The organism is Modestobacter sp. VKM Ac-2982, from assembly GCF_026967935.1.
In the GTDB taxonomy this organism is placed as follows: Bacteria; Actinomycetota; Actinomycetes; order Mycobacteriales; family Geodermatophilaceae; genus Modestobacter.
On record NZ_JAPVBL010000002.1, the window covers coordinates 684,892 to 800,234 of the forward strand.

The window sequence follows — 115,343 nt, forward strand, 5'->3', positions numbered from 1 at the left end:
CTGGTTGCGCACGTCGCGCACGCCGGCCGCCAGCAGCGCCCGGGTGGCCTCGGCGACCAGCGGGGTCACCGACTGGGCGGCGTTGACGTGGGTGTGCACCGCCAGCGAGACGCCCCGTTCCCGGGCGGTGGCGGCCAGCCGGCCCATCCCGTCGACGACCTCGGGCTGCAGCCAGTGCTGGGGGAGGCCCATCAGCGCCTTGGACGCGAGCCGGACGTCCCGGATCGAGTCGATCTCCAGCAGCCCCTCGACGAAGGCGGCGAGGTTCTTGAAGGGCAGGTTGGCGACGTCCCCGCCGGAGACGACGACGTCCCGCACCCCGGGGGTGCGCCGCAGGTAGGCCAGCATCTCGCCCTGCCGGTCGACCGGCTTGAGGTCGAAGCGCAGCTTGTCCACCGCCGGGGTGGAGTTGCCGACCAGGTCCATCCGGGTGCAGTGCCCGCAGTACTGCGGGCAGGTGGACAGCAGCTCGGCCAGCACCTTGGTGGGGTAGCGGTGGGTGAGGCCCTCGACCGCCCACATCTCGTGCTCGTGGAGGGAGTCCCGGGCTGCGTGCGGGTGGCTGGCCTCGTCGCCGGGCAGCCGGTCGGAGGCGACCGGGAGCATGTAGCGACGCACCGGGTCGGCCAGCATGGCGGCAGCGTCGGGGACGCCGCCGGGCACCATCGTGTTGAGCATCTGCGGCGGCAGCAGCAGCGACATCGTGGCCCGGCCGGCCTGGTCGGCCTCGACGTCGGCGTAGAACGACTCGTCCAGCAGGTCGCCGTAGACCCCGCGCAGCTGGCGGAGGTTCTTCACGCAGTGCGCGCGCTGCCACTGGGCGCTCCGCCAGTCCTCCTCGGTGACCCCGGCGAAGCCGGGCAGGCGCCGCCAGTCGGGCTCGACGAGCTCGCGGGCGGTGTACTCGTAGGGCTGCTCCAGCACCGGAACTCCTGTCCGCGCGGTGTCTCCAACTCCGACACCGCGACCCTACGGGAAGAAGTTCGGCATCTGGAAGGAATGGCGATAGCTTCTCCGGTGTCGCGCCGGGGACGACGAAAGGACGACGGTGGTGATGGACGTGCTGCACCGCAGCCTCGGCGTGCACCGGGTGCTCGAACCGGCCGGCGTGCTGCCCCAGGCCGCCCTCCGGCTGGACGCGGACCCACGGATCGGCCCGGACGAGGTGCGCATCGCCGTCCACCGGCTCAACCTCGACGCCGCCTCCTACCGGCAGCTGGCCGAGGAGCACGGCGGGGACGGCGACCGGGTGCGCGCCGCGGTGCTCGGGATCGTCGAGCGCCGGGGCAAGATGCACAACCCGGTCACCGGCTCGGGCGGGATGCTCATCGGCGTCGTCGACGAGGTGGGCGACGACTCCCCGCTCGGCCTGGAACCCGGCCAGCGGGTCGCCACCCTGGTCTCCCTCACGCTCACCCCGCTGCGGATCACCGACGGGCTGGCGCGGTGGGACGGCCGCAGCGAGCAGGTGCCGGCCGCCGGGACGGCGGTGTTGTTCTCCCGCTCGATCGCCGCCGTTCTGCCCGACGACCTGCCGCAGGAGGTGGCGCTGGCGGTGCTGGACGTCTGTGGCGCCCCGGCGGCCACCGAGCGGGTCGTGCACCGGTCGGGCCACCGGCCCTCGGTCGCCGTCCTGGGTGCGGCCGGCAAGTCCGGCTGCCTGAGCCTGGCCGCCGCCCGCGACGCCCGCGCAGGCCGGCTGGTCGGCGTGGTGCGGGACGAGCGGGAGGCCGCCGCGCTGCGGGCGGCCCGGCTGGCCGACGAGGTGGTGGTGGCCGACGCCACCGACCCGCTCGCCGTCGCGGCCGCGGTCGGGGCGCCGGTCGACGTCACCGTCGTCTGCGTCGACACCCCCGGCGCCGAGCACGGGGCGGTCCTCGCGACGGCCGACGGCGGCACCGTGGTCTTCTTCTCCATGGCCACGTCCTTCTCGGCGGCGGCCCTGGGAGCTGAGGGGATGGCGGCGGACGTGACGATGCTCGTGGGCAACGGCTACACGCCGGGGCACGCGGCCCTGGCGATGGACCTCTACCGGCACTCGCCGGGGGTGCGGTCCCTGATCGAGCCGCGGGTCCGCGCCTCATGAGCGAGCTGCTCATCCGGGACGTGACGGTCGGGGACCGGCCCGGCCGGGCGGTGCACGTCGTCGCCGGGCGGATCGCCTGGCTGGGCGCAGCGGCCGACGCACCCCGGGCCGGCCGGGTGCTGGACGGCGGGGGAGCGCTGCTGACCCCCGCGTTCGTCGACGCCCACGTGCACGCCACCGCCACCGGCCTGGCGCTCACCGGCCTGGACCTGCACGGCGCCGACAGCCTGCGCTCCGCCTTGACCGGCGTCACCGCCCAGACCACCGCCGCGCCCACCGGCACGGTGCTCGGAACGGGCTGGGACGAGACCGGCTGGCCCGAGGGCCGCGGGCTCACCCGGCACGACCTGGACGCAGTGGTGGGGGAGCGGCCGGCCTACCTGGCCCGGGTCGACGTGCACTCGGCCACCGTCTCCACCGCGCTGCTGGACCGGGTGCCTGGGATCACCGCCCTGCCCGGGTACAGCCCCGACGGCCGGCTCCGGCTCGACGCCCACCACGCCGCCCGGCAGGCCGCCTACGGTTCGGTGCCGCCCGATCAGCGGCGCAGCGCGCAGCGGGCCACGTTGGACGCCGCGGCCGCGCTGGGGATCGGCAGCGTGCACGAGATGGCCGGTCCGGAGGTGTCCAGCGCCGAGGACCTCGCCGGGCTGCTCGCGCTGGCCGCCGAGGCGCCCGGGCCGCGGGTGGTCGGGTACTGGGGCGAGCTCTCCGAGCGCGGCGGGCTGGACGTCGTCCGGGAGCTCCGGCTGGCCGGCGCCGGTGGTGACCTGTTCTGCGACGGTGCGTTCGGCTCGCACACCGCGGCGCTGAGCAGCCCCTACGCCGACCGGCCGGAGACCACCGGTGCGCTGCGCTTCGAGACCGCGGCCCTCGTCGAGCACGTCCGCGCCTGCACCGTCGCCGGGCTGCAGGCCGGGTTCCACTGCATCGGGGACGCCGCCGTCGACCAGGTGCTGGCCGCGGTCGGGGCGGTCGTCGCAGAGCTGGGCCGGGACGCCGTCCGGGCCTGCCGGCACCGGCTGGAGCACGTGGAGATGGTCGGCGACGAGGCGATCGCCCTGCTGCGCCAGTGGGGGATGGTCGCCAGCGTCCAGCCCGCCTTCGACGCCGCCTGGGGCGGGCCGGCCGGCATGTACGCCGAGCGGCTGGGCGTCGAGCGGGCAGCCGGCTGCAACCCGCTCGCCGACCTCGTCGACGCCGACGTGACCGTCGCCATCGGCAGCGATGCCCCGGTCACCCCACTGGACCCGTGGGGCGGCGTGCACGCCGCGATCGACCACACCACCCCCGGCTCCGGCCTGCGCCCCTTCGACGCCTTCGACGCCGCGACCCACGGCGGCTGGGTGGCAGCCCGCGCCGAGCACCCGGAGGGCCCGCTGGCCGTGGGCGCGCCGGCGGACCTCGCGCTCTGGGCGACCGAGCTGACGCTCTCCGCCGCCCTGGCCGGCCGCGCCCGCCCCACCTGCCGCCAGCTCATCGTCGCGGGACGACCGTGCTGACCAGCACCCGCCGGGCGAGATCGCGGAGCCGTCTCGCCGGCTGCGGCGGAAGACGACCGGCACCGGCGCCGGCACGGGACGAAGGAGCTCGGTGATGAGCAGGCTGCAGCTGGACCAGGCGCTGGTGGCGCGGGCGCGGGAGCTCGCCGCCCGGGCGGCGGCGCCGGTGGTCGACCTGGCCGCCACGCACACCACGATCTCGGTGGAGCGGGCCCAGCTGCGGCTGGCCGGGCTGACCGGCACCGACCCGGTCCTCGGCGACGGTGAGGTGCCCTGGGTCAACCGGGTGGTGGACGCCGTCCGTGACCAGGTCGGCCTGCAGCACGGGGTGGCGCTGCCGGTCTGGCACGCGCTGAGCTCCGGCGGCACGCTGGCCGACCTCGCCGAGCAGGTCGGCGCCGGCACCGCCCGGTTCACCGTGCCCGAGGGGGCCGCCGCCGACCAGGCCCGGGAGGCCGCCCGCACCGCCGTCGGTGCCGGGATCGCCCGGATCGACGCGAACCGGGCCCGCCGGGACGAGCTGGTCGCCACGCACGGCGACCCGCCCCGCCGTCCGTGGATCTACCTGATCGTGGCCACGGGCGACATCCACGAGGACATCCCGCAGGCCCAGGCCGCCGCCCGCGCCGGCGCCGACGTCATCGCCGTCATCCGCTCCACCGGGCAGTCGCTGCTGGACTACGTGCCCGAGGGCGCCACCCGCACCGGGTACGCCGGCACGTACGCCACCCAGGAGAACTTCCGGCTGATGCGGGCCGCCCTGGACGACGTCAGCGCCGAACTCGGGCGCTACGTCCGGCTGACCAACTACGCCTCCGGGCTGTGCATGCCGGAGATCGCCGTCCTGGCCGGGCTGGAGCGGCTGGACATGATGCTCAACGACGCGATGTACGGGATCCTCTTCCGCGACATCAACCCGATCCGGACCTTCGTCGACCAGCGGTTCAGCCGGATGGTGCACGCCCGCGCCGGGATCATCATCAACACCGGCGAGGACAACTACCTCACCACCGCCGACGCCGTCGACGAGGCGCACACCGTCACCGTCAGCCAGCTGCTCAACGAGCGGCTGGCGCACGAGGCCGGGCTCGCGGACTGGCAGCTGGGCCTGGGGCACGCCTTCGAGATCGACCCGGGCGTCCCCGAGTCCTTCCGGCTGGAGCTGGCGCACGCACTGCTGGCCCGCGGGCTCTTCCCGGACGCGCCGCTGAAGTGGATGCCGCCGACCAAGCACATGACCGGCGACGTGTTCCGCGGCTACCTGCTCGACGGCTTCTTCAACCTGGCCGGGGCGCTCACCGGCCAGGGGATCCTGCTGGTCGGGATGATGACCGAGGCGGTGGTCACCCCGTGGCTCTCCGACCGGGACCTGGCGCTGCGCAACGTCCGCTACGTGCTCGAGGCCGCCGGGAACCTCCACGAGGACTTCGCGCCCCAGCCCGGTGGGTTCATCGATCGCCGGGCGCACACCGTGCTGACCGAGGCCGTCGACCTGCTGGAGCGGATCGCCGACCACCCCCAGGGCCTGATCCAGGCGGTCGCCGACGGCACCTTCGGCATCACCAAGCGGGCCCCGGACGGCGGCAAGGGCCTGGACGGCGTCGTCCGCAAGGCCGCCGACCACTTCGACCCGGCCACCGAACTGCTGGAGCGCATCCATGCCTGAGACCCGCCAGAATGGCCATCTTGGTGGAACCGGGGCCGGGAGCGTGGTGCGGCCGTACGGGGACACCACCGGTGACGGGATGGTGCAGACGTCGTTCACGTTGCCCGTCCCGCCCGGGCCGAGGGCCGAGGGCGCCGCGCTGCAGCTGGCCCAGAAGATGGGCATCGAGCCGGCGATGGTGGTGCACAGCGCCGGTATCGGAGAGGGGTTCACCTTCTTCGTCGTCTACGGCAGCGTGCGGCACCTGGTGGACCTGGACGCCGTGCAGGTCGAGGAGCGGGCCTATCCGCTGCTGTCGCCCGGTGAGGTCAACGCCGCGGTGAAGACCCGGCTCCGGCGCAGCCTCGTCGTCCTGGGGGCCTGCATCGGCACCGATGCGCACACCGTGGGCATCGACGCGATCCTCAACCTCAAGGGCTTCGCGGGGGAGAAGGGCCTGGAGTACTACCGGGAGCTGCAGGTGGCCAACCTCGGCGCCCAGGTCAGCGTGCCGGAGCTGGTGCACGCCGCCCGCGCGCGCAAGGCCGACGCCGTCCTGGTCTCCCAGGTGGTGACCCAGAAGGACGCCCACCTGCGCAACACCCGCGAGCTGGCCGCCGCGTTCCGCGAGGCGATGGGGGAGTCCCGGCCGCTGCTGGTGGTCGGCGGCCCCCGCTTCGACCCGGCGATGGCCGCCGACCTCGGGGTGGACAAGGTCTTCGGCCGGGGGACGACGCCCGGCGAGGTCGCCAGCTACCTGGTGCACGCACTCGTCCCCGCGGAGGAGCCCGCATGACCGACCCGCGCCCGACCGACCCGCGCCTGGGGCTGGTCGTCACCCACCGCCGCTACGTGCCGTACGCCCACGCCCACTACGGCGGCGCGCTCGTCGACGGGGCGTACACGCTGGGCCTGTTCGGCGACGTCGCGACGGAGGTGGCGATCCGCAGCGACGGCGACGAGGGGCTGCTCGCCGGGTACTCGGAGGTCTCCTTCCTCGCCCCGGTGCAGGCCGGCGACGTGCTGGAGGCCTCCTGCGAGGTGGTCCGGGTGGGCCGCCGCAGCCGGGAGCTGCGCTGCTGGGCCGACGTCGTGGCCCGCGCCGACCCCTCCCGCGGTGCGTCGGCCGCCCAGCTGCTCGACCCGCCGCTGCGGGTGGTCGAGGCGGTGGCGACGCTCGTCGTCCCCACCCCCGACTCCCCGGGCTGACGCCGGCGGGTGTCCGTCCCGTCATCGCCACGCCACCGGGTGTTCCGCTCCGGTGACGCTCCGAACCACCGGTCCCAAAGGGTTCCCCGGCGTCCGATCGGTGCCTAGGGTCGGGGTCGCCCCATCCCGGGAGACCGGGGTGTGCTTCCCCCTCGGCACAGTCGCGCGCTCGTCCCTCGGTGACGCAGTCCGGTGACGCACCTCGCGTCGCTGCCTGCGCACACCGCCAGGCCGAGGGGGGACCGCGGACCCGAGGGTGCACGTCCCACTCCCGACGTCCGCTCCGGCGGGGCCCCGCGTCACCAGACAACGGAACGGCGACCGCAGCCAGCGGCCGCTGTCCCGGCCCGAAGGCGCGGGGTGCCCCGGTGCGGACGCCGGTCAGGTGCAGCTGCGGCGGTCGCCCAGCCGGGAGTGGGATGCTGGGAGCTGGTCACGGCATCAGCGCCACGACCGGGTCCGGGCGGTACGCCGGGCCCTGGGTGTCCCGGGCAGCGACCCGGGCCAGCGCGGAGGGCGGCGGTGCCGGCAGTGGTGGCGACCGGCACGGTGGAGTCAGCCACCCCGAGCACCCCGGCGGAGCCCCCGGCCCCGCGCCGCCGCTGGCCCTGGCGCACCGTCCTGGCGGCCGCAGGGGGCCTGGCGCTGTACCTGGCCTTCCCCGGGCACGACCTGTCCGTGCTCGCCGTGCTGGGCCCCGCGGCCCTCGCGCTCGCCGTCCGCGGCGAGCGGGTCCGCGGCGGGGTGTGGCTGGGGTTGGTGCTGGGCCTGGTCTTCCTGCTGCCCCTGCTGTCCTGGACCGGGATCTACGTCGGCTCCTTTCCGTGGCTGGTGCTGGCCGTGGTCGAGGCGCTGTACTTCGCGGTCCTCGGGGGTGCTCTGGCCGTCACCTCGCGGCTGCCCGGCTGGCCGCTGTGGTCCGCCGCGCTCTGGGTGGGCGCCGAGGCGCTGCGCGGACGCTGGCCGCTGGGCGGGTTCCCGTGGGGCCGGCTGGGGTTCAGCCAGGCCGACGGGCCGTTCACGTCGCTGGCCGCCTACGGCGGCGTTCCCCTGGTGAGCTTCGCCGTCGCGCTGACCGGCACGCTGCTGGCCGCCGGCGTCGTCGGCCTGCACCGGGCTCGGCGCAAGCGGGGCGGACGGCGAGCGGCCGCCCTCACTCTCGTGGGTGCGCTCGCCGTCCCCCTGGTGGGCCTGCTGGCGGAGCTGCCGCTGGCCGGGTCGTCGCTGACCGAGGGCGGCCCCACCCGCACGGTGGCGGTCATCCAGGGCAACGTGCCCCGGGCCGGGTTGGACTTCAACGCCCAGCGGCGGGCCGTGCTGGACAACCACGCCGAGCAGACCCGCGAGCTGGCCGCGGCCGTCGCGCGAGGTGACGCCGCGCAGCCGGACCTGGTCATCTGGCCGGAGAACAGCTCCGACATCGACCCCTACATCAACGCCGACGCCGCCCGGGTGATCACCCGCGCGGCGGTCGCGATCGACGCGCCGATCCTGGTCGGCGCCGTGGTGCAGGCCCCGGGCGACTTCGTCGCGAACACCGCCATCGTCTGGGACCCGGTGACCGGCCCCGGCGACACCTACGTCAAACGGCACCCCGTGCCGCTGGCGGAGTACGTGCCGGCCCGGCCCTTCTTCCGCTTCTTCAGCCCGCTGGTCGACCGGGTGACCGACTTCGTGCACGGCACCGAGGTCGGCGTCCTGGACGTCGGCGGGGCCCGCGTCGGTGACGTCATCTGCTTCGAGGTGGCCTACGACGGACTGGTCGCCGACGTCGTCGACGCCGGCGCCGGGATGATCGTGGTGCAGACCAACAACGCGACGTTCGGGTACACCGACGAGAGCGCGCAGCAGCTGGCGATGAGCCGGCTGCGGGCCGTCGAGTACGGCCGCACCGTGGTGGTCGCGGCGACCAGCGGGATCAGCGCCGTCGTCGCCCCGGACGGCTCGCTGGTGCAGCGCTCCGAGCTGTTCACCGCCGACACCTTCGTCGAGGAGATCGCCCAGCGGGACTCCTCGACCGTCGCCGAGCGGCTGGGCGCGGCCCCGGAGTGGGTGCTGACGGCGCTGGGCGTGGGCGCCGTCCTGGCCGCGGCGTCCCCGGCACTGGCCCGGCGACGGGCGGTCGGCCGGTGACCGGCCCGGAGGTCCCCGGGCCGGTCCTGGTGGTCATCCCGACGTACGAGGAGGTCGGGAACCTGGCGGCGGTGCTGGACCGGCTGCACGCGGCGGTGCCGACGGCGCACGCCCTGGTCGTCGACGACGCCTCACCCGACGGCACCGGCGAGCTCGCCGATGCCCGGGCAGTGGCCGACGAGCGCGTGCACGTGCTGCACCGCGCCGCCAAGGCGGGGTTGGGGCCGGCCTACGTCGCCGGCTTCCGGTGGGCCGCGCAGCACGGCTACGGCGTGGTGGTCGAGATGGACGCCGACGGCTCGCACCCGCCCGAACGGCTCCCGGCGCTGCTGGCCGCCCTCGCCGACGCCGACCTGGTGCTGGGGTCCCGGTACGTGCCCGGGGGAGAGGTGCTCGACTGGCCGCCGCACCGGCTGGCGCTGTCGCGGCTGGGCAACCTCTACACCCGCTGGGCGCTGCGGCTGCCGCTGGCCGATGCCACGGGCGGGTTCCGGGCGGCGCGGATGGAACTCGTCACCCGGCTGCCCTTCGACTCGGTCGCCAGCCAGGGCTACTGCTTCCAGGTCGACTGGGCCTGGCGGGCGGTCCGATCCGGCGCCCAGGTGGTCGAGGTGCCGATCGCCTTCAGCGAACGCACGGCCGGGCGGAGCAAGATGAGCGGTTCGATCGTTGGAGAAGCACTGGTACGGGTGAGCTGGTGGGGCATCCTGGACCGGCTGGCCGATCGGCTGCCGGGCCGGGTGACCCGTCCCGTGCCAGGACGAGCCCGGGACGGGCGGCGGCCCAGGGTCCTCCGGTAGGGAGGACCCACCGCCCCGCGGGCGGAAGGAGAACGCATGGCCACCAGCCACACCGCCCCACGACGCACGTCGAAGCTGCGGATGGCGATCGGGCTGGGAGCGCTGGCCGAGGTCGTCGTCTACGTCCTGGTCGCCTCCTGGATCGGCCTGGGCTGGACGATCCTCGCCACCCTGGCCACCAGCGCCCTGGGCTGGGCGCTGCTGGCCCGGCAGGGCACCAAGGCCCTCGGGGAGCTCCGGATGCGCGCCGAGGAGCATCGGGCCCCGGGCCGCGCCCTGGGCGATGCCGGCCTGGTCGCGCTGGGTGGGCTGCTGATGGTGCTGCCCGGCTTCCTGGGCGACCTGCTCGGGTTGCTCTGCCTGCTGCCGGTCACCCGCGCGCTGCCCCGCGCCCTGATCACCCGCGGGCTGCTCCGGCGGCTGCCGGACCGGCTGCGCGGGCCGGTGTACGTGCGCTCGACCCGCACCGAGCCGGTCACCGGCGCCGACCAGCCGTTCCGGGCCGGGCCGGCCACCCGCGGAGAGCACCCGGTGATCGAGGGTGAGGTCGCCGCGGAGCGCACGGACCCCTGACCAGCTGGCCCGGGTCGCGCCCAGGACACGGAACGGCCCCGGTGGGGAGTCCCACCGAGGCCGTTCCGTGTCCAGGTCAGCTGAGGCGTCTCAGCTGGAGGAGCTCAGGACGCGCGAGTGCGGCGACCGCGGAGCACCTCGAGGCGCTCGGCGAGGACCTCTTCGAGGTCGTCGACCGAGCGACGCTCCAGCAGCATGTCCCAGTGCGTGCGCGGGGGCTTGACCTTCTTGGGGGCCGGCTCCGCGCCCCCGACCAGCTTGGCGGCCGAACCGTCGTACTTGCACTCCCAGGTGTCGGGGAGCTCGGCGTCATCGGCGAAGGGCACCGTGACGAGGTGCCCCTGGGCACACCGGTACTCGGCGTACTGCCGCTCGATGGGCGCGGTGTTGCGCTCGGTCTCATAGCTCACGCTGCCCAGTCGGCTTCCGCGTAGCGAACGCTCGCCCATGGCACACCGTCCTCTCGTGCTGATGTCGGTCAGATCTGGACTGCCCGGGCAGCCGCATGCTCACGCATCCGGTGCGGGGTGTCTCAGACGTCAACGACAGATGAAGGAAATGGATTCCACGTCGTCAGCAACACATCATCGCACGGGGTGATGTATCAGCGCTCAACCACCCTGACGGGTGAGCCCGGCGGCCCGTTCAGCGCAGGGCCAGCTGCCCCGGCCCGGTCGGCGTCGGCCCCAGCTGACCGCGGGAGAAGTGCCGCCGGCAGAGCACCTGGTACCGGACGGTGGCCTCCCCGGCAGCGGGCGCGGCCGCCGGCTGCAACGCCGGCGCGGTGTCGGCGACGACCACGGTGGCCCCCTCGCGCACCACGGCATCGCCGACGACCCGGGCGTTGAGCAGACCGGGCAGGCCGCACCAGCAGAGCACCTCGACCTGCACCCGCTGCACGTCGTCGGCCAGCTCGAACAGCCGCTGGGTGCCGGGGAACAGCCGGGTGCGGAAGTCGGTGGTCAGCCCGAACGCGTAGACGTCGACGTGCGACTCGTCGACCAGCTCGGCCAGCTGCTCGGCCTGCTCGCCGGTGAGGAACTGCGCCTCGTCGACGATCAGGTAGTCGACCCGGTGCCCGGCGGCCCAGCGGTCGCGGACCAGCAGCCGGACGTCGGTGTCGGCGTCCAGCTCGATCGCCGCCCGCTGCAGCCCGACGCGGGAGCTGATCTGCGGGGTGCCGGACCGGTCGTCCTGGGTCAGCAGCAACCCGTGGCGGCCCTGCCGGCTCTGGTTGTGGTCGACCTGGAGGGCGAGGGTGGACTTCCCGCAGTCCATCGGACCGTGGAAGAAGACCAGGTGGGCCGGGGCCGGGTGCCGGCGGCGGTCACCGGCGGCCGGGACGACGCCCAACGAGGCGTCGAGGGCGGCGAGCTGGCCGGCAGGGGGAGTGGGGGTCACAGACGCTCCGGGGGTGTGTTGCCGGCTTCCACGATCGCGCGGCGCATGTCCAGCCGCGCCAGCAGCCAGCCGCCGGCGACGAAGAAGAAGACGAGGCTGAAGATCGCGTACCGGTAGGACTCGGTGAGCTGGTAGGTCAGGGCGAACAGGAACGGGCCGAGCCAGCTGGTCCCACGATCGCTGATCTCGTAGAAGCCGAAGTACTCGGCCTCCTTGCCCGGCGGGATCAGCTGGCTGAACAGCGAGCGCGAGAGCGCCTGGGTGCCCCCGAGCACGAAGCCGATGCAGACGGCCAGCAGGTAGAACTGGACGGCGGCGCCCGACTGCACGAAGTAGGCAGCCACCAGGACGCCCACCCACAGCACCAGGCTGCCCAGCACCGTCCGCTTGGCCCCGATCGCCATGGCGATCCTGCCCATCGCGATCGCACCGAAGAAGGCGACCACCTGCACCAGCAGGATGGCCGAGATCAACGTCGACTGGTCCAGGTCGAGCTCCTCGGCGCCGTACTGCGCCGACACCCCGATGATCGTCTGCACGCCGTCGTTGAACAGCAGGTAGGCGCCGAGGAACCACAGGGTCAGCCGGTACCGCCGCAGGTCGCGCAGCGTCGCGGCGAGCTGACGGAAACCGCCGGCGAGCGCCCCCTGCCGGGGCCCGACCACCACGGCGGACTCCCGCGGCTGCCGGTTGCGCAGCAGCGACACGCTGACCAGGGTGAACCCGGCCCACCAGAGGCCGGCCGAGGCCAGGCAGATCCGCACCGCCTCGCCCTCGGTCAGACCCAGCGACTCGTACTGGGAGAACAGCGCCAGGTTGCCGGCCAGCAGCAGCGCCCCGCCCAGGTAGCCGCAGGCCCAGCCGCGGCTGGACACGGCGTCCCGCTCGTCCGGGCCGGCCAGGTCGGGCAGCCAGGAGTAGTAGACGACGGTCGCCGCACCGAAGGAGAGGTTCGCCGCGATGAACAGCACCGCGCCCAGGAGGTAGCGCTCGCCGGCGACGAAGAACAGCGACATGGTGCACAGCGAGCCGACGGCGGCGAAGGTGGCCAGCAGCTGCCGCTTGGCGCCGCTGCGGTCGGCGATGGCCCCGGTGATCGGCAGCACCAGCACCTGGAGCACGACCGACAGCGACAGCACGTACCCGAACCAGCTGCCGGTCGGGACGCTGATGCCCAGCGGGTGGATCCGGCCGTCGGCGTCGGCGGCCGCCTCGGCGATCGAGGTCAGGTACGGGGCGAGGAAGACGGTCGTCACAGAGGTGTTGAAGACCGACATCGCCCAGTCGTAGGAGTACCAACCGGCGCGCTCCCGGCGCAGCGCCCGGTCGGGCGGCGGCGGTGCGGGGTCGACCTGCGGGGCGGCGCTCACCGGCGCAGGGTGCCAGTCTCCGGGGCGGCGGTCCAGCACCGGCCCGGCTGCCCGGCCGCGCCGTTCACCGTCGGCCCGGGTGGAGCCGCGGGGCGAGCGTGCTCACGCGCCCGTCCACTGCCCCCGGGACACCAGCAGGTCGCGGAGCATCGACGGACGGTCGGTCATCACGCCGTCGACGCCCAGGTCGAGCATCTCGGCGGCCTCGGCCTCGTTGTCGACGGTCCAGACGTGCACCTGCAGGCTGCGGGCGTGGGCGGCGGCGATGAACCGCTCGTCCACCAACGGACGGCCCCCCAGGGCCAGCGGCACCTGCGCGCAGCCGGCCTGGATCCGCACCAGCCCCGCAGCGCGCGGCGAGTAGGAGGAGCGCCGGAGCGCGGCGACGCCCTTGGGCCCCAGGGAGGTGCAGACATCGGGGCCGAAGAGGCGCCGCGCCGCGGCGATCCGGGCGTCGGAGAACGAGCCGAGGCAGATCCGGTCCTCGACGTTCAGCCGACGGATGGAACGCACCAGGGGCGCCAGCACGCCGGCGGCCTTGATGTCGAGGTTGAACCGGACGTCGGGCCAGGCGCCCAGCAGGTCCTCCAGCCGCATGATCGGTTCGCGGCCGCCGATCAGCGCCGTGCGGACGTCCCGCCAGTGCATGGTGTCGACCCGCCCGGTCCGGTCGGTGACCCGGTCCAGCGTCGGGTCGTGGAAGACCACCAGCTCGCCGTCATAGGTGACCCGGACGTCGGTTTCGATGTACCGGTAGCCCAGCGCCACGCACGCCTCAAAGGCCGGCTGGGTGTTCTCCAGGTGCTCGATCGCCCCACCCCGGTGGGCCATCGCCACCGGGGTCGGCCCATCGAGGAAGGCGTAACGCGAGCCCGGCACGCCCCCACGCTAGTGCGGTGCACCACGGCCCGTCCGAGGAGGTCCTGGTCACGGGGCAGTTGCTCTCGCGCACCGGCTCGGGCGTGTCCGCGGCGGGCGGCCGGACCGGGCGTCTACCGTCCGTGCCGTGGCGGTAGAGCAGGGCGTCGAGGCCCCTCCGGTCCCTCGGTCACGGCGGGCCGAGGGTGAGGAGCGACGTTGCGGTTGGTGCCGCAACGTCCTGCCGGCGCAGGAGTCGGTGGGCCGACCTCGGCTCTACTGCGGCCAGGCCTGCCGCCAGCGGGCGTACGAGCAACGGTCGGCGACGGCCAAGGCGGGTCTGTCCGCGGACGTCGTCCTGGTGACCCGGGCAGAGCTCGACGGCCTGCAGGACCGGCTGTACCAGCTGCGCTGCGCCATCGAGGACGTCCAGACGCTGCTGACCGAGAAGCCCACCAAGGCCGAGCTCGAGCGATCCCTGGCCGACCTGGTCCGGTCGACCGGTCGGCTCGACCGGCTCTGGCTGAGCGGCAAGGCCGCCGGCTGAGCCACCGGTCGGCCGACACCACGTGCTGGCCGCGGATGCGTCACTGTGACGCATCTCACCCTGGGCCGGTGGACCACAGGGGAGCGGCTCGGGATAGCCGGCCCTCGTCCCGGCCGGTGATCACCTCGAACCACTCCGGCGAACGCCCGTCGCCCACAAAGGTGCTCACACCCCGACCTGGCGCCGGCCGCACGCGACACGGGCTTGCGCACGGGTGACCGCGGCCGCCCGAACCCCGCACAGAGGCGTCATTTCGTCATCGTGACGTTTTCGGGACGGTGCAGGGAGACCGGGGGGAGTCGGGCAGGGTGATCGATCGAGGGCTGCGGAGGAGTGACCTGCGATGAGCAGCGGCCGTCGGTCATCGATCGGCCACCGCGGCGGGCCAGCAAGATCGTCCGTCGATGGTCAGGTCGAGATGAACGACGCCGGTCGCCATGATCATCGCCGGGTCACGTCGCCGCGGTGCGCTGGGCGCGCGCCGGACGGAACGGCTCGTCGAACGCGCCGTGGAACGACTCGCAGTCACAGCCGACTCGGCGGGCGCACCGACGTGCCACGACCTGGGATGCGACGGCCGACGCACACGTCGTCGAGCGGCGGTCCATCGATGGCCAAAAGCGGCTCCGACCAGCTCCATCCGTTGCGCCGATAATCGACATTATGTCAAGTAGTGGAGATCTGACCCGCTCCTGTTCGACTCACGACGCCACCCGGGCACCGGCCGTCCGGGTTCACTGCACCGCGTCTCGCCCGAGGAAGGTCACCAGCCGCTCGACCGGCGAGGCGTCCGCCCCGGGATCGACCCGGGCGGCGAACGACGCCCGCGGGACGCGTCGTCGAGCAGCTCGCTCGCCAGGGTCAGCACGTCCTCGGCCAGGTCCGGCGGCAGCTGGCACGCCCGGCCTCGTGCTGCGGCGACGTCCCAGCCGTGGACGGTGAACTCGATGGCGGCCGCCTGCGCCGCAGGGGCCGCCCCGTCCGCCTGGAGGTCGTGACTCCCCCGCCGGCCGGCCGCCTGCAACTGCTCGAGCAGGTCCTGGACCCGCTCGCAGGTCCGGGCGACCGGTTCGCCGACGGGCGACCCCGGTGGCCCGGGGAGGTTCAGCTGAGCGGTGGCGAGCAGGCCGGTGAGGGCGTCGACGACGTCTGCCAGGTGCGTCACCACGGACGCCACGTCCCAGTCGGTGCAGGGAGTCGGCCGGTCGAGGTCGCCGACGACGAGGCCGCCGAGCTCGTCCAGGGCGTACCGCCCGGCTCGGCCGGCCAGGGCGACGGCAGCTGCGAGCCCGTCCTCACCGGAGTCGGTCACGTCGGCGACTCAGACGTCGGCGTGGGCGCGGCCGCCACGCACGGGCGCCATGCCCCAGGGCTCGGCCGGCAGCACCTGGCCGGTCTCCAGGAGCGACTTGAGGTTGGCCAGCACGGCCGGCCAGCCGTGCGAGACGCCGTCGTGGCTGGCCTGGTCGGCCAGGCGCTCATGCGTGACGGTGAGCCGCACGATGTCCTCGTGCGGTTCGACCAGGAACGTCACGACCGACGGCTCCCCCGCCGGCTCGGCATCCGGATCGGCCGTCGGCTCCTGGAACGTGATCACCAGACGGGTCGGCGGAGACGACTCCAGCACTCGCCCGGCGACGTCCACCTGCCCCGAACCGTCGGTGCGCCGGTGCTCCCAGGTCGACCCGGTCTGCCAGTCGGAGACGTTGGCGTGCCCCCAGTAGCGAGCCGTCAGATCGGCGTCGGTGAGCGCGTGCCACACCTGATCGGCGCTCGCGCGGATGTAGGTGACGTACACGTAGTCGGGGACGCGTGCGGTGCTCGTGGCCATGGCCTGCTCCTCTGCCTGCTGCGTGATCGCGCTGATGGCGGAAAGCCGGGGCCGGTCGAAGGCCGAGATCCAGCGCTCCTGGATCTGGTGGATCGGCACCGGGTTGAGGTGGTGCAGCCGTTCTCGTCCCCGCCGGACGACGGTGACGAGATTGGCGCGGCGCAGGACGTCGAGGTGCTGGGTCGCCGACTGCCGGGCCATCTCCAGGTGTGCACAGAGCTCACCGAGGGTCTGCCCGTCCCGCTCCCGCAGCTGGTCGAGCAGCAGCCGCCGGGTCGGGTCGGCGAGCGCCTTGAAGACCGGGTCCATCCCGCTCGCCTCGGCGTCCACGAGCAGAATCATGCAGGCGTTTGCCTGCATGTGTCAACGGGTCAGCCGGGGCAGCTCATCCGCGGAAGGACACGTCCGTGGTCTCCACGACGCCGGCGGTGCGACCCGGCGCGGCCTGGAACTGCCAGTAGAGGTTCGTGTGCGCGATGACCTGCTCGACCGGTGGCGCACCCCAGGCTGTCTTGTCGCCGGCGGTGTGCGCATCGCCGACGAGCGTGACGTCGTAGCCGCGGGTGAAGGCCCCGTGGATGGTCGACCGGATGCACGCATCGGACTCCGCCCCGGCCACGACCAGCCGGCCCACGGCGAGGTCGGCCAGCACGTCCGAGAGGTCGGTGCCCTCGAAGGAGTCGCCGTAGGACTTGTGCACGAGCGGCTCTGACTGCTGGCGGACGAGTTCGGGGACGTACTGCCAGGCGTCACTCCCCTGCACCAACTCCTCGTCGGAGTGCTGCACCCAGACGACCGGGACGCCCGCACCGCGGGCCCTCTCGACCAAGGCGCTGATGTTGCCGACCACCTCGTCGCGTCCGGGCGCCTCGCCCACCACGCCCTGCTGGACGTCGATGACGACGAGGGCGGTGTTCGGTCGGTCAGGGAGCGTGCTCATGGCGGTCTCCTGCGGTCAGCGGCCGGTGCGACAGCGAGGACGGTAGGCCGGACCCCCGACAAGATGACCCGTGCCGATCGCGTGCGGCCAGGCGTTCAGCGCTTCGCTGCCTTCGCGGCGGTCCGCTCGGCGTTGTGCTCCAGGACGGCGTCCATCCAGAACTGCAGGTCGCCGTCGTCCGTGAGCGCCTCGTCGTCGACGGCGATCCAGCCCTCGCCCATGGACCGGCCCGTGCCCATCTCGGCACGGCGGGTCCCGGCCACCGCGAGGTACTCGGCATCCCGACTGCGCGCCACCCGTACCAGCAGCGCTCCCCCACCGGCCGAGACGCAGGCGATCATCTCGTCGTCGACCATGAACGCGAGGCCACCGAACATCCTCACCTCCCGAACGGTCCTCTCCCCCGGGACAGCCCTGCGGACACGGTCGGCGAGTTCGGCGTCGTAGGCCACGGACCGTCGCCTTCCTGACGAGCTGAGCGGCGTGGAGCCGCCGGTCGTTCCTAGCACCGTCCACGGCCATCCGGCCCCCCTCCCCCGTTGCTTGCGCTGTTGTTCCGTTCTTCCTTTTCTCGATGTGAGCCGAGTGTTGGGGATAACGGATGATCATCACCCAGTCGTGGGGTTTGCCAGGCGGAGCAGGACGGTAGGGCCTGCTGGGCGCCTTCGTGCCATGACGCGGCCCAGCCCCGGCCGACCCACTCGAGAGGAACCGCCCGTGCCCAGCAGGATCGAAGACTACGGACTGATCGGGGACCTGCAGACCGCTGCGCTGGTCGGCAAGGACGGCTCGATCGACTGGCTGTGCCTGCCGTCCTTCGACTCCGCTGCCTGCTTCGCCGCCCTGCTCGGCGACGAGCGCAACGGTCGGTGGCGGCTCGCCCCGGCCGACGGGAGCAGCTGCACCAGCCGGCGCTACCGGGGTGACTCACTGGTGCTGGAGACCGAGTGGAAGACCCCGACCGGCACCGTCCGGGTCATCGACTTCATGCCACCACGAGGTGAGAGCCCGGACGTCGTCCGGATCGTCGAAGGCGTGTCCGGGCGGGTGCCGATGCGGCTGGACCTGGTGCTCCGGTTCGACTACGGCCACCTGGTGCCCTGGGTGCGCTCGGTGGACGGCGACCTGGTCGCCGTCGCCGGCCCCGACGCGGTCTCGCTGGCCACGCCGGTGCAGCTGCACGGGGAGGACCACACCACCTCCGCCGAGTTCGAGGTGGCCGCCGGCGAGCGCATCCCGTTCGTGCTCACCCACCACGCCTCGCACCTCCCCCGGCCCGACCCGGTGGAGGCCGAGGAGGCGCTGGTCAGCACGGAGGCGTTCTGGGCCGAGTGGATCGGCCACTGCACCTACGACGGCGAGTGGGGTCCGGCGGTCCGCCGTTCGCTGATCACCCTCAAGGCGCTCACCTACCGGCCCACCGGCGGGATCGTCGCCGCGGCGACCACCTCCCTGCCCGAGGAGCTCGGCGGCAGCCGGAACTGGGACTACCGGTACTGCTGGCTGCGCGACGCGGCGTTCACCCTGCAGGCCCTGCTGGGCACGGGCTACCTGGAGGAGGCCCGCGCCTGGCGGGAGTGGCTGCTGCGCGCCGTCGCCGGTGACCCCGCCGACCTGCGGATCATGTACGCGCTGGACGGGTCCCGGCGGATCCCGGAGTACGAGCTGCCGTGGCTGCCCGGGTACGAGGGCTCGGCCCCGGTGCGGGTGGGCAACGCCGCCGCCGGGCAGTTCCAGCTCGACGTCTGGGGTGAGCTGCTCGACGGCCTGCACCTGGCCCGCGAGTCCGGCCTCTCCCCCACCGCGGACGCCTGGGCCGTGCAGAAGGAGCTGCTGGCCTACCTGGAGGAGATCTGGGAGACCCCGGACAGCAGCCTCTGGGAGGTCCGCGGCAAGCCCCGGCACTTCGTGCACTCCAAGGTGCTGGCCTGGGCCGGGGTCAACGGCGCGATCGAGGCGGTGGAGCGGCACGGGTTGGACGGACCGGTCGAGCGCTGGCGGGAGCTGCGCCAGCGGATCCACGACGACGTGTGCGCCCGCGGCTACGACCCCGAGCGCCGCACCTTCACCCAGTTCTACGGCTCGGAGGGGCTGGACGCCGCGCTCCTGCTCATCCCCCAGGTCGGCTTCCTGCCCTGGGACGACGAGCGGGTCGTGGGCACCGTGGAGGCCGTGCAGCGCGAGCTCACCTCCGACGGCTTCCTGCTCCGCTACCACACCTCCGCCGACGGCCGGGTCGACGGCCTGCCGGGCGACGAGGCCCCGTTCCTGCTGTGCAGCTTCTGGCTCGCCGACGCCCTCAACGGCATCGGCCGCACCGCCGAGGCCCGCGAGCTCTTCGAGCGGCTCCTCGGCCTGGGCAACGACCTCGGGCTGATGAGCGAGGAGTACGACCCGCGCACCGGCCGGCACCTGGGCAACACCCCGCAGGCGTTCAGCCACGTCGGGCTGGTCAACACCGCCCGGCACCTCAGCGGGGCGCTGCGGGTCCCCGGCGAGCACGCCTGAGCCGGTCGGCGGCGGGAGTCCCCCCGCCGCCGACCGTCGGGTCAGGCGATCTCGGACCGCTGGATGCGCACCCAGCCGAGCAGCATCGGCAACGCCACCCACAGCCCCACCGAGGTGCCGAACTGCAGCCACCCCTGCGCGTCCACCCCGTCCTCGAACAGCGGCATCGAAGTGGTCGACAGGTCCAGCCAGTCGCGCACCCAGTCCAGCGCCGAGATCAGGCTGACGAGGATGGTGAACACCGTCGGCAGCACGAAGTACAGGACGATCGCCAGGGGTGAGCTGAGCAGCAGCATGCCGAACGCGACACCGGCCAGCACGCTCACCACCTGGACGACGAGCACCTGACCCACCAGCGCGGCGGTGATGTCCCAGTCCCGCTCCGCGTCGGAGAAGACCGGGGTCAGCACCGTCGCGAGCACGGAGGCCAGGGCCGCGACGGCCACGCCGAGCACGGCCAGCACGGTGGCTGCGAGCACCTTGGCGACGAGCACCCGGGACCGGCGGGGCACCAGGGTGAACGTCGTCATCGCGGTGCGCTGGGACCACTCGCTGGTCACCAACAAGATGCCCAGGACCGGCAGCAGGATGCTGATCGGCAGCTGGGTGATCCCGAAGTGATCGGTGAACCGCTTGGGCGCGTCCTCGACGAACAGGGAGATCGCCACGACGGCGAGCACGGCCAGGCCGATCACGATCAGCAGCCAGCGTCCGGCGCGGGTGTCGTAGGACTTGCGCAACTCCACCCGCACCAGCCGGAGCAGGGACGGCGCGGTCGGGGCGGTGCCGGTGGGGGCCCGGCCGGCGTCCAGGGTCGCGGTGCTCATGCCTGCACCTCCTGGACCTGGTGGGAAGAGCCGGTGAGGGAGCGGAAGAGATCCTCCAGTCCCGCTCCCCCGGCGGCCCGCAGCTCGGTGAGGACGACGCCGGCCGCCGCCACGGCCTGCCCGACGGCGAGGGCGTCGGCGTCGGCCACCAGCGCGTCGTCCGGACCGGACGAGACGCTGATGCCCGCCGCGTCCAGCGCCTTGGCCAGCAGCGCCCGGTCCGGTCCGCGCACCAGCGTGCCGCCGGTGCCGGCGAGCAGCTCGGACTTGCTGCCCTGTGCCGCGATCCGGCCACCGGCGATGACCACCAACTGGTCGGCGACCGCCTCGACCTCGTGCAGCAGGTGCGAGGAGAGCAGCACCGTGCCGCCGCGGTCGGCGAAGCCGCGCAGCAGGCCACGCATCCAGAAGATGCCCTCGGGGTCCAGCCCGTTGGCCGGTTCGTCGAGCACCAGCACCTGCGGGTCGCCGAGCAGCGCCGTCGCCAGGCCGAGCCGCTGGCGCATCCCCAGGGAGTAGTTGCCCAGCCGCTTGCCCGCCGGCCGACCGGCGAGGCCGACCAGGCCGAGCACCTCGTCGACCCGCTGGTGTCCCACCCCGAGCACCATCGCGGCGAGGGTGAGGGTCTCCCGGCCGGTCCGACCCGCGTGCTGGGCGCCTGCGTCGAGCAGCACCCCGACCTGGCGGCCGGCGTTGGGCAGCTCGCGGTAGTGCTTGCCGTCGAAGGTCGCGGTGCCGCTGGTCGGGCTGGCCAGCCCGACCAGCGCACGCATCGTGGTGGACTTGCCGGCACCGTTGGGGCCGAGGAAGCCGGTGACCGTGCCCGGCTGGCAGGCGAAGGAGACGTCGGAGACGGCGACCTGTGCGCCGTACCTCTTCGTCAGATGCTCGATCGTGATCATGACCCCAGCCTGCCCGGGCCACCCGGCCGCGCACATCGGCCGGAAGTAGGTGATCACCTCCGCGGTCCGACCGACGGCGACGGCGAGGTAGACCTTGGTCGGTTCCAGCGGCAGTCTCCCGTCCGTAACCTCCGGTGGGTGACAGTGTCCTTCCGCCCGGGGGCGGCCGCGGACGACGGCGTCGAGCACCCCTCGCTGGTGCCGGCCCAACTGTTGGCCGACCTGGGTGCCGCACCCGAGCGGGGCCCGGACACCTCCACGAGCACCGGCCGGCGGCGCCGGGTCCGCCGCTCGGTCCGTGACTGGGTCGTCGACGTCACGGCCTTCGTCGCCTCGGTGCTGCTCGGGCTGGTGCTCGTGGGCGTCGCGCTCAGCCAGCCCGTCCCGCCGCCGGACGGCCTGCTGATCGCCGACGTGGTGCTGGGCTCGGTGGGCTGCGCCGCCCTGTGGCTGCGGCGCCGCTGGCCGGTCGGCGTCGCGGTCGGCCTTTCCCTGCTCGCGTCCTTCTCCGACATGGTCGCGATCGCCTGCCTGTTCAGCCTCTTCGCCGTGGCCGTACACCGCCGGTGGCCGACTGTCACCGCGGTCACCGCGGTCAGCCTCGCCTCCTTCGCCGTGTACATCGTCGTCCGACCCGACCCGGAGCTGCCGGCCTGGGTGTTCGCCGTGCTGGGTGTCGTGTGCACCGCCGCCGCCGTCGCCTGGGGCATGTTCGTCCGCGCACGTCGCCAGCTGGTGCTCTCGCTCCGCGAGCGTGCGGTGCGCGCCGAGAGCGAGCAGCAATTGCGGGTCGAGCAGGCCCGGCACACGGAGCGCACCCGGATCGCCCGCGAGATGCACGACGTGCTGGCGCACCGGCTGTCGCTGCTGAGCATGCACGCCGGCGCACTGGAGTTCCGCCCGGACGCCCCGGCGGCCGAGGTCGCGCAGGCCGCGGGGATCGTCCGGTCGAGCGCCCGGCAGGCACTGGAGGACCTGCGGGAGGTGATCGGGGTGCTGCGCCACGGTGGGGACGGCGGCGGTGACCCGGGCACCCGCCCGCAGCCCACGCTCGCGGACGTCCCGGCGCTGGTCGAGGAGAGCCGGAGAGCCGGCGTCCGGGTGCGGGTGCGCTATCGGGTGCCCGAGCTCGCCACCGTTCCCAGCGGCGCCGGCCGCAGCGCCTACCGCGTGCTGCAGGAGGGGCTGACCAACGTGCGCAAGCACGCGCCCGGCACGGTCGCCAGCGTCCTGGTCGAGGGCGGTCCGGGCGCCGGGCTGGTGGTGGAGCTGCGCAATCCCACACCGGCCGGCGGCGAGATCGTGCCCGCGCTGCCCGGTGGCGGCACCGGCCTGGTCGGCCTGCTGGAGCGGGTCAGCCTGAGCGGCGGCCACCTGGAGCACGGCTGGACCCCCGACGGGGAGTTCCGGCTGCGCGCCGAGCTGCCCTGGCCGGGGTCCGCGTGAGGGAGCCGGTCCGGGTGCTCGTGGTGGACGACGACCCGCTGGTGCGCGCGGCCCTGGCGATGGTGCTCGGCGGGGTCGTGGACCTGGAGCTCGTCGGCGAGGCCACCGACGGCGACGAGGTGCCGGCGGCCGTCGCGGCCAGCGCCCCCGACGTCGTCCTGATGGACATCCGGATGCCGCGCACCGACGGGCTGACCGCCACCGAGCTGCTGCAGGCGCGGCCGGACGCCCCCGAGGTCATCGTGCTGACCACCTTCGACACCGACGATCAGGTGCTCCGGGCACTCCGGGCCGGCGCCAGCGGCTTCCTGCTCAAGGACACCCCGCCGGCTGCGATCCTGGAGGCCGTGCGCCGGGTCGCCGCCGGGGAGCCGATGCTCTCCCCCACCGTGACCCGCCAGCTCATCGCGCACGTCTCGGCGGACCGGCCGGCCGGACCGGGCGAGGATCGGCAGACCCGTGCCCGGGCTCGGCTCGACCTGCTCAGCGACCGGGAGCGGGAGGTGGCGCTCGCCGTCGGGCGAGGGTTGTCGAACGCCCAGATCGGCGCCGAGCTGTACCTCAGCGTGGCCACCGTCAAAGCGCACGTCTCCCGGCTGCTGGACAAGCTCGAGCTGGCCAACCGGGTGCAGATCGCCCTGCTCACCCACGACGCCGACCTGGTGTGACGCCCGTCAGCGGTCGCGCCAGTTCGGCCCCGTCCGGAGGCTCGCCCCGAGCTTGCGAGGGGTGAGGGGGACGGGGTCCTTCCGGAGCCACCACCCCAACCGCCGGGTCATCCAGGGCAGCAGCAGGTAGGTCATCACCGGGGTGAGGGTCAGCGTCATCACCGCCACCCGGAGGACGACGTGGGCCTCGGTCAGCAGCGCGCCCAGGGTGACCGTGGCCAGCAGGTTGAGCGGGAAGAAGACCAGCCAGATGGTGACCGCCTGCTTCCACCGCGGAGGTGCGGTGGACGCGGGCAGCTCCGTCGCGGCGTCCAGCGGTGCGTCGAACCAGCCCTCGATGCCGGTGCGCCGCTCGGTGCGGGTCACCTCGGCCAGCCCCTGGGCCGACCCGAGCCACCAGCGTCGCTCCGGACTGGCCTCCCAGGCCGTCATCGTCGCCGGTGAGTCGAAGCGGCACAGCATGTGCCACTCGTGGGCGTCGTGGCGGGGGCGGACCCAGCCACCGCCGAGGAACCCGGGGAAGGCCTCGGCCATCGTCAGTCCCGCCCGGATCCAGGCGGTCATCTCCACCGCGTGGGCCGGGTCGGCCCGCCGGGTGAAGGAGACGGTCACCGGCAGCTGCGGGGTCTCCGCGAGCGCCGGCACCGGGACAGTGCTCTCCATGGCCCCAGCATCCCTGGCGCGGATGTCGCGGGGATGTCGGGTCTGTCACCGGCGTCCAGCGGCGTGGCGCTGACCTCGTGCACAGGTCCACTGGCGACGATGCCTGGGTGGACGTCGTCAGCTCGCTCTGGGAACAGGTCTCCGCGACCTCTCCCCCGCTGCCGCTCTGGCTGCTCGTCCTGACCGCGGCGCTCGCCGCTGCCCTGGTCCTCTCCCCCACCCTGTGGCAGCGGGCCCGGCACTCGGTGACGATCGCGCACGAGGGGGCGCACGGCCTGGCCGCCCTGGTCACCGGCCGGCGGCTGGCCGGCATCCGCCTGCACTCCGACACCTCCGGCGTCACGGTGTCGGCCGGCCGGCCCAGCGGCCCCGGCATGGTGCTGACCGCGGCCGCGGGCTACACCGGCCCGGCCCTGTTCGGGCTGGGCGCGGCGGCGCTGCTGGCCGCCGGGTTCGCGATCGGCCTGCTGTGGGCCCTGCTCCTGTTGCTGGCCCTGCTGCTGGTGCAGATCCGCAACTGGTACGGCCTCTGGTCGGTGCTCGTCACCGGCACCCTGGTCTTCGCCGCCACCTGGTGGCTGCCCGCGGCGGGCCAGTCGGCGTTCGCGGCCGGCGTCACCTGGTTCCTGCTGCTGGCGGCGCCGAAGACCGTCCTGGAGCTCCAGGCCAAGCGCCGCTCGGGCACGGCCCGGGACTCCGACGCCGACCAACTGGCCCGGCTCACCGGGCTGCCGGGGATCGTGTGGGTCGCCGCCTTCCTGCTCGTCGACGGTGGCGCCCTGCTGCTCGGCGGCTGGTGGCTCCTCCGCGACACCGCCCTCCTCTGACCCCGTGACCACCAGAATGGCCATTCTGGTGGGCACGGGGTCAGTCGCCCCGGCCCCTCGCAGGGGCCCGGGCTGAGCTGACGAGGTCCGGGGGGGCGAGGGGGTCCTTCTTCAGTCGCTGGTGGGGCGGTTGCGGCGGCGGGGGGCGGCGTGCGGCGGCTGGCGCACCGGCTCCACCTCGGGGGCAGGCGGGATCTCCCACTCCACCGTCTCGCCGGTGACCACGATCGGCTTCCCGTGGTGCGCGATCTCCAATGACCCCTCGCCGTAGACCAGCCGGTAGCTGGCCTTCTCCTGGGTCACCGTGACCGACAGGCACTTCCCCTGGAACACCACCCGGAAGCGCAGCCGGCGGATCCGGCCGGGCAGCCGCGGGGCGAAGGTCAGCCGGCCACCGTGGTCGCGCATCCCGCCGAAGCCGGCGACCGCGACCGTCCAGCCGCCGGCCAGCGAGGCGATGTGGAGCCCGTGCCCGCTGTTGCCGTGCAGGTTCTGCAGGTCGGTCAGCGCGGCTTCGGCCCAGTAGTCGTGCGCGAGGTCCAGGTGCCCGGTCTCGGCGGCCATCACCGCCTGCACCGACGCCGAGAGAGAGGAGTCACGCACCGTCCGGGCCTCGTAGTAGGCGAAGTCGGCGATCTTCTCCTCGAGGGTGAAGGCGTCCCCCCGCAGGTGCAGGGCCATCACCAGGTCGGCCTGCTTGATGACCTGCTTGCGGTAGATGTCGAAGTAGGGGAAGTGCAGCAACAGCGGGTACTGGTCGGGCCGGGTGCCCTCGAAGTCCCACTCCTCGTGGTGGGTGAACCCCTCCGACTGCTCGTGCACCCCGAGGTCGGCGTTGAACGGCACCCGCATGGCGTCCGCGGCGCGGGACCACAGCTCGAGCTCGTCCTCGCCCACCTGCAGCCGCGCGGCGGTGTCGGGCTGGCGGCGGGCGGCCTCGACCGCCTCGCGCAGGTTCCGCTGCGCCATCAGGTTCGTGTAGACGTTGTTGTCCACGACGGCGGTGTACTCGTCGGGCCCCGTGACGCCGTCGATCCGGAAGCCCTGGCCGTCGTCGAAGTGGCCGAGCGAGGCCCAGAGCCGGGCCGTCTCGACGAGCAGCTCGGTGCCGTGGTCGCGGTCGAAGTCGTCGTCCAGGGTGGCGGCGGTGTAGCGGGCGACGGCGTCGGCGATGTCGGCGTTGATGTGGAAGGCCGCCGTCCCGGCCGGCCAGTAGCCCGACGTCTCCTCCCCGCGGATGGTCCGCCACGGGAACGCCGCACCGGCGTGACCCAGCACCCGGGCCCGCTCGCGGGCCAGGTCCAGCGTCGAGTGCCGCCACATCAGCGCGTCGCGCACGGCTGCGGGAGCGGTGTAGGTGAGCACCGGCAGCACGTAGGTCTCGGTGTCCCAGAACGTGTGGCCGTCGTACCCGTCACCGGTCAGGCCCTTGGCCGGGATCGGCTGCCGCTCGGCGCGCAGGCCGGCCTGCAGGACGTGGAACATGCCGACCCGCACCGCCTGCTGCAGCTCGTCGTCGCCCTCGACCTCGACGTCGGCCTCGTCCCAGTGCCGGTCCAGCAGCTCGCGCTGCTCCCGGACCAGCCGGTTCCAGCCGGCGAGCTTCGCGGTGGCCAGCGCCCCCTCCACCTGGTCCCGGACGGCGGCCGACGAGCGGCGGCTGGACCAGCCGTAGGCCAGGTACTTCACCAACCGCAGCTTGGAGCCGGCCGGCAGCCGGGCGGCCAGCGTGTAGCGGGCCAGGTCCGGGGAGACCTCCAGGTCCTCGGTGGCCGAGTCCGGGATGTCGACCTCGTGGTCCATCCCGGCGGCCATCCGCAGCCGGCTGCCGGGGGTCTGGTGCACCAGGACGGCGTGCCGGCCGCGGCCCACGTGCAGCTCCGACTGCAGCGGCCGGGTCATCGCCGAGGCCGCGCGCGGGTCGTCGGACTGGGTCGTGATCACGAACTCGTTGGCCAGCAGGTCCGACTGCAGCGCGATGTAGAGGTCGCCCTGGTCGTCGGTGCACTCCACGGTGTACTCGATCGCGGCGATCGAGCGCCGGGTCAGCGAGACCAGCCGGGTGCTGGTGACCCGGACCTGACGGCCGCTGGGCCCCCGCCACTCGGTCGCGCGGCGGAGCACGCCGTTGCGCAGGTCCAGGGTGCGGCGGTGGTCGATGACGTCGCCGTACTGCAGGTCCAGCGGGGTGTCGCCGACCAGCAGCCGGATCAGCTTGCCGTCGGTCACGTTGACCACGGTCTGGCCCTGCTCCGGGAAGCCGTACCCGGCCTCCGCGTAGGGCATCGGCCGCTCCTCGAAGAAGCCGTTCAGGTAGGTGCCGGGGACGACGACCGGCTCCCCCTCGTCGAGCGTGCCGCGCATCCCGATGTGCCCGTTGGCCAGGGCGAACACCGACTCGTTGACCGCCAGGGAGGCCAGGTCGACGCCGACCTCGGTCAGCGACCAGGGCTCGACCAGGAAGTGCGCGCGCCCCTGGGTCACGGGGCCTCCTCCAGCAGCTGGTCCAGGTCGGTGACGACGACGTCCGCGCCGCGCTCGCGCAGCCCGTCGGCCTGGCCCACCCGGTCGACCCCCACGACGTAGCCGAAGTCACCGGCCCGTCCGGCGGCGACCCCGGACAGCGCGTCCTCGAACACGGCGGCCTGGCCCGGCTCGACGCCGAGGGCCCGCGCACCGGCCAGGAAGGTGTCCGGGGCCGGCTTGCCGCGCAGCCCCTGGGCGGCCGCGACCACCCCGTCGATCCGGGCGTCGATCAGGTCGGCGAACCCGGCGACGGCGACCACGTGCTCCCCGTTCGCCGACGCCGTGACGACGGCGGTGGCCAGGCCGGCGTCCCGCGCCGCCCGCAGGTACCGCATCGAGCCCTCGTAGACCTGCACGCCGTGCTCGTCCAGCTCGGCCATGATGAGCTCGTTCTTCCGGGTCGCGACGCCGGCGACGGTGACCACGTCGGCGAGGTCGTCGTCGCTGCCCTCGTCCAGGGTGATCCCCCGGCTGGCCAGGAAGTCCCGGACGCCGTCCTTGCGCGGCTTGCCGTCGACGAACTCGTTGTAGTCGGCGAGGCTGAACTCCGCCGCCCCGGGGTCCCGGTTCCGCAGGAACTCGTCGAAGGTGCGTTTCCAGGCAGCCTGGTGCACCTTGGCCGTCTGCGTCAGGACCCCGTCGAGGTCGAACAGGCAGGCCCGGATGTCTTCGGGGAGTCCCAGCACGCCCGACACGCTACGGCGAGACGACCGCCGGGACCTCTCGGGACCCCCTCCCCTCGCTGATCCGCACCCGCAGGGTGCGGTCGGTGGCCACGCGGGCGGTCGGTCGAGCGGGCGGTGTTGGGGATAACGGTCAACTGACTGGGAACGACCACGCGACCAGGCGCCCGTGCGCGCGGCTGCCTAGGGTCGGCGGCGGGCACGCCGCCCCGGCGCCACCGCCGAGGCCCCACCACCCGAGGAGGACCCGCATGGCCGCTCGACCCACCGCGCCCGACCCCTACGACTCCCTGCCCCCCGTCCCCGCGTTCCAGGTGACCAGCACCGACCTCACCGACGGCGAGCCGATGCCCCAGCCGCAGGTGAGCGGCAAGATGGGCCTCCCGGGGGGCGAGGACCGCTCACCGCAGCTCAGCTGGTCCGGGTTCCCGGACGGGACCCGCGGCTTCGCGGTCACCGTCTACGACCCCGACGCCCCGACGGCCAGCGGCTTCTGGCACTGGGCGGTCACCGGCCTGCCGGCCTCGGTGACCGAGCTGCCCACCGGCGCCGCCGACGGCGGGCTGCCCACCGGCGCGGTGCAGCTGCGCAACGACGCGGGGTTCGCCGGCTACGTGGGTGCGGCACCGCCGGCCGGGCACGGCCCGCACCGCTACTTCGTCGTGGTCCACGCACTCGACACCGACGACCTCGGCGTGCCGGCCGAGGCGACCCCGGCCTACCTCGGCTTCAACCTGTTCAGCCACACCCTCGCCCGGGCCACGCTGGTCGCGACGTACGAGGTGCAGTGACCTGTCGTCCGGCGGAGGCGGCGGGTCCCCGCCCGCCTCGGCCGGACGGCCGCGCGGTGTCTCAGCCGGAGGGCCGTCCGGTCCGTCAGCCGGGAGGGCGCTCGGCGACGCAGCTGGTGGCCACCCGGGCGAAGCCGGCGCGTTCGTAGACCCGGGCGACGTCGTCGTCGCCGGCGGAGAGGAACACCAGGTCGGCGGTCTGCCGGGCGTGCTCGACCAGGGCCGAGGTGAGCCCGGCTCCCAGGCCGCGCCCGCGGAACCGGGGCAGGGTGGCAACGCCCACGACCTCGCTGACCTCGATGCCGTCGACCTGCAGCGGCTGGTGCGACCCGATCGCGACCGGCTCGCCGTCGTCGACGGCCACCATCATCACCGTCGAGCCCGAGGCCACCCGGTCGCGCAGCACCTCGGTCGGCGGCACCTCGGCGGGACCGGGGTCGTCCTGGGCCACCTCCGGGCCGCTGTGCGACCCCTGGTCGGCGGGTGCCGGACCGGGCGAGGCGAACGCGAGAGCGGCCAGCCGCTGGTACAGGCCCAGCCGGGGGTCATCGGCGCCCACCAGGTACAACCGCACCTCGCTGGGGAGCAGGACCGCGACCGGGTCGTCGGCGACCAGCAGCGGCAGCTCGTCGACCACCAGCCCGGCCGTCCGCGCAACGGTGGCCAGGCCGTGGCAGCGGTCCTCCAGCCACTCCAGCGCCGCCGGCAGCCCGGCCTGCTCCTGCAGCGCGATCGCGGCCCGGACGTCGTCCAGCGCGATGTCCCCCTCGAACCCCGGCCGCGGCCGGGCCGGGTAGGGCCACTCCACCCGGCCGATGGGCACCTGCAGCGCACCGATGGAGTGCACCCGGGCATCGGCCAGCGGGGCAAGGGCGAAGTAGCGCTCGATCCGGTCGAGCAGCCCGGGCGACGACACCCCCGGACCCTAACGGCCGACGGGGGTCAGGCGCTCCGGCAGCCGCCCGGTACCCACCCGGCCGGGGGGCGCGCGGCGGGCAGACGGCACCATGGGCGCCGTGACGGCCGGTCAGCGAGCGCAGGTCTCGCCCTTCACCGCGTTCGACCGCCAGTCCTGGCGGGCGTTGGCCGCGGGCGGTGAACTGCCGCTGGACGACGCCGACGTCCGGCAGCTGGCCACCCTGGGCGACCGGATCGACCTGGACGAGGTGTCCACCGTCTACCTGCCGCTGGCCCGGCTGCTGCACCTGCACGTCACCGCCAGCCGGCGGCTGTGGGCCGCCCAGACCCAGTTCCTCGGCGCCCGCACGGAGAAGGTGCCCTTCGTCATCGCCGTGGCCGGCAGCGTCGCCGTCGGCAAGAGCACCACCGCCCGGCTGCTGCAGGCGCTCCTGGCCGCCGCCCCCGACACCCCGCGGGTCGATCTGGTCACCACCGACGGCTTCCTGCTGCCCAACGCGGTCCTGGAGTCCCGGGGCCTGCTGGGCCGCAAGGGCTTCCCGGAGAGCTACGACCGGCGGGCACTGCTGCGTTTCCTGGCCGACGTCAAGTCCGGCAAGCCGGCGGTCAGCGCCCCGCTGTACTCCCACCAGTCCTACGACGTGCTGCCCGACGAGCGCCAGGTCGTCGACTCCCCCGACGTGCTGGTGCTGGAGGGGCTCAACGTGCTGCAGGCCGGCGCCCGGAACGACGGCCGGGTACCCGAGGTCTTTCTCTCGGACTTCTTCGACTTCTCCGTCTACGTCGACGCCACCGAGCACGACATCTCCCAGTGGTACGTGGAGCGCTTCCTCGCCCTGCGCCGCACGGCGTTCCAGGACACCGGCGCCTACTTCCACCGCTTCGCCGACCTCACCGACGAGCAGGCCACGTCGACGGCCCGCGGGATCTGGGAAGCGGTCAACGAGCCCAACCTGCGGCTCAACATCGCCCCCACCCGGTCCCGCGCGCGCCTGGTGCTGCAGAAGGCCGCCGACCACTCGGTCCGCCGGGTGCTGCTGCGCAAGCTCTGACCCACCGCGCGCTGGCAGAAGGTGGCCACCGCGGACGACCGCGTGCTGGCGGTGCCGGTCAGCCGCCGTTCCGAGCGGGGGTCGACGCTGCAGTGCGCGGCGTGATCCTGTTCGACGGCGACGGCGGGCTGCGCCCCGACGGGCCGGTCGTGCTGCCCCGGCGCCGGGGCGGTCGTCGACACCGCGGTCACGCGGGCCGGGCGGTTCCCTCAGCCGAGGCCGGCTGCGTCGGCGGCCTGGGTCAGCAGGGTGGCGAACGCCGCCTGGTCCAGCGCGGCGTCGTCGGTGCCGGTCTGGGACAGCATCACCGCCCGCGGGCCGTCGGTGACGACCCCGACCAGCATCGAGACGGTGCCGGCCGGGTGGGTCATCGTGACCGCCAGCCCAGCGGCGGAGTCCCCGCGGTCCGGCACGTCCAGCGCCGACACCCCGAAGCCGACCTCCATGCCCCAGGGCGCGTCGACGGTGGCGTCGGCGCACGCCTCGACGAGCTGGTCGACCGGCAGCTCCAGCCCTTCGACGGCCGGTCCCTCGGAGACCACCTGGAAGATGCGGACCTGATCAGAGGCGGCCACCTGGGCCGCGACCGCCGGCATCTCCTCGTCCTCGAGCGTCGGCAGGGCGGCCAGCGCGTCCGCGCAGGCGGCCGGCTCGACCGACGGCTCCGCGACCGTGCCGTCCTCACCGGTGCCGTCGTCCTCGGTCGCGTCCTCGTCGGTGCCGTCCGCGTCGGTCCACCAGTGGTGACCACCCCACCCGCGGTGGTCACCCCACCCGCGGTGCCCCGCCCAGCCGTGGGGGTCACCCCACGACTCGCCCCCCGCCCACCATCCCGACCAGGGGCCGACCCACTCCGCCGGGAGCTGGTGGACCGTGGCGTCGGGGCCGAACGCGGACTCCGGCAGCAGCGCACCGGCCAGGTCCTCCGCCGCGGCCTCCTCGGCCGCCGGGTCGGCGCTGCCCGTGGCCGCCGCCTCGCTCACCGCGGTCGGACCGGTGGCGTCGAACTGGCTCGCGCAGGAGCTCAGCACGGCCGTCCCGACGATCACTACCACACCGACCGACGAGCGACGCACCAGGGTCCCCATGCATGGGGATGGTCCACCTTCCGGACCGCGCCGTCGACCCCTTCCCGGCGTGTCAGGACCGGGCTCCCACCACGTCCTTCGTCGTCCCCAGGTCGTCGGGGGCCCCTTCGGCGCGACCGGGCTCGGTCGCGACCGGCGCGCGCGGCACGGCCGGCTCCTCGAACGCCTCCGGCGACGGGCAGGAGCAGACCAGGTTCCGGTCGCCGTAGGCACCGTCGATGCGCCGCACCGGCGCCAGGTAGCCACGCCCGACCAGTCCCGGCACGGGGTACACGGCCACCTCGCGGGAGTAGGGGCGGTCCCACTCCCCCGCCAGCATCTTCAGCGTGTGCGGCGCGTTGCGCAGCGGGTTGTCCGTCCGGTCGTACTCGCCGGTGGCGACCTTCTCGATCTCCCCGCGGATGTGCACCATCGCCTCGACGAACCGGTCCAGTTCGGCCTTGTCCTCGCTCTCGGTCGGCTCGACCATCAGCGTGCCGGCCACCGGGAAGCTCATAGTCGGGGCGTGGAAGCCCAGGTCGATCAGCCGCTTGGCGATGTCGTCGTTGGTCACGCCGGTGGCCTTGGTGAGCGGCCGGATGTCCAGGATGCACTCGTGCGCCACGAGGCCGGTGGCGCCGGTGTAGAGCACCGGGTAGTGCGGCCGCAGCCGCTCGGCGACGTAGTTGGCCGCCAGGATCGCCTGCTCGGTGGCCTGGAGCAGCCCGTCGGGCCCCATCAGCCGCAGGTAGGCCCAGGAGATCGGCAGGATGCCCGCCGAACCCCACGGCGCACCGGACACCGGCGCGCCGGTGCCGCCGGTCTCCACCAGGGGGTGGCCGGGCAGGAAGGGCACCAGGTGCTCCCGGACACCGATCGGGCCCACTCCCGGCCCGCCGCCGCCGTGCGGGATGCAGAAGGTCTTGTGCAGGTTGAGGTGGCTGACGTCGGAACCGAAGCGGCCCGGCTTCGCCAGCCCGACCAGGGCGTTGAGGTTCGCGCCGTCGACGTAGACCTGGCCGCCGGCGTCGTGCACCGCCGCGCAGATCTCCTGCACCTCCACCTCGAACACCCCGTGGGTCGAGGGGTAGGTGATCATGATCGCGGCGAGCCGGTCGGCATGGGCGTCGACCTTGCCGCGCAGGTCCGCGAGGTCGACGTTGCCGGCCTCGTCGCAGGCCACCACGACCACCCGCATGCCGGCCATCACCGCGCTGGCGGCGTTGGTGCCGTGCGCCGAGGACGGGATGAGGCAGACGTCGCGCTGCACGTCGTCCCGGCTGTGGTGGTAGGCGCGGATCGCCATCAGGCCGGCGAACTCGCCCTGCGACCCGGCGTTGGGCTGCACGCTCACCGCCGCGTACCCGGTGATCTCGGCCAGCCCGTCGCACAGCTCACCGATCAGCCGGGCGTACCCGCGGGCCTGCTCGGCCGGGGCGAAGGGGTGCAGGCCGGCGAACTCCGGCCAGGTGACCGCGGCCATCTCGGTGGCGGCGTTGAGCTTCATCGTGCACGAGCCCAGCGGGATCATCGTGCGGTCCAGCGCCAGGTCCTTGTCCGACAGCCGGCGCAGGTAGCGCAGCATCGCCGTCTCCGAGCGGTGCTCGGAGAAGACCGGGTGGGTGAGGAACGGGGTGCGCCGGTGCAGCGCGGCCGGGAACGCGGCCGGGCCGGCGTCGTCCAGGGCGGCGTCGTCGGTGCCGACGCCGAACGCCTCGGCGACCAGCCGGAGGACGGCGGGCGTCGTCGTCTCGTCGCAGGCGACCGCCACGGTGTCGGCGTCGACCAGGCGCAGGTTCACCCGGCGCGCGGCTGCGGCGGCCACCACGTCGGCGGCCCGGCCGGGAACGGCGACGGTCACGGTGTCGAAGAAGTGCTCGTGCACGACGGTGAGCCCACCGGCGCGCAGCCAGCCGGCCAGCAGCTGGGCGCTGCGGTGCACCCGGGCGGCGATCGCGGTGAGCCCCTCGGGCCCGTGGTACACGGCGTAGGCGCCGGCCATGACCGCGAGCAGCACCTGCGCGGTGCAGATGTTGCTGGTCGCCTTCTCCCGACGGATGTGCTGTTCCCGGGTCTGCAGCGCCAGCCGGTAGGCCACGTCGCCGTCGGCGTCGACCGAGACCCCCACGAGCCGGCCCGGGAGCTGGCGGGCCAGGCCCTCGCGCACCGCGAGGTAGCCGGCGTGCGGGCCGCCGTAGCCCATCGGGACGCCGAAGCGCTGGGTGGTCCCGCAGGCGACGTCGGCGCCCCACTCCCCCGGCGCCTCCAGCAGGGTGAGGGCGAGCAGGTCGGCGGCGACCACGACGGCGGACCCGGCCTCGTGCGCGGCCGCGGCCAGCGCCCGGTGGTCCCGCACGGCACCGCTGGCGCCCGGGTGGGCCAGCAGCACGCCGAAGGCGCCCGCCTCGGGGAGGTCGGTGGGCCAGCCGGCGGAGAGGTCGGCGACGTGCAGGCCGATGCCCAGCGGCTCGGCGCGGGTACGGAGCACGGCGAGGGTCTGCGGCAGGGTGTCGGCGTCGACGACGAAGACCGCATCGGTCTTCGCCCGCCCGGCCCGGCGGACCAGCGTCATCGCCTCCGCCGCGGCGGTCGCCTCGTCCAGCATCGACGCGCCGGCGACCGGCAGCCCGGTGAGGTCGGCGACCATCGTCTGGAAGTTGATCAGCGCCTCGAGCCGGCCCTGGCTGATCTCCGGCTGGTAGGGCGTGTAGGCGGTGTACCAGGCCGGGTTCTCCAGGATGTTCCGCTGGATCACCGCCGGGGTGATCGTGTCGCTGTAACCCAGCCCGATCATCGAGGTGAACACCTCGTTGGCCGAGGCCCGCTCACGCAGCTGCGCCAGCACGGTCGCCTCGTCGGCTGCCGGCGGGAGGTCCAGCGGGGTGCGGTCGCGCACCCCCTCGGGCACGCAGGCGTCGGCCAGCGAGGCCAGCGAGGAGTGCCCGACGACCTCGAGCATCGCCGCGGTGTCCGCGGGGCGGGGGCCGATGTGCCGGGCCGCGAACGACCCGTTCGTCGACAGCGCGGAGAGCGCGGGGAGCGACCCGGTCAGGGGTGCGGGATCAGAACCAGGAGTCCGGTCGGCCACTGCTGGGACGGTACCAGCGTGTCGTCACCGTCCCGGTCCTCCAGGCGACCCAGGAGCCGGGGGTGTCCTAGGCCGAGGCGGCGCGGCGACGGCGGCGGGCGGACAGCTCGTCGTCGGCGGCGGAACCGCTGCCGTCCAGCCGCTCGGCCGGCAGCTCCGCCAGCTCACCGGAGAGCTCGCGGAGGGCGCCGGAGACCGCGATCCCGAAGACGCCCTGCCCACCGGCGAGCAGGTCGACGACCTCCTCGGCCGAGGTGCACTCGTACACGGTGGCGCCGTCGGAGAGCAGCGTGATGTTCGCGAGGTCCTTGACCCCGCGGGTGCGCAGGTGGTCGACGGCCTTGCGGATGTTCTGCAGCGAGACCCCGGTGTCCAGCAGCCGCTTCACGACCTTGAGCACCAGGATGTCGCGGAAGGAGTAGAGCCGCTGCGTGCCCGACCCGGTGGCGGTCCGCACCGACGGCGCGACCAGCCCGGTGCGGGCCCAGTAGTCCAGCTGCCGGTAGGTGATGCCGGCCGCGGCGCACGCCGTGGGGCCGCGGTAGCCGACGACGTCGGTGTCGACCTCGTCGTAGGACGGAACACCCACCGCCGCGTCGCTGAACAGTTGACCCTGTGAACCGTTGTCCTGGTCGCTCACGGGCACTCCTCGCTGGCACTGGTCTGCCGCGGTCGCGGCGCTGCTGGGTTCGTGCCGTCGCTCGCGGGCCCGCTCACTCCAGCGCCTCCTCGACTCCGGCACCCAGCACCTGGGCCGTTCCCGCGCTGTCGCCGGGAGCGGTCACGGGCGCGACTCAGGGACTTCCACGCACGTGATTCGCTGAAGGTAGGCCGGGGCCGCGACAGGGTCAACCGAGGGACGCGGCGTGTCGCTGCGCTCACCCGTGCGGGTGGGCCCGGTACCACGCAGAGCCGGTGGCTCAGCTGCCGCTGGAGCCGGAACCGGCGCCGAAGTCCTCGGGGCTGATGTTGTCCAGGAACTCGCGGAACTTCTCCACCTCGTCCTCCTGCTCGTCGGGGATCTCGATCCCGACCTCGTCGAGCAGGGCCTCGGCGCCGTAGATGGGGGCGCCGGTGCGGACGGCGAGGGCGACGGCGTCGGACGGCCGGGCGCTCACCGTGCGCTCGTCGCCGAACTGCAGCTCGGCGAGGTAGATGCCGTCGCGCATCTCGGTGATGTGCACCGCCTCGAGGGTGGCGCCCAGGGCCGTGACCACCTCACGCAGCAGGTCGTGGGTCATCGGCCGGGCCGGCCGGACGCCCTGCTGCTCGAAGGCGATCGCCGCGGCCTCGGTCGCGCCGATCCAGATCGGCAGGTACCGCTCCCCCTGGGTCTCCTTGAGCAGCAGGATGGGCTGGTTGCCGGGCAGCTCCACCCGGACGCCGACGACTCTGAGCTCCTGCACGTCTGGCTCCCCTCCGCTGAGTTCCCCGTGGCCGCCCCACTGGTCTGCCGACCGCCCACCGCGAGGCGGCCGACCGGTGTGCCGGGGCGCCCGCACCCCCGCAACGGTACGCCAGCGATCAGCCGCCGAGGACGTCGCGCAGCCGCGTCTCCAACAGCCCACCGTGCAGCTGTGCGGAGAGCTCGGCCAGCTCCTGGAGCTGCTCACCGGCCCGGGTGCGCGCCTCCTCGGAGCGGGCCAGTAGGACTGGGGCCACCAGCTGCTCCAGCAGGGCGGCCTCCCGCTCCACCGCCGTCCGGTACACCCGCAGGTGGCGCGGTTCGATGCCGTGCCGGGCCAGCCCCGCCACGGCCCGGCCCACGGGCAGGTCGGTGACCCGGTGCCGGCCCTGGGAGTCGGCGTTGAGCAGCCCGAACTGCACGCAGTCGGCCAGCTGGGCCGCCGACAGGCCGGCGGCCTCGGCGAACTCGCCGGCCGGCAGGGGCGCGCTGGGGACCGGCCCGCCGGCCACCCCGCCGGCGGGGTGGCCGCCAGGGGGCCGCTCGCGACGATCGAGGGCGTCCAGGTGTTCCTTGATGACCCGCAACGGCAGGTACTGGTCCCGCTGGGCGGCCAGCACGTACCGCAGCCGGTCGACGTCGGCCACGGAGAACTTCCGGTAGCCCGACGGCGTCCGCTGCGGGTGGACCAGCTCCTCGGACTCGAGGTAACGGATCTTGCTGATCGTCACGTCCGGGAAGTCGCCGCGCAGGGCGGACAGCACCTCACCGATGGTGAACCGGGGCGTGGTCTCAGCGGTGTCCCGGTCAGCGCTGGGGCTGGGCTGGGGCACCGCCGTCATGACCGGCGTCCGCTCTCGGCCCGCTCCTCGGTGCCCGACGCGGCGTTCATGCGCCGGCCGGCTCGCCCGTCCGCGGCCCGGTCAGGTAGACCAGGCGGAACTTGCCGATCTGGACCTCGTCGCCACCGGCGAGCGAGGCCACGTCGACCGGCTCGCGGTTGACGTAGGTGCCGTTCAGGCTGCCCACGTCGTGCACGGTGAACCCGCCGCCCTCGCGGTGGAACTCCACGTGCCGGCGGCTGACCGTCACGTCGTCGAGGAAGATGTCGCTGTCGGGGTGCCGACCGGCGGTGGTGACCTCCTGGTCGAGCAGGAAGCGGCTGCCCGCGTTGGGGCCCCGCTTCACGACCAGCAGGGCGGACCCGGCCGGCAGCGACTCGACGGCACCGGCGTGCGCGTCCGCGGTCGACTCGGCGACCTCGGCCTGCTCGCCGGAGTCCTCGCCGCCGACCTTGGGGATGATGCTGGTCGACTCGCCGACCCGCTCGGGGCTCAGCGCGGCCCCGCACTGCGCGCAGAAGCGGCTGCCCTCTGGGTTCTGGTGGCCACATCGAGTGCAGAGCACGTCGGTCTCCTCCGGTGCAGGCGGCACCGCCGCGGGCCTGGTGGTACGGGCCGCGGTCGGCCGGCGGACGACGGACCGGTCGGCCCGTCGTAGGTCGGCCGCCGCAGGATCACGGTCGGGCCGGGGGTCATGGAACCAGCGGCCGACCCGAGGGTCAACCGCACGTACAGGGTGAGGGTCGGACGCCGTCGTGGAGCTCACGGCCCGACCGTCGCAGTGATGATAGTGATCGTCGACCACCCCGGCGGGACGGTGGGGGGCCTGCTCCGCGACTCAGGACGTCTGGACGATCGCCTCGTAGGCCGCGGCGTCCAGCAGTGCCGCGGTGGGGTCGCCGTCCTGCCCGGTCACCTGGACCTCGACCAGCCAGCCGGCGCCGTAGGGGTCGCTGTTGACCGTCTCCGGCGCGTCGGCCAGGGCCTCGTTCACGGCCGAGACGACACCGGCCACCGGCGAGTAGACGTCGGAGACGGACTTGGTCGACTCGACCTCACCGATCGCGTTGCCGGGGGCCACCTGCGCACCGACCTCGGGCAGCTGGACGAACACGATGTCGCCCAGGGCGTCCTGGGCGTGGTCGGTGATCCCGACGCGGACCACCGCGGCGGCACCCTCGGTGCCCTGGACCAGCGCCCACTCGTGCTGGGCGGTGTAGCGGCGGTCATCGGGCGTGGCCATGCGGCATCTCCAGGGATCGGGGTCGGTTCGGTGGCTGCAGTGGTGGCCGTGGCCTCGGTGCAGGGGCCCGGGCCGAGCGCCAGCGAGGTCTGGGGGCACCGAGGTCCTTCCTCAGTCCCCGTCGTCCGGCTCAGCGTATTGAGGCGTGTCCAGTGGCCGCAACGCGTCCACGACGACGTCCTGCGAGGGCGCGATCACCACCTCGCCCCGGCGCTGGTTGACGGTCGCGGAGACCCCGCCGGGGATGTTCAGGGCGGTGGCCATGTCCTGGGGCGAGCCGATCACCCGGATGACGTAGGGGGCCTCCACGGGCTCCCCGTCGATCTCCAGGGCGCCCGGCTCGCCGGTGATGGCGCTGCTCACGCCGATCCGGACGTCGTCGATCTGCATCGTCTCCGCTCCCGCCCCGCGCAGCTCCTGGACGGCGTTCAGCACGACGCCGGCGGTGACCCGGTCGGCGGGGTCGCGGATGACCACCTCGAGCCCGGGACCGCGGGCGGCGACGGTGCCGTTGAGGACGCCCAGCGCCTCGGCCCGCTGCTCGGCCTCCGCGAGGGCAGCGGCCGCGGCGCTGTCGGAGCTGCCCAGTTGGGACAGCGCCGCCCGCTGGTCGCTGATCTCCTGGCGGAGCCGGTCCTCCCGGGCGGAGAGGTCGTCGAGGATGCGCACGAGGTCCTCTTCGCGCAGGCCGGCCAGCTGGGCGTCGGTGTCGGTGCTGCGCACCTGCACCGCGAAGGCGAAGCCCAGCAGCAGGGTGAGCACGCCGATGAGGAGCGCCGCCACCGGATCGCGCCGCCGTCGTCCGCCGGCCGGCGTCGCCCCGCCGCCGTCCCCGGCGGACGGCGGGTCGGCCGCCTCTGGCTCCCTCACGCCGTCCGCACCGGCGGGGTCGGCCTGGGGGCCCGGGGTCTGGGGGCCCGGGGTCTGGGGGTCCGGGGTCTGGTGGTCCGGGGTCTGGTGGTCCGGGGTCTGGTGGTCCGGGGTCTGGTGGTCCGGGGTCTGGTGGTCCGGGGTCTGGGTGTCCGGGGTGTCCCCCTCCGGCGGCTCGGGGTCGGACCGACGACCCACGGTCGGGTCCTCGGTCATGCGCGGAACAGGTGCCGGCGGATCGCCGCGGCGTTGCCGAAGATGCGGATGCCGAGCACCACCACCACGGCGGTCGACAGCTGCGCGCCGACCCCGAGCTGGTCACCGAGGAAGACGATCAGCGCGGCGACGACGACGTTGGAGACGAAGGAGACCACGAAGACCTTGGCGTCGAAGATCCGGTCGAAGCGTGCCCGCACCCCGCCGAACACCGCGTCCAGCGCTGCGACCACCGCGATCGGCAGGTAGGGCTGCAGCCAGAGCGGGACGTTGGGGTCCAGCAGCAGCCCCAGCACCACGCCGACCGCCAGTCCGATGATCGGGATCACGCGTCAGCCTCCATCGGTGGGTGGTTCGGGGGTGGCGGGTGGCAGCGCCTCACCCTGCTCGTCGGTGGCGGCCAGCGGATCGGCGAACAGCAGCTCCGCGTTGCTGCCGGCCGGCAGCTCGAGCTCATCGGCCCGGGCGAAGTCGAAGACCACGCCGAAGTCCTTCGTCAGCTCGGCCAGGTCGTTGGCCTCCGGGGTGCTCAGGAAGGCCCGGGCCAGGTCGTCGGGGTCGCCGACGGCGGAGATCTCGTAGGGGTTCATCACCGGGCGGAAGTCGACCAGGATCGCGTCACCGGCCTGGCGGATGGCGGTGGTCGGGCCCACCCGCTGGCCGTTGATGCTGACCGCCTCGGCGCCGGAGGCCCACAGCGCGTTGACGGCCAGCTGCAGGTCGCCGTCCTGCACCCGTCCGGCCAGCGCGATCTGGTCGGACCCACCGACCGGGTCGCTGTCGGCGGCCGGCGGGGCGTTGCCGAGCGTCACGCGCAGCCCCGGCCCGGTCACCGCGACCGCTGCCGCGCCGTGCTGGGCCTGCGCGAGCTGGTTCAGCGCGCGCTGCCCGACCACGCTGGTGTCCAGCGCCTGCTGCCGGGTCTGCGCCACCTCCGCGGTCAGCGCCTCCAGCTGGGCGGCCAGCTCGTCGCCGACCGCCGACTCCTGGACGATGTCCTCGCGCAGCGCCTCCCGGGCCGCCTCGCGCCCCTGCGCTCCGGCCGCCGCCTCCTGGTAGGTCACCGCGGCCAGCAGCCCGCCCAGCAGCAGCGCGGCGGCGACGAGCAGCTGTCCCCGGTTCCGCTGCAGCCAGGTCGGCCGGGCGGCCGGACCGGTGCCCGCGGTCGCGGCCTGCTCCTCGGCGGCCCGGGCAGCCCTCGCCGCAGCCACCTGGGCGTAGGCCGGGTCCAGGGTGTCGGCCAGCACCTGGTCCAGCAGGGAGGCACCCAGCGATCGTGGCCGGCCGGGTGCGGGCGCGCTCACGCCTCCACTCCGGCCCGGTGGCTCCCGGACAGCAGCTGGACGGCCTGGACCACGTAGAGGACCCCCGCGAGCAGGTAGAGCGCCGCACCCCAGACGGTGAGCGCGTAGGCGACCGGCTGGACCACCGCGGCCGCCGGCCCCGCGCCGTCGGCCAGCAGCAGGAGGGGGAAGGCGTAGAGCAACAGGAAGGTGGCCGCCTTGCCCAGGTAGTGGACCTGCAGCGGTGGCCAGCCCGCGCGCCGGAGCACCAGCAGGGTCCCGGCCAGCACCACCTCGCGCAGCAGCAGGACGACCACCACCCACAGCGGCACGACGTCGCGGATGACGAAGGCGATCAGCGTCGCGACGATGTAGAGCCGGTCGGCGGCCGGGTCGAGCAGCGCGCCGAGCCGGCTGGACTGCCCCAGCGCCCGGGCCAGCTTGCCGTCGAGCCAGTCGGTGGCGCCGGAGACGGCGAGCACCACGATCGCCCAGCCGTCGGCGTGCGGGCCCAGCAGCAGCCACAGGAACAGCGGCACGCCCAGCAGCCGGACGACGGAGAGCAGGTTGGGCAGCGTGAACACGCGGTCGCCGAGCTCGTCCCGGTTCGGCAGCGCACGGCGACGCCTCGCCGGACCGTCGGCCGGACCGTCGGCCGGGACGCCGGCCGACCGGTCGTCCGCCGTCGTCATCGCAGCTCCACCTCGCCGTCCACCGGGGGTCAGGCTAGTGCCCGACGTCCATGGTGCCCCGGGCGACCGGCCGGTCGCCCGGCCCGTGGCGACGGGGGCCGCCGAAGACCTTGACGACGGGGGTCCCGGTGCCGTCAGGTTCTCCGATGACCACCGGACCCCTCGCCGGGCTGCGCGTCGTGGAGCTCACCGGTCTGGGCCCGGCGCCGTTCGCGGCGATGCTGCTGGCCGACCTGGGCGCCGACGTGCTGCGGGTCGACCGCCCCGGAGCCCGGCCCCCCACGCCGGCCGCCGAGCACGACCTGCTGGCCCGGGGCCGGCGGTCGGTGGCCGTCGACCTCAAGGACCCGGACGGCGCGGAGCTGGTCCGGCGCCTCGCCGAGCGCGCCGACGTGCTGCTGGAGGGCTTCCGGCCCGGGGTCACCGAGCGGCTGGGCCTCGGGCCGCAGGAGTGCCTCGCCCGCAACCCCCGCCTGGTCTACGGCCGGATGACCGGGTGGGGCCAGGACGGCCCGCTGGCGGCGACGGCCGGGCACGACCTCGGCTACATCGCGGTCACCGGCGTCCTGCACGCCATCGGCCGGGCGGGCGGGCCGCCGCAGGTCCCGCTGAACCTGGTCGGCGACTTCGGCGGCGGCGCGATGTACCTGGTGGTCGGGGTGCTCGCCGCGCTGCTGGAGGCCCGCGCGAGCGGCCGGGGCCAGGTCGTGGACGCCGCGATCGTCGACGGCACCGCGCACCTGGCGACGATGGTCCTCGGCATGCTGGCCGGCGGGGTCTGGCGGGACACCCGGGGGGTGAACCTGCTGGACTCCGGCGTCCCCTGGTACGACGTCCACGAGACCGCCGACGGCCGACACCTGGCCGTCGCGGCGCTGGAGCCGCAGTTCTACGCCGAGCTGGTCGACCGGCTCGGCCTGGCCGATCGCGCGCCCGACCGGGCCGACGCGGACCCCGAGGTGCTGCGTGGCCTGCTCGCCGACGCGATCCGCCGGCGCACCCGGGACGAGTGGGTCGAGGTGTTCGCCGGCAGCGACGCCTGCGTGGCCCCGGTGCTGTCCTTCGCCGAGGCCCGCGACCACCCACAGCTGGCGGCGCGGCAGACCTACGTCGAGCGGGACGGCGTCGTCCAGCCGGCGCCCGCGCCGCGGTTCTCCCGGACGCCGGCCACCCTCGACCGGCCGCCGTCCCGCGCCGGAGAGCACACCCGCGCGGCGCTGTCGGACTGGGGCATCGCCGACGTCGACGCGCTGCTGACCGCCGGCACGGTCGTCCAGGCCCCGACTCGCCACAGCTGACGGTCGACCGGGAGGAGAACACTCCCGGAACACCTCTCGTCGTTGTGCAGCGGGTCACACATGGCCTAGCGTTCCCCTCTTACCGGACATGTCGTTCGCTTATCGAGCAGAACGAGGGAGCTCATGGTCACGACGCCCTGCACCTCCGCGGCCGCCCGGGCGGCCTCCGCAGCCGGCTGGCCCGACGCGGCGAGCGACCCGGCCGACCGGGCCCGTCCCGTCCCGCTGGACGCGGAGACGGCCCTCGGCTCCTTCGAGGCGGCGGTGTCCTCCGCGTGCGCACCGGTCCGGGTGCGGCCGGTCGAGGGCGTCGCGTTCCGCGGTCGGCTGCGCAGCGCCACCGCCGACGGGCTGCTGGTCACCGCACTGCGGACCAGCCCCAACTCGGTGTCCCGCACCGGGCGCCTGCTCAGCTCCACCGACCCGGAGTTCGTGAAGCTGATCTGGCAGCGCCAGGGCGTCAGCCGGCTCAGCCAGGACGGCCGCCGGGGCGAGGTGCGCCCCAACGACCTGGTGGTCTACGAGACGACCCGGGCCTACCAGCTGGACAGCGCGGGCCCGGACTGGGCGGCGGTCGTCGTCGCCGTGCCGCGGGACCGGCTCCAGCCGCACCTGCGGCCGTTCAGCGAGCGCACCGCGGTGCCGGTGCCCGCGACGGGCGGCCCGGCCCGGGCACTGGCGTTGATGCTGGCGGAGCTGGCCAGGTGCGAGGACGCCGGGATGGGCGACTCCCCCGCTGCCTGCCACCTGGGCGATGCCCTGGTGTCGATGATGCTCGCCGTCTACGCCGGCCTCCCCGCGCTGCCCGGCGGCAGCGGACCGACCCTCGCCGACCGGGTGCGCTCCTACGCGCAGGCGCACCTCGGCGACCCCGACCTCGGCGTCGAGTCGATCGCGGTGGCGCTGGGCGTCTCGGTGCGCCAGGTGCACAAGATGTGCGCCCAGGAGGGGTTCACCGCCGCGGCCTGGATCCGGCGCCGTCGGCTGGAGCGGATCCGCCGCGACCTGCTGGACCCCACGCTCGCCGGCCGCAGCACGGCGTCGATCGCCGCCCGCTGGGGGATCCTCGACGTCACCCATCTCGCCCGGCAGTTCCGCGCGGCCTTCGGCGAGTCCCCCGCCGAGCTCCGCCGTCGGCAGACGACCGCGGCCTGACCCGCCGTGGTCCCCCGGCGCCGTGCACGAAATGGCGGCCGGGCGTGCGCGGGATGGTCGACCCCGGCCGGCGCGGTGTCGTGGACTGGCCGGTGTCGGCACGGCCGGTCGCCGGTCGGCCGGTCCATGCCCGCTCGGCAGGCCGTCCACCCCGTGGCCCCGGGCGTCGCACGTCCCCAGCCGCCCACGCCCGCCCGGAGGCCCGATGTCCCCCACCCCGCTCCCCGCTGACCTCCTCGTCACCGGAGGCCGCATCTGGACGTCGGACCCGGCGCGCCCATGGGCCGAGGCGCTGGCGGTCCGCGACGGGGTGCTGCTGGCGGTCGGCACGGTCGAGGAGGTCGCGCCGCACCGCGGGCCGGACACCGAGGTGCACGACCTGGCCGGGTCGCTGGTGCTGCCGGGGCTGGTCGACGGGCACGTGCACCTGAACCTCGCCGGCGCCCAGGCGGCCTTCGAGCTGCCGCTGCTGCCGAGCGACTCGCTGGCCGAGGTGCTGGCGAAGGTGCGCGCCTGGGCCGACCGGCTGGAGCCGGACGCCTGGGTCGTCGGCGGGATCCTCGGCAGCACGCTGGTCGGGCAGCTGGCCGAGGAGCGTCACCGGCTCACCCTCGACGAGGCCAGCGGCGGGCGGCCGGTGCTGCTGCGCGACGACACGATGCACAACCGCTGGGTCAGCTCCCGGGCGCTCGAGCTGATGGGCGTGGGCCCGGACACCCCGGACGTCGAGGGCGGCCGCTACGTCCGGGACGACGCCGGCCGGCTCACCGGCGTGCTGCACGAGCTGGCCTCGGCGCGGGCGGAGTCGGCCTTCGCCGCCTCGGTCGCCGACCCGCAGGCCCGCATCCGGGAGGCGGTCGCCACCGCGGTCCGGGTGCTGAACTCCTACGGCATCACCGCCGTGCAGGAGGCCGCGACCATGGGCGCGCCCCTGGCTGCGCTCCGCGAGCTCGAGGCGGAGGGCGGGCTGACGCTGCGCGTGGTCGCCTCCCTCCCGGTGCGGCCCTTCCTCGAGGACGGCCCGGTGGGCGGGGAGCTGATCGCCGAGGCGCGGGCGCAGCGCAGCGACCTGATCCGGCCGGACTTCGTGAAGATCGTGCTGGACGGGGTCCCGATGACCCGGACGACGGCGCTGCTGGAGCCCTACCTGTGCCGGCACGGCGAGCCGGCCACGACCGGCGACCTCTACTACGACCTGCCGGACCTGGTCGCCGAGGTCGAGCGGTGCCACGACCTCGGCCTGGGCGCGAAGTTCCACGCGACCGGGGACGCCTCCGTGCGGCTCGTGTTGGACGCCGTGGAGCAGGTGCGCTCCCGCCGCGGGCCCGGGCCGCGGTTTCAGATCGCGCACGCCGAGTACGTGCACCCCGACGACCTGCGCCGCTTCGCCGCGCTCGACGTGGTCGCCGACGCGTCTCCCTACATCTGGTTCCCCGGGGTGATCCAGGACAGCATCGCCGCTCACGTGCCCGAGGAGGTCGTCGCCGCCTCCTGGCCGTTCCGTGACTTCGTCGACTCGGGCGCGCTGGTCGCCGCCGGGTCGGACTGGCCGTGCGCCGCGCCCACGCCGGACCCGTGGACCGGGCTGGAGGCGATGGTCACCCGGCGCAACCCCGACCCCGCGGTGCCCGGTGCGCTCAACCCCGGGCAGGCGCTGACCGTGCAGGAGGCGGTCACCGCCTTCACCACGCACCCGGCCGAGGCGATGGGCCTCGGTGAGGTGACCGGGCGGCTCACCCCGGGCCGGTCGGCGGACTTCATCGTCCTGGACCGCGACGTCTTCACCGTGGACCCGGCGCAGGTGCACGCCACCCAGGTGCTGCGCACCTGGTTCGCCGGCCGGCTGGTGCACACCGCCGACGCCCCGGCCGCGCAGGCATGACCCGCGCGACGGGCCCGGGCGCGCCGCCGGCCCGCACCCCGTGACGTCCGGCCCGGTCACGCTGGTGACCGGCGGCGGCGCCGGCATCGGCGCGGCGACCGCCCGAACGCTGGCGCGCGCCGGGTCCCGCGTCGCCGTCTGCGGTCGCCGGCCCGAGCCGCTGCAGCGGACGGCGCAGGAGACCGGTGGGCTCGCCGTGACCGGTGACGTCGCCGACCCGGCCGACGCCGCCCGGGTCGTCGAACGCACCGTCGAGCACTTCGGCCGGCTCGACGGCCTGGTGCTCAACGCCGGGGTGATGCACCCCGGGGCGCTGCTGGACGTCTCCCCCGAGGCGTTCGAGGCGACGCTGCGGGTCAACGTCGGCGGTCTCTTCCACGTGCTCCGGGCGGCGCTGCCGCACCTGCTGGCGGCCCGGGGGGCGGTGGTCACCGTCGCCTCGGTGGCCGGCCTGCGGGCCAGCGCCGAGATGTCGGTCTACGCCGCCTCGAAGGCGGCCGCCACCGCGCTCACCCAGTCCCTGGCCGTCGACTACGGACCCCAGGGGCTGCGGGCGAACGTCGTCTGCCCCGGCTGGACGGCGACCGAGATGGCGGACGCGGAGATGGCCGAGTTCGGCGGTCCCCGCGGCCTCGACGGCGACGCCGCCTACGGGCTGGTGACCTCGCTGGTCCCCGCCCGCCGGCCGGCCGGCGCCGAAGAGGTCGCCGCGTGCATCGCCTGGCTGCTGTCGGACCAGGCGCGCTACGTCAACGCGGCGGTCGTCCCGGTCGACGGCGGGCAGGTGGCCGTGGACGTGGGCACGGTGCCCTTCGACCCGCGGGTGTCCGTCGACCGGTCCTGACCCGGCCTCGCCGCGCGACACCGGCCGGTGACCCGGCCGAGGGCACCCGCCCCCGGCCGGGTCGCCGGCCTCAGCCGGCCTCAGCCGGCGGTGGCCGGCTCGTCGGGCCGGTGGGCCTCCCGGGCCTGCATCCTCCCGCGGACGACGTGGGTGCCGGCGGCGATGGCGATCGCCGCGACCAACGCGAGGCCGCTGGCGACGTTCTGCCAGAAGGTGGTGACGCCCAGCAGCGTGAGGCCGTTGCGCAGCAGCCCCATGAACAGCACCCCGACCAGGACGTCGACCATGCTGCCCTCACCGCCGGTGAGCGCGATGCCGCCGAGCAGCACGGCGGTGATCACCGACAGCTCGAAGCCGGCGCCGAGCTGCCCGGCCGGGGCGCTGTTGAGCCGGGCGACGGTGATCGCGCCGGCCAGCCCGGCGGCGGCCCCGCTGGTGACGAACAGCAGGAACGGGATGCGCCGCACGTCGACCCCGGACAGGTAGGCGGCCTCCCGGTTCACCCCGATCGCGTAGACGTGCCGCCCGGCGGGCGTGCGGGTCAGGAACACCCCGGCGGCCAGCAGCACGGCCACGGCCAGCAGCGCCGGCAGCGGGATCCCGGCGATGTTGCCGATGCCCAGGAAGCCGAAGGCCTCCCCGAAGTTGCTCAGCGGCAACGGGCTGACCAGCTGGGCGACGCCGCGGACGGCGGTGAGCATGCCCAAGGTCACGATGAAGGAGGAGAGCCCGAACACCGTGGCCAGCACGGCGTTGACCACCCCGACCGCGGCACCGGCCAGCAGCGCACACCCGACGGCGACCAGCGGGGACCCGCCGGACTGCACCACCTTGCCGGCCACCACGCCGCCCAGGGCGAGGGTCGACCCGACCGACAGGTCGATGTAGCCGGCGATCACCAGCATCGCGACCGGGGCGGCGACGATCGCGATGACCGCCGCGTCCAGGAAGACCCCGCGCAGGTTGCCCCAGCCCAGCTGTGACCCGGTGGCCAGCTGCACGCCGGCCACCATCACCACCAGCAGCACGAGCAGCGGGTTCTTCACCAGCCAGCCCGCGGCGGCGGCGACCGGGGAGGGTGCGGCGGCGCGCCCGGTGGACGGGGTGCGACGGTCGGCACCGTCGACGGTGGGAGGTGAGGCGGTCGTCATCAGGAGGGCTCCAGCTCGGTGTGGATGAGGTCGAGCAGCTGCTCTTCGCCGGTGTGGCGCATGTCGAGGTCGTCGACGACCCGGCCCTGGCGCATCACCAGGCACCGCTGGGCCAGCGCGACCACCTCGTCGGGGTCGTTGCTGGCGAACAGCACCGCCAGGCCACGCTCGGCGGCCACCTGCCGCAGCACCTCGTAGATCTCGGCCCGGGCGCCGACGTCGACGCCCTGGGTCGGGTCGTCCAGCAGGAGCACCCGGGTACCGGCCCGGTCGTTGACCCAGCGGGCGATGAGCACCTTCTGCTGGTTGCCGCCGGACAGCCGGGACACCGGCACCTCGGGGTCGGCCGGGCGCAGCCCGAAGGCGGCCGCGGTGCTCCGGAAGACCTCCTGCTCCGCGCGGGGGCGGCGCCACCCCGCGCGCGCGGTGAGCGACATGACCCGCAGCACGGTGTTCTCCCCGGAGGACAGGGAGCCGAAGAGCCCCTGCCGGAGCCGGTCACCGGGGACGAGCGCCAGCCCGGCGCGGAGCGCGTCGTCGGGACGGCGGACCCGCACCGTGCGCCCGTCCACGGCGACCGTGCCGGAGGTGACCGGCCGGCGACCGAAGAGGGTCTCCAGCAGCCGCGACCGGCCGGACCCGACCAGCCCGTAGAGGCCGACGATCTCCCCGGGGCGGACCACCAGGGAGACGTCGTGCAGGCCCGGTGCCTGCAGGTGGTCGACGGTCAGCGCCGGGGGCGTGTCCGGGTCCACCGGCCGCGGCGCCACGGCCGCCCCGTGCGCGCGGCCGCTCACCGCGGTCACCAGGTCGGTCTTGCTGACCCCGGCCATCGGCTGGGACCACACGACCCGCCCGTCCCGCATGACCGTGGTGCGGTCGGCGAGCTCGACGACCTCGTTGAGCAGGTGGGTCACGTACAGGACGGCGATCCCCTCGGCCTTGAGCAGCCGCACCAGGTCGGCCAGCCGGCGTGACTCCACCGGGGACAGCGCGGCGCTCGGCTCGTCCAGGACGAGCAGCCGTGCCTCCCGGCTCAGCGCCTTCGCGATCTCGACCAGCTGCCGCTGGCCGATGGTCAGCTGCCGGACCGGGGTGTCCGGGGAGACGTCCAGGCCCACCCGCTCGAGCAGGCGCACCGCACGTGCCCGCTGGTCGGCGCGGCGCAGGAAGACCCCCGCCGTCGTCGTCTCCTGGCCGAGGAAGAGGTTCTCGGTGACGTCGAGCCGGTCGATGAGGCTCAGGTGCTGGTAGATCACCGCGATCCCCGCGGCGATGGAGGACCGGGGGTCCAGTGCGTCGTGCGTCGTCCCGCCGATCGTGATCGAGCCGGCGCTGGGTGCGGTGCCACCGCCGAGGCACTTGATCACGGTGGACTTGCCGGCGCCGTTGTGGCCGAGCAGGGCGTGCACCTCACCGGCGGCGATGTCCAGGTCGACGTGGTCGAGGGCCAGGGTCGGGCCGTACCTCTTGGTGAGGCCACGGATGGAGACGGTCATGCGGGGTCCTGTCATCCGGGGTGCAGGGGCGCCGTCGCGCAGCGGGCAGTGGCCGGGAGCGGCGGGCAGGGGGCCGACCGCCGCTCCCGGCGGCTCAGCCGCCGAAGGCGGTGATGTACTCCTGCAGGTCGGGGCTGTCCGGGGTGACCAGGTACACCGGGACGTCGGTCTCCGGCTCCTCACCGCGGCCCAGGGCCAGCGGGATGTCGATCGTCGCCTTCACGATGTCCTCGGACTTGACGGTGACGACGCCGCGCACGAAGTTCCCCTTCTGCATCTCCTGGAAGAGCGAGAGGTTGCCGTCCAGGCCCCCGACGTAGGTCTCCGGGTCGTCCGCGGCCCGGCCGGAGGACAGCAGGGCCTGGTAGGCGCCCTGGGCGGCGTCACCGACGGCGGCCAGCACCATGTCCACGTCGGGGTTCGAGGCCAGCACCGAGTTGGTGACCGTGAGCGCCTCCTGCGGGGTGACCGCCTGCTGCTGGGCGACGATCTCGGCGTCCGGCGCGGCGGCGCGCAGCCCCTCGAGGATCCCGTTGGTCCGCTCCTGCCCGATCTGGGTCAGCTGGTCCTCCAGCACCAGCACCGTGGGGGCCTCACCGAGGTTCTCCTGCGCCCACTGACCGGCGTCCTCACCGAGCATCCGCCCGGACTCGGTGAAGCTGAACTGCAGCGTGCTGCTCTGGTTCTCCAGGTCGCCGCCGTAGGTGACCCAGTACTTGCCGGCGTCCATGTACTGCTGCGCGATGGAGTCGACGCTGGCCGGGTCCATCGGGAAGGACACCACCGCGTCGACGTCGCTGTTGAGGTAGGTGGTCAGGTTCGACACCTGCGTCGACAGGTCGCTGTTGTCGTTGGTGAACTCGACGGTCACGCCCTGTTCCGCGGCGTAGTCCTGCATCTGCTGGCTCAGCACCGCGTAGATCGGCAGGGACGTGAAGGGGAAGTCGAAGAGGATCGTGTCGACCTCGGTGTCGCCACCGTCGGGAGCGGCCGCGGCGCTGCCGCTCTCGGTCGTCGTGCTGCAGCCGGTGAGGGCCAGGGTCACCGCGAGCGGGGCGACGACGACGGCGGTGGCTCGATGACGGCGTGCGGACATGGGGGCCTCGTTCTCTCCAGCGCGGGACGGGGGCAGGCCCCGGTCTCGACGGGCGAGCCGGGTCCGGTAGACCCTCGGGCCGGGCGGCACCGGTCGAGGACCATCGCGCGCACCCGATCTCGCCCTTTCACGCACCGTGGCCGCTCCGCCCGGCGGCGCGCACGCCACGGCCGGCCGCCCGGGGACCGGTCCCCGAGCGTGCTGTTCCCGCACGTCCGCCTCAGCTCAGGGACGCGCCGACCGTCCCCGGCTGCTCAGTGGGCCGTGGTCGCCTGCCGGCGCACCCGCCGGTCGAAGCGGTCGCGCCGGGCGCCCAGCGGCCGGCCGAAGAACCTGCCCAGCACGACGCCGGCGGCGAGCGCCAGCCCGATCGCCGCGGCCCCGACGAGTCCGTTCACCCCACGGCCGACGTCTCCCTCGACGACGACCGCGAAGAGCCCCCGGTAGATGGTCAGCCCGGGCAGCAGCGGGACGATGCTGCAGATCGCGAGCAGCAGGGGCGGGATCCGGAGCCGATCGGTCAGCGACTCCCCGCAGAACCCGGCGACCACGGCCGCCGCCGCACTCGCCACCGCGGGACCGGCTCCGAACGCGGCGGTCGCCGACGCCGTCGTCCAGGCCAGCGCGCCGGCCGCCGTGGCGACCCCGATGGCCGCCGGGCGGGCGTGCGAGGCCAGTGCCCAGGCCCCGGCCATCCCGGCGGCCGCGGCCAGCGTCACGGCGAACGGGACGCCGGACGTGCCCGGGTCGAGCACGGCCAGCGGGACCTGCGCCCGCTGCGCCAGGTCCAGGACCGCGGCGATGCCGACGACGATCCCGGTCGTCAGCGTCAGCACCTCGAAGCCCCGTGCCGCGGCGGTGACCGGGAAGCCGCTGATCGCGTCCTCGGCGGCGCCCACGAAGGAGAGGCCCGCCAGGAGCACCACGATCCCGGCGGCGACGACCAGCGAGGTGCGGACCTCGACCTCCCAGACGACGAGCAGGACGGCCGACGCCGTGGCCACCGCCGCACCGGCCACCTGCTGGAAGAACATCGGGAGCCCGCGCCGGTCGAGTGCGCGGATGGTCTGCTCGATCGCAGCCGTGGTCACCGCTGCGACCAGGGCCACCAGCCAGCCACCCCCGAGCAGGAAGGCGACGCAGCCCGCCACCCCCGACCAGCCGAGGGCGTGGATCGACCGGCGGTAGGGGTGCGGTGCGGCCAGGACCTGGTCCAGCTGGCGGTGCGCGTCCTCCAGCGCCAGGCCCTCGGCCTTGATCGCCGCCGCCAGGTCGGTGATCCCCTGCAGCCGGGTGTAGTCCAGCCCCCGGGGTCGGACGATGCGCATCAGCATCAGCGGCGGGACGTCGTCCGGGTCCCAGCTGATGGTCAGCGAGGTGAAGGTGATGTCGACCTGGCAGTCGGTCAACCCGTAGGCCGCCGCCACCCGGAGCACCGTGGCGGTCACGTCGGCCGCCGAGGCCCCGACCGCCATCATCGACTCCCCGATGCGGAGGGCCAGACCCAGCGCCGAGCGGGCGGTGCCCGCGTCGACCGGGCTGGGCCGGGCACGCAGCGCGAAGGGCGCCGTCGGCGGCCCGGATCCCGAGATCGCCTTCCGCGCGCGGTCCGGCAGGCGGGTCAGGTGCCGCTGGCGGCCGGGGCTCGTGGAGGGCACTCCACCAGGCTACGGATCACCGACGGCACGCACCGCTGACAGCGAAGGGCCGGCTCGTGGCCTTCCCCACAGCGACCGGAGACCATCGGCGACGGCCTCGTCCGGACCGACTCGCCACCGGGCACCACTTCCGACCCCCGGTCGGCGCGCCGTCGGCGGCGCGCCGAGAGGGTGAGACGCGTCACGAGGACAGTCCGGTCTCTTTTCCATAACGTGCCCGTCGCGCCGACTCAGTGGGCGTGACGCCGGCCCGCCCAACCCTGCCTGCCGACCGTCATCCGCAACTCGTCAAGGCAGGGGTGGGGGAACCACCGCACACGACGCGCCGACGACCAGTCGGCTCGTCTCGGGGTGAAGCCGGCATCGCCGGCCGGGCACCGATCGCCCGAACCCGACAGCTAACCCCTCAGGCGGTGATCGGAGATCACCATGCCCAAGCACTCTGCACCTCGTCTCGTCCGTCCCCTCGTCGTGGCCGGCGTCTCCGCCGTCACGCTCGGGCTGCTGGCCTTCCCGGCACAGGCCCACACCACCACCGCGCCACCCGCAGCAGCCGCTGCACCCGCCGCCGTCCCGGCAGACCAGGAGACCGTCGAGCGGCGCGCCGCGATCGCCGCGCTCCTGGAGGCCAACGGCGGGTCCTGGCGGGCGCTCTACGAGCGCAACCGCGACCTCCACGGCGGGCGTGACGACTCCCGCTCCGAAGGGCAGCTGCGGTTCGCCCTCGGCCTGGAGGACGGCGCACCGGCACCCGAGGCGGCTGTGACACCCGCCCTCGAAGCCGCCCCGGCCCCGGCTCCCGAGGTGGCCCCGGCCCCGGCTCCCGCCCCGGCCCCGGCTCCCGCCCCGGCAGTGGCTCCGGCCCCGGCACCCGCGCCGGCAGTGGCTCCCGCCCCGGCCCCGGCTCCCGAGGCGGCTCCGGCCCCCGCTCCGGCACCGGCCCCCGCTCCGGCGGTGGTCCCGGTCCCGGCGGTGGCGGTGGCCGCTGCCTCCCCGTCCACGGTCGCCCAGATCAGCAACAGCGCCGGTCCCGTGCAGCCGCGTGCGCAGGCCGCCGCGGACGCCGTCGTGACCGACGTGCCGGGCGCCGCGGGCATCACCATCGGTGGGACGCGGGCCAGCGCCGCCGACCCCAACGGCCACCCCTCCGGGCTCGCCCTGGACTACATGGTGATGTCCGACGCCGCTCTCGGGGACGCGATCGTCGCCTACCACATCGCCCAATGGGACCAGCTCGGCGTGGACTACATCATCTGGCAGCAGCGGATCCTCACCTCGCCGAACGGCTCCTGGAAGCCCATGGAGGACCGCGGCAGCGTGACGGCGAACCACTTCGACCACCCGCACGTGAACTACCAGGCAGGCTGACCCGCCCGGGTCCCGCCACCAGGGTCCAGACCGTGCCCTCCTGCCCGCGCTGCGGGCAGGAGGGCACGTCCGCTCTCCCCACCGGCACGACCCCTCGGCCACGCCCGAGGCCCGCCGACCACCTCCGAGCCCGGGCGTGGGAGGGTCGGGTGGAACCAGCTGTTGTGGGGTGGCGTGCCCAGCCGCGGGCACCGTCGAGATCGACCGCCTGCGACCCGTGAGCCGATCGAGGGTCCCCGACCCGTGGCCCGGGAGGCGCAGCGCAGTCAGCACTCGGCGTCGGCCGGGTGGCGCTCGCCGGTGGGCCCGATGCGCTCGTCGCCGCACCGGTGCCCCGACGACGACGAGGGATCCATGTCCACGATCGACTTCTCACCACGCAGGCCCGGGCGTCGCCGCCTGCGTCGGACCGCCGCGCCCACCGACCGCCCGGCGATGCGCGGGTCGAGCCGGCGACCGCGCCGCCAGCGCAGGGCCCGGGCCCTGGCCCAGGCCTGGCTGGGACGCCTCGTGGAGCGGCGGATCCGGCGGAAGGGCATCGACCTCACCGAGCTGACCTTCTTCCCGGAGGTCGCCCGGCTGCCCCTGCTGCGGAACGGCGTGGACCCCGTGCCGGAACTCGCGGAGCAGCGCGCCCGGTGTCCGGTGGCGCGGTTGGACCTGCCGATGGGGTTGGCCGTGCACCTCGTGACCGGCTACGAGCAGGCTCGCGCCGTCCTGACCGACCGCGACTCCTACAGCAACGACATCCGGCACCTGTTCCGTGACGCCGGACCGGGGTCGACAGCCGACGTCGGCGGCCTCGGCTTCACCGACCCGCCGGTGCACACCCGGCTGCGCAAGCTGGTCGCGCCGGAGTTCACCCGGCGCCGGCTGGACCGGCTGGAGCCCACGGTCCAGGCGATCGTCGACCGCCGGCTGGACGAGCTCGCGGCCGCGGGATCGCCGGCGGACCTGGCCGAGTACGTCTCCTGGCGGGTCCCCATGGACGTGATCTGCGGGCTGCTGGGCCTGGACGACGCCGACCACGAGGCCTTCGTCCGACTGGGCACCCAGCGGTTCGACGCCACCGGCGGCGCCGCGGCGGCGCTCGGCGCGGTGTCCGAGCAGAAGCGGATCCTCCTCGACGTGGTGGCCCGGCAGCGGCTGGCACCCGGGGACGGCCTGATCGGGCGGATCCTCCGGGCCGAGGGCGACGGGATCTCCGACGACGACCTCGCGGGCCTGGTCGACGGCATCGTCACCGGCGGGTACGAGACGACCGCCAGCTCCATCTCCCTGGGCACCATGGTGCTGCTGCGGGACCCCGCGCACGCCGCCCTCGTCCGGGACGGTTCGCCGGCCGACGTCGACGGCCTGGTGGAGGAGCTGCTGCGCCACCTGTCGGTGGTCCAGGTGGCCTTCCCGCGGTTCGCCAAGCAGGACCTGGAACTGTCCGGCTGCCCGGTCCGGCAGGGCGACCTCGTCGCCGTCTCCCTCAGTGGGGCCGACCGCGACCCGGACTGGGCGGGCCCGGAGCCCGACCGGTTCCGGCCGGGGCGGTCGACCGACGGAGGGCACCTGGCGTTCGGCCACGGGATGCACCGCTGCGTCGGTGCCGAGCTCGCCCGCATGGAGCTCCGGATCGTGCTCCCCGCGCTGTTCCGCCGGTTCCCCGACCTGGCCGTCGCCGTCCCGGAGGAGCAGCTCCCCTGGCGCGAGCTGTCCTTCGTGTACGGCGTCGAGCAGCTGCCGGTCACCTTCTGACCGCCCCGGACGGGGCGCTGGGGAGTCTGCGCCGTGTCCGCGTCGGAGCCGGTCGACCGGGGTAGCAAGGCCCCGTGTTCGATCCGGCGGACCCGGTGTTCCGGCTCTCCCCCTACGGCTACCGGTGGCTGCGCGGCCGGGTGGCCGGCAGCGAGGTGGCGCTGTGACCGCCCCCGTTCCGGTGAGCCGGGACCGGCCGCCCCGGAGACGGCGCCGTGGTGGCGCACCGCCGTCGTCTACCAGCTCTGCCCGCGGTCCTTCGCCGACGCCTCCGGGGACGGCATCGGGGACCTGGAGGGGATCCGGGCGCACCTGGACCACCTCAGCTGGCTCGGCGTCGACGCGCTGTGGCTGTCACCGATCCACCCCTCCCCCATGGCCGACGCCGGCTACGACGTCAGCGACCACCGCGACGTCGACCCGGTGTTCGGCGACCTGGAGGCCTTCGACCGGCTGCTCGCCGAGGTCCGCGCCCGGGGGAAGCGGCTGATGCTGGACTGGGTGCCGAACCACACCAGCGACCAGCACCCGTGGTTCCTGGACTGCCGCAGCTCCCGGGACTCCCCCCGCCGGAGCTGGTACCTGTGGCACGCCGGACGCGCCGCCGAACAACTGGCTTGCCCAGTTCACCGGCGGCCCGGCCTGGACCTGGGACGAGCACACCGGCCAGTGGTACCTGCACCTGTTCCTGCCCGAGCAACCGGACCTCGACTGGAGCGAGCCGGCGGTCCGGGAGGCGATGCACGAGGTGCTGCGCTTCTGGCTGCGCCGCGGGGTCGACGGTTTCCGCGCCGACGTCGTCCACCTCATCGGCAAGGACCCCGCCCTGCCCGACCACCCGCCGGAGCTGGTCGGGACGAACATCGTGCACGACCACGACCTGCCGGTCACCCACGAACTGCTCCGCGGCATCCGCGCGGTGCTCGACGAGTTCCCCGGGGACCGTGCGATGGTCGGCGAGGTCAACCTGCGCTCACCGGGCCTGGTCGCCCCGTACCACGGGGCCGGCGACGAGCTGCACCTCGCGTTCAACTTCCTGCCCATGCTCGGGCCGTGGGACTCGGACTTCTGGCGGTCCACGATCTCCGAGACGCTCGCGGCGCTGACCGCCGTCGGGGCCTGGCCGACCTGGGTGCTGTCCAACCACGACAACCCCCGGCACCGCACCCGGTACGGCGGGTCGGAGCAGCGGGCGCGCGCCGCCGCGGTGCTGCTGCTCACCCTCCCCGGGACCCCGTTCCTGTACGCGGGTGAGGAGCTGGGCCTGGAGGACGCCGTCGTCACCCCGGACCAGCGGGTGGACCCCGGCGGGCGCGACGGGTGCCGGGCACCGGTGCCGTGGACGCCGGACGCCGGCCACGGCTGGCCCACCCAGCCGTGGCTGTTCTTCCCCCCGGACGCCGCGGCCCGCAGCGCCGCAGCCAGCGCGCGGACCCGACGTCGGTGCTCGCCCTCTACCGGCGGCTGCTGTCCGCCCGCCGCGGCTCACCGGCGCTGCACCAGGGCTCGTGGACGGCGGTGCCCGCCCCGGACGGCGTCCTGGCCTACGAGCGTCGCGCGGACGGCGACCGCCGGATCGTCGCGGTCAACTTCCGGGACGCACCCGCCGACCTGCCGCTGGCCGAGCCGGCGACGGTGCAGGTCGCCTAGACGGGCCGGGACGAGGGCGCAGCGTGGTCGGGGACCCTGCTGCCGTCGGAGGCGGTCGTTCTCGTCCCGACGCCGACCTGACCGCTCCCCCGACGTCGAGGCGACGGCAGCGTCAGCGCCGCTGCTGCCGGCGGGCGACGACGACCAGACCGCCGAGCACCACCGCGATGGGCAGCCAGGGCGGCAGCCCGAACGGGCCCAGCAGCAGTGACGCCACGAACAGCAGCAGCTGGAAGGCCACGAAGAAGCCGACCAGCACGACAGCGAAGAAGACGACCGGCCGCTCGATCTGCAGGCGGCGCAAGTGCTCCATGACCCATCCCCTCGTCGGTGTGCGTCCCGCAGGGGACACCAGCCACATCGGCAGACCCGGCCAGAAGTCGAGCCGACCCCGGCCCCGGCCCCGGCCTCGATGTCGCCGGAGCAGGACCTGTCGGGCTCACCGGACCTGAACACGCGCCCCATCGACCCGCATTCCTGCCCGGGTCCACCGCGGCCGTGATCCGGGCTGCTCTCGTCAGCCCGCACCACGTCCCAGCAGCGGCAGGGAGCGCGGCGGGCCGCAGGACGACCGATGCGGTCCGTCGTCGGCGGAGGCAAGGAACGATGAACAGATCCGGGCATGCCAGTCGGAGGAACCCGCGTGGGTGGTGAGCGACGCGGCCGTTGGCCGCTGGCCATCGCCGTCGGTGCGCTGTTGGCGACCGTCGCCTTCACGGCCAGCGGGGTCGGCACCGCGGCCGCCGGCGACGACGACCGCGGCCAGGGGTGCCATGGCCCAGAACGCCATCCTGTTCATCGGCGACGGCATGGGCGTGGCCGCGCGCGATCCCGGGGCGCTCACCACCGTCGGCCTCGCAGCATCACCACCGTGCGCGAGACGACTTCTTCCACGATCGGGAGGTCGTCAGCCTCGGCGACACGCGCCACCTCGAGTCGTGATGCTCCTGCACGAATGCTGGTGGAGGCCACCGCCGTCCGGCCGGAACCAGAGGAGCTCCCGAACGCGCGGGGTGGCGACGCCCCGTCCGTCGAGGCCGGCGGGCGCGCTCGGGCTACCCCGTGCCCACGAGGCGCACGTGCACCACCTTGTTGCCGCCGGCGCTCTGCACCTCCCGGAGCTCGATGTTGGGCTGCGCAGACATCAGCAATCCAAGGCGGGCGTAACCGTAGTTCCTCGAGTCGAAGGCCGGATGGTTGGCGACGAGCTGGAACCCGACGTTGGACAACAGCGCCCACCCGTCGTCCTCGAGTCGCGCCGACACTGCCGATTCCAGCATGTCAGCCAGCTCCGGCACGTCTCCTGCAGATGGCCCGGCTTCCGCTGCCCCGAGGCCCAGAACGGGTTGAGCGTCTCCAGGTGGAGGAGCGGCTGCGACTTCCTCCATCGCCTGCTCCTCGTCAACGCTGTCGGCGCCCGCGAGCACCTCGAGGAAGGTGAAGCGATCACACGCGTTGCTGAAGGCACCCGAAGCGCTCTTCGCGCCGATGCCCACGACTCGCGTGCCCGCTTCGCGGAGCCTCATGGCCAATCTGGTGTAGTCGCTGTCATTGGCGACCAGACAGAAGGTGTCCACCTGACCGGAGTACAACAGGTCCATCGCGTCGATGACCAACGCGATGTCGGTGGCCCCCTTTCCGTACGAATATGCTATCTGCTGGACCGGTTGGATCGCGAGGCTGGGCAGCACCGATCGCCATCCCTTCAGATATGAACTCCCCCAATCGCCGTACCCGCGCTTCACCCCCAGCACCCCATGAGTCGTTGCTTCAGCGATGATGGCGGCAGCCCGCTGCCACGAGACATTGTCACAGTCGATGAGCAATGCGACCCGCGCTGGACGCCGCTGCGCTTGCTCAGCGCTCATTCATCCTCCTGGGCATTCAGGTACTAGGTCGATGTCGCGAACCTAGCAGGGCCATTTCTTCTGCGGAAGGTCACCGAGCGGCTGCGACGGAATGCAACTCAGCCGGCAGCAACTGGTCCGTTCATGCTGATCCGCGTCCCGCAGGGAGTCCCGTTCGGGCCGCGGTGACTCCAGCCGCCGACGGCAGTGGACCGGAACCACGGTCACAGCACGGGGCTCGCCCGGCGGTCGATGCCGAGGGTGGCGACGAGGTCCTCGTGGAGCTCGAACCAGACCCGGTGGCAGGAGTCGACGTCAGTGCGGTCCACCCATGCCACCTCATCCGCCCGAGCCCGCGCCGGTGCGGCGCTGAAGCGGCTGTCGTGGTCGCGGAACCGGCTGAGGACGGCGGCGAGTCGCTCGATCAGCGGCGCGAGGTCCTCGTCGACGGCTTCGAGGACCGGCAGGACGTGGTCGTCCCAGGCGGGGTCGGTGTGGTCGTTGGGCGCCAACCGATCACCGGGGGCGGGTCGGAGCTGCCAGTCGGTACAGGCCTGCAGCACACGACCGTTCAGCGACAGAAAGCCGTCGTAGGCGTCGCGGACCTCCTCGGCCCGGCCGGTACGGGCGAGCTCGGCGGCCAACTGGCGCTCGTTCTCGCGGCGCCCGCGGTCGGTCAGGGACCAGCCGGCCGTGCCGGCGAAGGCGGTGTGGGCGACCCACCCGTTGGCCTCGGCGTCGAGCAGGTGCTCGCCCGTCCCGGCCTGGTCGAGCTCGAATCGTCGAGCGACCGCAGCGCTGTCAGCGAACCCGACGACACGTACGGCGTGGAGCACCAGCAGCTCCGTTGGCGAGGTCTGGGTCACGTGTCGCGGTCCTGCCGCGCCGCCAGGCGGGTGTGGTGCTGCTGACAGGCCTGCGGCGACCTGAGCCCCATCGCCGTCGCCATCTGCGCCCAGGTCAACCCAGCTGCTCTGGCGGTGAACAGCAGACCGGCCTCGAGCTGGTCGACCTCGGCGTGGGCGGCGGGGACCAACGTCAGTGCGCACAGCAGGTCGTCTGGCTGCAGGTCTGCGGAGCGCCAGAGGGCGACGTGCAGGAGGTCGACGGCAGCCGGCGGCACCGACGCCGGCCGCCACGGACGCTCGGTCACCGCCCCCGAGGCGAGCTCGGTCAGGCGCGCCTGGGCCTGCTGCTCACGCGCCGTGCCGCAACGATGAACTGCGCCCGTCCCTGCTCGATGGAGGTGATGAAGCCATAGATGCCGCGCAGCGTCATGAACGGAAGCTCGGTGCCGAGGAAGTCGGCGAGAAGCACCGGCAGGGAGGTCAGTGCGACCAGCGCTCAGACCAGCGCCGCCCAACTGCCGCGCGCACCCAGGAGTAGGCAGTGGGGCTGCGGACATTGTCACCTGGCACGAAGACAGCGGCACCGAGCAGGCAGCCGACAACGACCACCGCTGCGCCGTCGGAGACCAGCCGCAGGGTGGGCACCAGCCAGGTCACCAGTGCACAGGGCATGGGAATTCCCGGCAGTGGTTCGGGATCCAGGGCGCCAGCGGCCCAGATGGTCACCGCGCAGGTTGCAAGGGCGACCAACGCGGCACCGGCAAGAAGGACACGGCGTCGTGGTGGCGTGACCGGTGCCTTGGAGACCTGTGCGGGCGGATCACCCATGTGCCCGTCTCCGCCGGAGGTGGGCAAGCGCGGCGCAGGATCGCCGCGGCCGAGTCCCGGTGACGTGGGCCCCGGGCCAGCGGGTCGCTGCCCAGGACCCTTCCTCGATCCTCGATCGGGGTCACCGGCGACGGTCATGGTCACGCCTCACCGAACGTGTCCCGCACACGATCGTCTCGCATACCCCAGGGGGGTAAGGGTATGGTCAGGTGTGGCGACATGGCCCCTCCCGGCCAAGCCTCCTGATCACCGCCCCACGGACCTCGACATCCCGAGACGTCTGCATGAAACAAGAGAGCAAAGGTAAAGACTCATGAGCATGTCCACCTACACGGTCGTCGGCATGACCTGCGCGCACTGCGTCAACTCGGTGACTCAGGAGGTGAGTCAGGTTGCGGGTGTGAGCGACGTCAGCGTCGACCTGCCCACGGGCGGCCTGACCGTGACCACCGCCACCGACGTCGACGAGTCGGCGGTCCGCGCCGCCGTCGAGCAGGCGGGCTACCAGGTCATCGAGCCCGTCAGCAGCGTGGCGACGTCAAGCCTCCCCTTGCTGATGGCCAACGGACGAGGTTCGGGCTGCGGCTGCGGTTGCAGCTGAGTTCGACCAGCCCTGCTCGGTTGCACTGACACGGCCATCGGCTCGGTCGACGTCCAGCCAAAGCAGCCTTGACGCGTGGACGCCACGCCCATCGCACCGACTCCTGACACAGCCCGCGCAACTCGCCCCAGGCCGCGCAGCGTCACTCCATCAGGGCCGGGTGGAGAGACGCTGCGCTGCGGGCTGCGGGAACTCGGTGACCCCCCGGCGTTCGCTGCTTCGAACTCCGTGTGCGTCAGCCGGCACGACCTCGCCGATGCCCGGCCGGCCCGCCCCACCGCCGTCGTCGTCAGCGAGGGCGCCGCGCGGGATTGCCCCCCACGTATGGGCAGTCGTCGCAGCGCGGATCGGAACGGCAGCACTTCTCTGGCTCGGCAGAGTCCGCCGGCGCCGACAGACGACCAAACACCTGACAGAGCGTGTCGACGACCAGCCCTCTTGACCACTCTGCCGGGATCCACCGACAGCAGATGCGCCGTGGCAGGACCATCGGGAGTCGTGTTGGAGACCATTGGGAGCAGGGAACCAGTGACAGCCGTTCGCATTCGCCTCGTCCCCGACGCCCCAGCCAACAAATGCCGTCAGGCGAAGCCCGCAGGTGTTCTGCGCCGGCCCGCTGATCATCCGGAAAGGCCGAAGCCCCAGCTCGACCGCATCTTCGGCGGGCGACCTCCCATGCGATCACACGCGACGATGGCGTGCGGCAGTCCGGTCTCTGTCACCGAAGGAAGACCCTCGCGTCGGCAGGCGGCAGCAGGTGCTCAAGTTGCATAACCGTGATCGGCCGCGTAGCGGCCGAGGCTCTCCTCCAGGTCCTCGCCGGCCTCGACCAACTGCTGCGTCAGAACGGTCACGTAGTCGTGGAGCGCACCATCCAGCACAGCCGCGGCGAGTCGTACGTCAGCGCGGGCGGATCTGCTGGCGGCCCTTGTCAGATCGAGGACATAAGGGAGCTTGGCTGGTAGGGACGACACGACGTCGGCCTCGCGGAAGTAGTACGTCTCGGAGTACTGCGTGAGATCGACGCGCACCTGAGCGAGTTGCTCTGCCAACGAGTGCAGGAGTGTGGACGCTGCCGATGAGTCCAACGTCGAGAGGGCCCCGGCGGTGCCGGCCTTCTCCAGGAGGGACAGCCGGATGGCCAGCACCCGTCGCCGAGCCAGGGCGGGATAGACCTGGAGCACCCATGAGACTGCGGCCGTCAACAACGCGAAGCCGATGAAGGCCTCAACCGGTGCCAGCATTCGGAGCCAACCGTAGATCGGGACGATGTCGCCGTATCCGAGCGTGGCAAGCGTCACCAGAGACACGTAGAGGGAGTCTGCGAAGTCTCCCCGCTGCGCGGGGTTCAGGCTGGAACCGAACGAGAATCCCTCGGCCATGTGCGGCCAGTAGATGAGGGTCCACCCGAACAAGATGAGAAGGGCCCACGTCAGGATCACGGCCAACAGGGCAGCAGGCCCGATCACCGATGTCTGCTCACTCCGACTCTTCAGCAGCCGGGTACCTCGCCACACGGCCTGCAGGACCAGGCGGCTGATGGTGCCCTGACCACTCGGGTGCCAGATCCGGTGGAACATGTCCCGCAAAGAAAGCAGCACCAAGATGGCGCCTGCCACGGAGATGAGCCAGCCCACGCGTCGTTCCCCTGTCGTTTCGTTCGTTCTTGTGGTCATTGCCCGGCCCGTGCACCACAGCTTCCCCCTGCTGCTGACCGGTTGGTGGGGTGCACTGATGATCTGGCTGCGGGCCTGGCCAGGAGCCACCGGGCTCGGTGTCTCTGTCCTCTGAGCGACAAGTACAGCCGGTCCTGCATGCCGGTCAGCAGGTTCGGCTCAACGCGCTGGTGGCGGCCCAGCTTGAACGACGGGGGTGATGAACAGCGAGTCCCGCGCCCCGTCAACGACCCTGGGGCTGAGTCGCCTGAACGGCTGGGCAGGCCGATTGTCGTGCCTCTGCCCCGCCTCCAGCGGTGCCGTCGTCGGCCTCCATCGGCAGCTCAACCAGCACTGCGACCGACGTCGGTCTGGCGCGACTACGGCTTTGGTAGCACCGCCTCGCTCAGGCTGCTTGGGAGAATGGGCGGAGCTGTTGGCCACTCGAGACCCTGGCCCACTGCGTGCAACGGACGGCGGTGCCGCCGGTCAGCCAGTGGCCGGTGCCCAGACCTCTACGTACGGTCTTCCCACTCAGCCTGTCGTCGAACGACGGCGTGGCCTGCCCGGAGCAACTGCCCCGCGGCGTGGACTGCCCAGGGGGGCCACCCGGTGGAGATTGAGTGGCCCCGTCGAGGTCAGCCGCAGCCACCGCCCAGCGGCATGCCGCGCGAGGCCAGCCACGGAACCGGATTGCTGCGGTTCTGGTAGAGCCCGCCCTGGTGAACCTCGAAGTGCAGGTGCGGGCCGGTGGACTGACCCGTGTTGCCCACCAGCGCGATCTGCTGGCCAGCGGACACCTGCTGTCCCGCGTCGACCGAGTAGCTGTCGATGTGCCCGTAGAGGGTGATCGAGCCGTCCTCATGCTCCAGGTAGACGGCCAGCCCAAAGCCGGATGCGGGGCCGGCCTGGAGCACCACGCCGGCTTCGGGCGCGTAGATGGGTGTGCCGATCGGGGCGGCGATGTCCACGCCGTAGTGCATGGTCCCCCAGCGGGCGCCATAACAGGAGGTCACCCGCCCCGACGTCGGAATGCCAGCGCCGGAAGCAGCTCGCTCACCTCCCCGGGAAGCCGCACCATCCAGCCGTTCCGCCACAAGTGGATCGACATCTCCGCTGCTCTGTTGCTCCGTCGGTACCGCAGCGGCGTCGCCGCCGGCCTGCTGTCCCATCGGCCCCGCAGCAGCATCGCCTCCGAGGGTGACCACCCGCTCCCGCGCCTCCTGCAACTGCTGCTCCACCGCGGCCCTGTCCCTCACGGCGACGTCGTAGGTCTGCTGCGCCGCAGCGAGCTCGTCGTTGGCGACCCGTTCGGCCTCGGCGGCGGATGCGGCGGCCGTATCGCGGGCACCCACGGCGGCTTTCGCTGCCTCCGTAGCCGCCTGCTGCTGGCGCTGGACGACCTCGAGCTCGTCCAGTTGCTCGCCCCGGTCATCACCCAGGATCTCCAGCGTGGCGGCTCGTTGGAGGACTTCCTCGGGGCTGCCTGCAGCGAAGAAGGCCGACGCACTGCCGTAGGCGTCGGCACCCATGTAGCTCTGCCGGGCCAGCGCGACGACGTCGGCTTGCGCCTGCCCGACTGCTACCTGCGCAGCCGCCAGCTCGGCCACCCGGGCGTCGGCCTCCTGCCGGGCTGCGAGCAGCTCGGCCTGGGCGACCAGGCTCCGATCGGCGACCGCCTCAGCCTCCACCGTCAGGCGCTGCAGGGTCTCCTCTGCCGTGACCACCGACTTCTCGATGCTGGCAAGCGCAGCCTCGGCCTCGGCGAGTCCGGGTTGGCCTGCCGGGGCCGGCGGGGGCCCATGTGCGGCGTGGGCTGCCGGACCGGTGAGGACCAGCAGCAGGGCAGCACCGGCGGCCAGCGTCGGCGCGGTGAACGCGGCGCGCCACCGGGGGCGGCGGCGTGAGTGGACATGGTGCCGCAAGACGGTGTCGTGCGATGTCGCCAACGTGGCGAGCTCCGTTCTCCCTCACCGTCTACCGAGTTAGCTGACGGGTTCGGGCCGGAGACAGCCCTACTCGCGGCGGCCCACTGGCCAGGCGAGACTCACCCCAAGGGAACGATGGGTCCCCGGTCTGCCACCGCGTGAGCGGCAGCAGTTCGACGGGGTCCGCGCGAGGACCTCTGGGCGAGATCGGGGCTCGGGTGGACCGGCCGAGACGCTACAACGAATCCCGATGGTCGTCACAATCCCGTAACGCCAGCCAACCATCGTGGCCAGCCGCACCTCTGCGGGCCAGTGCGTGTGCGCAGGCGGCCGATCAGGCGGATGCCGGACCGGACTCGATGCGCCTGAGCAGATCAGCAGCCCAAAGGCATGGACGGCAGGGTCGCGAGCCACCTGCCCGCGACCGACCGGGCCACCCTGCAGGCAGTTGCCGACGACGCCGGCGTGCCCCACCGGACCCTGTCCCGGTTCCTGATCACCTCGGCTGCCGTGACCGCCCTAGCACCAGCGCACTCCTGGGCCCGGTTGTCGACACTTCGAGCACACGCCCGCCTGCAGTGGCGTGCTCCTGCTTGTCGGAACTGTTCAGGCGGCTCTTCCCCTCGGGAACCCCAGTCGGTCATGCCCGGACGTTGGGACGAGCCAACGCTGCGGCCGGCACCCTGAGGTGCGGTGTTGCCGATGCTCCCAATCCCAATCCCGATCGCAGGAGCGGAGGACCTCTGACTCCCGGCAACGCGCAGTGGCCCGCTACCGCATGGACGCCGAGCGGATCCCGTCCTCGTCGTCCCGGCCTTCAGCTCGGTCTCGGAGGTTCAGGAGCATCTTGCGGATCATCCAGAAGTCCGCGACCTCAAGGAGTACCGAGAAGGCAATGGACATGGGAAACAGCCGGATCCGAGATCGGATCCGGGTGAGCACGCGCGTCGTCCCGTCCGGGCGTGGCTCCAGCTGCCAGACCCAGGTGGTGTCGCCCGGCGTGCCCCAGACCATCGTGCGGGGCGGATCCATGGCGTGGACCCGCAGCCCCTGCCGGCCGTCCGGGCTCATCGGCACGACGTCGCCGGGCGCGAGGTTCTGGAGTTCGGGGACGACGCGCCGGGCGCTGGGGCGACCGAGGTTGTCCAGGAGGTCATAGCTGTACCAGCCGGCGCGTGTCACTCCGACCTGGACGAGCCATGGCCAGATCTCTTCGGGCGGTGCGGCTACTGAGATCGCCCGGGTGGCAAGGAACGTCGGACAGGCGACCAGGTCGTCTCCCGGAAGCGGACGCGAGACTTCATCGGCGGTCGCGCCCCAGGTCAGCTGTCGCGGTCGCACCACCGCGAGATGGATCGCTGCCCCGGCGAGGCCGAACAGGACCAGGAGTCCGCGCCACGGCCCCACGGCCATGAGCGCCGCTCGCCTCCCGCACGGCGCGGTCATGAGCGGGTCCAGCGGCGATAGCCCTGTGCGTCGTTGGAGGTGATGCGCTCCCACTTCGACGTCATGGTGGGGATCGAGCCCAACTGCACGACCGCCCGCCAGCGACAGGTCGTGGGCCACCGGCGGAAGACCGGCACGACGCTGATCACCACACGCATCAGCCGCGACAGGCGTCCTCGCCGCCACCTCTCCGTCACCCGCCACCTCTCCGTCACGTCGAGGGCGAGCATCACCTGGTCGTCGTTGCGCTCTACCGACCACGCGCCACCGGTCAGCCGGACGTCGTCCACCGCGACATACCAGTGCCCTTCCTCGACGGTGCCGTCGGGGAAGGCGCGGATGTCGGGCAGCGCGGGATCGAGGTCCAGCCGAGCGCAGTGCCCGCCTTGCTCGGCGGCGATGACTTCGATCGCGGACCGGTCTGGCGTGAACTCCAGGTGCACCCCCGCGACCACGGCAGACAAGGGCCCGTGCTGGGTGCGATTTGCCTCGACGGCGCACAGTGGTGCGGCGTACTCGGTCAGATGCCGCCGGTGCAGGCGGGCACCCGGCAGGCGTCCGGTGGAGACCTCGCGGCCGCCGATGCTGATCGTGGGGCGTGTGCTGGTGACGCGCCGACGCTCCCCTGCCGGGAGCCGGACCAGCCGGAACGAGTTCCTTGCGCCGGGGCGGTTCCTCGAGCCATCAGCGTGGACCAGCACCTCAACCCTGACCGGCACTCCACTTGGCCAGCCGCCGCTCCGACTCCTCGGGGCTGACCTCCTCGACCTTGGTCATGATCGCCCAGCGGTGACCGAACGGGTCGTAGATCGAGGCGAACCGGTCGCCGGTCACGAAGGTGCTCGGCTTCTCGCGCACTGTGGCGCCACGATCCACCGCCCTCGCGAACACCGCGTCGACCTCGGGGACGTAGACGCACGTCGAGCGGCTGACCGTGTCGCCGTCGAGGATCGGTGCGCCCAGCCCGAACCCGTCGTTGGGGTCGGAGAGCTGCAGCCGTCCCGCACCGAAGTCCATCTCCGCGTGCATGACCGAGCCGTCGGGGCCGTCCATCCGGCTCACGAGGGTCGCTCCGAATACCGCTCCGTAGAAATCGATGGCGGCAGCGGCCGGGGAGCACACCAGGAAGGGGGTCAGCGCGGTGTAGCCCTCGGGCCGTCCATTCGTGATCGTCATGTGCCTGAGCCTGGTTACGCTCCAGACGTGGCGTCTTGGAAGAACGCGACAACCACCGAGCCGACGACGCGCGGCGTGCTGCGTCCGGCCGAGACCGAGGCCACGGCTCACTTGCGGCGTGACGCCGACGTCCATCCCATGCTGGCGCCGTTCGTGGAGCGCTACTGGTCGGTGCGCTGGGATCGCACCGGCCGCCCGCCCTTCCGCTCCGAGGTGCTGAGCCATCCCAGCGTCAACCTGTCAGTGGAGTCCGGCGACGGGACGCGCTTCGGACTCGCGCTGCCCGCCGTCCTGGTGCACGGAGTGGTCACCCGCCGGTTCACCGTCGACCTGGTGGGCGTCGGTCGGGTGACGGCGGTCAAGTTCCGCCCGGGCGGGTTCCGGGCGTTCACCGGTGTGCTGCCGGCCCGCAACGCTGTTGCACCGCTCGGCAGCGAGCTGGGGATCGATTCGGATCGGTTGCGCGTGACGGTCCTGGCCGCGGAGGACGACGCCGACCGGGCCGCCGTCCTGGACGCTGTCCTCGCCCCGCGCGCGCCGAACCCGGAGCCCGCGTACCTCGACCTGCTCGCGGTGCTCGACCGGATGATCGGCGACCGCTCGCTGGTGCGGGTCGAGCAGGTCGCCGCCTTGGCCGGCCTGAGCATCCGGTCCCTGCAGCGGCTGTTCGCCGGCTACGTCGGCGTCAGCCCCAAGGCGGTGATGGCCCGGTACCGGTTGCAGGACGCCGCAGCGCTCATCGACACCGCGGAGGTCGATGACCTCGCGGGCCTGGCGGCGTCTCTGGGCTGGTTCGACCAGGCCCACTTCAGCCGCGACTTCCGCTCCGTCGTCGGGATGCCTCCGGCGGCCTACCTACGACGGGCGCGTCAGGACAACCAGCCGGTGACCCCGCCTGATGCCCAGCCACGGCATCCCGCTCAAGGTGGTGTCCGACATCTCGGTCACTCCTCCATCGCGGCTACTGCCCCGTCGACGGCCACGTCTCCCCCGACGCCGTGGCCACCCTGGGCGCCGTCCTGACCGACTTAGGGTCGGCTAATGGTGGTCAAAATGGTGGTCAATCCATCCGAAAGAGCAACAGGGGCCGTTCCCGGTCTCCCGGAAACGGCCCCTGACCTGTGACTTCTTCTGTCGGGCTGACAGGATTGGAACCTGCGACCCCTTGACCCCCAGTTTCCTGAGCGGGGTCCGCCGCCGTCCACCCTGATCAGAGTTCCCCTGGTCAGCGCGTCACCACGTCCGACCGCCCAGCGGCAGGGGGTGCCAGGACTTGTCTCCGTGCCACCCCGTCCCGGACCCGGCCCGGGCTGGACGGCGGATCGCCGTCCAGCCCGTCGTCCTCAGCGCACCCCGGCGCTCTCGAGCCGGTCGGCATCGGTGCGGTCGGTCCCGTCCCGGTCGGCGTCCTCGTTCGCCGCCCCGGGAGGCGAGGGGCGGCCGTCCGGCCCGGGGACGCCGGTCCCGTCCTCCCGGCGCCGCAGCCACCGGTCCACGACGAGGTTGAGCAGCAGTCCGATGACGCCCCATACGGCGATGACCAGGAGGTCCCGGCCGACCCCGGCACCGTCGAAGTAGACCAGCGACCTCGCCGCGTCCACCGCCGCGGGCAGCGGCAGCACCTCCGACAGGCCGCGGAAGACCTCGGGGACCATGTACAGCGACAGTCCGCCCCCCGAGGCCGGGACGCCGGCCAGCATCAGCACGACCATCACCGGCACGATCGCGGCCAGCCCCAGCGTCCGGGTGAAGGCGCCGGTCACCACCGCCATGGCGAAGATGGTCGCCGCCCCGAAGCCGATCATCTGCCAGGCGTTCCCGTTGACCGCACCGATGACCACGTCGAAGAGCAGCCACAGCCAGACGGCCATGCCGACCGACCAACCGGCGAGGTGCGGCACGAACTGGCGGAAGCGCTTCAGCTCGGGAGCACCACCGCGGAAGACGGCCATGATCAGGAAGCCGGCCATGATCCAGGCCATGCCGACGTACATGCTGTTGCTGCCCATGGTGTCGGAGTCGCGCAGCGGCGTCAGGTCGGTCTCTGTGAGTGGCACCTGCTGCCCGGCAGCGACCTGACCGAACACCGCGCGCACCACGCTCTGCTGGCTGACGCCGGCGCCCGCGGAGGTGTAGAGGGTGGCGTCCTCACCTGGGCCGGCGGGGAGCACGTAGGCGGCGACGACCTCCCCGTCGACGACGGCGTCGGTCGCGGCGTCCACCGACCCGGCCACCTGGACGTCGACCATCGACCCCAGGCTCGACTGGAGACCGTCGGCCACCTGCGACGCCTGCTGCTCCGTCGACCCGACCACGGCCACCGGGAGCTCACGCACCGTCGGCTCGTGCATGGCGAAGCTCATCAGGCCGACCACCATGACCAGGATGGACAGCGGGAACGCCGCTGCGGTCACGTAGCGGAACCGCAGGGACCGCAGCGGGCCGCCGGCCAACGCCGGGAGTGGCGCGTCCGGGTCGGTGACCGGTGGGGCGCCGGGAACCGCCAGGCCGCTCGCGCGCTCCTTGAGCAGCGACAGCCCCAGCGCGACCACGACCCAGACGGTGAGCGTGAGCAGGTGCCTGCCGAGCCGCTCACCGTCGAAGTAGACGAGCGAGCGCAGCGCCTCCCCCGCGGCCGGGAGCGGCAGCACGCCGTGCAGAAAGGAGAAGAAGCCCGGCATGACGTCGACCGACAGCGCCAAGCCCGAGGCCGGCATGCCCAGCACGACGTAGAGCAGCATGCCGATGAGGACGGCGAGGGGGCCCATCAGCTTGGTGAACAGCAACTGGGCCGCCCCGACCGCGCCGATGGCCAGCATGCCGACGCCGAAGAAGCCGAGGAAGTGCCCGTCCACGGCACCCACGATCGGCCCGAGGATGAGCCAGATGAGCGCGCTCGTCCCGGCCGCCCAGCCCAGGAGCACCGGAACGAACCGCCGGACCGCCAGCAGCTGCGGCAGGCCCAGCAGGATCACGCTGAGCGGGACGTACCCGGCCAGCATCATCCCCATGGCGGCGAAGAGCACCGCCGTGCCGGAGGAGTCACCCGGGTTCAGCGGGGCGACGTCCTCGGACTCGATGGTCCAGCCCTGCTGGACGGCGACCGGCGCGAGCAGCTGCTGGACGGTCGTGGCCTGTGAGGGCCCGGCCGCGTTCGCGGTGTAGAGGGTCGCCGCGTCGGTGCCCGGCTGCGGGACACGCAGCGCGCCGACGACCTCACGGCTCTCCAGCAGCTCGACAGCCTCGTCCGCCGAGCGGACCAGACGCGGCTCCACGGCGTCGTCCGGGACGGCGGCGAGCGAGTCGACGACCGCTTCGGCCTGCGCGCCGACGCCCACCACCGCAACCGGCATGTCCCGCGGGTGCGGCGCGTGCATGGTCCCGACGTACGTCGCGTACATCATCGTGACCATCAGGAAGGGGATGAGGAACAGGAAGACGTAGCGCGCGATGCGGGTCCGGCGGTCCTCGATCGGTGGGCCGACCACGGGAGGACCGGCAGCGGACGATGCGGCAGTGAGGGGCTCCATGCGACTGCTCCTGACGAGGGCGGGCGAGCATCGGTGAGGTGACCGACTCCGGCTGCGGCGGCGGAGCGGGACGCGTGCGCCCGGGCTGAGACGATCAAAATGTAAGTCATGTGACTTACAAAGTCAGCAACCGGCTAGCTTGACGCGGGTCACAACAGAGGAAGCCAGCCGAGGAGGCACCCAGGTGGCACGGTCCGACGCTGCCCGCACGGCTCTGCTGGACGCGGCCGAGCGCCTGTTCGCCGAGGCCGGCATCGCCCAGGTCTCCGACCGGAAGGTCGCCGAGAGCGCGGGCAACACCAACCACTCCGCCGTGCGGTACTACTTCGGCGGCCGGGAAGGGCTGCTCCAGGCGCTGATCACCCGCCACCTCGTCGCGCTGGAGCCCCCCCGGCGGGCGATGTTCGCCGGCTCCGACTCGCTCCTGGAGGACGTCCGCAGCCTGGTGGTCCCGTTCACCGACGCGTTGGGGGCGTTGCCGCAGCCCAGCAGCCGGGCCCGCTTCCTCGCCCAGGCGCTGCACGACCCGATGGCCGCGGGCCTGCTGGGCGATTCGACGGACCTGGCACCATCCGCTTCCGCGATCACCCATTCCGTGGTGGCTCGTCTCGACCACCTGGACCGGGACGTCGTCGTGGGGCGAGCGAGGCTGATGACCCGGATCGTCTCGACGACGTGCGCGGACGTCGAGCGGCTGTCCGACCACGACGGCGCGGCCCCCTCCTGGCAGGCGGTGGGCGACTTCCTCGCCGACGCGATCGCCGGGATGCTGTCGGCTCCTGTCACCCACCGGCCCGGCGTCCCGCTGGACGTGACCGACCACCCGGCCGCCCTGGTGCTGTGACGCACCAGGGCCGCGCCGGGCCGGCGGCAGACATGGCCGCCGACCGCAGGCCCTGTCGATCTCGATGACCCGGGCGCCGACATGTGGCCAGACCGGCCGACCCGAAGCCAGCCGAGATCCCCGATGTCGTGATGGGCGCGCCCGAACACGTCGAAGGCGGGCCGACCTGGTGGTCGACCCGCCCCTGACCTGCAACTGCTTCTGTCGGGCTGACAGGATTCGAACCTGCGACCCCTTGACCCCCAGTTTCCTGCGTGGGGTCCGCCGCCGTTCACCCCGATACGGTTTTCCCTGGTCAGCGCGTCACCACGTCCGCGGTCGTCCACCGCCGTTCGGACCGCGTTGCTGTACCGGTTGCTGTACTTCTTCCCCTGCGCTGGGCATGCCTTCTCTGCAGCGGGCAGGGAAGAACCCGACGCGGCGGCCGGGCTGTGCGTGGCCCTGGTCAGTGCCTACGACGGCGACACGTACCGGCTGCTGATCGACCTGGCTGGCCTGCTCGAAGCGAGCGTGGCGTACGTCGATCGACTCACCGTCGAAGCCCACCTGGAACGGTTGCTGTCCGACCCCGAATGGTCGGCCATCACCTCCAGAAGCACCGCACTGGCCTTCGACGAGCACATCGGGAACGCCGGCACGATTCGCACCGACTGGATGACGACGTACTGCTCCAAGCCGGCCTCCCGGTCAGACCCCAGGCAACAGCCTCCCGCCGCCCTCACCCCCGCATCAGCGCTGGCGATGAGGACCACCCAGACCTGCTCGAGCTGCGGTCACACCGCCGACTACGCCAGCGCGCCGCTGGCCGATACGCACGATTCCCGACACTCCTGCGTCAAGCACCTGCTGGCTCTGGAACGGGCCGCTCGTCGCGCCATGCAGGACCCAGCACGTCCACGGCACCAGGGCCGCCTACGTCAAAGACCGGTGCCGCTGCACCGCGTGCACCGTACGGAATGTCGACTACGACGGCTCGTGACGGCCGATTGCGGAAGAGCGCGAGCGCCACGCCGACCCCAGCTCCGGTCCGGACTCGACGATCTGGAACCGGAGGCCGCGCCGCGCCGGGTGACAGCCGATCGACAGACCGGCCTGACCTCCGCCGACGACCAGCACGTCCAACGCCGGCCGGACCGGTCCGGCCGTCATCGGACTGGCTCCGAGCGACGGGCCACGTTGAAGCTGAACATCATGCCGCTCTCGGCATGTTCGGCGATGTGGCAGTGCGTCATCCACAGTCCCGGGTTGCTGACGTCGAGCAGGACGTCGATCGTCTGACCGGCCCGCAGCAGCACGGTGTCCTTCCACACGAGGTTCGGCTCCGGTGCACCGTCCCGGGACAGGACGAGGAAGCGCCCGGCCCCGTGAACATGCCAGGGATGGTGCATCGGGTGATCCTGGTGAATCTCGTTGACCAGCCGGATCTTCACCCGGTCCCCGACGGTGAACGCCCAATCGATCGCCTGGTTGACGGCGCCGGACTCCCGGTCGACGAGCTGCCAGATCATGTTGTCCGGATTCGATGCACGGTTGATGTCGGGCATCAGGTCCTGCCATTCGAGACCGTCTCCGCCGCCGTGGGCGTGGAACTCCCCGGCCGCATGTGAGGCAGCAGGTACCGCGTCCGACGGCACGAGCTCCATCCCGCACTCGGGGCAGGTCGACGGTTTCGCCGCGGTGACATGGGGGTGCATCGGGCAGACGTAGGACGACGCAACTGGAGCGTCCTCGTCGTACAGCAGCGGCATCTTCGACACGAAAGCCAGTACCTTGTCGGGCTCACGGTCGAGGTGGTGCTCGATCATCCGGCGCTCGGCGGTCAGTTCCGGGTCGGTCCGCAGCGTGGCGAACGCCCCGGCCGCGGCGCCGCCGCCGTTGGCTGCCGGTGCGACGGTGAACGCGCCCAGGTCGTAGGTCTGGTCCGGGGTCCGGTGCTCCAGCCGTACCTCCCCCGGGGCGTCGAAGAGCACGTCGACGACGGCCCGCTCCGATGGCGCCAGCAGAACGTCTTTGATGAACGTCTCCCGCTCGTAGCGGCCGCTGTCCCCGCCGACCAACTTCATCCGGGCTCCGCGCAGCGCGAAGTCGAACAGCCGGGTGTTGGCGGTGTTGACCAGGTACAGGCGCACGACCTCGCCGGCTGTTGCCGTCCCCGCGAAGGCCGTCTCGCCGTTGATCAGCAGCACGTTGCCGAACCGGCCCATCGCGGTGAAGTTCGGCCCGACCCGCGAGAACGCGGCGATGTGCCCGTCCTCGACGAGCAGGTCGTCGAGGGTGAACGTCAGCTCCCGGTCGACCTCCGGCCAGTACTCGGGGTCGGTCGGGTCAACGACGAGCGTTCCGTAGAGGCCCATCTCCTGCGCGAAGTCCTCGCGGACGTGCGGGTGGTACCAGTAGAAGCCGGCGTCGGGGAACTGCACCTGGCAGCTGTAGCCGCCGCCCACCGGGATCGGCTCCTGGGTCTCGTGCGGGACGCCGTCGAAGCGGTTCTCCAGCCGGAGCCCGTGCCAATGCACCGTGGTCTCCACGTCGCCGTGATTACGGATGTCCACGGTGATCTCGGCTCCCTGTGGGACGCGGAGCGTCGGGCCGGGAATCGAGCCGTTGTAGGCCAACATCCGCAACTCAGCGACCGAGCCTGCATCGCCGATGTCCTTCCCTTCCAGGTCCTTGCGCACCGCGCCGATCGACAGGCCGAATCGGCTTCCGTCGGCCAGCCGCACGGTCTGCGGCCGGGAGACCTGAGCCAGCCCGACCGTGTCTGTCGAGAACAGGTCGTGGTCAGTGGTCATGGTGCGTTCCTTCCGACGTCGAGCCGAGGACGAGCGGGGCCGGGCGCTCAAGGGGAGCCGGTGCAGCTGAGACAGGCCTACTGGTGGCCGTCGAGGGAGATCAGCTGTGCGGGTGGTGCGGACGCGGGGCACGCTTCGGAGGCTGCCCGGTCATGACGCGACCGGCCCGTCCGCGCAAGCGACGCGGGACTGCGCTCGGTCCCGGAGGAGCCGGTGGTGGGCGACGGGGCCGTCCTCGGCGATGCGTTCACCGAACTCGGCGGGCACGCGTGTGCTGGCCATCGCTTCTCTCCGATCTGATGAGCTGGAGAGGGGGGACGGCTGGCGCGGCCGCAGGAGTGACCGCGCCAGCCGGGTCGTGCGCAGGCCGTGCGGTGGTGTCAGGCGGCGATGGGCTCACTGTCGGTGCTGTTGGCGGCCGGGCTGTCGGCGGGCTTCTTCAGCAGCACGGAGGTGAGGACAGCACCGACGGCGGCGATGCCGGCGGCGCCGAGCAGAGCGGCCGAGAACCCGTCGGTGAGGCCGGACGGGTTGCCGATCTGGTCGGCACCGAACGCAGCCGCGACCGCGGTCATCGCCGCCAGGCCCAGCGCGGAGCCGATCTGGTAGCTGGTGTTGACGATCCCGGCGGCCAGGCCGCCCTCCTGGGGCGCCGCAGACGACAGCGCGGTGCCGAGCGAGGGGATGAAGGCCATCGCCATGCCTGCGGCGGTCACCAGCGACGCGGGCAGGATGTCGACGATGAAGCTGCCGTTGGCGTCGATGAACGACAGCCACACCAGGCCAGCGGCCAGCGTGGTGAGACCCGAGATGGTCATCGCGTTCGGGCCGAAGCGGGCGATGAGCTTGGGGGCGACCGCGACCATCCCGATCATGATCGTGATCGTCAGCGGCAGGAGCGCGGCGCCGGACGCGAACGCACCCAGGCCGAGGATCTGCTGCAGGTAGAGGTTCACGAAGAAGAACATCGGAATCCAGGCGGCGCCGAGCAGGAGTTGCGCGACGTTGGCTGCAGCGAGGTTCGGTGCGCGGAAGATGCCCAGGCGCATCAGCGGCTGACGGAGCTTGGCCTGCAGTGCGACGAACACACCGAGGAACGCGAGGCCGCCGAGGCCGGCGAGCAGGGTGCCGCCGGAGGTCCAGCCGGCTTCAGGGGCGCGGACGATCGCGAAGACGACGGCGCCGAGGCCGAGCGTGGCGGTGGTTGCGCCGGCGAGGTCGAGCGAGCCGCGGCCGGTCATCCCGGCCGGCATGACCGAGCGGGTGAGCAGCAGCACGACGGCGGCCACCGGCAGGTTGATGAAGAACACCCACGGCCAGGACGCGTACTCGGTCAGGACTCCGCCGAGGAAGACGCCGGCGGTGCCGCCGGCAGGTGCGGCCGCGCCGTACAGGGCGAGGGCCTTCGGGAGCTCGCTGGTGCCGCCGAACACCTGGAACAGCAGGGTGAGCGCGGCCGGGGCGATGAGGGCTGAGCCGGCGCCCTGGATCGCGCGGCCGGTCAGTTCGACGGCGACCCCGTTGGCCAGGCCGGCGACGATCGAGCCGACGGCGAGGACCACCCAGCCAGTGGTGAAGACGCGGCGGGCGCCGAACAGGTCGGACAGCCGTCCACCGAGCAGCAGCAGCCCGCCGAAGGCGATGACGTAGGCGTTGAAGACCCAGCTGAGGTCCTGCGGGTCGAAGCCGAGGTCGGCCTGCATCTTCGGCAAGGCGACGCCGATGATCGAGGTGTCCATGATGACCATGAACTGAGCGGCGGCGATGAGCGCGAGCGCCAGCCGGCGCCGGCTGCTCGTCGAACTCGCCGCGGGTGCGGTGGTTGTCATGACGGTTCCTGTCTTCTGCGAAGGACAGCCGGCGGTGGCTGTCAAGAACGCAGGTTCGCGAAGCCCTCTGTCCTGCCGCTGTCCTCGCTCTGTCGTCCTCGCCACCGCACGTCGGCGACAGCTGCGGTCGTCGAGGTCCGTACCGGTCCTGTCAGGTTGCGTCCGTCGCCGTGGCACGTCTTCCGCTGCCCGTACTGTCGCCGCACTCGTGTGCGAGGCCTCAGGCGCCGTCGGCGCAGACGTCAACGACACCCCGTCGTGTCCCCCGTTGGGTTCTCCACCCATGGCAGGCACGGCGTGTCGTCCTCTGTCGCGTATCTGCCGCTGGACAGCGCGCTTTGCCCTGCCGTTCGGACCCCGAGGCCGTGCTGACCGCACGTCTTGACGATCAGCGACTCGTCGACGTCAGCAGAGCCTGCGTGGACGCCCGGCTCCGGGAGCCACCGCTGGCGGCTGCGCCGGCCGGCACGACGACGAACACCAGGCCAGACCGCTCGCCGTCTCCCCCCGATGGCGCGCCGTGGCGATGCGCAACGTCCGCGTCCAGCTCGTCGACGGCGGGTGGTCCGGTCTCACCGTGCCGCCCGGTGTCTGGTCTACGCCAGGTGGCACGTGAGTCCAGCGGTGGCCACATCGGCGTTCCGCGGCGTGCCATCGGGTGCGAACAGGGCCGGCGAGCTCTGCTCGCACTGGCGCCAGCGACGCTGCTGATCAGCCAGCAGGCCGACCAGCACTAGAACAGCCAGAACGACACCGACCACAGCGGTCGCCGGCAGGGTCAGCGGTGAGGCCGTGTCGACCGCCAGGCCACCGAGCACACCGGCGATGACCGCGGTCAACGCAGCGACGGCCGTCGCCTGGTGCGTCCAGTGGTGCCAGCCAGTGAGCCGCTGACCGGCGTGCCGCATGACAACGTGCTGGTCATCGCCTGCGCCCAGCAGCCAGTACTTGCGGGCCTCCGGCCCGGCGACGTCGAAGTAGAAGCTGCGGATCCGGCCGATCGCGCGGGCGTAGTACGCGTCGTGGACGGCCAGGTCGGCCAGGCGCGCGTAGCTCATGACGCCGAGCATCAGCAGCGCTGGCAAGACGGAGAACGCGAACACCAGGAAGGTGTCGCCGAACCGGTCGAGCTGGGCGACCAGCGCCAGGGCGACCAGTGCGCCGCTGACGGCGGACAGGAACAGCGAGCTGCGTCCGTTTGCCTCGATGACCGTCGACGAGCGTGAGGCCTGCAGCGTGTAGTGCTCGGTCGTCAGCGCAGACATCAGCGCGCTGCTCGGCACCGTCTCGCCGGACGGGCGCAGACCTTGCCCGCGCGGTTCGGGGATGTTCATGGCGGACTCCGGGGCTGATGGTTCTGGGACGCGACAGGGCTTGCGAGTCAGGTGGCACGTGGCTCGTCGGGCAGGTCGATGACGATCGCGGCGGAGGGCACGTCGAAGGTCAGCTGGCAACCGTCGCAGATGATGCGGAGCGTCGTGGTGGTCATCCCCGCTCCCGGGCCTCGTGTCGCTACTGGGTTGCGATGCACACGGTCGACCGAGGCGCTGTCCCTGCCCTGTCCCACTTCTGTCACCGGAACGGACCATCTGGTCCCGGGCGCCGTCCCCGAGCGCGTCGGTGGACAGCGGACGGACAGCGCCGCGAGGCACCGTAGGTGGCGTCAGAAGAACGCCCGCTGGACGAAGGTGAGCGCGATGCCCGAGGTCAGGCTCTCGGTCGGCTCGATGCAGTGCAGGCACTGTGTGCGCGAGGTGACCGGCTGGCTCCGTGACGTCGGCGGCGTCGAGACGATCATGGCCGACGCGAAGACCGGCACGGTGGTCCTCGGCGGCACGATGACCATCGCCGACGTCCTGACCGTGTTCGCCGGCTCCGACTACACCCCGCAGGTCGTGGACGCAGCGCCGGCTACCGAGACGTGAACTGCCCGGACCTCGCGACGTCCATCGAAGCTCGAGGCGCACCCAGCCGGACGGCCGCCCCGGCTACTTCGTCGACCTGACCCCACAGGTCGTCGAGCTCGGCCTGCTCCTGCGGCGGTGCCGGGCGCGCCGACGCCTGCCGAACCTCGACGGCCTCGTTCAGCCGCACCTGCGCCTCGTCCCGCTGACCCATCGAGGCCGCCACGCGCGCCAGACCTTCCAGGCCGGTCGCGAGCAAGGTCGGTTCGCTGTACTGCTGCCCGGCAGTGTGTACCTGCGTGTACCGCTCGGCGGCGTCGTCCAGCAGCCCGTCGCGCCAGTCGCACCATGCGACACCGGCGAGTGCGTGCCCGCCCCACAGAGGGGTGCCCAGTTGGGTCAGGCCGCGCACCGCCTCCTCGAACAGCGGCCGGGCCGTCGCCACATTCCCATCGATCTGCGCGATCTGCGCCCGTCCCAGGCCGGCGAGGACCACACCTGCGGCGTCACCGACCTCCTCGGACGCAGACGCAGCTCGGTCGAACGCGGCCGAGGCCGCCTCGCGCTCGCCGAGACCCAGCAGCGCGACCCCGAGGTCGGACAGCGCCCACTGGGCGGTGTTGAACACCCCTGCCGAGCTCGACACCTCGATCGCCTGCTCGAGGACGGGTATCGCCTCGGCGTACCGGCCGAACTCCTTCAGCCCCCAGCCCAGGTGGTAGAGCACAGCTGACAGGCCCCAGGCGTCATCGAGCCGCCGGAACGCCTCCGACGCGGTCCGGCCCATCGCCCGCGACCGCGGCTCGTCGCCTCGGCGCATGAAGTTCTGTAGGCGGACGAACGCGACGACCGCGTGACCCCAGTGGTCCGCCTGGGCGGAGAACTGCTCCTCCGCCTCGGCGAGCAGCTGTACGAAGCGGCCGGGGTCCGAGCCGTTGAGCAGCTCGACTGCGAGCAGCACCTTCGACAGGGCAGCGCGATGCGCATCACCCTCGGCCTCGAACAGCTGCAAGCTCTCGAGCGCCGTCTCCGCACAGCGCGGGCTCGGATGCACCAGGCAGGCCCGTGGACGCTCGACGATCGACACCGCCTGCAGCGCCCGGGCTCGTGCCTGCTGGCTCCCGCCGGGAGTGGCGATGAGCTTCGACAACACCTCGCGGCCTTCGACGTGCCGTCCCAGGTGCCAGAACAGCGCGAGCGAACCGGCTAGTCGAAGCCCGTCTTCGACCCGGCTCGGGTCGGCCGACAGCCTCGCCAACGCTGCACGCAGGTTGGGGTGCTCGTTGCGCAGCCGCTGCAGCGCCGCCCGCTGTCCGTGACCGCGCAGGCTCTGCTCGGCCTGCTCAGCGACGTGCCGGAAGAACGTCGCGTGCAGGGCTGCTGTGTCGTCTCGCTCTCCGGAGGCGTCGAGTTCCTCGACTGCGTACTGCCGCAGCGTCTCGAGCATGCGGTACCGCGACGGCGAGCCGGGCTCGAGCACGACCATCGACCGGTTGACCAGGTGGTCGAGCACGTCGAACACCTCACCGGCGGGGATGTCCTCGCCCGCGACGACGGTTTCGGCTGCCTCGAGCGTCCAGCCGCCGTGGAAGACGGCCAGGCGCCGGAACGCCTGCTGCTCGGGCTGCGACAGCAGCGCGTGGCTCCACTCGACGGTCGCGCGCAAGGTCCGCTGCCGGGCCTCTGCGGTGCGCCGTCCGCTGGTGAGCAGGCCGAAGCGGTCCCCCAGTCGGCCTGCCAGGTCCGGCAGCGACAGCGACGACATGCGTGCCGCAGCGAGTTCGAGCGCGAGCGGCAACCCATCAAGCTGCCGGCACACCTGCGCCAGCGCCAGCAGGTCCGGCTCCGACAGAGGCAGGCTCGCGCGGACAGCCGACGCCCGCTCGACGAACAGGACAGCAGCTGGGAACTGCAGCACCTGCCCGGCGGGCGTCCCCTCGGGCGGCACCGCAAGCGGCGCGACGCTGAGCTGCACCTCGCCGGGAACGGCGAGGGCTTCCCGGCTGGTCGCGAGCACGGTGACGTGCGCGGCCGCGCCGAGGATGGAGTCCACGAGCGTCGCGACCGCGTCGATGACGTGCTCGCAGTTGTCCAGCACGAGCATCAGCCGCCGGTTCGCGAGGTAGGCAAGGAGGCGGGCGCGTACCGCCGCATTCGGGTCGGCACCGTCGAGCGGCACGCCGAGCGCGTCCGCCACCGCCAGCGGCACGTCAGCCGGGTTGCTCACCGCCGCCAGCCGGGCCAGATGGACATGCTGCTCGAAGTGGTCGGCGAGCTGGTGCGCAGACGCCATGGCCAGTGACGTCTTCCCGGCGCCGCCCGGGCCGACCAAGGTGACGAGGCGCTGACGGGTGAGCGCGTCGCTCAGCTGCGCGAGCTCGTCGTCGCGTCCGATCATCCGCAGAGCAGGGATCGGCAGGGTCCGCTTCGGTCCGGTGTCGGCTTCCTGGCCGACCGCCGGGGTCTGCGCTGCTGACGCGGCCGGTCCGGCCTCGGCACCAGCCGAACCAGCCGTACCGGGCTGTGCAGGCACGGCTGCGAGCGCATCGTCCTGCTCGAGGATGCGCTGGTGCAGCGTGCGAAGCGCAGCGGAGGGCTGCAGCCCGAGCTCGTCGTCGAGGTGACGGCGGGTGCGGGCGAACACATCGAGCGCGTCCGCCTGCCGCCCGGCCCGGTACAGGGCAGTCATCAGCAGACCAGCGATCGCCTCCTGCCCGGGGTCCCTCGCGACGGTCGGCTCGAGGTCGGCGGCGACCTCGACGTGCCGGCCCGCCACCAGGGCCGCCTCGGCCCGCTCGGTCAGCGCAGCCCGGTGCAGCTGATCCAACCGGGCGGCCTCTACGGTCGCCCAGCCCTCGCCGGCGAAGTCAGCGAGCGGATCATCACGCCACAGCGCCAGCGCCTCGTCGTACAAGGCCAGCGCGTCACCTGCAGCGGTTCTACGCGCGGCGGTGCGCGCGGCCTGTACCAAGCTCACGAATCGGTGCAGGTCCACGCGGTCGCGGTCGACGTCGGCGCGGTATCCGGATGCCTCCCGAACGATGACGTCGACGCCGTGCGCGGCGAGTGCTCGACGCAACTTCGACACCCGCAGCTGCAGGGCGTTCAGCGGGTCGGCCGGCAGGGCGGACTCCGACCACAGCCGGTCGATGAGCGAGCTGGCGGCGACGGTCCGGCCCGGTGAGAGCAGCAGCAGGGCGAGCAAGCCGCGCTCGGCCGCCCCGGGCAGCTTCGCTGGCTCATCGTCGACGCGCAGCTGCATGGCGCCGAGCAGGCGGAACTCGATCTCGGTCACGGCGCACTCCCTACTGGGCGTCCGCAGTCTGCACCCACGCGAGCCACTCCTACAGGAAATGGGGCACCGCTGTCCGGACGCTGTCCACGACCGTGGCATCCGGCCGGCGCCGGACAGCGCGGCGACAGCCCCGGCCGCGACTGTGACGCCCGGCCGGCACGCCGCCGGCACCAGATGAAGGAGGACCTCATGAGCATCGAGACCTACACCGTCACCGGGATGACCTGTGATCACTGCAGCAGCTCGGTCAGCGCCGAGGTCAGGGGGGTCGCCGGCGTCACCGCAGTAGACGTCGATCTGGCGACCGGCACGGTCACCGTCACCAGTGAGCAGCCCGTCAGCACCGACAAGATCAGTGAAGCGGTCGAGGAGGCCGGCTACACCCTCGCGTCCTGAAAGCCGCGCTCCGGCGGAGCCCAGACCCCTGCTCCGCCGGAGCGCGGACATCAGCCGGCACCCCACCCGCCCAGCCACGTCCGCCCAGCGCATCGCACCCTCGTGCCGGATCCATCGACTCCCCCGGCCACGCAGGCCTCACCGCACCCGGCCCCGCCGCGCTCGCCTGCCGACCAGCGATGCGCACCGGCGTCGAAGCCAGGGACGTCTTCGGAGGCGTGCTGCGGCGCAGGTTCACCACCGGGTCGAGCACCACCGCCCCGGCCGGCGTCCACGACCACACCCAGCCCGGGCGTGACCTCATCCCTGTCCGGGTCCCGCCGCATCCGCTGACCCGCGACCCGCCACCTGCCACCTGCCAGCACCTGACCGAGTCCAGTCAGCACAACACCATCCGGACAGCGCCCGGACAGCGACGCTGAGCAGCCTCACCACCGACCCACCCGCACCGGGAGCGCGCCCGACCAAGCCAGGAGCAGCCATGACCACCACCGCCGAGCCCACCCAAACCGCCGGGTACAGCGACGACGCGCCGACGGTCGTGCGCCAGCTGGAGATCACCGGCATGACGTGCGCCAGTTGCGTCGGCCGCATCGAGAAGAGCCTCAACAAGGTCGACGGCGTCGCAGTCGCCCAGGTCAACCTCGCCACCGACGTCGCCACCGTCACCTACGACCCGAGCACGGTCGATCTCGGCGACCTCATCGGTGCTGTCACCGCCGCCGGGTACGGCGCCACCCCCAAGCAGGAGGCGAAGAATGGCGGGCCAGCTGCGCCCACGACGGCGACGGGCGGAGACGACACCGCTGAGCGCGACCGCGAGCTGAACCGCATCAAGCGCAAGTGGCAGATCGCGCTGGCCACCGGCCTCGGCCTCATGGGCTTGATGTACTGGCCTGTCCACATCGACACGATGGACTGGCTCATGCCGGCGATCTTCGTCGTCGCCACCGTCGTCCAGTACTGGGCCGGCAAGAGCATCTACGCCAGCGCCTGGCAGGCCGCCAAGCACCGCAGCACCAACATGACCACGCTCGTCGCGCTCGGCACCGGTGTTGCGTGGACGTACAGCACCTTCGTCACCCTGTGGCCCGCGCAGGCTGAAGAGCTCGGGCTGCCACTGCACGTCTACTACGAGACGTCCCTGATCATCGTTGCGCTCGTGCTCGCCGGGAAGTGGATGGAAGCCCGCGCGAAGAAGGCGACCGCTGCGGCCGTCACCGCCCTCGTCGGCCTCGCCCCGAAGACTGCCCGGGTCGTGCGGGACGGGCTGGAAGTCGACATCCCCGTCGAGCAGGTCGCCGTCGGGGACATCGTCCGCATCCGACCTGGCGAGAAGATCCCCGTCGACGGCGTCGTCGCGACCGGCACCACCACCGTGGACGAGAGCATGCTGACCGGCGAGAGCCTCCCGGTGGACAAGGCCGAAGGCGACCAGCTCATCGGCGCGACCATCAACACCACCGGCACCGTCCTCATGCGCACCACGGCCGTCGGCGACGACACCGCCCTCGCGCAGATCGTCCGGCTCGTCGAGGACGCGCAGGGCAGCAAGGTCCCGATGCAGCGCCTGGCGGACAAGGTGTCGTCCGTGTTCGTCCCGGCCGTCATCCTGACCGCGCTGCTCACCGCACTGGCATGGGCGGTGTTCGGCCCCGACGGCGAGAGCATGACGATGGCGATCACCACCTCGATCGCCGTGCTGATCATCGCCTGCCCGTGCGCCCTAGGCCTCGCGACACCCACCGCCGTCATGGTCGGCACCGGCCGTGCGGCCGAGCTCGGCATCCTGATCAGCAATGGCGAAGCGCTCGAGCAGGCACGCCGGCTGACCGCCGTCGTCCTCGACAAGACCGGCACCATCACCCAGGGCAAGCCGGCGCTGACCGACGTCACCGTCGTCGACGGCTGGACCTCCGACGAGCTGCTTCGCCTGGTCGCAGCCGCTGAGACGGGCAGCGAGCATCCGGTCGCGCAGGCGATCGTCACCGCCGCCCGGGACCGTGGCCTCACGCTGCCGCCCGTCGACGGCTTCGACTCCATCCCAGGGCACGGCCTCGTCGCGACCGTCGACGGCCACCGGCTCCGTGTTGGCAACGCCGCCCTGATGGAGCACGCCAGCGTCGACGTCAGCCACTTGGGGGCGGCCGCGCTCGCGCGGGCCGAGCAGGGCGACACCCCGATGTACGTCGCCGTCGACGAGCGCGCCGCCGGTCTGGTCACCGTCGCCGACACCGTCAAGACCGAGAGCCCCGAGGCGATCGCCCAGCTCATGGCCCTCGGTCTGGAGGTGTGGATGATCACCGGCGACAACGCCGCTACGGCCCACGCCGTCGCCCGTCAGGTCGGCATCGACAACGTCCTCGCCGACGTGCTTCCTGCCGACAAGGCCGCCAAGGTCGCCGACCTGCAGGCGCAGGGTCACGTCGTCGCCATGTCCGGCGACGGCGTCAACGACGCCGCCGCGCTCGCCCAGGCCGACCTCGGCATCGCCGTCGGCACCGGCGCCGACGTCGCCATCGCCGCCTCGGACATCACTCTCGTCGGCGGCGACCTGCGCAGCATCGTCTCGGCGATCGCCCTGTCCCGCCGGACCGTCAGCGTCATGCGGCAGGGGCTGGCGTTCGCCTTCGCCTACAACGTGCTGCTCATCCCGGTCGCCGCCGGCGCCCTGTACTGGTTCGACGAGCTGCTGCTCGACCCGGTGCTCGCGTCCGCGGCGATGGCGATGAGCTCGGTCAGCGTGCTCACCAACGCGCTGCGGCTGCGGCGGTTCCGCCGGCCGGAGACGGTGCACGAGATCGAGCACCCGCCGGTGCGGCAGCGGATCGGGCAGTACGCCTACCTGACCGGCATCGCCGTCGTCGCCGTCGCGATCGGCACTGCACTGACCGCCGTCTCCCGGATGGAGTTCGCTGAGCGCGGCATGAACGGCACGCTCGCCTGGATGCAGACCACCGGCATGCCGATGCGGCCGGCGATGAGCGTCATGATGACCGCCGAGGTCGACCCGGCGTCGGCCGACGACGCCGGCGTGAACGTGCAGCTCGACGTGCCCGACAGCCCCCGCCTGGGCGTGCCGACCCGAGTCACGGCCACGGTCGTCGACGCCCAGACCGGCGAGCCGATCGAGGACATCACCCACAGCCACGAGGCGTGGATGCACCTCATCGCCACCCGCGATGACCTCGGGACGTTCGCGCACGTCCACCCGGAACCCACGGGCGAGGCGGGCGAGCTCGCTGTCGACCTCACCTTCCCGACCGCTGGGCGGTACATCGTCAACACCGAGTTCCGGCAGCAGGGCCAGATGAGCGATGTCCACCAGCGCCAGTACGTCACCGTCACCGGCGACGCCCCGGCGCCGGTGGTGCTGACCGAGAGCCCGCGGGAGATCGTGGTCGACGGCGTCCGCGTCGAGCTCGGCGGTGATGCCGTCGTCGGTGAGCCCAGCGACCTGCACTTCGAGTTCACCGACGCGACCAGCGGCGAGCCGATCGACAACCTGCGGCCGTTCCTCGCGGCTGCCGGACACGTCGTCGTCATGCGGGCCGACGGAACGACCTTCGCCCACGAGCACGCCGAGACCGAGGACGGCAGCGGCCGGCCCGTGTTCGCCACGCCGGGCACCACGTTCGGGCCGGAGCTGAAGGTGCACGCGCAGTTCGACACCGTCGGCACCTACCAGCTGTGGGGCCAGTTCCGCACCGCGGACGGCGACGTGCTCACGGTGCCGTTCACCGTCGACGCCCGCTGACCCACCCCGCAAGCTGCCGGCGGCCGGCCGCATCCCCACCGGTCGGCCGCCGGGCCACCACCCACCCGTCACCACTGACCGCTGGGCATCGCCATGCCCGAGTACAACGGCATCATCATCGGCGCCGGCCAGTCCGGACTCGCCGCCGGTCACGCCCTCCACACCACCGGCGTCACCTTCACGCCGCCCGAGGCCGGCGAGCAGCCCCGTGGGTCGCGGCCGCCGAGCAGGGAGCGCCCGAGCTGCGCGCACACGAGCGCGACGGGTGGTTCTGCGTGCTGGCCGGTCGGGTGCGCCTGCTCCTCGCCGGTCACCGGGTGATGCGATCCCCCGTCACCGCAACTCTCCGCACGCTTGGTGCCGTGCGCCGACCGCTGCCGGGACCGAATCGGAACGAGGAGACGGCAATGACCATCACGGCGTCGCTTCTCACGCGGGCAACCGGTGGGTCCGCCGTCCTGTCCGGCCTGCGGTACGTCGTCATCCAGCCCATCAATCCGCAGGAGAACGTCGCCACGGTCACCGGCACCGCCTGGTGGTCGCGCAGAAGCAAGAGCAACGAGGTCCACGTCCGATACCGCCTCGGATTCGGCACCGGCATCCCCAGCTGACGGCGTCCCCTGCGTCGCCGCCGCTTCAGACGACGATGACGACCTTGCCGCGTGCGCGGCCGGCACGGAGGTGACGGATCGCCTCCGGGACCTCGTCGAGGGTGAACGTCCGATCTATGACGGGTACCACGCGGCCGTCTGCGAGCATGGCCGCGAGGAGCTCGAGGTCGGTGCGGCGCGGGCTGGAGAAGACGACGCCGAGTCGCTGCCGGACGAACGGCGACAGCGCGATCGCTTGCAGCTGCCGGGACAGGCCCAGCACCTGACCGCCCCCTTCTCCCCCGACGATCACCAGGGTCCCCGTGGGGGCGAGCGCCGCGCGCAGCTGGGCGACGCTCCGGTCCCCTCCCGTGTCGATGACGACGTCGTAGCGGCAGAGCCGATCAGCGATGTCCTCGCGGGAGTAGTCGATGACGTCGTGGGCACCGATGGACCGGACCAGGTCGACCTTGGAGGTGCTGCACACACCGGTCACCGTGGCCCCGAACGCTGCCGCCAACTGGACCGCGAACGTGCCGACCCCGCCTCCGGCGCCGATGACGAGCACCCGCTGGTCGGCTTTGACGCGGCCGACGCCGCAGAGGGCCTGTAGGGCCGCCGTCGCGGACGACGGGGTGGCGGCGGCTTCCTCATAGGTCGCGTTGGGCGGCTTGACCACGAGGCTGCTCTCCGGGGCGGTGGCGTACGCCGCGTACCCCCCGGTGCCTGTGCCGAACACAGGGTCCCCGATCTGGAAGCGCGTCACGTCCCGACCGATGGCCGCCACGGTTCCGGCGACGTCGAGCCCGGGCACGGGGTTCTTCGGTGCGCGCAGGCCGAACCCTGCTGCCCGGATCCCGTAGGGCAGGCCGGTGACCGTGTGCCACACACCCTGGTCGAGTCCTGCGGCGCGCACCCGGACCAGTACGTCACCGTCCCCGACGGCCGGACGGTCGACGGTCTCGACGGCCAAGAGGTCGGGGGAGCCGTACGTGCGGCCCACGACGGCCCGCATGGTCGTGGCTGGAAGTGCCGGGCCGCTGCTCGGGCTCCGAGTCCCGATCGGGCTGGTGCGCATGGAGGACTTCTTCACGCGTGGCTGGGACAGCGTGCGGGATGGTCGGCCGGACGGGTTGCGGGTCATGCGTCGACCAGGGCGCGGTCGGCCGGCAGCCGGTTCAGCACGCCCTTGGCGAGCAGGAACACGAGCATCGAGACCTCGGCGAGGACGAACAAGGTCACGAGTGCGGGGTTGACGACGTCGGCGACGGCGGGTGCGAGGAACTGCAGCAGGACGTCGACGAGATAGGCCGAGGACGCTGCGACCAGGAGGACGGGGATGAAGCGCGGGAACATCCCCGAGCGCCAGGCGAGCAGGCCGAGGGGGAAGAGCCACAGGCCGAAGAAGATCTGGGCGATGAGGTAGCCGTGGTGCTGCAGGTCCAGCAGGAGCATCACCAGCGCGTCGGCGCCGTCGACGCCGAAGGCCGCGGCGTAGGACGGATCGGTCGCGACGAGCAGCGCACCCAGCTGGTTCACCATGTTGAGCGTGGTGATGGCCACGGCGATCACGACGAAGAGGACCATCGCCCGCGCCACCCGGGTGTCGACCTGGTGCAGGAGCCGGTGGAGCGTCAGGACGACGAAGACGAGGAACGTCGCCTGCACCAGGTCGGCGACGAGGCTGTACCTGACGAGATCGGCGTTCTCCAGCACTCTGGCGGCCGTGGTCATCGCATCCCCGGGCACGTAGACCTGGCCGCGGACGATGTGCGCGAAGGCGCCGAGGACGGCGACGACGAGGTAGTACAGACCTGCCGTGCGGGCGAGCCGCTGGGTGGGCTTCATGAGGTGCTCCTGTGATCGGGGTGGGCCGTGCTGTCCTCCGACCGTGGCAGCCACGGGTTGAGCCCGAGTCGTGCCGCGGTTGAGCGCACCCAGCACCAGCCGAAGCCGTGCGAGGATCGGCTCGCGACCAGGAGGGACGTGCCGTGGTTCGGATCCGGCTCTTCGGTCAGGTCGGCGCCACCGACGACCGAGGTCGGCCGCTCGACCTCGGTCCCGCGAAGTGTCAGGCGGTCCTCGCGGTCCTCGCCCTGGCGCCTCGGTCGGCGATACCGGTCTCCCGCATCGCGGAGGCCGTCTGGGGTGAGGCCCCGCCGCGGACCGCGGACAAGACCCTGCAGTCCTACGTCACGCGGCTGCGCAAGGCCCTCGGCAACGACTCGATCGTCCGCGCCGGTGCGGCCTACCGCCTCGACCTGCCCGGCGAGGCGGTCGACGTGGTGCGCTTCCGCAAGCACCTGGACGCCGGGGACGTCGAGGCGGCGTTGGCGGAGTGGACCGGGACCCCGCTCGCCGGCCTGGACGTCCCGGGCCTCACCGCCACGGTCGAAGGCCTGCTCGAGCAGCGACTCGCCGCCGTGGAGACGTCGCTCGGGCGCCAGGTGGACGACGATGCCGCCGCCGCCATCGGCACCCTGACGGAGCTCACGGCGGACCACCCGTTCCGCGAGGGCTTCTGGGCGCTCCTGATGACCGCGCTCTACCGACTGGGCAGGCAGGCGGACGCCCTGGCCGCGTTCCAGCGGGTCCGGAACCACCTCGTCGACGAGCTCGGCGTCGAGCCCGGCCTGCGGCTGTGTGAGCTCGAGACCCGCATCCTCGACCAGAGCCCGTCCCTCGGCGATGTGCAGAGATCGCCCTCAGAGCGGGACGACACCGCGCGACGCGGGAACCTGCCGGCGCGGCTCGACCGCCTGATCGGCCGCGCGTCCCTCCTGCAAACCCTCGCGGCCACGTTGTCGACCTCGGCGGTCGTGACGCTCGTCGGACCGGGGGGAATCGGCAAGACGCGCCTGGGCCTGGCCGGGGCGCAGGCCTGGGGTGACGGCTGGGGTGAGGCCTGGTTCGTCGAGCTGGCCGGCCTCGCCTCATCCGCGGACGTGCCGCATGCCGTCGCCGAGGTCCTCGGGGTCGCCGAGGGCCCAGGCAGGACGACGACGCAGGCCGTCGTCGCGGCACTGCGTCCCCGACGGGCGCTGGTGGTGCTCGACAACTGCGAGCACCTGCTCGACGGCGCGGCCACGATGGCCACGGCGCTCGCCGAGGGCTGTCCCGACCTCCGCGTCGTTGCCACCTCGCGCGAGAGGCTCGGCGCACGCGGTGAACAGCTCCTGGCGGTGCCTCCGCTGGACACCGCCGGACCGGCCGCCGAGCTGTTCACCGAGCGGGCTCGCGCGGTGTCTCGAACGGTCGACGTCGAAGACCACGGCGCCGAGATCAAGCAGATCTGCCGCGCCCTCGACGGGGTGCCGCTCGCGATCGAACTCGCGGCCGCCCGCACCACGACGCTCACCGTCCCGGAGATCGTCGGACGACTGGACGACCGGCTCCGGCTCCTGACGCGTGGTCCACGGTCGAACGCGGACCGCCACCGGACCCTGCGAGCGACCATCCAGTGGTCGGTCGACCTCCTCACCCCGGAGCTCCGCACGTTCTTCGCTCGGCTCTCCGTCTTCGCGGGCGGGTTCGACCTCCCGGCGGTGCACCGGGTCTGTGCCGAAACAGGCCTCGACGAGGCGCAGGTCGAGGACCTGCTGGAGGACCTCGTCGACCAGTCGATGCTGGGCGTCGAGGCAGGTCCGACCGGGCGTCGCTTCCGGCTGCTCGAGACCCTGCGGGAGTTCGGAGCGGCCGACCTCGCCGCCGCCGGCGCGACGGACCAGGTCGAGCGACGCCACGCCGAGTGGTGCCTGGAGGAGGTCCACGACATTCACCACCGGCTGATCGGCCGAGCCGAAGTGGAGGGAGTCGCACAGCTCGGTGCCCTGTGGCCCAACCTACGGGCGGCCGTCGACCGCGCCTGCCGGACCGGGGACCACCTCCTCGCCGACGCGCTCGTCCGGCCACTCGCCGCCGAGGTGACGCTGCGCCGTCAGGGGGAGATCAGCGAATGGGCCGAGCGGATCCTCACCGTCGTCCCCGCCGACGACGTGGACCGGGTCGTGTTCTGGCTCACCTGGGCGGCACACCGCTACATGCACAGCGGTGACCGGCAAGGCTACGAGCTGGTCGTCGGACGTCACGGCCACCGCGACCATCCGCTGATCACCTACACACGCGCCTACCTCTACGAGGACAGCAACGAGCTGAGCGGCGTCTCACCCGCGGCGGTCGCAGAGCTGCAACGGATGGGCGAGCCGCACCTCGCATCGCTCATCGAGCTGGCCGGGGTGGCGTCCGGGCTGATGGCCACCGGACAGCTGGCCGCCTTCGACACGTTCGTGGCGCCCCGGGCGGCCCGGTACCGGGCGGACGGCCCACCGTCGATGCTCCACCTGACGCTCCTGGGCCTGGGGTACTCGGCGCTCTTCCAGGGCAGGACGCAGGACGCGGACGACATCTTCGACCAGATGTCCCACATCGATCTGCCTGAGCGGACCTTCACGGTGAACCGGCCCGTCGAGGCGCGTGCGGTGTTCCGACGCGGCGACCGGTCGCGCGCCTACGCCATCCTGCGGGACCACGTCGACGACCTGCTCGAGACCGACGTCATGGACACCGCCCGGCTCGCAGCCCTGGAGTTCGTGACGATGCTGTCGGCGCTGGACCGGGCAGGTGACGCAAGGCCGGCCCAGCGATACCTCGAAACGACCGGTGGCTTCGGTGAACTGGCCGCCCTCGCCGTCACGGCCGATGCTGACCATCTCGCGATGGCTCCGGCCGAAGCGGCGATCCCGCCGCCGGAGAGCACGGACACGGACGCGCGCGGCACGCTCGAGCACATCCGTGGCGTACTCACGTCCCTGCTGACCAGCTGACGGTGGATGTTCCAGCCGATCAGGCTGCGACTGACGCCGACGATTGACACGTGGACCAGGTGCGGGCGGCCGTTCGCGACCCGCGCAGCGCACTGCAGGCTTCAAGGTCGCGGCCGCAAGAGCCGTGCTAGTGCCGCGTCCAGCAACGTTCGCCCTGCAGGCGGCTCCCAAGACAGCGGCGCGGGTCGCGACCCGCCCCACCGAGGGAGGGTTCCGGCAGCCTGCTAACCGTCGCCGCCACCGCCGTCCCCTGAGTCACCGACGCCAGTGCTCCAGTCAGGCGGGGGTTCCGCCAGCCCGGTCGGGTGAAGCGCGATCGTCTCTTCGAGCGCGACAGGCTCCGGCAAGTGCTGATAGCCGGGGCTGCCGCTGTCAGGCCAGCGTGTACCAGCATCGTCTGGTGTTGTCATGACCATCACCTTCCGCCCTCTGGAGTGCGGCATCGACAGCCCGCGCCGCATCGGCAAGGCGAACGTTGGCCGCCCGGGCACTACCCGACACCGGGCTCTACGCCCTCAGACACTTAGCAGCCGGCGCCGTGCTCAGCCAAGGCGTACCGCTCAAGGTGGTCTCCGAGATCCTCGGCCACTCCTCCATCGCCATCACCGGCGACGTCTACGGCCACGTCTCCCCCGACGTCTCACGAGACGCCGTCGCCACCCTGGGCAGCGTCCTGAGCGACTCAGGGTCGGCTGACGGTGGTCAAACCACCCGGAACAGCAGCAAAGGCCGTTCCCGGACTCCCGGAAACGGCCTCTGACCTGCGATTTATTCTGTCGGGCTGACAGGATTTGAACCTGCGACCCCTTGACCCCCAGTCAAGTGCGCTACCAAGCTGCGCTACAGCCCGAGCCCCAGGTGCCTCACGGCCCCGGATGCTGCCCGAGAAGGTTACCGCACCTGGTCCGCTGCCCCGTCGGCCGGGTCAGCCCTTGCGCTCGCGCGCCTTGCTCTCCCGGACCTTGATCGACACGTCGATCGGCGTGCCGTGGAAGCCGAACTGCTCGCGCAGCTTGCGCTCCAGGAACCGGCGGTACCCGGCCTCCAGGAAGCCGGTGGAGAAGACCACGAACCGGGGCGGCCGGACGTCGGCCTGGGTGACGTACTTGATCTTCGGGGCGCGGCCACCGCGGGCCGGCGGCGGGGTCTCCTGCACCAGCGCCCGGATGAACGTGTTGAGCTCCGCCGTGGGCACCCGGGTCTCCCAGCCGGCCAGCGCCGTCTTCAGGTGACCGGCCAGCTTGTTCACCCCGCGACCGGTGGTCGCCGAGATGTTGACCCGGGTGGCCCACTTGATCCGGGCCAGGTCGCGGTCGATCTCCTTCTCCAGCTGGGCGTGCCGGTCCTCGTCGACGTTGTCCCACTTGTTGAAGGCGATGACCAGCGCCCGCCCGGCCTCGATCACCTGGGTGATCACCCGCTGGTCCTGCTCGCTGATCACCTCGTCGGCGGCCAGCAGCACGACGGCGACCTCGGCGGCCTCGATGGCGGCCTCGGTGCGCAAGCTGGCGTAGTACTCGGTGCCGCTGGCGGTGTTGACCTTGCGGCGCAGCCCGGCGGTGTCGACGAACCGCCACTGCTCACCGCCCAGGGTGACCAGGGAGTCGACCGGGTCGACCGTGGTGCCGGCCACCGAGTCGACGACCGAGCGCTCCTCCTTGGACAGCCGGTTGATCAGGCTGGACTTGCCGACGTTCGGCCGGCCGACCAACGCCACCCGGCGGGGACCGCCCAGGTCCTCCTGCTCGCGAGGCGCCTCCGGCATCGCGTCCAGCACCAGGTCCAGCAGGTCACCGCTCCCCCGGCCGTGCAGCGCGCTGACGGTGAACGGCTCGCCGAGGCCCAAGGACCACAGCTCCGCGGCCCCGGCCTCGCCGCGCTCGTCGTCGACCTTGTTGGCCACCAGGATCACCGGCTGCTTGCTGCGGCGCAGCACCCGGGCGGCGGCCAGGTCGGTCTCGGTCGCCCCGACGGAGGCGTCCACGACCAGCACGATCACGTCGGCGGTCTTCATCGCGTACTCGGCCTGCCGGGCGATGGACGCCGCCATGCCGGTCGCCTTGGGCTCCCAGCCGCCGGTGTCCACGACGGTGAAGCTCCGGCCGTTCCACAGCGCCTGGTACGGGATCCGGTCGCGGGTGACTCCCGGGATGTCCTGCACCACCGCGGCGCGGCGGCCCAGGAAGCGGTTGACCAGCGTCGACTTGCCGACGTTGGGGCGGCCCACGACGGCCACCACCGGCAGCGGGCCGGTGTGCTCCCCGCCGGGGAGGTCGGTGTCGGTGCTCATGCGGGCTCTCCTACTGCTGTGCGAGCCAGGTCGAGCACACGCTCGACCACGGCATCACGGTCCAGCCCGGTGCTGTCGACGACCACGGCGTCGACAGCTGGGCGCAGCGGGCTGTCTGCCCGGCTGCTGTCGTACTCGTCCCGGCGCCGCAGGTCGGCGGCGATCTCGGCGATCTTGGTGGGGTCGGTGACCCCGAGCTGACCGGCCCGCCGCTGGGCGCGAGCCTCGGGCGCGGCGGTCAGGTACACCTTCACGGTGGCGTCCGGCAGGACGACGGTGCCGATGTCCCGGCCCTCGACGACGACCGCATCGGCCTCGGCGACCAGCGCGCGCTGCCGGTCCACCAGCATCCGGCGCACCGCGGGGACGGCGGAGACCGGCGAGACCGTGCGCGTCACCTCGGCACCCCGGATCCGCGCGGCGACGTCGACGCCGTCGACCAGGACCAGCTCTGCGCCGGCCGTCGTCCCCACCTGGATGTCGGCGGAGGCGACCGCGCGGGTCACGGCGTCGGGGTCGGTCAGGTCGACCCCGGCGTCCAGCACGGCGACGGTCGCCGCCCGGTACATGGCGCCGGTGTCCAGGTAGGCCGCGCCCAGGCGGGCGGCGACGTCCCGGGCGACGCTGGACTTCCCCGTGCCCGACGGCCCGTCGAGGGTCACCTGGCCCCGGAACCCGCTCACTGTGCGATGTCCCGGCGCAGCGCGACGGCGCCCCGCAGGTACACGTGCTGCACCTCGGCGCGGCTCCGCCCCGTCTCCACGTGCGCCATCAGCCGCAGCACCCGCGGCAGGGCGTGCGGCACGGCGATCTCGGTGGCGCACATCAGCGGGACGTCGCCCAGCCCCAGCTCCCGCGCGGCCAGCGCCGGGAACTCCGACACGAGGTCGGGGGTGGCGGTGAACAGGATGCTGATCAGGTCAGCGGGGTCCAGCTCGTTGCGGGTCAGCACGGTGCTCACCAGCTCCCGGGTGGCGTCCAGCACCTCGTCCCGGTCGTCGGCGGCCACCTGGGTCGCACCGCGGATGGCTCGGACGGCCACAACACTCTCCTCGATCGATGCGGTGCGCGGGTCGCCGTGCACCTCGATCGAGTCTACGGAGCCCGCGCCACCTCTCCCGCCGCACGGCGGGAGAGGTGGTCGAACGGCTCAGCCCAGGGGCGTGAGGCCCCAGGTCCCGGTGGTGGACTCCCCCGGCTCCAGGCGGATCACCGACTCCCCGGTGGCGAAGGCGTTCGGCGGGCAGGTCATCGGCTCGACCGCCAGCCCCTGCCGGCGGCGCGGTTCGGGCACCACGTCGCCGGTGAACAGCTGCAGGTGGCTGTAGGACGGGTCCAGCCAGAGCGCAGCGCCGCGCCCGTCCGGGCCGGTGAACCGCACCCAGGCCAGCCCGTCGACGTCCCGCTCGAGGTCGGTGAAGCAGTGGTCGATGCGCAGCTCACCGATCGGCCGGCCCGCACGCAGGTCGTAGGGCGTGCCGTCGACCTCCTTCGCGCCGGTGGGCAGCGCGCGCTCATCGGTCTCCAGCCGGGTCGCCCCGGGGGCGACCAGCGTGCAGTCGTCGACGTGCAGCCCGGCACCGGCAGCGAGGTAGGGGTGGTGGCCCTCGCCGTAGGGCAGCGCTACGTCACTCTCGTTGGTGGCGGTGGTCTGCACGCTGAGCCCGGCCGGCGTCAGTTCATAGCCGATCTGCAGCCGCAGCGTCCACGGGTAGCCCGGCTGCGGGTGGAGCAGGAGCTCCAGTCGCACCGAGTCACTGGTCCGGTCGACCACCCGCCAGGGCAGGAAGCGGACGAGGCCGTGGATCGCGTTGCCGGTCTCGTGCTCCGACACCGGCGTGAGGTGCTCCTCGCCGTCCCAGGTGTAGCGGCCGTCGCGCAGCCGGTTGGGCCACGGCGCCAGGACATGTCCCCGCGCGTTGCCGGCCATCTCCCGCTCGCCGTAGCCGTCGACCACGTCCCGGCCACCCGACCGGTAGCTGCGCAGACCGCCGCCGACCTCGACGACGACCGCCTCCGCGTCGGCGCAGCGCAGCACGTACTGCTCGCCGGTGGGCAGCACCGTCATCCGAGGCGCTCGCCGCTGACGACGTCGAACAGGTGCACGTGGCCCTGCCGCGGGGTCACGTGGATGACCTCGCCCTTGGCCGGGGGACGCCGCCCGTCGACCCGCGCGATGATCTCGCTCTCGCCGTCGCCGACCTTGGTCCGCCCGTACACGTAGGCGTCGGCGCCGAGCTCCTCCACCACGTCGACGTCGATCGGCAGCCCCTGGTCGGAGACCTCGAGGTCCTCCGGGCGCACGCCGACGGTCACCTGGCTGCCGGCGGCGTGGCCGAGCACGTCCCGGCCCACCGGGTAGATCGTGTCGCCGAACGGGACCCCGCCGTCGACCTGGGGCAGCTGGAACAGGTTCATCGCCGGCGAGCCGATGAACCCGGCCACGAACACGTTGCGCGGGAAGTCGTACAGCTCACGCGGCTTGCCGACCTGCATGAGCAGCCCGTCCTTGAGCACCGCCACCCGGTCGCCCATGGTCATCGCCTCGACCTGGTCGTGGGTGACGTAGACGGTGGTCACGCCCAGGCGCCGCTGCAGCGAGGCGATCTGGGTGCGGGTCTGCACGCGGAGCTTGGCGTCCAGGTTCGACAGCGGCTCGTCCATCAGGAACACCTGCGGGGAGCGGACGATCGCCCGGCCCATCGCGACCCGCTGCCGCTGGCCACCCGACAGCGCCTTGGGCTTGCGGTCCAGGTAGGGCTCCAGGTCCAGCAGCTTGGCGGCGTCCTCGACCCGCGAGCGGCGCTCCTCCTTGCCGATGCCGGCCATCTTGAGCGCGAAGCCCATGTTGTCCGCGACGCTCATGTGCGGGTAGAGCGCGTAGTTCTGGAACACCATCGCGATGTCCCGCTCCTTGGCGGCGACGTCGGTGACGTCCTTGCCGCCGATGAGGATCCGCCCCCCGTCGATGTCCTCCAGACCGGCGAGCATCCGCAGTGAGGTCGACTTGCCGCAGCCGGACGGGCCGACCAGGACGAGGAACTCACCGTCCTCGATCTCGAGGCTGAGCGCGTCCACCGCGGGGCGGTCGGCCCCGGCGTACAGGCGGGTCGCGGAGTCGTAGGTGACAGACGCCATGGTGTGGTCCTCCTACCGGCAGGAACGTGCCGGACGATCCGAGTGGGTGGGGTCACGGTGATGCTGTGCTGATCGTGCGGTCTCGCGAGCGTGCTACCTGCTGCGGGTCATGACCGTGGGGCGGTCATGTCCCGCACCTCGGCGTAGCGCTCCCGGACGAACGGGACGGGGTCGGCCTCGAACACCTCGGTGCTGGTGGCCGGCCACACCGGCGGCGTGCTGCCGCCGGCCAGGACCCAGGCCGCCTGGCGGGCGGCGCCGTCAGCGACGTACTCCCCCGGCGGCGGGACGAGCACCGGCACACCGAGGACGGCCGGCGCCAGCCGGCGCACCGCCTCCGAGCGGGCGCCACCGCCGACGAGGAACACCCGCCGGACCGGGTTGCCCAGCGCGGCGATCGCCTCCAGCCCGTCGGCCAGCCCGCAGAGCAGCCCCTCGATCGCCGCCCGGGCCAGGTGCGCCGGGTCGGCCGTGGACAGGGTCAGCCCGTGCACCGCCCCGGTCGAGTGCGGCCGGTCCGGGGTCCGCTCGCCCTCCAGGTAGGGCACGACCACGAGCCCACCGGAGCCGGCGGGCGCGGTGAGCGCCAGCCGGGACAGCTCCTCGTGGTCGACCCCGAGCAGCCGCGCCGTGGCGTCGAGCACCCGTGCGGCGTTCAGGGTGACCACCAGCGGCAGGAAGTTGCCGGTGGCGTCGGCGAAGCCGGCGACGGTGCCCGTCGGGTCGGCGCTGGGCGTGCTGGAGACCGTCGACACCACCCCGGAGGTGCCGATGGAGAGGACGACGTCGCCGGGCTCGGCGCTGATGCCCAGCGCGGCGGCGGCGTTGTCGCCGGTGCCCGGGCCGAGGAGCGCACCACCGGCGGCACCGAGGGCGCCGCCGGCCACGGTGCCGGCCCGCTCGGCCGGTCCCAGCACCCGTGGCAGCACCGGGGTGTGACCGAAGGCCCGCTCCAGCAGGTCGAGCCGGTAGGACTCCTCGGCCGGTGACCAGTAGCCGGTGCCGCTCGCGTCCCCCCGGTCGGTGACCAGGCCGTCGAGCCCCTGGTCACCGCCGGACAGCTGCCAGGTGAGCCAGTCGTGCGGGAGACAGACCGCCGCCGTCCGGGCCGCGTTCTCCGGCTCGTGCTCGGCCAGCCAGCGCAGCTTGGTCACGGTGAACGACGCGACCGGCACCAGGCCGACGGCGTCGGCCCAGGCCTGCCCGCCGCCGAGCTCGGCGGTGAGGTCGGTGGCCGCCTGTGCGGAACGGGTGTCGTTCCACAGCAGCGCCGGGCGGACCACCTCCCCGTCGGAGTCCAGGCACACCATCCCGTGCTGCTGCCCGCCGACGGCGACCGCGGCGACGTCGGCGAGGCCACCGGCCTCCTCGATCGCCGTCCGCAGCGCCGCCGACCAGGCGGCCGGGTCGACCTCGGTGCCGTCGGGGTGCGACGCCCGGCCCTCCCGGACCAGGCGACCGCTCTCGGCGTCCCGCACCACGACCTTGCACGACTGGGTCGACGAGTCGACCCCGGCCACCAGCGTCATGTCAGCGGGCGCCGAGCAGGTGCTCGATCATCAGCTGGTCGACCCGGACGACACCGGCGCCGCGCTTGGCCACGGCGTCGGCGTCGAAGTCCTCGAACGCCGAACGGTCGGCGAGCAGGTCCTCGAAGGTCTCGCCCGCGGCGAGGGTGGGCTGACGCAGCTCGGGCACGCGCGCAGCGGCCAGGGCCTCCTGCACCTCGGGGTCGGCCCGGAACGCCGCCGCGCGCTCCTTGAGCAGCAGGTAGGTGCGGATGTTGGCCGCGGCCGAGCGCCACACGCCGTCCATGTCCTCGGTGCGCAGCGGCTTGTAGTCGAAGTGCCGCGGGCCGGTGTAGGCCGGGGCCCCGTCGGCGCCGCCGTTCTCCAGCAGGTCGACGGTGGAGAAGGCCTGCAGCAGGTCGCCGTGCCCGAAGACCAGGTCCTGGTCGAACTTGGGGCCGTGCTGGCCGTTGAGGTCGATGTGGAAGAGCTTGCCGGCCCACAGCGCCTCGGCGATGCCGTGGGTGAAGTTCAGGTTCGCCATCTGCTCGTGCCCGGTCTCCGGGTTGAGCCCGACCAGGTGCGAGTGCTCGAGCTTGGCGATGAAGCCCAGCGCGTGCCCGATCGTGGGCAGGAAGATGTCGCCGCGGGGCTCGTTCGGCTTCGGCTCCAGGGCGAACTTCAGGCCGTAGCCGCGGGCCTCGGAGTAGGCCGCCAGGGTGTCGATCGACTCGGCGTAGCGGTCCAGCGCGGCGATCAGGTCCTTGGCCATGTCGACCTCGGCGCCCTCACGGCCGCCCCACAGCACGTAGGTCTGCGCCCCCAGCTCGGCGGCCAGGTCCATGTTCCGCATGACCTTGCGCATCGCGTAGCGACGCACCTCGCGGTCGTTGGCGGTGAGCCCGCCCTCCTTGAACACCGGGTGGGTGAACAGGTTGGTCGTCACCATCGGCACGACCAGGCCGGTCTCGTCGATCGCGGCACGGAAGCGCTTGATGTGCGCGTCGCGGGCGCTGGTGTCGCTGCCGAAGGGGATCACGTCGTCGTCGTGGAAGGTGACGCCGTAGGCGCCCATCTCGGCGAGCCGGTGCACCGACTCGACGACGTCCACCGGCGCGCGGGTCGCGGTGCCGAACGGGTCGGCGGCCGGCCAGCCGACGGTCCAGAGACCGAAGGTGAACTTGTCCTCGGGGGTCGGCTTCAGCGTGCTCATCGGGGTGTTCCTCTCGCTGGGTGGCGCGGGCGGGTGCAGGGCGACACCGGGGTACCCGGTCCCTGCGGGTGACGATCTTTTGTTTCGCCTCGAAACATAAGGCAGGAGTTGGCTAACCTCAACCGGTGACGCAGCGACTGGCCGACGTGCCGAGCGGGGCCCGGCAGTCGACCCTGCGCACCACGAACCTGGGCCTGGTGCTGCGCACGGTGTGCGCGTCGGCCGGCCCGCTGTCGCGGTCGGACGTCGCCGCGGCGACCGGGATGACCCGGGCCACGGCCGCCCGCCTGGTGGACGAGCTGCTCGCCGGCGGACTGCTCGACGAGGGTGAGCGCGACCCGCTCCCCCGGCGCGGCCGGCCGGCGACGCCGCTGCTGCCCGGCGCGCGGTTCGCCGCCCTCGGGCTGCAGGTGGACGCCGGTCTGCTGGCGGCGCGGGTGCTCGACCTGCGCGGCCGAGTGGTGGCCGAGCGCGTCGAGCAGGCCGATCTGCGCGGCAGCGAACCCGCCGCCACCTTCGCCCGGCTGGGCGGGCTGACCAGCGGACTGCTGGCCGGCCTGCCCGCCGGGCTGCAGCTGGTCGGCGGCGGCCTGGCGCTGCCCGGGGTGGTGGACGAGCGGGCCGGCGTCCTGCTGCGCGCCCCCAACCTCGGCTGGTCCGACCTCCCCACCGCCGACCTGCTCCGCCGCGTGGTGCCGCCGGGCCTCGCGCTCGACCTCGGCAACGAGGCCGACCTCGCGGCACGCACGGTCGCCCAGGAGGCGCCCGGCCGGGCCGGGCCGCACCGGGACTTCCTCTACCTGTCCGGCCAGATCGGCATCGGCGGCGCCATCGTGCTCGACGGCCGGGTGGTCACCGGCAGCTCCGGCTGGGCCGGCGAGGTGGGCCACGTGTGCGTCCGGCCGGACGGACCGGCCTGCAGCTGCGGCTCCACCGGGTGCCTGGAGCTCTACGCCGGCCGCCACGCGCTGCTGCGCGCCGCCGGGCTGCCGCTGGACGCCTCCCCCGGCGACCTGGCCCGACTCGTCCGCGACGCCGACCCGGCCGCCACGGCCGCCCTCGAGACCGGCGCCTGGGCCCTCGGCGTGGCCCTGGCCGGCGTCGTCAACGTGGTCGGCATCCCGACCGTCGTCCTGGGCGGGCACCTGGCCGAGCTGGCCGACCTGCTGCGCCCCGCGCTGGAGGGACACCTGGCCGGCCGGGTGCTCTCCGCCCGCTGGCGCCGGCCCCGGATCCTGAGCCCCGGCGGCCCGCTGGCCGCCGGGGCGACCGGAGCGGCGCTGCGGGCCCTGGGCGGCGTCCTGGCCGACCCGGCGGACCGGTTGGGCTGATCGCCCGGGGAGCTGGCGCACGACCGGTCCGCTACTTCCCGAAGCCGGCGGTGAGCCCGCTGAGCAGGTACCGGCGACCGACCAGGTAGAGCACGAAGATCGGGACGACCGACAGCGTGACCGCCGCGAGCAGACCCGGGACGTTCGTCCCGAACTGGCCCTGGAAGTCCCAGAGACCGAGGGTGAGCACCCGGGTGCTCTCGGACTGGGTCAGCACCAGCGGGAAGAGGAACCCGTTCCAGGCGTTCAGCGCGGTGAACACCGAGATGGTCGTGATCGCCGGCTTCGCCAGCGGCAGCACCAGGTTGCGCAGGACGCCGAACGGGCCGGCGCCGTCGAGGGTCTGCGCCTCGTACAGCTCCTTGGGGATGTCCCGCAGGCTGTTGGTCATCACCAGCAGCGCCACCGGCAGCGCGAACGCGGCCGTGGGCAGGATGATCGCCAGCAGGGTGTCGTACAGCCGCAGCTGGGTGATCAGCAGGTAGACCGGGATGATCGTCGCCTGCGCCGGGATGGCCAGCCCGATCAGCATGATCGAGAAGAACCGCTGCACCAGCGGACCGGCGTTGCGGGCGACCGCGTAGGCCGCCGGCACGGTCACCGCGACCACGATGGCGACGGTGGCGACGGTGACGATCACGTTGTTGGTCAGGTACGTGAGGAAACCGCCCTCGAAGACGGTCACGTAGTTGTCGATCGTCGGGTCCGTCGGCGGCTTCAGCGGGCTGGTCGACAGGTAGTCCTGCCGGGTCCGGAAGCTCGCCGCGACCAGGTAGTACAGCGGGACGGCGACGATGACCAGCCAGCAGGTGGCCAGGACGCCGGCCAGCCAGTTCGGCCGCTCCCGCCGTCCACTGGTGCTGCCGCCCCGACGACGGCGGACCGGTGGTGCGGCGGTGGCACCGGTGGGGGCCTCCGGGAGAGTCGCGGTCTGCGCCACGGTCACGCCCCTTCCTGCTGGCTGTTCATGTCGCGGAAGCCGGTGGCCTTGGTGACCAGGAGCGACAGGCCGGCACCGAGCGCGAGCAGCAGCACCGCGATGGCGCTGGCGTAGCCGAACTCGAAGGCGCTGAAGCCGGTGATGTACATGTACAGGGGCGCGATGCGGGTCGTCGTCCCGGGCCCACCGCCGGTGAGGATCAGCACGGTGTCGAACGTCGTGAAGGACCCGACCACCATCAGCACCGTCGAGGTGATGATCGTGTACCGCAGCAGCGGCACGGTGATCTGGAAGAACTGCTTGTACCGACCGGCGCCGTCGATCGTGGCCGCCTCGTACAGGCTGGCCGGGATGGTCCGTGCCGCGGCTTGGTAGAGCAGCGTGTGGAACGGCACGTACTGCCAGGTGATCACGAAGATCACCGTGTAGATGACGATGCTGGTGTCGCCCAGGAAGTTGAACTGGCCCAGGAAGGGCAGCGACTGGGTGACCCCGAAGTTCGGGTCGAGCACCGAGCGCCACAGCAGCGCGATGGCCGCGGTGGACAGCAGCAGCGGCAGGAAGAACAGCGAGCTCAGGATCGCCCGGTTGCGCTGCCGGCCGGCGGCCCAGACCCCGATCAGCAGTGCGACCGGGGTCTGGACCAGCCAGGACAGGACCATGAACACGAGGGTGAGCACCAGGGCGTCACGCGCCTCACCGTCTCCGGCCAGGCGGCTCCAGTTGCCCGCCCCGGACGGCTGCGGGAACCCGAAGCCGTCCCAGTCGGTGAAGCTGAGGTAGACGACCAGCAGCATCGGCACCACTGCGAACAGCCCGAAGAACAGGACTGCCGGTGCCGCGTACCACGCGGACGGGCGCTGCTGCCCCGTCTGCGTTGATGACCCTCGTGAGCTCATGACCTTCTCGTCCTCGTTGCGGTGCTGACTCAGCCGGCTCGGCTCAGTCGGACAGGGCGTCGACGAAGCCCTGCGGGGTCTGCTCGCCGAGGAAGAACAGCGAGAGCTGCTCGAGCATCTCGGTCGCCTCGTCGGCCTGCAGGTCCTGGTCCCAGGAGAGCTGGAAGTTCTCCGCGTCCACCGTCTGGTCGTAGATGAAGGTGGTGTACTCGGAGTTCTCGGCCTCCTCGAGCTTCTCCCGCACGCCGGTCACCGGCGGGACGTCACCGGCGGCGATGAGGTCGTCGATGTAGGTCTCGTCGGTCAGCGCGGTGGAGAGGAACTCCTCCGCCGCCTCCTTGTTCTCGGAGTCGGCGGTCAGCGAGTAGAAGTTCGACACGTTGCCCACGAGGTTGGACGGGTCACCCTCGCCACCGGTCACGGCCGGGAAGGGCGCCCAGCCGAGGTCGCCGGCCTCGACGAAGTCCGGGCTCTGGCCGAGCTGGTTGACGAACTCCCAGGAGCCCATCAGGTGGAAGCCGGCGTCGCCCTGGGCGAGGATCGTCGAGGCGCCACCGACGTCGTAGCCGACGGAGGCGAACTCGGTGCCGAAGCCGCCGCGGTCGATGAGCTCCTTGAGCATGGTCATCGCCTCGAGCACCTCGGGCTGGCTCCAGTCGCCCTCCACGCCGTCGCGGATGTTCTGGAAGACCTGCGGGCCACCGACGCGGTCGAGCAGGTACTCGGCCCACATCAGCTCGGTCCACGCCTGGTTGCCGGCGAGGGCGATCGGGGTGACGTTGGCGGCCTTGAGCTGGTCGACCGCGGCGAGCAGGTCGTCCCAGGTCTCGGGGACCTCGACGCCGGCGGCGTCGAGCACCGACTTGTTGTAGAAGAGGACGACCGGCTGCATGCCGCGCATCGGCAGGCCGTAGTTCTTGCCGTCCAGCTCCGCACCGGCGAGGACGCTGGGCAGGAACGCGTCCCGCAGCTCGGGGTTCTCGTCCAGCAGCGGGGTCAGGTCCTCGACCGTGCCGGCGTCGACGTACTCCTTGAGGTTGCCGCCGCCCCAGTTGAAGAAGAGGTCGGGAGCCTGCGGGGAGCCGATCGCGGTGCGCAGCCGCTGCTTGTACGGGTCGTTGCCGAAGGTCGCCAGCTCGAAGTCGCCGGCCTCCGACTGCTCGTTGAAGCGCTCGATCGAGGCTTCCTCGATGGGGTTGAGGGTCGTGTCCTGGAGGGCCCACACCTGTCCGGTGCCGCCCTCACCCCCACCGCCGCCACCGCTGCCGCTGGGGCCCGAGGACCCACACGCAGCGACCGAGGCAAGCAGGACGAGGGTGCTGGCGGACACGCCAACACGGGTCAGACGCTGGGAAGTCATCCCACGCCACCTTTCCTGTTTCGTCGTTGAAAACCGAAAGTTTCGGGCAGTTGCGAGAACGTAAGCCACGTCACCGGCGGGTGTCAACGCCCCCACTGGCCGTTGCACGAGCCGTTGCCGCACCGTTATCGGCGGGTGAACTGGCCGCCTGGCGCAACGCCTGGTGACTATGCAATCTCCGAAAGTTTCGATAACGTCCGGTCACGCCGACAGCGACGCCGGCCTGACCGCTGCCGCGAGGTGGCCAGGCTCCCGTGGGGTCGCTCCGGCACCGAACGAGGACCGGGAGGGCCGAGAGTGGCATCGCAACAGCTGGGCCGACCGACGTTGGCGAGCATCGCCGCGGCGGCCGGCGTCTCCCTGCCCACCGTGTCCAAGGTGGTCAACGGCAAGACCGACGTGGCGCCGGCCACCCGGGCGCACGTCCAGCAGCTGCTGGAGGAGCACAAGTACGTGCCGGTGAGCCGCAAGTCGCCCGAGGACCTCCTGGTCGACGTCGTCTTCACCGCCCTGGACAGCCCCTGGGCCGTGGAGATCCTGCGCGGGGTGACCGAGAGCGGGCTGGAGGTCGTGCTCTCCTCCCAGTCGCGCTCCTCCGACAGCGACTGGGTCGGGGCCCTCATCGCCGGTGGCCGACGGGGTGCCCTCGTGGTCACCTCCCGGCTCACCGCCACCGACCAGCGCCGGCTGGGTCGTTCCAAGCTCCCGGTGGTCGTCATCGACCCGGTCGACATGCCCGGACAGGACGTGCCCAGCGTCGGCGCCACCAACTGGGCCGGCGGGCTCGCCGCCACCGAGCACCTGGTCGAGCTGGGGCACCGGCGGATCGCGGTCATCGGCGGTCCGCAGGACTACCTGTGCAGCCGGGCCCGGATCGACGGCTACCGGGCCGCCCTGGAGCGAGCCGGCATCGCCGTCGACCCGGACCTGGTCCGCCACGGCACCTTCCGCCACCAGGGCGGCTACGACCAGACCCGCGCACTGCTCGCGCTGCCGGAGCCGCCGACCGCGGTCTTCGCCGGCAGCGACGAGCAGGCCTTCGGGGTGATGGAGGCCGCCCGCCAGGCCGGGCTCTCGGTCCCCGAGGACCTGAGCGTGGTCGGCTTCGACGACCTGCCGATGGCCCGCTGGTCCTCCCCGCCCCTGACCACCGTCTGCCAGCCGCTGGCCGACATGGGGCGGCTGGCCGGTCGCATGCTGCACGAGCTGATCGACGGCAGGCAGCTGTCGAGCCAGCGCGTGGAACTGGCCACCCTGCTGGTCACCCGCGCCTCCACCGCCGCGCCCCGCCGCTGACCCTGTCTGCCGGGCACCGCCGCACCCCCGCCCGCTGCCCGACCCACCGCGCCCGACCCCCGCGCCGCCGCCGGCGCGCCGAACCGACCCCAGGAGCCCGTCTCGTGATCGAGCCCCAGTCCCTGCCTGCCCGTGACCCGGCGGCGTCCGCCCCTGCCGTCTGGCAGGACCCGTGCCGCCCCCTGCCGGCCCGGGTCCGCGACCTGATGGCCGAGATGACCCTGGAGGAGAAGGTCGCCCAGCTGTACGGCGTCTGGACGGCGATCTCCGACGGCGAGGAGGTGGCGCCCAACCAGCACGAGTTCTCCGAGCCGCTCCCGCCCTGGGAGGAGCTCACCCGGCCCGGGCTCGGCCAGCTCACCCGGGTGTTCGGCACCGGCCCCGTCGAGCCGGCGGTCGGCGCCAAGGTCCTCGCCCAGACCCAGCGCGGCATCGTCGACGGCTCGCGGCTGGGCATCCCGGCGATCGCCCACGAGGAGTGCCTGACCGGCTTCACCGCCTGGGGGGCCACCGTCTTCCCGACCCCGCTGGCCTGGGGCGCCTCCTTCGACGCCGACACGGTGGAGGCGATGTCCGCCGGGATCGGCGCCCTGATGCGCTCGGTGGGGGTCCACCAGGGCCTCTCCCCCGTCCTGGACGTCAGCTTCGACCACCGCTGGGGCCGCACCGAGGAGACCATCGGTGAGGACCCGTACCTGGTCGCGGTGCTCGGCTCGGCCTACACCCGCGGGCTGGAGAGCACCGGCATCGTCGCCACCCTGAAGCACTTCGCCGGCTACTCGGCCTCCGGCGCCGGGCGCAACCACGCCCCGGTGCGGATGGGGCCGCGGGAGTTCGCCGACGTCGTCCTCCCGCCGTTCGAGATGGCGCTGCGCGAGGGGGGTGCGCGCTCGGTGATGAACTCCTACGCCGCCGTCGACGGCGTGCCCGCCGGCGCGGACCCGGCCCTGCTCACCGACCTGCTGCGCGGCGAGCTCGGCTTCGACGGCGTGGTCGTCGCCGACTACTTCGCCGTCTCCATGCTGGAGACCACCCAGGGCGTCGCCGGCTCCCCCGCCGAGGCTGCGGCGCTCGCGCTCACCGCCGGCATCGACGTGGAGCTGCCGACGGTCCGTTGCTACGGCGAGCCGCTGCTGGACCTGGTCCGCTCCGGGGCGCTGTCGATGGAGGTCATCGACCGAGCGCTGGAGCGGGTGCTGCTGCAGAAGGGCCAGCTGGGCCTGCTGGACGCCGGCTGGGACCCCGAGCCGTCGGCGCTGCGGGACGGCGGCCAGATCGACTTCGACCCGCCGCACATGCGCGCCCTCGCCCGCACGCTGGCCGAGCGCTCCGTCGTCCTGCTGGCCGACCGGGCGCAGGTCCTGCCGCTGCAGAGCCCGGCGTCGGTGGCCGTGGTCGGCCCGTGCGCCGACGACGTGCTGGCGCTGATGGGCTGCTACGCCTTCCCCAACCACGTCGGGGTCGCCCACCCGGACATGCCGCTGGGCATCGACCTGCCGACCCTGCTGGACCAGGTCCGGGCCGAGTTCCCCGCCGCCGAGGTGACCACCGCGCTCGGCTGCCCGGTGCAGGAGCCGGACACCAGCGGCATCGCCGAGGCCGTGCGCGCGGCGCAGGGCGCCGACGTCTGCCTCGCGGTGCTCGGGGACCGGGCCGGCCTGTTCGGCCGCGGCACCTCCGGTGAGGGCTGCGACGCCGACGACCTGCAGCTGCCCGGCTCCCAGGCCCAGCTGCTGCAGGCCCTGCTCGACACCGGTACCCCGGTCGTGGTCGTGCTGCTGACCGGGCGCCCGTACGCGCTGGGCGACGTCGTCGACCGGGCCGCCGCGATCGTGCAGGCGTTCTTCCCCGGCGAGGAGGGGGCCGGCGCGGTCGCCGGCGTGCTCAGCGGGCGGGTCAACCCCTCCGGCCGGCTGCCGGTCCAGGTCCCGCGCACCCCCGGCGGGTCACCGGCGACCTACCTGCACGCGGCCCTGGGCGCGAAGAGCGGCATCAGCGCCGCGGACCCGACGCCGTGCTTCCCGTTCGGGCACGGGCTGTCCTACACCAGCTTCGACTGGTCGCAGCTGGAGGTGGACGGCACCGCCCCCGGGGAGGCGCCCGCGGCGTGGCCGACCGACGGTGAGGTCACCGTCTCGTGCACGGTGCGCAACACCGGCGAGCGGGCCGGCGCCGACGTCGTCCAGCTGTACCTGCACGACCCGGTGGCCTCGGTCACCCGGCCGGTGCGGCAGCTGGTCGGCTTCGCCCGGGTCGAGCTGGCGGCCGGTGCGGCTGCGCGGGTGACCTTCACCGTGCACGCCGACCGGGCGTCCTTCACCGGCCGCGACCTGCGCCGGGTCGTGGAGGGCGGCGACGTCGTCCTGCAGCTGGGCGCCTCCAGCGAGGACCTGCGCCTGGCGGCCGAGCTGCACCTCACCGGGCCCGACCGGGTCGTCGGCGCCGACCGGGTGCTGAGCACCCCGGTGGAGGTCACCCAGCTGTAGCCGCCGGTACCACAGCGGCCGCCGACCCGAGGGGGTCGGCGGCCGCTGGCGTCAGGTGCCCTCGCTCAGAGGCCGACGAGCTCGTGCAGGGCGCCGACCTCGGTGCGGGTGAGCTTGCGGATCGTGCCGCTGCGCATCCGGGCCAGCTCGATCGGGCCGATGGCGGTGCGGGTGAGCCGGTTGACCGGCAGCCCGACCTCGTCGAGCAGCCGGCGCACGACGTGCTTGCGACCCTCGTGCAGCACGACCTCGACCACCGACTGGCCGGCGTGGGTGTCCACGACCTGGAAGGAGTCGACGACGACGGGGCCGTCCTCCAGCTCCACGCCCTTGCGCAGCCGGCGGGTCACGTCCCGCGACACCGAGCCGCTGACCTGCGCGAGGTAGGTCTTCTTCACCTCGTAGGAGGGGTGCGCCAGCCGGTGGGCCAGCTCGCCGTCGGTGGTGAGCAGCAGCAGGCCCTCGGTGTCCTGGTCCAGCCGGCCGACGTGCACGAGCCCGGTGGCCAGGTCGCCCATCATGTCGCCGACGGTGGGCCGCCCGCGGTCGTCGCTCATCGACGTGATGACGCCGAAGGGCTTGTTCATCGCGTAGGTGACCTTGTCGTTGCGGATGTCGATCCGCCGGCCGTCGACGGCGATGACGACGGTGTCCGGGTCGACCCGCTTGCCCTGGACCCGGACGACCTGGCCGTCCACCGAGATCCGGCCCTGGTCGATCATGTCCTCGCACACCCGGCGGGAGCCGACGCCGGCCCGGGCGAGGACCTTCTGCAGTCGTTCGCCGGGGGCGTCGTCGTCGGGCTCGGTGGGCTCGGCGTCCCGGGGGTGCGCCGGGGCGAGCTCCATGTCCTCGGACCAGCCCTCGCCGCCGGAGGTGGTGGGCCTGTCGTCTGCAGTCGTGTCCATCCCCACCAGTCTCCCACCTCCGGGCAGCACCGGTCGCCACCTGCGGTCGGGCGGACCCCGAGCGCCGCCGAACAGGTCGGCGGAGGCGGCCAGGCCCTCGACAGCATCCGCGGTGGGCAGCAGACTGCCGATCAGTGTGAGCAGGCTCACGTCAGCCGCCCGTCGAGGAGGATCCCATGGACCGCATGCGGTTCGGCACGTTCCTGGCCCCGTTCCACCCGGCAGGGGAGAACCCGACGCTGGCCCTCCAGCGCGACCTGGAACTCATCGAGCACCTGGACCGGTGCGGTTACGACGAGGCCTGGATCGGCGAACACCACTCCGCCGGCACCGAGATCATCGCCTCGCCGGAGATCTTCATCGCCGCGGCGGCCGAGCGCACCCGGCACATCAAGCTGGGCACGGGCGTGACCTCGATCGCGTACCACAACCCGCTGTGGGTGGCCGAGCGGATGGTGCTGCTCGACCACCTCACCCGGGGCCGCGCGATGCTCGGCTGCGGGCCGGGCTCGCTGCCCACCGACTCGATGATGCTGGGGCTGAACCCCACCGACACCCGTGAGCTGATGGAGGTCGACCTCGACATCATCATGCGGCTGCTCCACGGCGAGACCGTCACGGCGAAGACCCGGACCCACGACCTGGTCGAAGCCCGGCTGCACCTGCGCCCGTACACCCAGCCGTGCTTCGACATCGCCGTCGCCGCCGTCGCCTCGCCCACCGGGCCGCGGATGGCCGGCCGGCACGGCATCGGGCTGCTCTCCATCGGCGCCACCCTGTCCAAGGACGGGTTCGACGCCCTCGCCCACCACTGGAGCGTCGTGGAGGAGCGGGCCGCGGCGCACGGGCAGACGGCGTCCCGGCAGGACTGGCGGCTCGTCGGGCTGATGCACATCGCCGAGACCCGCGAGCAGGCCTACCGCGACGTCCAGTTCGGCATCGAGACCTGGTTCCGCTACTTCCAGAAGACCGCCGCCTTCCCGCAGATGGCGGTCGAGGGCGGTGACGCCAAGGAGATGATCGACTTCATCAACGAGGCCGGCATCGGCGCCATCGGCACCGTCGAGGACGCCCGGGCCCAGGTGCAGCGGCTGTGGGACCAGTCCGGCGGCTTCGGCTGCATGCTGCTGCTCGGCCACGAGTGGGCGAACCCGGAGGCGACCAAGCGCTCGTGGGAGCTCATCGCCCAGCACGTCATGCCGCACTTCCAGGGCGGCACGATCTCGCACGCCCAGCAGACGCTCGACGCCAAGGCCCGCGCCACCGGCAAGCGCGAGGACTACGCGGCGGCCCAGATGCAGGCGGTGGCCACCATGACCGAGCGGTACGAGCAGGAGAAGGCCGGCGCGAGCTGACCGTTCAGGAGTCGGGGTGCTCGTCCAGCACGGAGGCGGTGTCGGGCAGCAGCGGGGCGAGCTCGGGGAGCTCGTCCAGCCCGGTGAGCCCCAGCCGCTCGAGGAACAGCGGCGTCGTCACGTACAGGCCTCCTCCGGTGTCCGGGTCGGAGCCGGCCTCGCGGATGAGCCCGCGGGAGACCAGCGTGCGGACGACGGCGTCCACCCCAACCCCGCGGATCGCCGACACCCGGGCCCGGGTCACCGGCTGCCGGTAGGCGATGACAGCGAGGGTCTCCAGCGCGGCCTGGGTGAGTCGGCTGCGCTGCCCCTCCAGCAGGTGCCGCTCCACGACCGGTGCGTGCTCCTCCCGGGTGTAGAGGCGCCACCCCTCCCCCACCCGGCGCAGGGTGATGCCGGCCCGCCGGCCGTCGTAGTCGGCGGCCAGTGCCGTCAGCTCCGCCCGGACCCGGGCGACCGGGCAGCGCAGCGCCGCGGCCAGCGAGGCCTCGTCGATCGGGGAGTCGATGACGAACAGCAGGGCCTCCAGCCCGCCCCGCACCGCCGCCGGCTCCAGCTCCTCGGCCATCGGCTCGTCGGTGACCGGACCCGCGGTCACCGACTCCTCGACCGGGGCCTCCCGCTCAGGGACCTCCTCCAGCTGGACCGGGGGCGCCGCCGGTGCCCGGCCCAACGGGGCCGCGTCCGGCCCGCGGCCGGGGACGTCGCCGGGCGGTGGCGCGGCCGGGGCACCGAGGTCGGCGGCCAGCTGGGCGGCCACCTGCTCCCAGCCGGCGACCACGGCCTCCTCGTCGTGCTCCTCCAGAGTCGCGGCGAGCTCGGCGGCGACGGCGTCCCAGGAGAACGGCGGCGCCGCCGCCTGCTCCGTCGCCTCGACACGGTCGGGGTCGACGCCGTCCGGCCGGCCGTCGTCCGGCTGGTCGCTCATCCGTACTCCTCCAGGTGCTCGGCCGTGTCCGCGTCGATGGCGTCCGCGTCGATCTCGTCGGGCAGCCGGCCGCCCACCAGCGCCGGCCCGGTCCAGCGCACGTGCAGCTCCCCCAGCGGCGCGACCTGGTCGAAGGTGACCAGCTGCTGGCGGTACAGCTCCAGCAGCGCCAAGAACCGGGCGACGACCTCCATGGTGTGCGCGCAGTCGCTGCTCAGCGCCCGGAACGTCGCCGTCCCGGCGGTGGCGATCCGTCCGCGGACCAGCAGCAGCTGCTCGGTGACGCTCACCGCGGGGGCGTGCAGGTGGGAGACGCTCACCGTCGGGGGTGGCTTGGGCACCAGCGCCTGGTGCGCGATCGCCGCGAACTGCTCGGGGGTCACGCCCAGCAGCACCTCCGGCAACAGGTCGGCGAACCGCTGCTCCAGGTCCGCGTTGCGGGGGAAGCGGCGGGCCGCCTCCGCCTCGCGGCCGCGGAGGAACTCCGCCGCCCGCTTGTAGGCGCGGTACTGCAGCAGCCGGGCGAACAGCAGGTCCCGGGCCTCCAGGACGGCGAGGTCGTCCTCGTCCTCCACGTCGGCGGCGGGCAGCAGCCGGGCGGCCTTCAGGTCCAGGAGCGTGGCGGCGACGACCAGGAACTCACTCGCCTGGTCCAGGTCCAGCTCGTCCCCGAGGGCCCGCAGATGGGCGATGAACTCGTCGGTGACCGTGGAGAGCGCGATCTCGGTGACGTCGAGCTTGTGCTTGCCGATCAGCTGCAGCAGCAGGTCGAACGGGCCCTCGAAGTTGGTCAGCCGGACGGTGAACCGCCCGTCCGCCTGCCCCGTCGTCACCGGACCAGCCTAGGAGCCCGCCGGGCGCCCGCAGGCCTCCAGACCCAGCCGGCCCTCCTGCCGGGGCCGGCCGCGAGCTCGCGAGTGGTGGAGGGCAGGAGGGTCCTTCCTCAGTGCTTGCGCAGCCGGCGGACGAGGACGGAGTTCTCGCCGTGTACCTCGAGGTCGTCCAGCAGGACGGCGATCGCCTCGCGGACGATCCGGCCGCGGTCGGTGACCACGCCGTGCTGGCCGCGCAGGGTCAGCCGGGCGGTCTCCAGGGCGAGCAGCTCGTCGGCCGAGCAGTAGACGGTGATCTTCTCCTCGTGCCGGGTGCGCCCCTTCTCGGTGCGCGCCCGGGTCTGCTGCGGCCGCAGGGGCGCGGGCGCCGGCATCGTGGCGCGGTGCGAGGCCAGCTCGTCGACGACGATGCGCGGTGCGCCACCGGCCACGTCGGGCACCAGCGCCAGCGGCGGGACCTCCGCCGGGCCCACCGCCGTGGCCGGGGAGTCGCCGTCGGCCCGGCCGTTGGAGCGCAGCGCGGGCGAGGACTGGGCGGCGGCGAGGGTCGACAGCTCGGTGACCGGCGCCGGCTGCGGCGCCGTGTCGGTCATCCGGAACAGCTCCGAGGCACCCGGGAGCACAGGCCGACGCGTCACAGGGCGAGCACCTCCTTGGCCAGGTCGCGGTACGCCGCAGCGCCCGACGAGGTGGGGGCCCACTGGGTGATCGGCTGCCCGGCGACGGTGGTCTCCGGGAAGCGGACCGTGCGGGAGATGACGGTCTGGAAGACGGTGTCGCCGAAGGCCTCGACGACCCGGCTGAACACCTCGCGGCAGTGCACGGTCCGCGTGTCGTACATGGTGGCGAGGATCCCGGAGATCTCCAGGGACGGGTTGAGCCGCTCCTTGACCTTGTCGATCGTGTCGACGAGCAGCGCGACCCCGCGGAGCGAGAAGAACTCGCACTCCAGCGGGATGATCACGCCCGTCGCGGCGGTGAGCGCGTTGACCGTCAGCAGCCCGAGGGAGGGCTGGCAGTCGATGAGCACGTAGTCGTAGTCGGCGCGCACCGCGGCGAGCACCCGCATCAGGGTCTGCTCGCGGGCGACCTCGCTGACCAGCTGCACCTCGGCGGCGGACAGGTCGATGTTGCTGGGCACCAGGTCCAGCCCGGGGATGCCGGTGGCCACCCGGACGTCGGCCAGCGTGGTCGCCGGCTCCATCAGCGCGTTGTAGATGGTGCGGTCCAGCCCCTGCGCCGGGACGCCGAGCCCCACCGACAGCGCGCCCTGCGGGTCCAGGTCGACCAGCAGCACGCGGCGGCCCTGCTCGACGAGTGCGGCACCGAGGTTGATGGTCGACGTCGTCTTGCCGACCCCGCCCTTCTGGTTGCACATCGCGATGATCTGCGCCGGCCCGTGGGAGGTGATCGGCTTCGGGTCGGGCAGCTTCCGCTGCCGGGCCTTCGCGGGGTCGACGCGGCTCGTCGGGACGCCCATCTCGGCGTCGCCCGCCGGGGCCCCTCCGCGCGGGAGCGCGACGGCGGAGGCCGCCGCCTCGGCTCGTCTCGACGACATCGCTTCTGCCTCTTCCCTGGGCTGTCCGGACCGCGGCTCCCGGTCGGGGCGCGGCGGGGAACGCGCACTGCCGGCAGGGGGAAGCCGCCGGTCCGTTCTCCCACCGCTCTTCTCGGCAGCCCCGCGCCCGACCGTGACCACCCCGGAGCAACATGTCGACATCCGCCGCCGAGCCCGGGCTGAGGGCTGCCTCCGCGGTGTCGAGGCAGCCCTCAGCCCGATCTCGGCCCGCGGGCGGGGGTCAGCGCAGGGCGCGGGGGTGGCTGGTGGCGTAGACCTCGCGCAGCCGTTCGACGGTGACCAGCGTGTAGACCTGCGTCGTCGTCACCGAGGCGTGCCCGAGCAGCTCCTGCACGACGCGAACGTCGGCGCCACCGTCGAGCAGGTGGGTGGCGAAGGAGTGCCGCAGCGTGTGCGGGGAGAGCTCGGCGGAGATGCCGGCCCGCTCGGCGGCGTCCCGCAGGATCGACCAGGCGCTCTGCCGGGACAGCGGCCCGCCGCGGGCGTTGAGGAACAACGCTCCCCCGCGGACCCCGGACCGGGCCTTCTCGGCCAGCGCCGGGCGGGCCCGGACCAGGTAGTCCTGCACCGCCGTGACCGCGTAGCTGCCGACCGGGACGATGCGCTCCTTGCCGCCCTTGCCGGCCAGCCGCACCGCCGCCCGGCTGGGGTCGCCGGACAGGTCCAGGTCGTCGACGGCCAGCCCGACCGCCTCGGAGATCCGGGCGCCGGTGCCGTACAGCAGCTCCAGCAGCGCCCGGTCGCGCAGCCCCCGCGGCCCCTCCACCGACGCCGCCGCGTTCAGCAGCGCCTCGACGTCGGTCACCGGGATCGCCTTGGGCAGCCGCCGGGCCGGGGCCGGTGGCCGGACCTCCGCGGCGACGTCGTCGCTGACCAGCCCGTCGAGCAGGGCGAACCGGTGCAGCCCGCGGACGGCGACCACCGCGCGGGCCGCCGAGGTCGCCGACAGCGGCGGGTGGTCGTCGTCCCCGGAGCGCAGGGCGACCAGGAACGCCGCGACGTCGGACTCCCCCACCTCGCCCAGCCCACGGACGCCGCCGGCGGTGAGGAACTCCGCGTACCGGCGCAGGTCGCGGCGGTAGGAGGCGATGGTGTTGGCGGCCAGCCCGCGCTCCACGGTCAGGTGGTCGAGGTAGCCGGTGATGGTGCGCTCGACGGCGGGCCCGGCACTGGTGAGGACCGTCAGGACAGCACCTCCTGCCACGGCACGCTGGGCAGGGCGTGGGCATCGGCGACGCCGGCGTGCACCAGCTGCCCGCCGGCGACGTTCGCCCCGCGGGCCAGCACCGGGTCGGCGGCCAGCGCTGCGGCCGTCCCCTGACCGGCCAGCGCCAGCACGTAGGGCAGCGTGACGTTGGTCAGCGCGTACGTCGAGGTGTGCGGCACCGCGCCGGGCATGTTGGCGACGCAGTAGAAGACCGAGTCGTGCACCCCGAACGTCGGGTCGTCGTGCGTGGTCGGCCGGGTGTCCTCGAAGCAGCCCCCCTGGTCGACGGCGATGTCGACCAGCACCGAGCCCGGTTTCATCCGGGAGACCAGCTCGTTGCTGACCAGGGTGGGCGCCTTGGCCCCGGGCACCAGCACGGCACCGATCACCAGGTCGGCGTCCAGCACGGCCCGCTCGACCTCCAGGGCGTTGGAGGAGACGGTCTGCAGGTGCCCGCGGTAGAGCCGGTCGGCGGCGCGCAGCTTCTCCAGGTCCCGGTCCAGCACGGTGACCTGGGCCTGCATGCCCAGCGCGATGGTGGCCGCGTTCATCCCCGACACCCCGGCGCCCAGGACGACGACCTTGGCTGCGTGCACGCCGGAGACGCCGCCCAGCAGCATCCCGCGGCCGCCGGAGGCCCGCTCCAGCGTGTGTGCGCCCACCTGCGGCGCCATCCGGCCGGCGACCTCCGACATCGGGGCGAGCAGCGGCAGCGCTCCCCCGTCGGTCTGCACCGTCTCGTAGGCGATCGCGGTGGTGCCGGCGGCCAGCAGCGCGTCGGTGCACTCCCGCGACGCGGCCAGGTGCAGGTAGGTGAAGAGGGTCTGGCCGGCGCGCATCCGGCCGAACTCCTCGGCGATCGGCTCCTTGACCTTCAGCAGCAGGTCGGCAGCCGCCCACACGTCGTCGGCGGTGGGCAGGATCTTCGCGCCGGCGGCGGCGAAGTCGGCGTCGGGGATCGACGAGCCCACCCCGGCGTCGGCCTCCACGAGCACCTCGTGCCCGGCGGCGACCAGTTCGGTCACCCCGGAGGGGGTGAGCGCGACCCGGTACTCGTGGTTCTTGACCTCTCGGACGACTCCGACCCGCATCTGCTCTGACTCCCGGTCTCGGCAGCCGACCACCGGGATGTCGGTGGTGCCACCGCGTCTGGGCGGCCCGGTCCGGGCGCGCCTCGCGCGGAGTGTAGGCACGGACGGCGTCCCGGGTGTGGCAACGGACACG

General features: G+C 73.1%; 101 protein-coding genes, 1 tRNA gene, 1 pseudogene and 2 riboswitches (1 of these 105 running past the window's edge). Of the genes and pseudogenes, 36 read left to right on the forward strand and 67 right to left on the reverse strand.

Annotation, left to right across the window (positions count from 1 at the left end; genetic code table 11):
• Window positions 1-924: the 5' portion of a KamA family radical SAM protein gene (locus O2W20_RS10100; RefSeq protein ID WP_269172760.1), read on the reverse strand. It extends 444 nt beyond the left edge of the window; the window shows 924 of its 1,368 coding nt (coding positions 1-924); its start codon is at window positions 922-924; the stop codon falls past the left edge of the window.
• Window positions 925-1,054: 130 nt separating this feature from the next.
• On the opposite strand from O2W20_RS10100, the gene O2W20_RS10105 reads away from it, so the two are divergent.
• The 8 genes from O2W20_RS10105 to O2W20_RS10140 all read left to right on the forward strand — a co-directional run bounded on the left by O2W20_RS10105 (window position 1,055) and on the right by O2W20_RS10140 (window position 9,948).
• On the forward strand, window positions 1,055-2,086 hold the full coding sequence (locus tag O2W20_RS10105) for an L-erythro-3,5-diaminohexanoate dehydrogenase (RefSeq protein WP_269172759.1): 1,032 nt from the start codon (window positions 1,055-1,057) through the stop codon (window positions 2,084-2,086).
• Window positions 2,083-3,588 (forward strand): amidohydrolase, encoded by a 1,506-nt coding sequence (locus O2W20_RS10110; protein WP_269172758.1) that lies wholly within the window; start codon window positions 2,083-2,085, stop codon window positions 3,586-3,588. Before O2W20_RS10105 ends, O2W20_RS10110 begins: the two co-directional genes overlap by 4 nt.
• Before the next feature lie 94 nt (window positions 3,589-3,682).
• Entirely contained in the window at window positions 3,683-5,254 is a 1,572-nt protein-coding gene (locus O2W20_RS10115) for a lysine 5,6-aminomutase subunit alpha (RefSeq protein WP_269172757.1), read from the forward strand.
• Between the two features lie 46 nt (window positions 5,255-5,300).
• Window positions 5,301-6,029, forward strand: coding sequence for an OAM dimerization domain-containing protein (locus O2W20_RS10120; protein ID WP_269172756.1), 729 nt, complete (start codon window positions 5,301-5,303; stop codon window positions 6,027-6,029).
• Entirely contained in the window at window positions 6,026-6,442 is a 417-nt protein-coding gene (locus O2W20_RS10125; protein WP_269172755.1) for a hotdog fold domain-containing protein, read from the forward strand. The genes O2W20_RS10120 and O2W20_RS10125 overlap by 4 nt, the downstream gene beginning before the upstream one ends.
• Window positions 6,443-6,964: 522 nt before the next feature.
• Window positions 6,965-8,575 carry an apolipoprotein N-acyltransferase gene (gene lnt / locus O2W20_RS10130; RefSeq protein ID WP_269172754.1) on the forward strand — a complete coding sequence of 537 codons (1,611 nt, stop codon included), beginning with the start codon at window positions 6,965-6,967 and terminating at the stop codon, window positions 8,573-8,575.
• Window positions 8,572-9,375, forward strand: a complete 804-nt coding sequence (locus O2W20_RS10135; RefSeq protein ID WP_269172753.1) for a polyprenol monophosphomannose synthase — start codon at window positions 8,572-8,574, stop codon at window positions 9,373-9,375. The genes lnt and O2W20_RS10135 overlap by 4 nt, the downstream gene beginning before the upstream one ends.
• Before the next feature lie 36 nt (window positions 9,376-9,411).
• Window positions 9,412-9,948: an FxsA family protein gene (locus O2W20_RS10140; RefSeq protein WP_269172752.1), complete on the forward strand. Its 537-nt coding sequence runs from the start codon at window positions 9,412-9,414 to the stop codon at window positions 9,946-9,948.
• A gap of 104 nt (window positions 9,949-10,052) precedes the next feature.
• Here the strand turns inward: O2W20_RS10140 and O2W20_RS10145 are convergent, their stop codons facing one another.
• The 4 genes from O2W20_RS10145 to O2W20_RS10160 all read right to left on the reverse strand — a co-directional run bounded on the left by O2W20_RS10145 (window position 10,053) and on the right by O2W20_RS10160 (window position 13,598).
• On the reverse strand, window positions 10,053-10,397 hold the full coding sequence (locus tag O2W20_RS10145) for an RNA polymerase-binding protein RbpA (protein WP_036332628.1): 345 nt from the start codon (window positions 10,395-10,397) through the stop codon (window positions 10,053-10,055).
• A 196-nt stretch (window positions 10,398-10,593) separates the two neighbouring features.
• On the reverse strand, window positions 10,594-11,349 hold the full coding sequence (locus O2W20_RS10150; protein WP_269172751.1) for a thymidine kinase: 756 nt from the start codon (window positions 11,347-11,349) through the stop codon (window positions 10,594-10,596).
• Window positions 11,346-12,719: an MFS transporter gene (locus O2W20_RS10155; protein WP_269172750.1), complete on the reverse strand. Its 1,374-nt coding sequence runs from the start codon at window positions 12,717-12,719 to the stop codon at window positions 11,346-11,348. Before O2W20_RS10155 ends, O2W20_RS10150 begins: the two co-directional genes overlap by 4 nt.
• A 102-nt stretch (window positions 12,720-12,821) precedes the next feature.
• Window positions 12,822-13,598 (reverse strand): glycerophosphodiester phosphodiesterase, encoded by a 777-nt coding sequence (locus O2W20_RS10160; protein WP_269172749.1) that lies wholly within the window; start codon window positions 13,596-13,598, stop codon window positions 12,822-12,824.
• Between the two features lie 238 nt (window positions 13,599-13,836).
• Here O2W20_RS10160 and O2W20_RS10165 point away from each other — a divergent pair, with 238 nt between their 5' ends.
• The gene (locus O2W20_RS10165) at window positions 13,837-14,124 is read left to right on the forward strand and encodes a hypothetical protein (RefSeq protein ID WP_269172748.1); all 288 of its coding nucleotides are present in this window, start codon (window positions 13,837-13,839) and stop codon (window positions 14,122-14,124) included.
• 763 nt (window positions 14,125-14,887) lie between these two features.
• On the opposite strand, the gene O2W20_RS10170 is transcribed toward O2W20_RS10165, so the two are convergent.
• From O2W20_RS10170 to O2W20_RS10185, 4 genes are all read right to left on the reverse strand, one after another.
• On the reverse strand, window positions 14,888-15,436 hold the full coding sequence (locus O2W20_RS10170; protein ID WP_269172747.1) for a maleylpyruvate isomerase family mycothiol-dependent enzyme: 549 nt from the start codon (window positions 15,434-15,436) through the stop codon (window positions 14,888-14,890).
• A gap of 9 nt (window positions 15,437-15,445) precedes the next feature.
• Window positions 15,446-16,297 (reverse strand): ArsR/SmtB family transcription factor, encoded by an 852-nt coding sequence (locus O2W20_RS10175; protein ID WP_269172746.1) that lies wholly within the window; start codon window positions 16,295-16,297, stop codon window positions 15,446-15,448.
• 43 nt (window positions 16,298-16,340) lie between these two features.
• A complete protein-coding gene (locus tag O2W20_RS10180; RefSeq protein WP_269172745.1) occupies window positions 16,341-16,895 on the reverse strand; it encodes an isochorismatase family protein in 555 nt (184 codons plus the stop codon).
• A gap of 95 nt (window positions 16,896-16,990) precedes the next feature.
• Complete coding sequence (locus tag O2W20_RS10185) at window positions 16,991-17,278, reverse strand: TfoX/Sxy family protein (protein WP_269172744.1); 288 nt, start codon at window positions 17,276-17,278, stop codon at window positions 16,991-16,993.
• A gap of 334 nt (window positions 17,279-17,612) precedes the next feature.
• On the opposite strand from O2W20_RS10185, the gene O2W20_RS10190 reads away from it, so the two are divergent.
• Window positions 17,613-19,403, forward strand: a complete 1,791-nt coding sequence (locus O2W20_RS10190; protein ID WP_269172743.1) for a glycoside hydrolase family 15 protein — start codon at window positions 17,613-17,615, stop codon at window positions 19,401-19,403.
• A gap of 41 nt (window positions 19,404-19,444) precedes the next feature.
• Here O2W20_RS10190 and O2W20_RS10195 read toward each other — a convergent pair whose 3' ends face one another.
• Window positions 19,445-20,230: a hypothetical protein gene (locus O2W20_RS10195; protein WP_269172742.1), complete on the reverse strand. Its 786-nt coding sequence runs from the start codon at window positions 20,228-20,230 to the stop codon at window positions 19,445-19,447.
• Window positions 20,227-21,132 carry an ABC transporter ATP-binding protein gene (locus tag O2W20_RS10200; protein WP_269172741.1) on the reverse strand — a complete coding sequence of 302 codons (906 nt, stop codon included), beginning with the start codon at window positions 21,130-21,132 and terminating at the stop codon, window positions 20,227-20,229. Before O2W20_RS10200 ends, O2W20_RS10195 begins: the two co-directional genes overlap by 4 nt.
• 138 nt (window positions 21,133-21,270) lie before the next feature.
• Between O2W20_RS10200 and O2W20_RS10205 the strand changes: the two genes are divergently transcribed.
• Together O2W20_RS10205 and O2W20_RS10210 are read left to right on the forward strand one after the other, a co-directional pair.
• Complete coding sequence (locus tag O2W20_RS10205; protein WP_269172740.1) at window positions 21,271-22,578, forward strand: sensor histidine kinase; 1,308 nt, start codon at window positions 21,271-21,273, stop codon at window positions 22,576-22,578.
• A complete protein-coding gene (locus O2W20_RS10210) occupies window positions 22,575-23,246 on the forward strand; it encodes a response regulator (protein ID WP_269172739.1) in 672 nt (223 codons plus the stop codon). The genes O2W20_RS10205 and O2W20_RS10210 overlap by 4 nt, the downstream gene beginning before the upstream one ends.
• Before the next feature lie 6 nt (window positions 23,247-23,252).
• Here O2W20_RS10210 and O2W20_RS10215 read toward each other — a convergent pair whose 3' ends face one another.
• A complete protein-coding gene (locus O2W20_RS10215) occupies window positions 23,253-23,909 on the reverse strand; it encodes an antibiotic biosynthesis monooxygenase (RefSeq protein ID WP_269172738.1) in 657 nt (218 codons plus the stop codon).
• 107 nt (window positions 23,910-24,016) lie between these two features.
• On the opposite strand from O2W20_RS10215, the gene O2W20_RS10220 reads away from it, so the two are divergent.
• On the forward strand, window positions 24,017-24,736 hold the full coding sequence (locus O2W20_RS10220) for a M50 family metallopeptidase (protein WP_269172737.1): 720 nt from the start codon (window positions 24,017-24,019) through the stop codon (window positions 24,734-24,736).
• Window positions 24,737-24,847: 111 nt separating this feature from the next.
• On the opposite strand, the gene O2W20_RS10225 is transcribed toward O2W20_RS10220, so the two are convergent.
• Entirely contained in the window at window positions 24,848-27,220 is a 2,373-nt protein-coding gene (locus O2W20_RS10225) for a glycoside hydrolase family 65 protein (protein ID WP_269172736.1), read from the reverse strand.
• On the reverse strand, window positions 27,217-27,948 hold the full coding sequence (locus O2W20_RS10230; protein ID WP_269172735.1) for an HAD family hydrolase: 732 nt from the start codon (window positions 27,946-27,948) through the stop codon (window positions 27,217-27,219). Before O2W20_RS10230 ends, O2W20_RS10225 begins: the two co-directional genes overlap by 4 nt.
• A gap of 248 nt (window positions 27,949-28,196) precedes the next feature.
• On the opposite strand from O2W20_RS10230, the gene O2W20_RS10235 reads away from it, so the two are divergent.
• Window positions 28,197-28,736 (forward strand): YbhB/YbcL family Raf kinase inhibitor-like protein, encoded by a 540-nt coding sequence (locus O2W20_RS10235; protein WP_269172734.1) that lies wholly within the window; start codon window positions 28,197-28,199, stop codon window positions 28,734-28,736.
• A gap of 85 nt (window positions 28,737-28,821) precedes the next feature.
• Here O2W20_RS10235 and O2W20_RS10240 read toward each other — a convergent pair whose 3' ends face one another.
• Window positions 28,822-29,652: a GNAT family N-acetyltransferase gene (locus O2W20_RS10240; protein ID WP_269172733.1), complete on the reverse strand. Its 831-nt coding sequence runs from the start codon at window positions 29,650-29,652 to the stop codon at window positions 28,822-28,824.
• A gap of 91 nt (window positions 29,653-29,743) precedes the next feature.
• Between O2W20_RS10240 and coaA the strand changes: the two genes are divergently transcribed.
• Window positions 29,744-30,706, forward strand: a complete 963-nt coding sequence (coaA, locus tag O2W20_RS10245) for a type I pantothenate kinase (RefSeq protein WP_269172732.1) — start codon at window positions 29,744-29,746, stop codon at window positions 30,704-30,706.
• A 209-nt stretch (window positions 30,707-30,915) separates the two neighbouring features.
• On the opposite strand, the gene O2W20_RS10250 is transcribed toward coaA, so the two are convergent.
• The 11 genes from O2W20_RS10250 to O2W20_RS10300 all read right to left on the reverse strand — a co-directional run bounded on the left by O2W20_RS10250 (window position 30,916) and on the right by O2W20_RS10300 (window position 41,412).
• Window positions 30,916-31,755, reverse strand: coding sequence for a hypothetical protein (locus O2W20_RS10250; RefSeq protein WP_269172731.1), 840 nt, complete (start codon window positions 31,753-31,755; stop codon window positions 30,916-30,918).
• Window positions 31,756-31,846: 91 nt separating this feature from the next.
• The gene (gcvP, locus tag O2W20_RS10255; RefSeq protein WP_269172730.1) at window positions 31,847-34,861 is read right to left on the reverse strand and encodes an aminomethyl-transferring glycine dehydrogenase; all 3,015 of its coding nucleotides are present in this window, start codon (window positions 34,859-34,861) and stop codon (window positions 31,847-31,849) included.
• A 67-nt stretch (window positions 34,862-34,928) separates the two neighbouring features.
• On the reverse strand, window positions 34,929-35,501 hold the full coding sequence (locus O2W20_RS10260) for a MerR family transcriptional regulator (RefSeq protein ID WP_442928946.1): 573 nt from the start codon (window positions 35,499-35,501) through the stop codon (window positions 34,929-34,931).
• Between the two features lie 280 nt (window positions 35,502-35,781).
• Window positions 35,782-36,267, reverse strand: a complete 486-nt coding sequence (locus tag O2W20_RS10265; RefSeq protein WP_269172729.1) for a bifunctional nuclease family protein — start codon at window positions 36,265-36,267, stop codon at window positions 35,782-35,784.
• Between the two features lie 118 nt (window positions 36,268-36,385).
• Entirely contained in the window at window positions 36,386-37,108 is a 723-nt protein-coding gene (gene ftsR / locus O2W20_RS10270; protein ID WP_269172728.1) for a transcriptional regulator FtsR, read from the reverse strand.
• Window positions 37,109-37,154: 46 nt separating this feature from the next.
• Entirely contained in the window at window positions 37,155-37,700 is a 546-nt protein-coding gene (gene odhI, locus O2W20_RS10275) for an oxoglutarate dehydrogenase inhibitor Odhl (protein WP_164702279.1), read from the reverse strand.
• Window positions 37,701-37,946: 246 nt separating this feature from the next.
• Window positions 37,947-38,351, reverse strand: coding sequence for a glycine cleavage system protein GcvH (gene gcvH, locus O2W20_RS10280; RefSeq protein WP_269172727.1), 405 nt, complete (start codon window positions 38,349-38,351; stop codon window positions 37,947-37,949).
• 111 nt (window positions 38,352-38,462) lie between these two features.
• Entirely contained in the window at window positions 38,463-39,419 is a 957-nt protein-coding gene (locus O2W20_RS10285; RefSeq protein WP_269172726.1) for a DUF881 domain-containing protein, read from the reverse strand.
• Window positions 39,420-39,433: 14 nt separating this feature from the next.
• Window positions 39,434-39,766, reverse strand: coding sequence for a small basic family protein (locus O2W20_RS10290; protein WP_269172725.1), 333 nt, complete (start codon window positions 39,764-39,766; stop codon window positions 39,434-39,436).
• 3 nt (window positions 39,767-39,769) lie between these two features.
• Window positions 39,770-40,741, reverse strand: coding sequence for a DUF881 domain-containing protein (locus O2W20_RS10295; RefSeq protein WP_269172724.1), 972 nt, complete (start codon window positions 40,739-40,741; stop codon window positions 39,770-39,772).
• A complete protein-coding gene (locus tag O2W20_RS10300; RefSeq protein WP_269172723.1) occupies window positions 40,738-41,412 on the reverse strand; it encodes a CDP-alcohol phosphatidyltransferase family protein in 675 nt (224 codons plus the stop codon). Before O2W20_RS10300 ends, O2W20_RS10295 begins: the two co-directional genes overlap by 4 nt.
• 146 nt (window positions 41,413-41,558) lie before the next feature.
• On the opposite strand from O2W20_RS10300, the gene O2W20_RS10305 reads away from it, so the two are divergent.
• The 4 genes from O2W20_RS10305 (at window position 41,559) to O2W20_RS10320 (ending at window position 46,591) form a co-directional block, all read left to right on the forward strand.
• Window positions 41,559-42,710, forward strand: coding sequence for a CaiB/BaiF CoA transferase family protein (locus O2W20_RS10305; RefSeq protein ID WP_269172722.1), 1,152 nt, complete (start codon window positions 41,559-41,561; stop codon window positions 42,708-42,710).
• Between the two features lie 123 nt (window positions 42,711-42,833).
• On the forward strand, window positions 42,834-43,865 hold the full coding sequence (locus tag O2W20_RS10310) for a helix-turn-helix domain-containing protein (RefSeq protein WP_269172721.1): 1,032 nt from the start codon (window positions 42,834-42,836) through the stop codon (window positions 43,863-43,865).
• A 205-nt stretch (window positions 43,866-44,070) separates the two neighbouring features.
• Window positions 44,071-45,747 carry an amidohydrolase gene (locus tag O2W20_RS10315; protein WP_269172720.1) on the forward strand — a complete coding sequence of 559 codons (1,677 nt, stop codon included), beginning with the start codon at window positions 44,071-44,073 and terminating at the stop codon, window positions 45,745-45,747.
• A gap of 40 nt (window positions 45,748-45,787) precedes the next feature.
• Window positions 45,788-46,591 (forward strand): SDR family NAD(P)-dependent oxidoreductase, encoded by an 804-nt coding sequence (locus O2W20_RS10320; protein ID WP_269172719.1) that lies wholly within the window; start codon window positions 45,788-45,790, stop codon window positions 46,589-46,591.
• Window positions 46,592-46,671: 80 nt separating this feature from the next.
• On the opposite strand, the gene O2W20_RS10325 is transcribed toward O2W20_RS10320, so the two are convergent.
• The 4 genes from O2W20_RS10325 to O2W20_RS10340 all read right to left on the reverse strand — a co-directional run bounded on the left by O2W20_RS10325 (window position 46,672) and on the right by O2W20_RS10340 (window position 51,995).
• Window positions 46,672-47,742 (reverse strand): ABC transporter permease, encoded by a 1,071-nt coding sequence (locus O2W20_RS10325; RefSeq protein ID WP_269172718.1) that lies wholly within the window; start codon window positions 47,740-47,742, stop codon window positions 46,672-46,674.
• Window positions 47,742-49,241, reverse strand: a complete 1,500-nt coding sequence (locus O2W20_RS10330) for a sugar ABC transporter ATP-binding protein (protein WP_269172717.1) — start codon at window positions 49,239-49,241, stop codon at window positions 47,742-47,744. Before O2W20_RS10330 ends, O2W20_RS10325 begins: the two co-directional genes overlap by 1 nt.
• A gap of 94 nt (window positions 49,242-49,335) precedes the next feature.
• Complete coding sequence (locus O2W20_RS10335; RefSeq protein ID WP_269172716.1) at window positions 49,336-50,337, reverse strand: sugar ABC transporter substrate-binding protein; 1,002 nt, start codon at window positions 50,335-50,337, stop codon at window positions 49,336-49,338.
• Between the two features lie 254 nt (window positions 50,338-50,591).
• Entirely contained in the window at window positions 50,592-51,995 is a 1,404-nt protein-coding gene (locus tag O2W20_RS10340; RefSeq protein ID WP_269172715.1) for a threonine/serine ThrE exporter family protein, read from the reverse strand.
• A 269-nt stretch (window positions 51,996-52,264) separates the two neighbouring features.
• A riboswitch (cyclic di-AMP (ydaO/yuaA leader) is annotated at window positions 52,265-52,423 on the forward strand.
• 1 nt (window position 52,424) lies between these two features.
• Between O2W20_RS10340 and O2W20_RS10345 the strand changes: the two genes are divergently transcribed.
• The 4 genes and pseudogenes from O2W20_RS10345 (at window position 52,425) to O2W20_RS10360 (ending at window position 56,759) form a co-directional block, all read left to right on the forward strand.
• Window positions 52,425-53,363 carry a hypothetical protein gene (locus O2W20_RS10345; protein WP_269172714.1) on the forward strand — a complete coding sequence of 313 codons (939 nt, stop codon included), beginning with the start codon at window positions 52,425-52,427 and terminating at the stop codon, window positions 53,361-53,363.
• Window positions 53,364-53,717: 354 nt separating this feature from the next.
• Entirely contained in the window at window positions 53,718-55,109 is a 1,392-nt protein-coding gene (locus O2W20_RS10350) for a cytochrome P450 (protein ID WP_269172713.1), read from the forward strand.
• 300 nt (window positions 55,110-55,409) lie between these two features.
• A pseudogene (locus tag O2W20_RS10355) lies at window positions 55,410-56,457 on the forward strand (alpha-amylase family glycosyl hydrolase); the annotation flags it as partial.
• Window positions 56,458-56,486: 29 nt separating this feature from the next.
• Entirely contained in the window at window positions 56,487-56,759 is a 273-nt protein-coding gene (locus O2W20_RS10360; protein ID WP_269172712.1) for a DUF3459 domain-containing protein, read from the forward strand.
• A 112-nt stretch (window positions 56,760-56,871) separates the two neighbouring features.
• Here O2W20_RS10360 and O2W20_RS10365 read toward each other — a convergent pair whose 3' ends face one another.
• The 6 genes from O2W20_RS10365 to O2W20_RS10390 form a co-directional block, all read right to left on the reverse strand.
• Window positions 56,872-57,072, reverse strand: a complete 201-nt coding sequence (locus O2W20_RS10365) for a hypothetical protein (RefSeq protein WP_269172711.1) — start codon at window positions 57,070-57,072, stop codon at window positions 56,872-56,874.
• A gap of 742 nt (window positions 57,073-57,814) precedes the next feature.
• Window positions 57,815-58,627 (reverse strand): NYN domain-containing protein, encoded by an 813-nt coding sequence (locus O2W20_RS10370; protein WP_269172709.1) that lies wholly within the window; start codon window positions 58,625-58,627, stop codon window positions 57,815-57,817.
• Between the two features lie 203 nt (window positions 58,628-58,830).
• Window positions 58,831-59,472, reverse strand: a complete 642-nt coding sequence (locus O2W20_RS10375) for a hypothetical protein (protein WP_269172708.1) — start codon at window positions 59,470-59,472, stop codon at window positions 58,831-58,833.
• A complete protein-coding gene (locus O2W20_RS10380) occupies window positions 59,469-59,759 on the reverse strand; it encodes a hypothetical protein (protein ID WP_269172707.1) in 291 nt (96 codons plus the stop codon). The genes O2W20_RS10375 and O2W20_RS10380 overlap by 4 nt, the downstream gene beginning before the upstream one ends.
• Before the next feature lie 20 nt (window positions 59,760-59,779).
• Window positions 59,780-59,923: a hypothetical protein gene (locus O2W20_RS10385; RefSeq protein ID WP_269172706.1), complete on the reverse strand. Its 144-nt coding sequence runs from the start codon at window positions 59,921-59,923 to the stop codon at window positions 59,780-59,782.
• Window positions 59,924-59,934: 11 nt separating this feature from the next.
• A complete protein-coding gene (locus O2W20_RS10390) occupies window positions 59,935-60,282 on the reverse strand; it encodes a hypothetical protein (RefSeq protein ID WP_269172705.1) in 348 nt (115 codons plus the stop codon).
• Window positions 60,283-60,595: 313 nt separating this feature from the next.
• On the opposite strand from O2W20_RS10390, the gene O2W20_RS10395 reads away from it, so the two are divergent.
• Window positions 60,596-60,883: a heavy-metal-associated domain-containing protein gene (locus tag O2W20_RS10395; RefSeq protein ID WP_269172704.1), complete on the forward strand. Its 288-nt coding sequence runs from the start codon at window positions 60,596-60,598 to the stop codon at window positions 60,881-60,883.
• Window positions 60,884-61,644: 761 nt separating this feature from the next.
• On the opposite strand, the gene O2W20_RS10400 is transcribed toward O2W20_RS10395, so the two are convergent.
• From O2W20_RS10400 to O2W20_RS10420, 5 genes are all read right to left on the reverse strand, one after another.
• Window positions 61,645-62,520: a potassium channel family protein gene (locus O2W20_RS10400; RefSeq protein WP_269172703.1), complete on the reverse strand. Its 876-nt coding sequence runs from the start codon at window positions 62,518-62,520 to the stop codon at window positions 61,645-61,647.
• 656 nt (window positions 62,521-63,176) lie between these two features.
• The gene (locus tag O2W20_RS10405; protein ID WP_269172702.1) at window positions 63,177-64,487 is read right to left on the reverse strand and encodes a M23 family metallopeptidase; all 1,311 of its coding nucleotides are present in this window, start codon (window positions 64,485-64,487) and stop codon (window positions 63,177-63,179) included.
• 14 nt (window positions 64,488-64,501) lie between these two features.
• A riboswitch (cyclic di-AMP (ydaO/yuaA leader) is annotated at window positions 64,502-64,645 on the reverse strand.
• A gap of 592 nt (window positions 64,646-65,237) precedes the next feature.
• On the reverse strand, window positions 65,238-65,912 hold the full coding sequence (locus O2W20_RS10410) for a hypothetical protein (protein ID WP_269185496.1): 675 nt from the start codon (window positions 65,910-65,912) through the stop codon (window positions 65,238-65,240).
• Window positions 65,909-66,613 (reverse strand): hypothetical protein, encoded by a 705-nt coding sequence (locus O2W20_RS10415; protein WP_269172700.1) that lies wholly within the window; start codon window positions 66,611-66,613, stop codon window positions 65,909-65,911. Before O2W20_RS10415 ends, O2W20_RS10410 begins: the two co-directional genes overlap by 4 nt.
• A gap of 1 nt (window position 66,614) precedes the next feature.
• On the reverse strand, window positions 66,615-67,088 hold the full coding sequence (locus O2W20_RS10420; protein ID WP_269172699.1) for a VOC family protein: 474 nt from the start codon (window positions 67,086-67,088) through the stop codon (window positions 66,615-66,617).
• A 27-nt stretch (window positions 67,089-67,115) separates the two neighbouring features.
• Between O2W20_RS10420 and O2W20_RS10425 the strand changes: the two genes are divergently transcribed.
• A complete protein-coding gene (locus O2W20_RS10425; protein WP_269172698.1) occupies window positions 67,116-68,111 on the forward strand; it encodes a helix-turn-helix domain-containing protein in 996 nt (331 codons plus the stop codon).
• Between the two features lie 320 nt (window positions 68,112-68,431).
• Here the strand turns inward: O2W20_RS10425 and O2W20_RS10430 are convergent, their stop codons facing one another.
• Window positions 68,432-70,618: an ABC transporter permease gene (locus tag O2W20_RS10430; RefSeq protein WP_269172697.1), complete on the reverse strand. Its 2,187-nt coding sequence runs from the start codon at window positions 70,616-70,618 to the stop codon at window positions 68,432-68,434.
• Between the two features lie 184 nt (window positions 70,619-70,802).
• Here O2W20_RS10430 and O2W20_RS10435 point away from each other — a divergent pair, with 184 nt between their 5' ends.
• On the forward strand, window positions 70,803-71,462 hold the full coding sequence (locus O2W20_RS10435) for a TetR/AcrR family transcriptional regulator (protein WP_269172696.1): 660 nt from the start codon (window positions 70,803-70,805) through the stop codon (window positions 71,460-71,462).
• A 963-nt stretch (window positions 71,463-72,425) separates the two neighbouring features.
• Here O2W20_RS10435 and O2W20_RS22780 read toward each other — a convergent pair.
• From O2W20_RS22780 to O2W20_RS10450, 4 genes are all read right to left on the reverse strand, one after another.
• Window positions 72,426-72,611, reverse strand: a complete 186-nt coding sequence (locus O2W20_RS22780; RefSeq protein ID WP_442928945.1) for an FAD-dependent oxidoreductase — start codon at window positions 72,609-72,611, stop codon at window positions 72,426-72,428.
• Window positions 72,608-74,254: a multicopper oxidase family protein gene (locus tag O2W20_RS10440; protein ID WP_269172695.1), complete on the reverse strand. Its 1,647-nt coding sequence runs from the start codon at window positions 74,252-74,254 to the stop codon at window positions 72,608-72,610. The genes O2W20_RS22780 and O2W20_RS10440 overlap by 4 nt, the downstream gene beginning before the upstream one ends.
• Window positions 74,255-74,634: 380 nt before the next feature.
• Window positions 74,635-76,083 carry an MFS transporter gene (locus tag O2W20_RS10445; RefSeq protein ID WP_269172694.1) on the reverse strand — a complete coding sequence of 483 codons (1,449 nt, stop codon included), beginning with the start codon at window positions 76,081-76,083 and terminating at the stop codon, window positions 74,635-74,637.
• Window positions 76,084-76,679: 596 nt separating this feature from the next.
• The gene (locus O2W20_RS10450; RefSeq protein WP_269172693.1) at window positions 76,680-77,417 is read right to left on the reverse strand and encodes a hypothetical protein; all 738 of its coding nucleotides are present in this window, start codon (window positions 77,415-77,417) and stop codon (window positions 76,680-76,682) included.
• A 363-nt stretch (window positions 77,418-77,780) separates the two neighbouring features.
• On the opposite strand from O2W20_RS10450, the gene O2W20_RS10455 reads away from it, so the two are divergent.
• The gene (locus O2W20_RS10455) at window positions 77,781-78,008 is read left to right on the forward strand and encodes a heavy-metal-associated domain-containing protein (protein ID WP_269172692.1); all 228 of its coding nucleotides are present in this window, start codon (window positions 77,781-77,783) and stop codon (window positions 78,006-78,008) included.
• On the opposite strand, the gene O2W20_RS10460 is transcribed toward O2W20_RS10455, so the two are convergent.
• Window positions 77,995-81,282, reverse strand: coding sequence for an AfsR/SARP family transcriptional regulator (locus tag O2W20_RS10460; RefSeq protein ID WP_269172691.1), 3,288 nt, complete (start codon window positions 81,280-81,282; stop codon window positions 77,995-77,997). The two genes, O2W20_RS10455 and O2W20_RS10460, sit on opposite strands and share 14 nt — an antisense overlap.
• A 189-nt stretch (window positions 81,283-81,471) precedes the next feature.
• Between O2W20_RS10460 and O2W20_RS10465 the strand changes: the two genes are divergently transcribed.
• The 3 genes from O2W20_RS10465 (at window position 81,472) to O2W20_RS10475 (ending at window position 86,046) form a co-directional block, all read left to right on the forward strand.
• Complete coding sequence (locus O2W20_RS10465; RefSeq protein ID WP_269172690.1) at window positions 81,472-81,678, forward strand: heavy-metal-associated domain-containing protein; 207 nt, start codon at window positions 81,472-81,474, stop codon at window positions 81,676-81,678.
• A 481-nt stretch (window positions 81,679-82,159) separates the two neighbouring features.
• Entirely contained in the window at window positions 82,160-85,435 is a 3,276-nt protein-coding gene (locus tag O2W20_RS10470) for a heavy metal translocating P-type ATPase (RefSeq protein WP_269172689.1), read from the forward strand.
• A 407-nt stretch (window positions 85,436-85,842) separates the two neighbouring features.
• The gene (locus O2W20_RS10475) at window positions 85,843-86,046 is read left to right on the forward strand and encodes a hypothetical protein (protein WP_269172688.1); all 204 of its coding nucleotides are present in this window, start codon (window positions 85,843-85,845) and stop codon (window positions 86,044-86,046) included.
• 25 nt (window positions 86,047-86,071) lie between these two features.
• Here the strand turns inward: O2W20_RS10475 and O2W20_RS10480 are convergent, their stop codons facing one another.
• Window positions 86,072-87,028, reverse strand: a complete 957-nt coding sequence (locus tag O2W20_RS10480) for an NAD(P)-dependent alcohol dehydrogenase (protein ID WP_269172687.1) — start codon at window positions 87,026-87,028, stop codon at window positions 86,072-86,074.
• A gap of 137 nt (window positions 87,029-87,165) precedes the next feature.
• On the reverse strand, window positions 87,166-87,873 hold the full coding sequence (locus O2W20_RS10485) for a DUF4386 domain-containing protein (RefSeq protein ID WP_269172686.1): 708 nt from the start codon (window positions 87,871-87,873) through the stop codon (window positions 87,166-87,168).
• Window positions 87,874-88,016: 143 nt separating this feature from the next.
• Between O2W20_RS10485 and O2W20_RS10490 the strand changes: the two genes are divergently transcribed.
• Window positions 88,017-90,848: a BTAD domain-containing putative transcriptional regulator gene (locus tag O2W20_RS10490; protein WP_269172685.1), complete on the forward strand. Its 2,832-nt coding sequence runs from the start codon at window positions 88,017-88,019 to the stop codon at window positions 90,846-90,848.
• A gap of 475 nt (window positions 90,849-91,323) precedes the next feature.
• Entirely contained in the window at window positions 91,324-91,608 is a 285-nt protein-coding gene (locus O2W20_RS22785; RefSeq protein ID WP_442928944.1) for a tyrosine-type recombinase/integrase, read from the forward strand.
• Between the two features lie 16 nt (window positions 91,609-91,624).
• On the opposite strand, the gene O2W20_RS10495 is transcribed toward O2W20_RS22785, so the two are convergent.
• The 8 genes from O2W20_RS10495 to xylA form a co-directional block, all read right to left on the reverse strand.
• Window positions 91,625-91,698 (reverse strand) — tRNA-Pro (locus O2W20_RS10495).
• A gap of 75 nt (window positions 91,699-91,773) precedes the next feature.
• A complete protein-coding gene (der, locus tag O2W20_RS10500; RefSeq protein ID WP_269172684.1) occupies window positions 91,774-93,138 on the reverse strand; it encodes a ribosome biogenesis GTPase Der in 1,365 nt (454 codons plus the stop codon).
• Window positions 93,135-93,821, reverse strand: coding sequence for a (d)CMP kinase (gene cmk, locus O2W20_RS10505; protein WP_269172683.1), 687 nt, complete (start codon window positions 93,819-93,821; stop codon window positions 93,135-93,137). The genes der and cmk overlap by 4 nt, the downstream gene beginning before the upstream one ends.
• The gene (gene aroH, locus O2W20_RS10510; RefSeq protein ID WP_269172682.1) at window positions 93,818-94,180 is read right to left on the reverse strand and encodes a chorismate mutase; all 363 of its coding nucleotides are present in this window, start codon (window positions 94,178-94,180) and stop codon (window positions 93,818-93,820) included. Before aroH ends, cmk begins: the two co-directional genes overlap by 4 nt.
• A gap of 108 nt (window positions 94,181-94,288) precedes the next feature.
• Entirely contained in the window at window positions 94,289-95,206 is a 918-nt protein-coding gene (locus O2W20_RS10515; RefSeq protein ID WP_269172681.1) for an aldose 1-epimerase family protein, read from the reverse strand.
• A complete protein-coding gene (locus O2W20_RS10520; protein WP_269172680.1) occupies window positions 95,203-96,276 on the reverse strand; it encodes an ABC transporter ATP-binding protein in 1,074 nt (357 codons plus the stop codon). The genes O2W20_RS10515 and O2W20_RS10520 overlap by 4 nt, the downstream gene beginning before the upstream one ends.
• A gap of 107 nt (window positions 96,277-96,383) precedes the next feature.
• Window positions 96,384-97,805 carry a xylulokinase gene (gene xylB / locus O2W20_RS10525; RefSeq protein ID WP_269172679.1) on the reverse strand — a complete coding sequence of 474 codons (1,422 nt, stop codon included), beginning with the start codon at window positions 97,803-97,805 and terminating at the stop codon, window positions 96,384-96,386.
• A 1-nt stretch (window position 97,806) separates the two neighbouring features.
• Window positions 97,807-98,997: a xylose isomerase gene (xylA, locus tag O2W20_RS10530; protein ID WP_269172678.1), complete on the reverse strand. Its 1,191-nt coding sequence runs from the start codon at window positions 98,995-98,997 to the stop codon at window positions 97,807-97,809.
• 125 nt (window positions 98,998-99,122) lie between these two features.
• Between xylA and O2W20_RS10535 the strand changes: the two genes are divergently transcribed.
• Window positions 99,123-100,328, forward strand: a complete 1,206-nt coding sequence (locus O2W20_RS10535; protein WP_269172677.1) for an ROK family transcriptional regulator — start codon at window positions 99,123-99,125, stop codon at window positions 100,326-100,328.
• A 31-nt stretch (window positions 100,329-100,359) separates the two neighbouring features.
• Here the strand turns inward: O2W20_RS10535 and O2W20_RS10540 are convergent, their stop codons facing one another.
• Genes O2W20_RS10540 through O2W20_RS10550 form a run of 3 tightly spaced genes read right to left on the reverse strand, consistent with a single transcriptional unit; the run spans window position 100,360 to window position 103,497 of the window.
• Window positions 100,360-101,274 (reverse strand): carbohydrate ABC transporter permease, encoded by a 915-nt coding sequence (locus O2W20_RS10540; RefSeq protein WP_269172676.1) that lies wholly within the window; start codon window positions 101,272-101,274, stop codon window positions 100,360-100,362.
• Window positions 101,271-102,167 (reverse strand): carbohydrate ABC transporter permease, encoded by an 897-nt coding sequence (locus O2W20_RS10545; protein WP_269172675.1) that lies wholly within the window; start codon window positions 102,165-102,167, stop codon window positions 101,271-101,273. The genes O2W20_RS10540 and O2W20_RS10545 overlap by 4 nt, the downstream gene beginning before the upstream one ends.
• Before the next feature lie 43 nt (window positions 102,168-102,210).
• The gene (locus tag O2W20_RS10550; RefSeq protein ID WP_269172674.1) at window positions 102,211-103,497 is read right to left on the reverse strand and encodes an ABC transporter substrate-binding protein; all 1,287 of its coding nucleotides are present in this window, start codon (window positions 103,495-103,497) and stop codon (window positions 102,211-102,213) included.
• A 327-nt stretch (window positions 103,498-103,824) separates the two neighbouring features.
• On the opposite strand from O2W20_RS10550, the gene O2W20_RS10555 reads away from it, so the two are divergent.
• Together O2W20_RS10555 and O2W20_RS10560 are read left to right on the forward strand one after the other, a co-directional pair.
• Window positions 103,825-104,823, forward strand: coding sequence for a LacI family DNA-binding transcriptional regulator (locus O2W20_RS10555; protein WP_269172673.1), 999 nt, complete (start codon window positions 103,825-103,827; stop codon window positions 104,821-104,823).
• Window positions 104,824-104,927: 104 nt separating this feature from the next.
• Window positions 104,928-107,309: a glycoside hydrolase family 3 N-terminal domain-containing protein gene (locus O2W20_RS10560; RefSeq protein ID WP_269172672.1), complete on the forward strand. Its 2,382-nt coding sequence runs from the start codon at window positions 104,928-104,930 to the stop codon at window positions 107,307-107,309.
• Window positions 107,310-107,374: 65 nt separating this feature from the next.
• Here the strand turns inward: O2W20_RS10560 and O2W20_RS10565 are convergent, their stop codons facing one another.
• Window positions 107,375-108,217, reverse strand: coding sequence for a pseudouridine synthase (locus O2W20_RS10565; protein WP_269172671.1), 843 nt, complete (start codon window positions 108,215-108,217; stop codon window positions 107,375-107,377).
• Between the two features lie 176 nt (window positions 108,218-108,393).
• On the opposite strand from O2W20_RS10565, the gene O2W20_RS10570 reads away from it, so the two are divergent.
• Window positions 108,394-109,572: an LLM class flavin-dependent oxidoreductase gene (locus tag O2W20_RS10570; protein WP_269172670.1), complete on the forward strand. Its 1,179-nt coding sequence runs from the start codon at window positions 108,394-108,396 to the stop codon at window positions 109,570-109,572.
• A gap of 4 nt (window positions 109,573-109,576) precedes the next feature.
• Here O2W20_RS10570 and scpB read toward each other — a convergent pair whose 3' ends face one another.
• The 6 genes from scpB to ald all read right to left on the reverse strand — a co-directional run bounded on the left by scpB (window position 109,577) and on the right by ald (window position 115,210).
• Window positions 109,577-110,500, reverse strand: coding sequence for an SMC-Scp complex subunit ScpB (scpB, locus tag O2W20_RS10575; RefSeq protein ID WP_269172669.1), 924 nt, complete (start codon window positions 110,498-110,500; stop codon window positions 109,577-109,579).
• A complete protein-coding gene (locus tag O2W20_RS10580) occupies window positions 110,497-111,333 on the reverse strand; it encodes a segregation and condensation protein A (protein WP_269172668.1) in 837 nt (278 codons plus the stop codon). The genes scpB and O2W20_RS10580 overlap by 4 nt, the downstream gene beginning before the upstream one ends.
• 110 nt (window positions 111,334-111,443) lie before the next feature.
• On the reverse strand, window positions 111,444-111,926 hold the full coding sequence (locus tag O2W20_RS10585; RefSeq protein WP_269172667.1) for a hypothetical protein: 483 nt from the start codon (window positions 111,924-111,926) through the stop codon (window positions 111,444-111,446).
• A 41-nt stretch (window positions 111,927-111,967) separates the two neighbouring features.
• Complete coding sequence (locus O2W20_RS10590; protein ID WP_269172666.1) at window positions 111,968-112,891, reverse strand: ParA family protein; 924 nt, start codon at window positions 112,889-112,891, stop codon at window positions 111,968-111,970.
• Between the two features lie 241 nt (window positions 112,892-113,132).
• The gene (gene xerD, locus O2W20_RS10595) at window positions 113,133-114,116 is read right to left on the reverse strand and encodes a site-specific tyrosine recombinase XerD (RefSeq protein WP_269172665.1); all 984 of its coding nucleotides are present in this window, start codon (window positions 114,114-114,116) and stop codon (window positions 113,133-113,135) included.
• Complete coding sequence (gene ald, locus O2W20_RS10600; RefSeq protein WP_269172664.1) at window positions 114,095-115,210, reverse strand: alanine dehydrogenase; 1,116 nt, start codon at window positions 115,208-115,210, stop codon at window positions 114,095-114,097. Before ald ends, xerD begins: the two co-directional genes overlap by 22 nt.
• Window positions 115,211-115,343: the final 133 nt, after the last annotated feature.

Excerpts from the sequence above, each read along its gene's own strand:
- O2W20_RS10105 (WP_269172759.1), top strand. The coding sequence starts at position 1,055 with ATGGACGTGCTGCACCGCAGCCTCGGCGTGCACCGGGTGCTCGAACCG.
- O2W20_RS10110 (WP_269172758.1), top strand. The coding sequence starts at position 2,083 with ATGAGCGAGCTGCTCATCCGGGACGTGACGGTCGGGGACCGGCCCGGC.
- O2W20_RS10115 (WP_269172757.1), top strand. The coding sequence starts at position 3,683 with ATGAGCAGGCTGCAGCTGGACCAGGCGCTGGTGGCGCGGGCGCGGGAG.
- O2W20_RS10125 (WP_269172755.1), top strand. The coding sequence starts at position 6,026 with ATGACCGACCCGCGCCCGACCGACCCGCGCCTGGGGCTGGTCGTCACC.
- O2W20_RS10140 (WP_269172752.1), top strand. The coding sequence starts at position 9,412 with ATGGCCACCAGCCACACCGCCCCACGACGCACGTCGAAGCTGCGGATG.
- O2W20_RS10145 (WP_036332628.1), bottom strand. The coding sequence starts at position 10,397 with ATGGGCGAGCGTTCGCTACGCGGAAGCCGACTGGGCAGCGTGAGCTAT.
- O2W20_RS10175 (WP_269172746.1), bottom strand. The coding sequence starts at position 16,297 with ATGATTCTGCTCGTGGACGCCGAGGCGAGCGGGATGGACCCGGTCTTC.
- O2W20_RS10180 (WP_269172745.1), bottom strand. The coding sequence starts at position 16,895 with ATGAGCACGCTCCCTGACCGACCGAACACCGCCCTCGTCGTCATCGAC.
- O2W20_RS10195 (WP_269172742.1), bottom strand. The coding sequence starts at position 20,230 with ATGAGCACCGCGACCCTGGACGCCGGCCGGGCCCCCACCGGCACCGCC.
- O2W20_RS10200 (WP_269172741.1), bottom strand. The coding sequence starts at position 21,132 with ATGATCACGATCGAGCATCTGACGAAGAGGTACGGCGCACAGGTCGCC.
- O2W20_RS10215 (WP_269172738.1), bottom strand. The coding sequence starts at position 23,909 with ATGGAGAGCACTGTCCCGGTGCCGGCGCTCGCGGAGACCCCGCAGCTG.
- O2W20_RS10235 (WP_269172734.1), top strand. The coding sequence starts at position 28,197 with ATGGCCGCTCGACCCACCGCGCCCGACCCCTACGACTCCCTGCCCCCC.
- coaA (WP_269172732.1), top strand. The coding sequence starts at position 29,744 with ATGGGCGCCGTGACGGCCGGTCAGCGAGCGCAGGTCTCGCCCTTCACC.
- ftsR (WP_269172728.1), bottom strand. The coding sequence starts at position 37,108 with ATGACGGCGGTGCCCCAGCCCAGCCCCAGCGCTGACCGGGACACCGCT.
- gcvH (WP_269172727.1), bottom strand. The coding sequence starts at position 38,351 with ATGGCCACGCCCGATGACCGCCGCTACACCGCCCAGCACGAGTGGGCG.
- O2W20_RS10300 (WP_269172723.1), bottom strand. The coding sequence starts at position 41,412 with ATGACGACGGCGGACGACCGGTCGGCCGGCGTCCCGGCCGACGGTCCG.
- O2W20_RS10305 (WP_269172722.1), top strand. The coding sequence starts at position 41,559 with ATGACCACCGGACCCCTCGCCGGGCTGCGCGTCGTGGAGCTCACCGGT.
- O2W20_RS10310 (WP_269172721.1), top strand. The coding sequence starts at position 42,834 with ATGGTCACGACGCCCTGCACCTCCGCGGCCGCCCGGGCGGCCTCCGCA.
- O2W20_RS10315 (WP_269172720.1), top strand. The coding sequence starts at position 44,071 with ATGTCCCCCACCCCGCTCCCCGCTGACCTCCTCGTCACCGGAGGCCGC.
- O2W20_RS10325 (WP_269172718.1), bottom strand. The coding sequence starts at position 47,742 with ATGACGACCGCCTCACCTCCCACCGTCGACGGTGCCGACCGTCGCACC.
- O2W20_RS10330 (WP_269172717.1), bottom strand. The coding sequence starts at position 49,241 with ATGACCGTCTCCATCCGTGGCCTCACCAAGAGGTACGGCCCGACCCTG.
- O2W20_RS10335 (WP_269172716.1), bottom strand. The coding sequence starts at position 50,337 with ATGTCCGCACGCCGTCATCGAGCCACCGCCGTCGTCGTCGCCCCGCTC.
- O2W20_RS10345 (WP_269172714.1), top strand. The coding sequence starts at position 52,425 with ATGCCCAAGCACTCTGCACCTCGTCTCGTCCGTCCCCTCGTCGTGGCC.
- O2W20_RS10350 (WP_269172713.1), top strand. The coding sequence starts at position 53,718 with ATGTCCACGATCGACTTCTCACCACGCAGGCCCGGGCGTCGCCGCCTG.
- O2W20_RS10365 (WP_269172711.1), bottom strand. The coding sequence starts at position 57,072 with ATGGAGCACTTGCGCCGCCTGCAGATCGAGCGGCCGGTCGTCTTCTTC.
- O2W20_RS10370 (WP_269172709.1), bottom strand. The coding sequence starts at position 58,627 with ATGAGCGCTGAGCAAGCGCAGCGGCGTCCAGCGCGGGTCGCATTGCTC.
- O2W20_RS10390 (WP_269172705.1), bottom strand. The coding sequence starts at position 60,282 with ATGGGTGATCCGCCCGCACAGGTCTCCAAGGCACCGGTCACGCCACCA.
- O2W20_RS10395 (WP_269172704.1), top strand. The coding sequence starts at position 60,596 with ATGAGCATGTCCACCTACACGGTCGTCGGCATGACCTGCGCGCACTGC.
- O2W20_RS10410 (WP_269185496.1), bottom strand. The coding sequence starts at position 65,912 with ATGACCGCGCCGTGCGGGAGGCGAGCGGCGCTCATGGCCGTGGGGCCG.
- O2W20_RS10420 (WP_269172699.1), bottom strand. The coding sequence starts at position 67,088 with ATGACGATCACGAATGGACGGCCCGAGGGCTACACCGCGCTGACCCCC.
- O2W20_RS10430 (WP_269172697.1), bottom strand. The coding sequence starts at position 70,618 with ATGGAGCCCCTCACTGCCGCATCGTCCGCTGCCGGTCCTCCCGTGGTC.
- O2W20_RS22780 (WP_442928945.1), bottom strand. The coding sequence starts at position 72,611 with ATGACGGCCGGACCGGTCCGGCCGGCGTTGGACGTGCTGGTCGTCGGC.
- O2W20_RS10440 (WP_269172695.1), bottom strand. The coding sequence starts at position 74,254 with ATGACCACTGACCACGACCTGTTCTCGACAGACACGGTCGGGCTGGCT.
- O2W20_RS10445 (WP_269172694.1), bottom strand. The coding sequence starts at position 76,083 with ATGACAACCACCGCACCCGCGGCGAGTTCGACGAGCAGCCGGCGCCGG.
- O2W20_RS10450 (WP_269172693.1), bottom strand. The coding sequence starts at position 77,417 with ATGAACATCCCCGAACCGCGCGGGCAAGGTCTGCGCCCGTCCGGCGAG.
- O2W20_RS10455 (WP_269172692.1), top strand. The coding sequence starts at position 77,781 with ATGCCCGAGGTCAGGCTCTCGGTCGGCTCGATGCAGTGCAGGCACTGT.
- O2W20_RS10465 (WP_269172690.1), top strand. The coding sequence starts at position 81,472 with ATGAGCATCGAGACCTACACCGTCACCGGGATGACCTGTGATCACTGC.
- O2W20_RS10470 (WP_269172689.1), top strand. The coding sequence starts at position 82,160 with ATGACCACCACCGCCGAGCCCACCCAAACCGCCGGGTACAGCGACGAC.
- O2W20_RS10475 (WP_269172688.1), top strand. The coding sequence starts at position 85,843 with ATGACCATCACGGCGTCGCTTCTCACGCGGGCAACCGGTGGGTCCGCC.
- O2W20_RS10485 (WP_269172686.1), bottom strand. The coding sequence starts at position 87,873 with ATGAAGCCCACCCAGCGGCTCGCCCGCACGGCAGGTCTGTACTACCTC.
- der (WP_269172684.1), bottom strand. The coding sequence starts at position 93,138 with ATGAGCACCGACACCGACCTCCCCGGCGGGGAGCACACCGGCCCGCTG.
- O2W20_RS10515 (WP_269172681.1), bottom strand. The coding sequence starts at position 95,206 with ATGACGGTGCTGCCCACCGGCGAGCAGTACGTGCTGCGCTGCGCCGAC.
- O2W20_RS10520 (WP_269172680.1), bottom strand. The coding sequence starts at position 96,276 with ATGGCGTCTGTCACCTACGACTCCGCGACCCGCCTGTACGCCGGGGCC.
- xylB (WP_269172679.1), bottom strand. The coding sequence starts at position 97,805 with ATGACGCTGGTGGCCGGGGTCGACTCGTCGACCCAGTCGTGCAAGGTC.
- xylA (WP_269172678.1), bottom strand. The coding sequence starts at position 98,997 with ATGAGCACGCTGAAGCCGACCCCCGAGGACAAGTTCACCTTCGGTCTC.
- O2W20_RS10545 (WP_269172675.1), bottom strand. The coding sequence starts at position 102,167 with ATGAGCTCACGAGGGTCATCAACGCAGACGGGGCAGCAGCGCCCGTCC.
- O2W20_RS10565 (WP_269172671.1), bottom strand. The coding sequence starts at position 108,217 with ATGGACACGACTGCAGACGACAGGCCCACCACCTCCGGCGGCGAGGGC.
- O2W20_RS10570 (WP_269172670.1), top strand. The coding sequence starts at position 108,394 with ATGGACCGCATGCGGTTCGGCACGTTCCTGGCCCCGTTCCACCCGGCA.
- scpB (WP_269172669.1), bottom strand. The coding sequence starts at position 110,500 with ATGAGCGACCAGCCGGACGACGGCCGGCCGGACGGCGTCGACCCCGAC.
- O2W20_RS10585 (WP_269172667.1), bottom strand. The coding sequence starts at position 111,926 with ATGACCGACACGGCGCCGCAGCCGGCGCCGGTCACCGAGCTGTCGACC.
- O2W20_RS10590 (WP_269172666.1), bottom strand. The coding sequence starts at position 112,891 with ATGTCGTCGAGACGAGCCGAGGCGGCGGCCTCCGCCGTCGCGCTCCCG.
- ald (WP_269172664.1), bottom strand. The coding sequence starts at position 115,210 with ATGCGGGTCGGAGTCGTCCGAGAGGTCAAGAACCACGAGTACCGGGTC.